The organism is Streptosporangium roseum DSM 43021 (assembly GCF_000024865.1).
Lineage (GTDB): Bacteria > Actinomycetota > Actinomycetes > Streptosporangiales > Streptosporangiaceae > Streptosporangium > Streptosporangium roseum.
In genome coordinates this window covers 6,799,989-6,911,723 of the sequence record NC_013595.1, presented here as the reverse complement: position 1 = coordinate 6,911,723, position 111,735 = coordinate 6,799,989, and the positions used below count along the sequence as shown (strand labels likewise).

At 71.4% G+C, this 111,735-nt stretch carries 101 protein-coding genes, 7 tRNA genes, 2 pseudogenes and 1 riboswitch (2 of these 111 running past the window's edge); of the genes and pseudogenes, 45 read left to right on the top strand and 65 right to left on the bottom strand.

Annotated elements, in window-relative coordinates; translation table 11 throughout:
• Together SROS_RS30460 and polX are read right to left on the bottom strand one after the other, a co-directional pair.
• Positions 1–1,060, bottom strand: the 5' portion of a protein-coding gene (locus SROS_RS30460; RefSeq protein WP_012892761.1) for a sulfite oxidase. It extends 143 nt beyond the left edge of the window; the window shows 1,060 of its 1,203 coding nt (coding positions 1–1,060); it begins with the start codon at positions 1,058–1,060; the stop codon falls past the left edge of the window.
• Between the two features lie 81 nt (positions 1,061–1,141).
• The gene (gene polX / locus SROS_RS30455; protein WP_012892760.1) at positions 1,142–2,824 is read right to left on the bottom strand and encodes a DNA polymerase/3'-5' exonuclease PolX; all 1,683 of its coding nucleotides are present in this window, start codon (positions 2,822–2,824) and stop codon (positions 1,142–1,144) included.
• A 264-nt stretch (positions 2,825–3,088) separates the two neighbouring features.
• On the opposite strand from polX, the gene SROS_RS30450 reads away from it, so the two are divergent.
• Positions 3,089–3,481 carry a VOC family protein gene (locus SROS_RS30450; RefSeq protein WP_012892759.1) on the top strand — a complete coding sequence of 131 codons (393 nt, stop codon included), beginning with the start codon at positions 3,089–3,091 and terminating at the stop codon, positions 3,479–3,481.
• A 78-nt stretch (positions 3,482–3,559) separates the two neighbouring features.
• On the opposite strand, the gene SROS_RS30445 is transcribed toward SROS_RS30450, so the two are convergent.
• The 6 genes from SROS_RS30445 to SROS_RS30420 are packed head-to-tail and all read right to left on the bottom strand — an operon-like array spanning position 3,560 to position 8,408.
• Positions 3,560–4,306, bottom strand: coding sequence for a copper homeostasis protein CutC (locus SROS_RS30445; RefSeq protein WP_012892758.1), 747 nt, complete (start codon positions 4,304–4,306; stop codon positions 3,560–3,562).
• Positions 4,303–5,283, bottom strand: a complete 981-nt coding sequence (locus SROS_RS30440) for an asparaginase (RefSeq protein ID WP_012892757.1) — start codon at positions 5,281–5,283, stop codon at positions 4,303–4,305. The genes SROS_RS30445 and SROS_RS30440 overlap by 4 nt, the downstream gene beginning before the upstream one ends.
• The gene (locus SROS_RS30435) at positions 5,276–6,100 is read right to left on the bottom strand and encodes an amino acid ABC transporter permease (RefSeq protein ID WP_012892756.1); all 825 of its coding nucleotides are present in this window, start codon (positions 6,098–6,100) and stop codon (positions 5,276–5,278) included. The genes SROS_RS30440 and SROS_RS30435 overlap by 8 nt, the downstream gene beginning before the upstream one ends.
• Positions 6,097–6,741 (bottom strand): amino acid ABC transporter permease, encoded by a 645-nt coding sequence (locus SROS_RS30430; protein WP_012892755.1) that lies wholly within the window; start codon positions 6,739–6,741, stop codon positions 6,097–6,099. Before SROS_RS30430 ends, SROS_RS30435 begins: the two co-directional genes overlap by 4 nt.
• Positions 6,741–7,658: a glutamate ABC transporter substrate-binding protein gene (locus SROS_RS30425; RefSeq protein WP_012892754.1), complete on the bottom strand. Its 918-nt coding sequence runs from the start codon at positions 7,656–7,658 to the stop codon at positions 6,741–6,743. The genes SROS_RS30430 and SROS_RS30425 overlap by 1 nt, the downstream gene beginning before the upstream one ends.
• A 21-nt stretch (positions 7,659–7,679) precedes the next feature.
• On the bottom strand, positions 7,680–8,408 hold the full coding sequence (locus tag SROS_RS30420) for an amino acid ABC transporter ATP-binding protein (protein ID WP_012892753.1): 729 nt from the start codon (positions 8,406–8,408) through the stop codon (positions 7,680–7,682).
• A gap of 128 nt (positions 8,409–8,536) precedes the next feature.
• Here SROS_RS30420 and SROS_RS30415 point away from each other — a divergent pair, with 128 nt between their 5' ends.
• The 4 genes from SROS_RS30415 to SROS_RS30400 all read left to right on the top strand — a co-directional run bounded on the left by SROS_RS30415 (position 8,537) and on the right by SROS_RS30400 (position 11,469).
• On the top strand, positions 8,537–9,655 hold the full coding sequence (locus SROS_RS30415) for an ROK family protein (protein WP_012892752.1): 1,119 nt from the start codon (positions 8,537–8,539) through the stop codon (positions 9,653–9,655).
• Positions 9,656–9,831: 176 nt separating this feature from the next.
• Positions 9,832–10,431 carry a molybdopterin-dependent oxidoreductase gene (locus SROS_RS30410; protein ID WP_043657077.1) on the top strand — a complete coding sequence of 200 codons (600 nt, stop codon included), beginning with the start codon at positions 9,832–9,834 and terminating at the stop codon, positions 10,429–10,431.
• The gene (locus SROS_RS30405; protein ID WP_012892750.1) at positions 10,401–11,153 is read left to right on the top strand and encodes a ferredoxin reductase; all 753 of its coding nucleotides are present in this window, start codon (positions 10,401–10,403) and stop codon (positions 11,151–11,153) included. Before SROS_RS30410 ends, SROS_RS30405 begins: the two co-directional genes overlap by 31 nt.
• A 43-nt stretch (positions 11,154–11,196) precedes the next feature.
• Entirely contained in the window at positions 11,197–11,469 is a 273-nt protein-coding gene (locus SROS_RS30400) for a DUF6510 family protein (protein ID WP_012892749.1), read from the top strand.
• Between the two features lie 55 nt (positions 11,470–11,524).
• Here the strand turns inward: SROS_RS30400 and SROS_RS30395 are convergent, their stop codons facing one another.
• Together SROS_RS30395 and SROS_RS30390 are read right to left on the bottom strand one after the other, a co-directional pair.
• Positions 11,525–12,499, bottom strand: coding sequence for an aldo/keto reductase (locus tag SROS_RS30395; RefSeq protein WP_012892748.1), 975 nt, complete (start codon positions 12,497–12,499; stop codon positions 11,525–11,527).
• Between the two features lie 79 nt (positions 12,500–12,578).
• The gene (locus tag SROS_RS30390) at positions 12,579–13,493 is read right to left on the bottom strand and encodes a LysR family transcriptional regulator (RefSeq protein WP_012892747.1); all 915 of its coding nucleotides are present in this window, start codon (positions 13,491–13,493) and stop codon (positions 12,579–12,581) included.
• A gap of 71 nt (positions 13,494–13,564) precedes the next feature.
• Between SROS_RS30390 and SROS_RS30385 the strand changes: the two genes are divergently transcribed.
• Genes SROS_RS30385 through SROS_RS30375 form a run of 3 tightly spaced genes read left to right on the top strand, consistent with a single transcriptional unit; the run spans position 13,565 to position 16,378 of the window.
• Positions 13,565–14,479, top strand: coding sequence for a Rossmann-fold NAD(P)-binding domain-containing protein (locus SROS_RS30385; protein ID WP_012892746.1), 915 nt, complete (start codon positions 13,565–13,567; stop codon positions 14,477–14,479).
• Positions 14,480–14,490: 11 nt separating this feature from the next.
• Positions 14,491–15,384, top strand: coding sequence for an aldo/keto reductase (locus SROS_RS30380; RefSeq protein WP_012892745.1), 894 nt, complete (start codon positions 14,491–14,493; stop codon positions 15,382–15,384).
• 55 nt (positions 15,385–15,439) lie between these two features.
• Complete coding sequence (locus SROS_RS30375) at positions 15,440–16,378, top strand: MBL fold metallo-hydrolase (protein ID WP_012892744.1); 939 nt, start codon at positions 15,440–15,442, stop codon at positions 16,376–16,378.
• Positions 16,379–16,481: 103 nt separating this feature from the next.
• Here the strand turns inward: SROS_RS30375 and SROS_RS30370 are convergent, their stop codons facing one another.
• Entirely contained in the window at positions 16,482–18,377 is a 1,896-nt protein-coding gene (locus SROS_RS30370) for a S9 family peptidase (protein WP_043653240.1), read from the bottom strand.
• Positions 18,378–18,616: 239 nt separating this feature from the next.
• Entirely contained in the window at positions 18,617–19,378 is a 762-nt protein-coding gene (locus SROS_RS30365; protein WP_012892742.1) for an SDR family NAD(P)-dependent oxidoreductase, read from the bottom strand.
• Between the two features lie 31 nt (positions 19,379–19,409).
• Here SROS_RS30365 and SROS_RS30360 point away from each other — a divergent pair, with 31 nt between their 5' ends.
• Positions 19,410–19,970, top strand: a complete 561-nt coding sequence (locus tag SROS_RS30360) for a carboxymuconolactone decarboxylase family protein (protein WP_148269250.1) — start codon at positions 19,410–19,412, stop codon at positions 19,968–19,970.
• On the opposite strand, the gene SROS_RS30355 is transcribed toward SROS_RS30360, so the two are convergent.
• A complete protein-coding gene (locus SROS_RS30355) occupies positions 19,924–21,015 on the bottom strand; it encodes an alcohol dehydrogenase catalytic domain-containing protein (RefSeq protein WP_012892740.1) in 1,092 nt (363 codons plus the stop codon). The genes SROS_RS30360 and SROS_RS30355 overlap by 47 nt on opposite strands.
• A 202-nt stretch (positions 21,016–21,217) precedes the next feature.
• Between SROS_RS30355 and SROS_RS30350 the strand changes: the two genes are divergently transcribed.
• Both SROS_RS30350 and SROS_RS30345 read left to right on the top strand, forming a co-directional pair.
• Positions 21,218–22,654: a glutamate--cysteine ligase family protein gene (locus tag SROS_RS30350; RefSeq protein WP_012892739.1), complete on the top strand. Its 1,437-nt coding sequence runs from the start codon at positions 21,218–21,220 to the stop codon at positions 22,652–22,654.
• 88 nt (positions 22,655–22,742) lie between these two features.
• A complete protein-coding gene (locus SROS_RS30345) occupies positions 22,743–23,783 on the top strand; it encodes a hypothetical protein (protein ID WP_012892738.1) in 1,041 nt (346 codons plus the stop codon).
• A 102-nt stretch (positions 23,784–23,885) separates the two neighbouring features.
• Here the strand turns inward: SROS_RS30345 and pcp are convergent, their stop codons facing one another.
• From pcp to SROS_RS30300, 9 genes are all read right to left on the bottom strand, one after another.
• Positions 23,886–24,506 (bottom strand): pyroglutamyl-peptidase I, encoded by a 621-nt coding sequence (pcp, locus tag SROS_RS30340; protein WP_012892737.1) that lies wholly within the window; start codon positions 24,504–24,506, stop codon positions 23,886–23,888.
• The gene (locus SROS_RS30335) at positions 24,503–24,880 is read right to left on the bottom strand and encodes a thiol-disulfide oxidoreductase DCC family protein (protein ID WP_012892736.1); all 378 of its coding nucleotides are present in this window, start codon (positions 24,878–24,880) and stop codon (positions 24,503–24,505) included. Before SROS_RS30335 ends, pcp begins: the two co-directional genes overlap by 4 nt.
• A 27-nt stretch (positions 24,881–24,907) precedes the next feature.
• Positions 24,908–26,761, bottom strand: coding sequence for an endonuclease/exonuclease/phosphatase family protein (locus SROS_RS30330; RefSeq protein ID WP_012892735.1), 1,854 nt, complete (start codon positions 26,759–26,761; stop codon positions 24,908–24,910).
• A 198-nt stretch (positions 26,762–26,959) separates the two neighbouring features.
• Positions 26,960–27,847: a hypothetical protein gene (locus SROS_RS30325; RefSeq protein WP_012892734.1), complete on the bottom strand. Its 888-nt coding sequence runs from the start codon at positions 27,845–27,847 to the stop codon at positions 26,960–26,962.
• A 218-nt stretch (positions 27,848–28,065) separates the two neighbouring features.
• A tRNA-Val gene (locus SROS_RS30320) sits at positions 28,066–28,140 on the bottom strand.
• A gap of 13 nt (positions 28,141–28,153) precedes the next feature.
• Positions 28,154–28,225, bottom strand: a tRNA-Gly gene (locus tag SROS_RS30315).
• 77 nt (positions 28,226–28,302) lie between these two features.
• Positions 28,303–28,373 (bottom strand) — tRNA-Cys (locus SROS_RS30310).
• Positions 28,374–28,395: 22 nt separating this feature from the next.
• Positions 28,396–28,470, bottom strand: a tRNA-Gly gene (locus SROS_RS30305).
• 76 nt (positions 28,471–28,546) lie between these two features.
• Positions 28,547–30,547 (bottom strand): N-acetylmuramoyl-L-alanine amidase, encoded by a 2,001-nt coding sequence (locus tag SROS_RS30300; RefSeq protein WP_012892733.1) that lies wholly within the window; start codon positions 30,545–30,547, stop codon positions 28,547–28,549.
• A gap of 154 nt (positions 30,548–30,701) precedes the next feature.
• Between SROS_RS30300 and SROS_RS30295 the strand changes: the two genes are divergently transcribed.
• The 6 genes from SROS_RS30295 to SROS_RS30265 all read left to right on the top strand — a co-directional run bounded on the left by SROS_RS30295 (position 30,702) and on the right by SROS_RS30265 (position 38,709).
• Positions 30,702–30,977, top strand: a complete 276-nt coding sequence (locus tag SROS_RS30295; RefSeq protein ID WP_012892732.1) for a hypothetical protein — start codon at positions 30,702–30,704, stop codon at positions 30,975–30,977.
• Between the two features lie 11 nt (positions 30,978–30,988).
• Positions 30,989–32,809: a glutamine--fructose-6-phosphate transaminase (isomerizing) gene (gene glmS / locus SROS_RS30290; RefSeq protein ID WP_012892731.1), complete on the top strand. Its 1,821-nt coding sequence runs from the start codon at positions 30,989–30,991 to the stop codon at positions 32,807–32,809.
• Positions 32,810–32,909: 100 nt separating this feature from the next.
• Positions 32,910–33,938, top strand: a complete 1,029-nt coding sequence (locus tag SROS_RS30285) for a Bug family tripartite tricarboxylate transporter substrate binding protein (protein WP_012892730.1) — start codon at positions 32,910–32,912, stop codon at positions 33,936–33,938.
• Positions 33,937–34,137, top strand: a riboswitch (cobalamin riboswitch). It overlaps the preceding gene by 2 nt.
• Before the next feature lie 198 nt (positions 34,138–34,335).
• Positions 34,336–36,531 (top strand): ribonucleoside-diphosphate reductase subunit alpha, encoded by a 2,196-nt coding sequence (locus SROS_RS30275; RefSeq protein ID WP_012892729.1) that lies wholly within the window; start codon positions 34,336–34,338, stop codon positions 36,529–36,531.
• A 25-nt stretch (positions 36,532–36,556) separates the two neighbouring features.
• Positions 36,557–37,552, top strand: coding sequence for a ribonucleotide-diphosphate reductase subunit beta (locus tag SROS_RS30270; protein ID WP_012892728.1), 996 nt, complete (start codon positions 36,557–36,559; stop codon positions 37,550–37,552).
• A gap of 59 nt (positions 37,553–37,611) precedes the next feature.
• The gene (locus tag SROS_RS30265; RefSeq protein ID WP_012892727.1) at positions 37,612–38,709 is read left to right on the top strand and encodes a mechanosensitive ion channel family protein; all 1,098 of its coding nucleotides are present in this window, start codon (positions 37,612–37,614) and stop codon (positions 38,707–38,709) included.
• Here the strand turns inward: SROS_RS30265 and SROS_RS30260 are convergent.
• From SROS_RS30260 to glgC, 4 genes are all read right to left on the bottom strand, one after another.
• Complete coding sequence (locus SROS_RS30260) at positions 38,706–40,277, bottom strand: pentapeptide repeat-containing protein (RefSeq protein WP_012892726.1); 1,572 nt, start codon at positions 40,275–40,277, stop codon at positions 38,706–38,708. The two genes, SROS_RS30265 and SROS_RS30260, sit on opposite strands and share 4 nt — an antisense overlap.
• Positions 40,278–40,394: 117 nt before the next feature.
• Positions 40,395–40,769: a VOC family protein gene (locus SROS_RS30255; RefSeq protein WP_012892725.1), complete on the bottom strand. Its 375-nt coding sequence runs from the start codon at positions 40,767–40,769 to the stop codon at positions 40,395–40,397.
• A 10-nt stretch (positions 40,770–40,779) separates the two neighbouring features.
• Positions 40,780–41,406 (bottom strand): TetR/AcrR family transcriptional regulator, encoded by a 627-nt coding sequence (locus SROS_RS30250; RefSeq protein ID WP_245564335.1) that lies wholly within the window; start codon positions 41,404–41,406, stop codon positions 40,780–40,782.
• 489 nt (positions 41,407–41,895) lie between these two features.
• Positions 41,896–43,122, bottom strand: coding sequence for a glucose-1-phosphate adenylyltransferase (glgC, locus tag SROS_RS30245; RefSeq protein WP_012892722.1), 1,227 nt, complete (start codon positions 43,120–43,122; stop codon positions 41,896–41,898).
• Between the two features lie 48 nt (positions 43,123–43,170).
• On the opposite strand from glgC, the gene glgA reads away from it, so the two are divergent.
• Complete coding sequence (gene glgA / locus SROS_RS30240) at positions 43,171–44,349, top strand: glycogen synthase (RefSeq protein ID WP_012892721.1); 1,179 nt, start codon at positions 43,171–43,173, stop codon at positions 44,347–44,349.
• Positions 44,350–44,400: 51 nt separating this feature from the next.
• Here glgA and SROS_RS30235 read toward each other — a convergent pair whose 3' ends face one another.
• Positions 44,401–44,766 (bottom strand): PH domain-containing protein, encoded by a 366-nt coding sequence (locus SROS_RS30235; RefSeq protein ID WP_012892720.1) that lies wholly within the window; start codon positions 44,764–44,766, stop codon positions 44,401–44,403.
• Positions 44,767–44,864: 98 nt separating this feature from the next.
• Between SROS_RS30235 and pgeF the strand changes: the two genes are divergently transcribed.
• Positions 44,865–45,551: a peptidoglycan editing factor PgeF gene (gene pgeF / locus SROS_RS30230; protein WP_012892719.1), complete on the top strand. Its 687-nt coding sequence runs from the start codon at positions 44,865–44,867 to the stop codon at positions 45,549–45,551.
• Positions 45,552–45,573: 22 nt separating this feature from the next.
• Here the strand turns inward: pgeF and SROS_RS54005 are convergent, their stop codons facing one another.
• The 5 genes from SROS_RS54005 to SROS_RS30210 all read right to left on the bottom strand — a co-directional run bounded on the left by SROS_RS54005 (position 45,574) and on the right by SROS_RS30210 (position 49,213).
• The gene (locus tag SROS_RS54005; RefSeq protein WP_281047964.1) at positions 45,574–45,705 is read right to left on the bottom strand and encodes a hypothetical protein; all 132 of its coding nucleotides are present in this window, start codon (positions 45,703–45,705) and stop codon (positions 45,574–45,576) included.
• Positions 45,706–45,764: 59 nt separating this feature from the next.
• Positions 45,765–46,511: a sirohydrochlorin chelatase gene (locus SROS_RS30225; protein WP_245564334.1), complete on the bottom strand. Its 747-nt coding sequence runs from the start codon at positions 46,509–46,511 to the stop codon at positions 45,765–45,767.
• 374 nt (positions 46,512–46,885) lie between these two features.
• Positions 46,886–47,443: a GNAT family N-acetyltransferase gene (locus tag SROS_RS30220; RefSeq protein ID WP_012892717.1), complete on the bottom strand. Its 558-nt coding sequence runs from the start codon at positions 47,441–47,443 to the stop codon at positions 46,886–46,888.
• A 366-nt stretch (positions 47,444–47,809) separates the two neighbouring features.
• Positions 47,810–48,004 carry a ferredoxin gene (locus tag SROS_RS30215; RefSeq protein WP_012892716.1) on the bottom strand — a complete coding sequence of 65 codons (195 nt, stop codon included), beginning with the start codon at positions 48,002–48,004 and terminating at the stop codon, positions 47,810–47,812.
• Positions 48,005–48,013: 9 nt separating this feature from the next.
• Complete coding sequence (locus SROS_RS30210) at positions 48,014–49,213, bottom strand: cytochrome P450 (protein WP_012892715.1); 1,200 nt, start codon at positions 49,211–49,213, stop codon at positions 48,014–48,016.
• A gap of 108 nt (positions 49,214–49,321) precedes the next feature.
• Between SROS_RS30210 and SROS_RS30205 the strand changes: the two genes are divergently transcribed.
• Positions 49,322–49,948, top strand: coding sequence for a TetR/AcrR family transcriptional regulator (locus SROS_RS30205; protein ID WP_012892714.1), 627 nt, complete (start codon positions 49,322–49,324; stop codon positions 49,946–49,948).
• Between the two features lie 127 nt (positions 49,949–50,075).
• On the opposite strand, the gene SROS_RS51295 is transcribed toward SROS_RS30205, so the two are convergent.
• The 3 genes from SROS_RS51295 to SROS_RS30195 form a co-directional block, all read right to left on the bottom strand.
• Positions 50,076–50,216 carry a hypothetical protein gene (locus tag SROS_RS51295; protein WP_169369402.1) on the bottom strand — a complete coding sequence of 47 codons (141 nt, stop codon included), beginning with the start codon at positions 50,214–50,216 and terminating at the stop codon, positions 50,076–50,078.
• A 62-nt stretch (positions 50,217–50,278) separates the two neighbouring features.
• Positions 50,279–51,193, bottom strand: coding sequence for an endonuclease/exonuclease/phosphatase family protein (locus tag SROS_RS30200; protein ID WP_148269249.1), 915 nt, complete (start codon positions 51,191–51,193; stop codon positions 50,279–50,281).
• 124 nt (positions 51,194–51,317) lie between these two features.
• Positions 51,318–51,863 carry an AAA family ATPase gene (locus SROS_RS30195; RefSeq protein ID WP_012892712.1) on the bottom strand — a complete coding sequence of 182 codons (546 nt, stop codon included), beginning with the start codon at positions 51,861–51,863 and terminating at the stop codon, positions 51,318–51,320.
• 109 nt (positions 51,864–51,972) lie between these two features.
• Here SROS_RS30195 and SROS_RS47975 point away from each other — a divergent pair, with 109 nt between their 5' ends.
• Positions 51,973–52,089, top strand: a complete 117-nt coding sequence (locus SROS_RS47975) for an SDR family oxidoreductase (RefSeq protein WP_086012377.1) — start codon at positions 51,973–51,975, stop codon at positions 52,087–52,089.
• A gap of 30 nt (positions 52,090–52,119) precedes the next feature.
• Here the strand turns inward: SROS_RS47975 and SROS_RS30190 are convergent, their stop codons facing one another.
• Positions 52,120–52,545: an Lrp/AsnC family transcriptional regulator gene (locus tag SROS_RS30190; RefSeq protein ID WP_012892711.1), complete on the bottom strand. Its 426-nt coding sequence runs from the start codon at positions 52,543–52,545 to the stop codon at positions 52,120–52,122.
• A gap of 152 nt (positions 52,546–52,697) precedes the next feature.
• Between SROS_RS30190 and SROS_RS30185 the strand changes: the two genes are divergently transcribed.
• Complete coding sequence (locus tag SROS_RS30185; protein ID WP_218919717.1) at positions 52,698–53,552, top strand: tryptophan 2,3-dioxygenase; 855 nt, start codon at positions 52,698–52,700, stop codon at positions 53,550–53,552.
• Between the two features lie 48 nt (positions 53,553–53,600).
• Here SROS_RS30185 and SROS_RS30180 read toward each other — a convergent pair whose 3' ends face one another.
• Positions 53,601–54,587, bottom strand: a complete 987-nt coding sequence (locus tag SROS_RS30180; protein WP_012892709.1) for a LysR family transcriptional regulator — start codon at positions 54,585–54,587, stop codon at positions 53,601–53,603.
• Positions 54,588–54,658: 71 nt separating this feature from the next.
• On the opposite strand from SROS_RS30180, the gene SROS_RS30175 reads away from it, so the two are divergent.
• Positions 54,659–55,525: a 4-hydroxy-tetrahydrodipicolinate synthase family protein gene (locus tag SROS_RS30175; protein ID WP_012892708.1), complete on the top strand. Its 867-nt coding sequence runs from the start codon at positions 54,659–54,661 to the stop codon at positions 55,523–55,525.
• Here SROS_RS30175 and SROS_RS30170 read toward each other — a convergent pair whose 3' ends face one another.
• The 8 genes from SROS_RS30170 to SROS_RS30135 form a co-directional block, all read right to left on the bottom strand.
• Positions 55,526–56,335 (bottom strand): Fpg/Nei family DNA glycosylase, encoded by an 810-nt coding sequence (locus SROS_RS30170; RefSeq protein ID WP_012892707.1) that lies wholly within the window; start codon positions 56,333–56,335, stop codon positions 55,526–55,528. It lies immediately after the preceding gene.
• On the bottom strand, positions 56,328–56,780 hold the full coding sequence (locus tag SROS_RS30165; protein ID WP_043653226.1) for a ribosomal maturation YjgA family protein: 453 nt from the start codon (positions 56,778–56,780) through the stop codon (positions 56,328–56,330). The genes SROS_RS30170 and SROS_RS30165 overlap by 8 nt, the downstream gene beginning before the upstream one ends.
• A 213-nt stretch (positions 56,781–56,993) precedes the next feature.
• Positions 56,994–57,308, bottom strand: a complete 315-nt coding sequence (locus SROS_RS30160; RefSeq protein WP_012892705.1) for an L-rhamnose mutarotase — start codon at positions 57,306–57,308, stop codon at positions 56,994–56,996.
• A gap of 272 nt (positions 57,309–57,580) precedes the next feature.
• Entirely contained in the window at positions 57,581–57,943 is a 363-nt protein-coding gene (locus tag SROS_RS50045) for a DUF5615 family PIN-like protein (protein WP_012892704.1), read from the bottom strand.
• Positions 57,940–58,383: a hypothetical protein gene (locus SROS_RS30150; RefSeq protein ID WP_012892703.1), complete on the bottom strand. Its 444-nt coding sequence runs from the start codon at positions 58,381–58,383 to the stop codon at positions 57,940–57,942. The genes SROS_RS50045 and SROS_RS30150 overlap by 4 nt, the downstream gene beginning before the upstream one ends.
• A 184-nt stretch (positions 58,384–58,567) precedes the next feature.
• Positions 58,568–59,857 carry a M1 family metallopeptidase gene (locus SROS_RS30145; RefSeq protein ID WP_012892702.1) on the bottom strand — a complete coding sequence of 430 codons (1,290 nt, stop codon included), beginning with the start codon at positions 59,855–59,857 and terminating at the stop codon, positions 58,568–58,570.
• A 43-nt stretch (positions 59,858–59,900) separates the two neighbouring features.
• Complete coding sequence (locus tag SROS_RS30140) at positions 59,901–63,824, bottom strand: Pls/PosA family non-ribosomal peptide synthetase (protein ID WP_012892701.1); 3,924 nt, start codon at positions 63,822–63,824, stop codon at positions 59,901–59,903.
• 207 nt (positions 63,825–64,031) lie between these two features.
• Positions 64,032–65,108 carry a DUF2332 domain-containing protein gene (locus SROS_RS30135; protein WP_012892700.1) on the bottom strand — a complete coding sequence of 359 codons (1,077 nt, stop codon included), beginning with the start codon at positions 65,106–65,108 and terminating at the stop codon, positions 64,032–64,034.
• A gap of 159 nt (positions 65,109–65,267) precedes the next feature.
• Between SROS_RS30135 and SROS_RS54560 the strand changes: the two are divergent.
• A pseudogene (locus tag SROS_RS54560) lies at positions 65,268–65,342 on the top strand (TraR/DksA C4-type zinc finger protein); the annotation flags it as partial.
• Between the two features lie 102 nt (positions 65,343–65,444).
• Here the strand turns inward: SROS_RS54560 and SROS_RS30130 are convergent.
• The 7 genes from SROS_RS30130 to SROS_RS30100 form a co-directional block, all read right to left on the bottom strand.
• A complete protein-coding gene (locus SROS_RS30130; RefSeq protein WP_043653224.1) occupies positions 65,445–65,765 on the bottom strand; it encodes a type II toxin-antitoxin system PemK/MazF family toxin in 321 nt (106 codons plus the stop codon).
• A complete protein-coding gene (locus SROS_RS30125) occupies positions 65,755–65,985 on the bottom strand; it encodes a ribbon-helix-helix domain-containing protein (RefSeq protein ID WP_012892698.1) in 231 nt (76 codons plus the stop codon). The genes SROS_RS30130 and SROS_RS30125 overlap by 11 nt, the downstream gene beginning before the upstream one ends.
• A gap of 133 nt (positions 65,986–66,118) precedes the next feature.
• On the bottom strand, positions 66,119–66,955 hold the full coding sequence (locus SROS_RS30120) for an ion transporter (RefSeq protein WP_012892697.1): 837 nt from the start codon (positions 66,953–66,955) through the stop codon (positions 66,119–66,121).
• A gap of 146 nt (positions 66,956–67,101) precedes the next feature.
• Complete coding sequence (locus SROS_RS30115; RefSeq protein ID WP_148269248.1) at positions 67,102–67,710, bottom strand: DUF6082 family protein; 609 nt, start codon at positions 67,708–67,710, stop codon at positions 67,102–67,104.
• A 110-nt stretch (positions 67,711–67,820) separates the two neighbouring features.
• The gene (locus tag SROS_RS30110) at positions 67,821–68,402 is read right to left on the bottom strand and encodes a DUF6879 family protein (RefSeq protein WP_012892695.1); all 582 of its coding nucleotides are present in this window, start codon (positions 68,400–68,402) and stop codon (positions 67,821–67,823) included.
• Positions 68,403–68,642: a hypothetical protein gene (locus tag SROS_RS30105; RefSeq protein WP_012892694.1), complete on the bottom strand. Its 240-nt coding sequence runs from the start codon at positions 68,640–68,642 to the stop codon at positions 68,403–68,405. It lies immediately after the preceding gene.
• Between the two features lie 399 nt (positions 68,643–69,041).
• Positions 69,042–69,383 carry a hypothetical protein gene (locus SROS_RS30100; RefSeq protein WP_012892693.1) on the bottom strand — a complete coding sequence of 114 codons (342 nt, stop codon included), beginning with the start codon at positions 69,381–69,383 and terminating at the stop codon, positions 69,042–69,044.
• A 713-nt stretch (positions 69,384–70,096) separates the two neighbouring features.
• Between SROS_RS30100 and SROS_RS30095 the strand changes: the two genes are divergently transcribed.
• Complete coding sequence (locus SROS_RS30095) at positions 70,097–71,956, top strand: alpha/beta hydrolase (protein WP_012892692.1); 1,860 nt, start codon at positions 70,097–70,099, stop codon at positions 71,954–71,956.
• Positions 71,957–72,466, top strand: a complete 510-nt coding sequence (locus tag SROS_RS30090; RefSeq protein WP_012892691.1) for a hypothetical protein — start codon at positions 71,957–71,959, stop codon at positions 72,464–72,466.
• 109 nt (positions 72,467–72,575) lie between these two features.
• Here SROS_RS30090 and SROS_RS30085 read toward each other — a convergent pair whose 3' ends face one another.
• On the bottom strand, positions 72,576–75,407 hold the full coding sequence (locus tag SROS_RS30085; protein WP_012892690.1) for a TIR domain-containing protein: 2,832 nt from the start codon (positions 75,405–75,407) through the stop codon (positions 72,576–72,578).
• 1,087 nt (positions 75,408–76,494) lie between these two features.
• Here SROS_RS30085 and SROS_RS30080 point away from each other — a divergent pair.
• The 8 genes from SROS_RS30080 to araA all read left to right on the top strand — a co-directional run bounded on the left by SROS_RS30080 (position 76,495) and on the right by araA (position 86,091).
• Entirely contained in the window at positions 76,495–77,508 is a 1,014-nt protein-coding gene (locus SROS_RS30080; protein WP_043657061.1) for a LacI family DNA-binding transcriptional regulator, read from the top strand.
• Positions 77,509–77,696: 188 nt separating this feature from the next.
• The gene (locus SROS_RS30075) at positions 77,697–78,674 is read left to right on the top strand and encodes an ABC transporter substrate-binding protein (RefSeq protein ID WP_012892687.1); all 978 of its coding nucleotides are present in this window, start codon (positions 77,697–77,699) and stop codon (positions 78,672–78,674) included.
• A gap of 58 nt (positions 78,675–78,732) precedes the next feature.
• Complete coding sequence (locus tag SROS_RS30070) at positions 78,733–80,244, top strand: sugar ABC transporter ATP-binding protein (protein ID WP_012892686.1); 1,512 nt, start codon at positions 78,733–78,735, stop codon at positions 80,242–80,244.
• Entirely contained in the window at positions 80,241–81,287 is a 1,047-nt protein-coding gene (locus SROS_RS30065) for an ABC transporter permease (RefSeq protein WP_012892685.1), read from the top strand. Before SROS_RS30070 ends, SROS_RS30065 begins: the two co-directional genes overlap by 4 nt.
• A complete protein-coding gene (yjfF, locus tag SROS_RS30060; protein WP_012892684.1) occupies positions 81,284–82,267 on the top strand; it encodes a galactofuranose ABC transporter, permease protein YjfF in 984 nt (327 codons plus the stop codon). Before SROS_RS30065 ends, yjfF begins: the two co-directional genes overlap by 4 nt.
• A 46-nt stretch (positions 82,268–82,313) precedes the next feature.
• On the top strand, positions 82,314–83,969 hold the full coding sequence (gene araB / locus SROS_RS30055; RefSeq protein WP_012892683.1) for a ribulokinase: 1,656 nt from the start codon (positions 82,314–82,316) through the stop codon (positions 83,967–83,969).
• Positions 83,966–84,613, top strand: a complete 648-nt coding sequence (locus SROS_RS30050) for an L-ribulose-5-phosphate 4-epimerase (protein WP_012892682.1) — start codon at positions 83,966–83,968, stop codon at positions 84,611–84,613. The genes araB and SROS_RS30050 overlap by 4 nt, the downstream gene beginning before the upstream one ends.
• Positions 84,610–86,091 carry an L-arabinose isomerase gene (gene araA, locus SROS_RS30045; RefSeq protein WP_012892681.1) on the top strand — a complete coding sequence of 494 codons (1,482 nt, stop codon included), beginning with the start codon at positions 84,610–84,612 and terminating at the stop codon, positions 86,089–86,091. Before SROS_RS30050 ends, araA begins: the two co-directional genes overlap by 4 nt.
• A gap of 154 nt (positions 86,092–86,245) precedes the next feature.
• Here the strand turns inward: araA and SROS_RS30040 are convergent.
• Positions 86,246–86,497: pseudogene (locus SROS_RS30040) on the bottom strand (IS982 family transposase); the annotation flags it as partial.
• Positions 86,498–86,660: 163 nt separating this feature from the next.
• On the opposite strand from SROS_RS30040, the gene SROS_RS30035 reads away from it, so the two are divergent.
• Positions 86,661–87,914 (top strand): MFS transporter, encoded by a 1,254-nt coding sequence (locus SROS_RS30035; protein ID WP_012892679.1) that lies wholly within the window; start codon positions 86,661–86,663, stop codon positions 87,912–87,914.
• Positions 87,911–89,383 carry an amidohydrolase family protein gene (locus SROS_RS30030; protein ID WP_012892678.1) on the top strand — a complete coding sequence of 491 codons (1,473 nt, stop codon included), beginning with the start codon at positions 87,911–87,913 and terminating at the stop codon, positions 89,381–89,383. Before SROS_RS30035 ends, SROS_RS30030 begins: the two co-directional genes overlap by 4 nt.
• A 67-nt stretch (positions 89,384–89,450) precedes the next feature.
• Here the strand turns inward: SROS_RS30030 and SROS_RS30025 are convergent, their stop codons facing one another.
• Positions 89,451–91,661: an MMPL family transporter gene (locus tag SROS_RS30025; RefSeq protein WP_012892677.1), complete on the bottom strand. Its 2,211-nt coding sequence runs from the start codon at positions 91,659–91,661 to the stop codon at positions 89,451–89,453.
• 279 nt (positions 91,662–91,940) lie between these two features.
• On the opposite strand from SROS_RS30025, the gene SROS_RS30020 reads away from it, so the two are divergent.
• Together SROS_RS30020 and SROS_RS30015 are read left to right on the top strand one after the other, a co-directional pair.
• Positions 91,941–93,167 (top strand): sensor histidine kinase, encoded by a 1,227-nt coding sequence (locus tag SROS_RS30020; protein ID WP_012892676.1) that lies wholly within the window; start codon positions 91,941–91,943, stop codon positions 93,165–93,167.
• Complete coding sequence (locus SROS_RS30015; protein ID WP_012892675.1) at positions 93,164–93,883, top strand: response regulator; 720 nt, start codon at positions 93,164–93,166, stop codon at positions 93,881–93,883. The genes SROS_RS30020 and SROS_RS30015 overlap by 4 nt, the downstream gene beginning before the upstream one ends.
• A gap of 255 nt (positions 93,884–94,138) precedes the next feature.
• On the opposite strand, the gene SROS_RS30010 is transcribed toward SROS_RS30015, so the two are convergent.
• Entirely contained in the window at positions 94,139–95,185 is a 1,047-nt protein-coding gene (locus tag SROS_RS30010) for a serine hydrolase domain-containing protein (protein ID WP_218919716.1), read from the bottom strand.
• An 844-nt stretch (positions 95,186–96,029) separates the two neighbouring features.
• Here SROS_RS30010 and SROS_RS30005 point away from each other — a divergent pair.
• Positions 96,030–97,178, top strand: coding sequence for an NAD(P)/FAD-dependent oxidoreductase (locus SROS_RS30005; protein ID WP_043657056.1), 1,149 nt, complete (start codon positions 96,030–96,032; stop codon positions 97,176–97,178).
• Positions 97,179–97,368: 190 nt separating this feature from the next.
• Positions 97,369–97,950, top strand: coding sequence for a hypothetical protein (locus SROS_RS30000; protein ID WP_148269246.1), 582 nt, complete (start codon positions 97,369–97,371; stop codon positions 97,948–97,950).
• Positions 97,951–98,124: 174 nt separating this feature from the next.
• Here the strand turns inward: SROS_RS30000 and SROS_RS29995 are convergent, their stop codons facing one another.
• The 4 genes from SROS_RS29995 to SROS_RS29980 all read right to left on the bottom strand — a co-directional run bounded on the left by SROS_RS29995 (position 98,125) and on the right by SROS_RS29980 (position 99,202).
• Entirely contained in the window at positions 98,125–98,727 is a 603-nt protein-coding gene (locus SROS_RS29995; RefSeq protein ID WP_012892670.1) for a DUF4291 domain-containing protein, read from the bottom strand.
• A gap of 218 nt (positions 98,728–98,945) precedes the next feature.
• Positions 98,946–99,020 (bottom strand) — tRNA-Val (locus SROS_RS29990).
• Positions 99,021–99,034: 14 nt separating this feature from the next.
• Positions 99,035–99,105: transfer RNA gene (locus tag SROS_RS29985), tRNA-Cys, on the bottom strand.
• A 25-nt stretch (positions 99,106–99,130) separates the two neighbouring features.
• Positions 99,131–99,202 (bottom strand) — tRNA-Gly (locus tag SROS_RS29980).
• 203 nt (positions 99,203–99,405) lie between these two features.
• Between SROS_RS29980 and dusB the strand changes: the two genes are divergently transcribed.
• Positions 99,406–100,527: a tRNA dihydrouridine synthase DusB gene (gene dusB / locus SROS_RS29975; protein WP_012892669.1), complete on the top strand. Its 1,122-nt coding sequence runs from the start codon at positions 99,406–99,408 to the stop codon at positions 100,525–100,527.
• Positions 100,528–100,702: 175 nt separating this feature from the next.
• On the opposite strand, the gene SROS_RS29970 is transcribed toward dusB, so the two are convergent.
• Positions 100,703–102,955 (bottom strand): ATP-binding cassette domain-containing protein, encoded by a 2,253-nt coding sequence (locus SROS_RS29970; RefSeq protein ID WP_012892668.1) that lies wholly within the window; start codon positions 102,953–102,955, stop codon positions 100,703–100,705.
• 63 nt (positions 102,956–103,018) lie between these two features.
• Here SROS_RS29970 and SROS_RS29965 point away from each other — a divergent pair, with 63 nt between their 5' ends.
• On the top strand, positions 103,019–103,975 hold the full coding sequence (locus SROS_RS29965; protein ID WP_012892667.1) for a helix-turn-helix transcriptional regulator: 957 nt from the start codon (positions 103,019–103,021) through the stop codon (positions 103,973–103,975).
• Here the strand turns inward: SROS_RS29965 and SROS_RS29960 are convergent.
• Positions 103,942–104,457: a DUF2087 domain-containing protein gene (locus SROS_RS29960; protein WP_012892666.1), complete on the bottom strand. Its 516-nt coding sequence runs from the start codon at positions 104,455–104,457 to the stop codon at positions 103,942–103,944. The two genes, SROS_RS29965 and SROS_RS29960, sit on opposite strands and share 34 nt — an antisense overlap.
• A gap of 78 nt (positions 104,458–104,535) precedes the next feature.
• Here SROS_RS29960 and SROS_RS29955 point away from each other — a divergent pair, with 78 nt between their 5' ends.
• On the top strand, positions 104,536–105,222 hold the full coding sequence (locus SROS_RS29955) for a hypothetical protein (protein WP_012892665.1): 687 nt from the start codon (positions 104,536–104,538) through the stop codon (positions 105,220–105,222).
• A gap of 51 nt (positions 105,223–105,273) precedes the next feature.
• Here SROS_RS29955 and SROS_RS29950 read toward each other — a convergent pair whose 3' ends face one another.
• Both SROS_RS29950 and SROS_RS29945 read right to left on the bottom strand, forming a co-directional pair.
• Entirely contained in the window at positions 105,274–107,766 is a 2,493-nt protein-coding gene (locus SROS_RS29950) for a DEAD/DEAH box helicase (protein WP_012892664.1), read from the bottom strand.
• 122 nt (positions 107,767–107,888) lie between these two features.
• Positions 107,889–109,196: an acyltransferase family protein gene (locus SROS_RS29945; protein ID WP_012892663.1), complete on the bottom strand. Its 1,308-nt coding sequence runs from the start codon at positions 109,194–109,196 to the stop codon at positions 107,889–107,891.
• Positions 109,197–109,380: 184 nt separating this feature from the next.
• Between SROS_RS29945 and SROS_RS29940 the strand changes: the two genes are divergently transcribed.
• The gene (locus SROS_RS29940; RefSeq protein WP_012892662.1) at positions 109,381–110,628 is read left to right on the top strand and encodes a sensor histidine kinase; all 1,248 of its coding nucleotides are present in this window, start codon (positions 109,381–109,383) and stop codon (positions 110,626–110,628) included.
• On the top strand, positions 110,619–111,266 hold the full coding sequence (locus SROS_RS29935; RefSeq protein ID WP_012892661.1) for a response regulator transcription factor: 648 nt from the start codon (positions 110,619–110,621) through the stop codon (positions 111,264–111,266). The genes SROS_RS29940 and SROS_RS29935 overlap by 10 nt, the downstream gene beginning before the upstream one ends.
• A 211-nt stretch (positions 111,267–111,477) precedes the next feature.
• On the opposite strand, the gene SROS_RS29930 is transcribed toward SROS_RS29935, so the two are convergent.
• Positions 111,478–111,735: the final stretch of a TNT domain-containing protein gene (locus SROS_RS29930; protein ID WP_012892660.1), read on the bottom strand. The gene runs 672 nt beyond the window's last position; only the last 258 of its 930 coding nucleotides appear in the window; its start codon lies beyond the right edge, outside the window; it ends in the stop codon at positions 111,478–111,480.

The window sequence follows — 111,735 nt, the reverse complement described above, 5'->3', positions numbered from 1 at the left end:
GGTTCCAGGTGATGTGCCAGCGGGTCCAGGCCGGCACGACGTGCGGGCCGCGGAGGTGGGCGCGCCGCCAGGTGTCGCCGCCGTCGAAGCTCACCTCCACTCCGGCGATCCGGCCGTTGCCCGACCATGCCCGCCCGTGCAGCACGTGCGGGCGCCCGGCCGCCAGCGTGGCGTCCCAGGGCAGCTCGAAGGCGCTCCTGATCCCCTGGGCGGTCAGCGGGACACCGCCCTCGGGCGGGTAGGCGTCGCCGAACATCCGGTAGAACTCGGTGTTCCACGGCGAGGCCAGCGGTGAGGTGGAGACCTCGATGTCGCCCACCCACTTGATCGAGGCCAGCCCGATCCAGGAGGGGACGATCAGCCGCACCGGGTGGCCGTGGTCGGGCGGCAGCGGCTGGTCGTTCATCTCGTAGGCGAGGATGACGTCCTTGAGCGCCTTGGACACCGGGATCGGGCGGCGGACCCGGCCGTAGTCGACCCCGCCGGTCACGTAGCCGGCGTCGAGCCCGCGCGGCATGACGTCGACGGCGTCGGGGGTGAGCCCGGCCCGTTCCAGCACCGTGGCCAGCGGCACCCCACGCCAGCGGGCCACCCCGATGCCGCCCAGCCGCCAGGGCGTTCCGGAGATCTCCTCGCCCTGCTGGGCGGCGAAGAAGCTCCGCCCGTTGCCCGCGCACTCGATCGCCACGTCCTGGGTCACCGCGGGCAGCGCGAGAAGCTCCTCATAGCTGAAGCCGCGGGGGTTGCGCAGCCCCGCGCCGTGCAGCTCCAGCCGCCAGGTCGCGGCGTCGATGATCGGGGTCGAGGTGTGGTTGCGCACGAAGAAACGGTCGTTGGGAACGTGGTAGCCGACGTCGCGCATCGCCTCCCAGCGCATCTCGGCGTTGGTGCCGTGGGCGATGAAGGTCTCCGGCGGCAGCGGCTTGACGATCCCCGGGGTGCCCTCCACCGGCTCCCCGTCGACGGCCGCGAGCCGGAGCCGGTCGCGCCTGCCCCGGGCCAGTTGCTCGGCGCGGGTGCGCTGGTAGACGGCCTCGTCGTTCAGGTCCTCGTACGGCATGCGGCGCCTCTCCTTCCCTTACATCTATTTCCTACCAAAAAAGCATGTAATTTGCGAAGGGGGGTGACGCTTTTGTGACTCTCAGCGACCCAGAAAGGTTAGCAGCCGTTCCAGCGGCCAGGTGTTGATCACGTCGTCGGCGGTCAGCCAGGCGCGCTGGGCGATGCCGATGCCGAACCGCTGGTTGTCCAGGTGGGGCACCGCGTGGGCGTCGCTGTCGATGGAGAACTTCACGCCGTGGTGGCGCGCCAGCCGGGCCAGGTCGGAGGGGAGGTCGGAGCGGTCGGGGAAGGAGTCGATCTCCATCGCGGTGCCGGTGCGGGCGGCGGCGCGGAACACCGCCTCCCAGTCGGCGTCCACCGGCGGACGCCCGCCGATCTTGCGGGTGGTGGGGTGGCCGATGATGTGCACGTGCGGGTTCTCGCACGCGGCGATGAACCGGCGGGTCATCTCCTCGCGTGACTGGGTGAAGTGCGAGTGCACGCTCGCCACGCACACGTCGAAGCCCGCCAGGACCTCGGCCGGCCAGTCGACCGAGCCGTCGGGGGCGATGTTGAGCTCGGTGCCGTGCAGCAGCCTCATATCCGGGTGGCTCGCCTGGAGCCGCTGGAGCCGCTCGCGCTGCTCCAGCGCCTTGTCCAGCGTCATCCGCTGCATCGCCAGGTCGGGTGCGTGGTCGGTCACGGCGTAGTAGGAGTGGCCGCGTGCGCGGGCCGCGGCGACCATGTCCTCCAGCGAGGCGATGCCGTCGGTCAGGTCGGTGTGGGTGTGCAGGTCGCCCCGGATGTCGTCCAGGGTGACGAGCGCGGGCAGCTCGCCCCTGAGGGCGGCGGTGATCTCCCCGCCGTCCTCGCGCAGCGGCGGCGGGATCCACGGCATGCCGAGCGCCTGGTAGATGTCCTCCTCGCGCTCGGCCGCGATCACCCGATCGCCGTCGAACAGGCCGTATTCGGAGAGCTTCCAGCCCTTCTTCACCGTGATCTCGCGCAGGTGCACGTTGTGCTCCTTGGAGCCGGTGAAATACTGCATCGCGGCGCCCCACGACTCGGCCGGGACCACGCGCAGGTCCACCTGGATGCCCTCGGTGGTGCGGATCGAGGTCTTCTTCTCGCCCGAGGCGATGACCTCCGCGACGTACGGCCGGCTCTTGAAGTCGTCCATCAGGCTCGCCGGGCCGACGGCGAGGATGTCGATGTCGCCGATGGTGTCCTTCATCCGGCGCAGCGACCCGGCGTAGGCGATCCGCTCGGCGGACAGCGAGGCGATGATCCGCTCGGCCAGGTCCATGGCCACGCCGGTGTGCACCCTGGCGCTGGTCCGCTCCAGCTGCTCGATGCCCCTGAGCAGGTTCTCCTCGGTCTTGGGGCCGAAGCCCTTCAGCCCCTTGAGCCGCCCCTGCCCGATGGCCTCGGCGAGGGCCTCGGGGGAGTCGATGCCGAGCTCCTGGAAGAGGAAGACGGCCTTCTTCGGCCCGAGCGAGGCGATCCGGGTCAGCCTCCGCACCCCGCCGGGGACCTTCCCGCGCAGGTCGTCGAGCTGGCGGAAACTCCCCCTCTCCAGGTATTCCTCGACCTTCTTGGCGATCGCCTCGCCCACCCCCGGCACGCTCCGCACGGCCGTGGCCGCGATGTCCTCGGGGAATCCCGCGATCGCCTTGGCGGCCTTCTGGTAGCTGCGCACCCGGAACGCGTCGCCGCCCGTCATCGCGAACAGCTCGGCGTATTCCTCCAGGGCGGCGGCCACAGTGTCATTAGCTCGTGCCATGGGCCCAGCGTAGAAGATCGCACCGACGTTTTCCCGGGCCGGTCCGGGGGAGCGGACCGTGGTCCGGACGTTCTCGGGCCCGGGTGCGCCGCGGGCCGATCCTCCGCGGCGGCCCGGCCCCGGATCCGGCGCGCCCTCGGACGTAGGCCGAAGGTCCGATGCCGGAGGCGGGTCCCGGCCGTAACGTCAGAGGGGCAAGGCCATTTCGAGGCTGACAACCGGGAGGTTCCATGTCGGCTTCGAGGCTGACAACCGGGAGGTTCCATGCCAGCGCAGCTCGACCACACCATCGTGCACAGCAGTGACCGTTTCGCCTCCGCCCGCTTCCTCACCGGCCTGCTCGGCGCGCCCGAGCCCCGGGCCTACGGGCCGTTCGCCGCCGTCCCTCTCGCCAACGGTGTGACCGTGGACTACGCGGACTCCATCGTCGCCTCCGACCGGATCGTCATGCAGCACCTGGCCTTCCTGGTCGCCGAGGACGAGTTCGACGAGATCTACGCCCGGATCACCGATCGCGGGCTGCCCCACTGGGGCGATCCGGGCCATACGGAGCCCCAGCAGATCAACCACCGCCACCGCGGCCGGGGCGTATACGTCGACGACCCCGACGGGCACTCCCTCGAATTCCTCACCCACCCGTACGTCACGGACGAGTGACCGCACCCGGGCCGGCCGGGTCAAGCATCTTCTCCGGCCGGCCGGCCGGTGCGGGCAGGGCAGGGCAGGGCGGGCCGGTCAGGCCCCCGAGGCGGTGATCACCTCGGAGACCAGGCCCGGGGAGGTGACCAGGCGGGCGTACTCGGGCTGGCGCAGCTCACCGCCCATGAACGGGTGGGGGTTGCGGTGGACGGCGGGGCTGGGCGCGTCCACGAGAGCGGCGAAGTGGATCTCCTTGACCCCCGTCGCCGCCACCACGCGGCTCACGTTGCGGGGCGTGATGCCGCCGCCGGGCATGACGATCAGTCCGTCGCCCGCCCGCTCGACCAGGGACGCGATCAGCGGCGCCCCCTCCAGCGCGGTGACGTCCTGGCCGGAGGTGAGCACCCGGTCGACTCCCAGCGAGGCGAGCGTGTCGAGGGCGGCGAACGGGTCGGCGGTCATGTCGAAGGCCCGGTGGAAGGTGACGGAGAGTCCTCCGGCGGCGCCGATCAGCCGCTTGGCCACCTCGACGTCCACCTCGCCCGACGGCGTCAGCACCCCGATCACCACGCCCTGCGCGCCCGCCTCCCGGACTGCCGCCACGTCGCGCTCCATGGCCGCGATCTCGTACTCGTCGTAGATGAAGTCACCGCCACGGGGACGGATGATCACGTGGACGCGGATCGACGAGACCGCGGCGAGGGTCGCCTCGACGGTGCCGAGGGTCGGGGTGAGACCGCCCTCGAAGAGGGCCGAGCACAGCTCGACCCGGTGCGCCCCGGCCTGCTCGGCCGCCAGCGCGCCCGCCGTGCTGTCGATGCAGATCTCATAGGTAAGGCTCATTTTTCCCCCAAAGCGTGGATCTCGCCGACCGGGACGCCCCCGCCCAGCACCGGAACACTCGCGAACTCCCCGGCCGCCGCGACGTCGCCCCCCGCCGCCCGGAGGGCGGCCAGCGCGATCGCGCTCGTGGCCCGCGGGCTCCCGTCGATGACCTTGACCGCCGCCGCGTGCCCGTCGGCCAGCGCGACGACGAGCACGCCCTCGGCGCCGCCCTTGGCCACCGCCCCGGGCAGCGCCCGCATCAGGGAGGTGTTGACGTGGCCGGTCCCGCCGACGTACTCGGGATACTCGCGCATCGCGTCGCCGACCGCCCGCGGCGCCGTCCCGGGCGCGGCGAGGACCAGTCCCTGTACGGCCCGCGCCAGCCCGGTCAGCGACAGCCCGAACAGCGGGGCGCCGCACCCGTCGACGGCGACGTGGGCCGTCTTCTCTCCCGACAGCTCCTCGACCACGCCGCGGACCCGCTGCTGCACGGGATGGCCGGGGTCGAGGTAGGAGCCGGCCTCCCAGCCGGAGGCCACGGACGCGGCGAGCATCGCGGCGTGCTTGCCCGAGCAGTTCATCCGCTCGCGCGACGCCGTCAGACCGCCGCGGATCAGCGCGTGCCGGGTGGCCTCGTCCTCCGGCCAGTCGGCGGGGCAGCCGAGGGCGTCGAAGCCGAGTCCCGCCTCGCCGAGCATCTCGGCGACCAGCCGTACGTGGAAGTCCTCACCCGTGTGGCTGCCGGCGGCGATGGCCAGGCGCGGGCCGTGCAGGTCGGCTCCGGACAGCAGGCACGCGAGCGCCTGGAACGGCTTGGCCGACGAGCGCGGCAGCACCGGGGCGTCGACCCGGCCGAGGGCGACGGCCGTGCCGCCGTCGGGCGCGAGGGCGACGGCGCTGCCGAAGTGCACGCTCTCGGTGAATCCGGAGCGGACCACCTCCGCGAGCGGGACGTATCCGGAACCTCCCCCGGTGAGCGGGACGAGTTCAGGCACGGGCGAGTCTCCTTCGCGGTCGGTGGGCTCGCGGTTGGCGGGCTTCGAGGGTGCGGGCGAGTTTGGACAGCGACGCGTTGACCACCAGGTAGACCAGCGCGACGACGATGTAGGTCTGGATGAGCAGGCCGTTGTAGGTCGCCAGGACCTTGCCGCTGTAGAGCAGCTCGGCGTAGCTGACCACGAAGCCCAGCGAGGTGTCCTTCAGCAGGCCGACCGACTGGCTGACGATCGAGGGCAGCACGCGCCGGGCCGCCTGCGGCAGCACGATCATGCGCATGGTCTGGCCGTGGGTGAGCCCGACGGCCAGGCCCGCCTCGCTCTGGCCGCGCTCGACGGACAGGATCCCGGCCCGGAAGATCTCCGCGAACGCCGCCGCGTTCGAGATCGCCAGCGGCACCACGAGCTTCCAGAACAGCGGCAGGTCCAGCCCGTAGCGGGGCAGCGCGAACAGCACGACGTAGACCAGCAGCAGCGCCGGGACGGTGCGCACGACCTCCACGTACGCGGCGGCGGGCAGGCGCACCCAGCGCCGCCGGGACAGCCGGCCCAGGGCCAGCGCCAGCCCGGCCGCCATCGCGAGCGCGGCCGACACGACCGCCGCCAGCACGGTGGACCAGAGCCCGTCGAGCAGGTAGCGCCACATCGGCCACGTCGCGTACGGCTGCCAGCGGTCGGCGTCGAGCTGGCCGTTGGCGGCGAACTGCCGTACGGCCAGCGCCAGCAGGCCGAGCACCGCGACCGCCCCCACCACGGTCGCGACGCGGATCCTGCGGCGGGCGCGCGGCCCGGGCTCGTCGAAGAGCAGGTTGCTCATCGGACCATCACCAGCCGTCGTTCGAGCCGCCCGGTGACGAACCCGGCACAGGCGGCGATCAGCGCGTAGGCCAGGCCCGCCCCGACGAAGATCGGGATGGGCTGGGCCTCCATGAGGTTCACCCGGTTGGCCGCGGCGGTCAGGTCGACCACGCCGATCGCGGCCGCCAGAGAGGTGTTCATCGTCAGCGCGATGAAGATGTTGCCCAGCGGCTGGATCACCGTGCGCAGCGCCTGCGGCAGGATCACGTGACGCAGGGACTGGCCGAAGGTGAGCCCGAGCGCGCGGGCCGCCTCACCCTGCCCGGCGGAGACGGCGTTGACGCCCGAGCGCAGCGCCTCGGCGATGTAGGCGGCCTCGTAGAGCGCGATGACCACGATGGCCGTGACCAGCAGGTCGGCCTTGATCCCGATCTCCGGCAGGCCGAAGACGGCGAGCACCAGCAGCACCAGCAGGGGCAGGTTCTGGAAGGTCTCCACGTAGGCCGTGCCGATCCCGCGCAGCACGCCGACCGGGCTGACCCGCATGGCCGTGATCACCAGTCCCACCACCGCGGCGCCGAGGAACGACGCCGCGGTGAGCTGGAGGGTGACGATCAGGCCTTCCCAGAACTCGGGCAGGTGATCAAGGATCGCCGACATCAGGAGCCCGGAACCGATCCGATCTGCGGCGGGGTGGGCGCCTCGCCCTGCACGACCGTGCCGATGGAGTTCTTCCAGGTCTGCTGCCAGAGGCCGTCACCCTGGATCTTCTTCAGCCAGTCGTTGACGAACTTCTTGAACTGCTCGTCACCGTGCTTGAGGCCGATGCCGTACGGGTCGGTCGTGAAGGGCTGCCCGACGACCTGGACCGAGGGGTCCTTCTGGGCGTTGGCGACCAGGAGCATCTCGTCCTGGACGTAGACGTCGCCGCGCTCCTGCTTGAGCGCCTGCATGCACTCGGGGTCGCTGCCGAACGTCACGATCTTCGCCTGCGGCGCGAGCTTCTTGATCGCCGGGATGGCCGGGGTGTTGGCCCCGGCGATGACGGTCTTGCCGTTCAGGTCCTCAGGCTTGGCGATGCCCGCCGTGCCCTTCCTGACCGCGAGGCTCAGGCCCGAGGAGTAGTACGGCCCGGCGAAGGCGACCTGCTTGGCCCGCTCCGGCGTGATCGTGTAGGTCTGGAAGACGACGTCCACGGTGCCGTTGCTCAGCAGCGCCTCACGGGTCTCCGACGCCGAGTTGACGATCTTCACCTTGGGCTCGCCGATGATGTACTTGGCGAGCGCCTTGCCCATGTCCGCGTCGAACCCCTCGACCTCGCCGGTCGTCGGGTTCTGCTGCGACAGCAGCGGGGCGTCGAGCGACCCGCCGACGATCAGCTCGCCGCGCTGCTTGATCTTCTCCATCGTGGAGCCGGGCAGGATGTCGGCGGCGGCCGCCACCGGCGCCTTGGCGAACAGGTCACCGCCCTTGGCCTCGCCGGGCACCGCCGGGCTGGCCGAATCCGTGCCGGCACAGGCCGAGAGGCCGACCATCGACACGGCGGCGACAGCGGCCATCCGCTTCATGGACACCATCGGGCCCACCATCCTTTGCGATCAGTGTGTGAGTACTTTGGCCAGGAAGTCCCTGGCCCGGTCCGTCTTGGGAGCTTCGAAGAAGGCGTTCGGCTCGGCCGTCTCGACGATCTGGCCGCCGTCCATGAACACCACGCGGTCGGCGGCCCTGCGGGCGAAGCCCATCTCGTGGGTGACCACGACCATGGTCATGCCGTCGGCGGCGAGCTGGACCATCACGTCCAGGACCTCGCCGACCATCTCGGGGTCGAGCGCCGAGGTGGGCTCGTCGAAGAGCATCACCTTGGGCCGCATGGCCAGCGCGCGGGCGATGGCCGCCCGCTGCTGCTGGCCGCCCGAGAGCTGCGCGGGCAGCTTGCCGGCCTGCTCGGCGATGCCGACGCGCGCCAGCAGCTGCCGGGCGGTGCTCTCCGCCTCGGTACGGCTGACGCCGCGCACCTTCACCGGCGCGAGCATGACGTTCTCCAGCACGCTCTTGTGCTGGAAGAGGTTGAACGACTGGAAGACCATGCCGACGTCGGCCCGGAGCCGGGCCAGCTCGCGGCCCTCCACGGGGGCCGGGACGCCGTCGATGAGGATGTCGCCCGAGCCCGCGGTCTCCAGCCGGTTGAGGCAGCGACACAGCGTGGACTTGCCGGACCCGGAGGGGCCGATCACCACGACGACCTCGCCCTGCGCCACCTCAAGGTCGATGTCGCGCAGCACGTGATGATCGCCGAACCATTTGTTCAGCCCTTGCACCTGAATCATTGCCGTCTTCCTTCGAAATCGAAGATAAACCGGAACGTAATGGATGATTCTGGGCGAAGTCAACACATTGCCGTAGTAAGTACAGACGTGGTATTCCTCTGTTCATGTCAGGCAAAGAGAGGTTGCCCGTGCGGGGGGCCCAAGGCGATCTCCTGCGTCTCGTCGCCACCGGCCACGCCGAGTCGCGCGCCGAGCTGGCACGCCTGTCCGGCCTGGCGGCGTCGAGCGTCTCCCTGCGGGTCGAGGAGCTGATCGGCACCGGGCTGCTCGTGGAGGAGGGGTCGGGCACCTCCCGTGGCGGGCGGCGGCCCCGGCGGCTGCGCGTCAGCCCCACCGCCGGGCTGCTCGCGGTGGCCGACCTCGGAGCGCACCACGCCCGTCTCGGCCTGCTCGACCTCAGCGGCACCCCGCTGGTCGTCGAGGAGCGCCCCTGCGACATCGCGCTGGGCCCGGAGGAGACCCTGGAGTGGATGGCGGCCTCCTTCGACGAGCTGCTGCTGGCCCACGGCCCGCCCGGCGTCCCCCTGCGCGGGGTCGGCACCGGCATCCCCGGGCCCGTCGACCCCGCCAGCGGCCGCGTGGTCTCCCCCTCGCGCATGCCAGGCTGGAACAACTTCCCCGTCGCCGAGCACCTCGGCGCGCGCTACGACCTGCCGGTGCTCGTCGAGAACGACGCCAACCTCATGGCCGTCGGCGAGGCCCGCGCGTGGCCCGGCTGCGACAACCTCATGGTGCTGAAAGCCGGCAGCGGCATAGGGTGCGGCGTGATCGTCGACGGCCGCCTGCACCGGGGGAGGGGTGCGGCCGGCGACATCAGCCACGTCCGGGTCAGGACCGACTCCTCCGTCGTGTGCTCCTGCGGCCACCCCGACTGCCTGGAGGCCTACGCCAGCGGGGCGGCGCTGATGAGCGCCCTGACCGAGCAGGGCATCGCGGTGGGGCGGCCCGCCGACGTCGTCGCCGCCGTCAACGACGGCGTGCCCGAGGCCACCGCCCTGGTCAGGAACGCCGGACGCCTCATCGGCGAGGTGCTCACCGTCCTGGTGAACTTCCTCAACCCCGACGCCATCGTGGTCGGCGGCAGCCTGTCCACGGCCGAGCCGCTGATCTCGTCGATCCGCGCCGCCGTCTACGAACGGTGCCTGCCGCTGGCCACCCGCGACCTGGAGATCGCCGTCACCCGCGCGGGCCCCGACGCGGCGCTGCTCGGCGCCGGATCCCTGCTCCTGGACGCCGTCCTGAGCTGAGCGGGGCCGGCGCGGCGGAGTCCTCCGCCCGCCCGCCCGGACGCCGCCCGCCCGGACGGGGCCGCCCGGCGGAGTCCGGAGCGGGCGGGTGTGATGGGATCGGATGTATGCACGTGATGCGCCCGACCTGCGGATCACGGCCGCGTCGACCTCTCTGAGGCCAGGAGGTGAGCGTCATCGGCATCGTCTCGCCGGGATTCTCCGGCCGCCGTCGCGGCGGCGCCCCGGACCTGCCGCCCGGGCAGTACCTCACCGAGGACTTCCCGGTGCTCTCGGCGGGCCCCACGCCGCACGTCCCCAAGGAGAGCTGGAACCTCACCGTCACGACCGAGACCGGCGCCGTCCACCACTGGGACTGGGCCGGGTTGACCGCCCTGCCCGCCGAGCGGTTCACGGTGGACCTGCACTGCGTCACCAAGTGGTCCAAGCTCGCCACCGCCTGGGAGGGGGTCTCGCTCGACACCCTGCTCGCCGGGGTGGAGACCTCGGCGGAGTACGCCCTGGCGTACTCCTACGGCGGCTACACCACCAACCTGCCCCTGGAGGACCTGCTCGACGGGCAGGCGTGGATCGCCGTCCGCTACGACGGCGAGGACCTCACCCCCGAGCACGGCGGGCCCGCCCGGCTGCTCGTGCCGCACCTGTACCTCTGGAAGAGCGCCAAGTGGGTGAGCGCCATCCGGCTCCTCAACGAGGACCACCCCGGCTTCTGGGAGAGCGTCGGCTACCACAACTACGGAGACCCGTGGCGCGAGCAACGGTACTGGGGCGACTGACCTGGCGGGTCGCCACGGTCGCCGCCGTCCGTGACGAGACCCCGACCGCGCGCACGATCGCCCTGGACGTGCCCGGCTGGCCAGGCCACCTGGCGGGCCAGCACGTCGACGTACGGCTCACCGCGCCCGACGGCTACTCCACCCAGCGCTCCTACTCCATCGCCTCGGCGCCCCGGGGGGACCACCTGGAGCTGACCGTCGAGTCGCTGCCCGACGGCGAGGTGTCCCCCTACCTCACGCGGGTCCTCTCCGCGGGAGACCCGCTGGAGCTGCGCGGCCCGATCGGCGGCTGGTTCGTCTGGCGCCCCGGGGCGCCGGAGCCGGTCCAGCTGGTCGCGGGCGGCTCCGGCGCCGTCCCGCTCATGGCGATGATCCGCTCCCGCGCGGCGGGCGCGGCGCCGTTCCGGCTGCTGTACTCCGCGCGCGACCCCGAGGCGGTGCTCTACCGCGACGAGCTGCGCGGCGCGTCGCAGGACGGATCCGGCGTGGACGTCACCTACGCCTACACCCGCCGGGTGCCGGAGGGCTGGCCGCTCCCACCGGGCCGGGTCGACGCCGGCCTGCTGGCCGAGAGCGCCTGGGTGCCGGAGCTGGCTCCGGCCTGCTACGTCTGCGGCCCGACCGGCTTCGTCGAGACCGTCGCGGACCTGCTGGTCGCCGCCGGCCACGACCCGGCCCGCATCCGCACCGAACGTTTCGGACCCGGCGGGGGACGGCCGTGACCTCCCCGCCGGGATCCGCGACCTCCACGCCGAAGGAGTCCCGATGACCGACAACCGCCTCGACGGCAACGCCGCCGGAGGAGCCCTGCGCGAGGTGTTCGCCGTCGACCTGACCTCGGCCGCCGGCCAGTGCTCGAACTGCTCGCGGAGCCTCGCCCTGGCCGAGTCGTACCTCTACACCCGCGCCCCGGGCCTGGTGGGCCGCTGCCCCGGCTGCGACGCCGTCCTGTTCCGGCTGGTCCGGGGCCCGGGGCGGGCATGGCTGGACATGCGCGGGCTGACGTGCCTGCAGTTCGCGCTGCCCGACGGCACCTGATCGGGCCGGGACCGGCGCGCCCGCCGTACCTGGTCCCGGCCGCAACCGGCCGGCGTCAGTGGGCGACGGCGCGCGGGCGGTACGGCTCGGCGAGGAAGGCCAGCTCCTTGTCCGTCAGCTCCAGATCCACCGCGGCGACGGCGTCGTCGACGTGCCTGTCCTTCGTCGCGCCGGTGATCGGGGCGGTGACGCCCGGCTGGTGGAGCAGCCAGGACAGCGCCACCTGAGCCGGCGGGACCTCGCGCTCCCTGGCCACCTGGGCGACCCGGCCGAGGATCAGGCGGTCGTTGTCGGCGTCGGTGTAGAGGGCGCCGATGCGCCCGTCGCTGTCGGCGCGGGTGGTCTCCGCGTCGGAACCGGCGCGGGCGAGCAGGCCCCGGGCCAGCGGGCTCCACGGGATCAGCCCCACACCCTGGTCGGCGCAGAGCGGGTTCATCTCCCGCTCCTCCTCGCGGTAGAGCAGGTTGTAGTGGTTCTGCATGGTCACGAACTTCGTCCAGCCGTTGACCTCGGCCACGTGCTGGGCCTTGGCGAACTGCCAGGCGCTCATGCTGGAGGCGCCGAGGTAGCGGGCCTTGCCCGCGCGGACCACCTCGTGCAGGGCCTCCATGGTCTCCTCGATCGGGGTCTCGTGGTCCCAGCGGTGGATCTGGTAGAGGTCCACGTGGTCGGTGCCGAGGCGGCGCAGCGAGCCGTCGATCGCGGAGTGGATGTGCTTGCGCGACAGGCCGCGGTCGTTGACGCCCTCGCCCAGCGGGAAGAACACCTTGGTGGCCAGCACGTAGTCGTCCCGGTCGGGGAAGATCCCGCGGAGCAGGTTGCCGGTGACCTCCTCGCTGCTGCCGGCGGAGTAGACGTCGGCGGTGTCGAAGAAGGTCACCCCCGCGTCGGCGGCCCGGCGCACGATCGGCTCCGCCGCGGCCTCGTCGAGAACCCACTCGCTCCACTTGGCGGGGTCGCCGTAGCTCATCATGCCGAGACAGATCCTCGACACCTTCATGCCGGTGGATCCCAGACGCACGTATTCCATGGTGAAACCTCCCGATCTCTGCTGCCAGGGCCCAGCCTACGGCCGGTGGTCCCGGCGGTGAGGCCAGCGGGGGAGCCGCTCAAGGCCGCGCGGCCGGGGCGCCGGGCACGGCCAGGCGCAGCGCGTCGGCGAGCCCGGCGACGTGCGGCTCCGCCAGGCGCCGGTGCGCGACGGCCACGCCGACGTACCGGGCGGGCCGGGGCGGCCTGATCGGCACGACGGCCAGCTCCGCGGACGGCTGCAGCGCCACCTGGGGGATCAGCGCGATGCCGACCCCGGCGGCGACCAGCACCTGGGCGAAGAAGTAGTCGGTGGTGCTGGCCGAGACGCGCAGCTCGAAACCGGCGAGCGTGGCGTAGCGGTGCAGGAACGCGCCGGTCTTGAGACAGCCCATCACCCACCGCTCGGCGGCGACCTCGGCCAGGTCCACCGACGCGCGGCCGGCGAACTCGTGGCCGGCGGGCATCACGACGGACATCGGGTCGTCCATCAGCGGTGTCCATGCCAGGCGGGAGCGGTCGCCGGGCCGGATCGGCAGCGGCTCGTCGAAGTGGTAGGCCAGCGCGAGGTCGGCCCGCCCCTCGCGGACCATCGGCAGGCTGTCCTCCGGTTCGCGTTCCAGCACGGTCAGCTCGACGTCCGGGTGGCCGGCCGTGAACCGGGCCAGCGCGGCGGGCAGCAGATACCGGCCGCCGCTGGTGAACGTCACGACCGTCAGGGTCGTGCGCCCGGTCGTGAGCCGGTCGATCCGATCCTGGGTGTGCCGCAGCTCGGCCGAGATCGTCTCGGCCGCCTCGACGAGCAGCCGTCCCGGCTCGGTGAGCACCACCCCGCGGGTGCTGCGGTGGACCACCGGCGCGCCGAGCGTCCGCTCCAGGGTGGCGACCTGCTGGGAGACGGCCGACGGGGTGAGCAGCAGCGCGGCGGCGGCTCCGCTGAAGCTGCCGTGCAGGGCGACCTCGCGCAGGATCCGCAGCCGCTGAACGTCGATCATCAGTTTTCCTAACAGCCGGTTAAGCAGATCACCACTTCCGCTTAGGACCGTATACGGACAGGCTTAAGGGCATGAAAGAGGTATGCGTCATCGGCGGCAGCCGCTACTTCGGCAGGCGCCTGGTGCTGCGGCTGCGCGACGCCGGAGTCAATGTCACGCTCGTCAACCGGGGCACGCAGGCGCCGCCGCCGGGAGTCACCCATCTCGTGGCCGACCGCGACGACGAGCGGGCGCTCACCGTGGCGCTGGGCACCCGTGACTTCGACGTGGTCGTCGACCAGGTGTGCGGCACGCCGCGCCAGGCCGGCGTCGCCGCGCGCGTCTTCGCCGGTCGCACCGGGCGGTATGTGATGACCTCGACCATCGAGGTCTACGACCACGCCCCGGCAGGAGGCGTTCCGGCGGCCGTACCGGGCGCCCCGCTGGCCGAGGAAGCCGTCGACCCGCTGCGGTGGCCGGTGGACCTGGATCTGCCCTGGCACGACCGGGAGTTCAGCGAGGCCCGGTACGGCGAGGGCAAGCGGCAGGCCGAGGCGGTCTTCGCCCGCGAGGCCGCGTTCCCGTTCGCCGCGGTCCGCTCCGGTCACGTCATGGGCGGCGGCTCCGCCGACTTCACCGGGCGGCTGGAGCACTACGTCGAGCGCGTCCGCGCCGGCCGCCCCGTCGCCGTCCACCGCGAGAACCACCCGTCGTCGTTCATCCGCGACCTGGAGATCGCCGATTTCCTGTACTGGGCGGCGGGCGCCGGCTTCACCGGTGCCGTCAACGCCCGCTCCCACGGCGAGTTCGACGTCATCGAGCTGTGCGAGCGGATCGCGGCGCGCCTCGGGGTACGGCCGGTCTACGAGACGGACGGGGGCACCGGGGCGTCGCCGTACGCCTTCGGCCACTACTACGGCATGGACAACGGCCGGGCGGGCCGGCTCGGCTTCGCCTTCTCGCACACCGGCGACTGGCTGCCCGGCGTCGTCTCCGAAGCACTGTGAGGTCCTCCGCCATGCGTATTCGCCACATCGGCGCCGTCCCCGTCGGCGCCGTCGGGTTGGGCGCCATGCCCCTGTCGATCGAGGGACGGCCGGACGAGGACCGCGCGGTCGCCACGATCCACGCCGCGCTCGACGCCGGCGTCACGCTGATCGACACCGCCGACTCCTACCACTGGCACGCGGGCGAGGCCGGCCACAACGAGGAGCTGGTGGCCCGCGCGCTCGCCGCCCGCGGCGACGGCGCCGGGGCGGTGCTCGTCGCGACCAAGGGCGGCCGGGGCCGGCCGGGCGACGGCTCGTGGACGGTCGACGGCTCGCCGGATCACCTCAAGCGGGCCTGCGAGGCGTCGCTCGGGCGGCTCGGCGTCGACGCGATCGGGCTGTACCAGCTCCACAAGCCGGACCCCGCCGTCCCCTGGGCCGACTCCGTCGGCGCGCTGGCCGAGCTGCTCGACGAGGGGAAGATCCGCATGGCCGGCGTCTCCAACGCCGACACCGGGCAGATCCGCCAGGCACGCGACATCCTCGGCGACCGGCTGGTATCGGTGCAGAACAGATTCTCCCCGGCCCTGCGCACCGGCGAGCCGGAGCTGCGCCTGTGCGAGGAGCTGGGCATCGCGTTCCTGCCCTGGAGCCCGCTCGGCGGCATCTCCCGGAGCTCGCTCGACGGCGGGTCCCGTCCCGGCGCGCCCGACCCGGCGTACGCGGCCTTCCACGCGGTCGCACGCGAGCACGGCGTGAGCCCGCAGCAGGTCTGCCTCGCCTGGCTGATCGCCCGGTCCCCGGCCGTCATCCCGATCCCCGGGGCCAGCCGCCCCGAGACGATCCGTGACTCCGCGGCCGCCGCCGGCCTGACGCTCGGCGCGGACGAGATCGCCCGGCTGGAGGCGGCCGGAACATCCTGACCGGACCTCCCGATCTTGGTGGCCCCGGCCGGGCCCCGGCACGACAATTCCAGCCATGAGCTCATCCAGGCACGACCACCCCCTGCCTCCCGCCCGCGTCCAGGAGGTCTCCGACGGCGTCTACGCCTACATCCAGCCCGACGGGAGCTGGTGGATCAACAACACCGGCTTCCTGGTGGGGCGGCGTGGAGTGATCAGCGTGGACGCCTGCTCCACCGAGCGGCGCACCCGCGCCTACCGCGAGGCGATCAGGTCGGTCACCGGCCGCCCGGTCACGACGCTGATCAACACCCACCACCACGGCGACCACACCTTCGGCAACTTCGTCTTCCCCGAGGCGACGATCGTCGGGCACGAGCGGACCCGGGAGACGATCCTGGCCGAGGGGATCCCGGAGTACCGCACGATGGCGTGGACCGAGGTGGACTGGGGCGACCTGGTGGCCTGCCCGCCGTTCCTCACCTACACCGACGGGGTGACCGTCCACTCCGACGAGCTGCGCTGCGAGGTCCGGCACGTCGGCGGCCCGGCGCACACGACCAACGACTCGATCGTGTGGATCCCCGAGCGGGCGCTGCTGTTCGCCGGCGACCTGGTCTTCAACGGCGGCACGCCGTTCGTGATGATGGGCTCGGTGCAGGGTTCGATCGCGGTGCTCGACGGGCTCAGGGAGCTGAACGCCGAGACGATCGTGCCCGGCCACGGCGGGGTCTGCGGGCCGGAGGTCATCGACCACGTGCAGGGATACCTGCGGTTCGTGATGGCCACCGCCGAGCTCGGCCGGGCGGCCGGTCTGTCGCCGCTGGAGGCGGCGCGCGAGACCGACCTCGGCGAGTACGGCGGGCTGCTCGACCCCGAGCGCATCGTCGGCAACCTGCACCGGGCCTACGCCGAGCTGGACGGCCTGCCTCCGGGGGAGCCGATCGACCTCGTCACCGCGATGCTCGAGATGGTGGAGTTCAACGGAGGCAGGCCGCTGACCTGCCTGGCCTGATCTGCCTGGTCTGCCTGGTCTGCCTGGCCTGCCTGATCTGACCTGGCTGGTCTCACCTGGCGTCCGCCCCGCGGGCGCCAGGTGAACGCCCGTCCCGGGAGGGTCAGGACAGGTGCCGCGACCACCATTCGAGGACGGCCTCGAAGCGCTGGAGGCGGTGCCTGGGGCGGCCGCTCCGGCTGAGCTCGTGCCCCTCGCCGGGGAAGAGCAGGAACTCGGCCGGGGTGCCGTTGCGGCGCAGGGCGACGAACATGCGCTGGGCCTGCTCGACCGGGCAGCGCCAGTCCTCCTCGGAGTGGACCACGGCGAACGGCAGGTCGATCCGGTCGGCGTGGTACAGCGGGCTCATCGCGCGCTGGACCTCGATGTCGGGACCGCAGTAGGCCTCGGCGAAGAACCAGCCGATGTCGGAGGAGCCGGTGAAGGAGTCCCAGGCGTTGACCGCCCGCTCGCTCCAGGCCGCCTTGAAACGCTCTCCGTGGTGGGCGGCCAGCCAGCTCGTCATGAATCCGCCGTAGGAGCCGCCCATCACGCCCACCCGCTCGCCGTCGCACTCGGGCCGGGCCAGCGCCGCGTCCAGCAGGGCGAGCACGTCGTCGACGTCCACGGTGCCGAAGGCGCCGATCGCCGCCTGGCCGTGCGCCTGGCCGTACCCGCTGGAACCGCGCGGGTTGGGCAGGACCACCGCGTATCCGGCGGCGGCGTAGACCTGGGTCTCGTCCAGGAAGCCCCACCCGTGGTGGTGGAACGGGCCGCCGTGCACGTTCAGCAGGACCGGGTGCGGGCCCTCGCCCTCCGGCAGGGCAAGCCAGCCGTGGACGGGGTAGCCGTCGGCGGACACGGCGGTGATCTCCTGCAGCGGGCGCCGTCCGGCCGGCGACCCGTTGAAGTCCGTGAGCGTCCCGGCCGGGGTGACCACCTCCCCGGGGCTCTCCGGGGTGGACACCACCGCCACGACCTGGTCGCCGTAGGAGGTGAACGTCTTGACGCCCGCCCGCTCGCCCAGCACGAGGGGGAGCTTCTCCAGCGGCGTCTCCGGGGTGTCGGAGGGGGCCAGCCGCAGCTCGACCGCGCCGCGCACCCGCACCGCGACCAGCACGCCGTCCTCGGTCGCGATGGGGGGCAGCGGCTCGATGTCCACCGACTCCTCCTCCGTCAGCCGTACCCCGGTCGCCGGCTCGCCGCCGATCCGCAGGGGGGCGCGGAAGAGGCCGGTGTTGCGGGCCACCGCGTGGATGCCGGAGAAGGCCGTGCCGAGGTAGAGCACGTCCCCGCCGGGGAGCGCGACGGGCAGCCCGGCCGATCCGGCGCTGCGCACCACCGGGATCGGCGCGCCGCCGCCGGCCGGCACCGCGTACAGGTCGGAGTGCAGGCTCTCGCCGTCCAGGTCGCGGTCGGCCGAGACCAGCACGTGCTCGCCGTCGGGGGTCCAGCTCGGGGAGGCGACCTCGTAGGGCCCCTCGGTGAGCCGGACCGGCTGCGGGATGTCCGCCAGGGCGTTGACCACGAACAGGGCGGGCCACCGGTCAAGGGTGAAGCCGACGCCGTCGTGCCGGTAGCGGAACCCGGTGATGCGGCGCGGCGCCTCGGCCGCGGCGCTCACGTCCTCCTCGGTGCCGTAGCGGCCGGCTTCGGGGACCCGTGCGACGAACGCGATCCGGCGGGAGTCGGGGGCCCAGACCGGGGCGCCCGCGCCGAGCGGCAGGTCGGTGAGAGGGCGTGCCTCGCCGCCGCCGGTGGGCATCACGTGGAGCTGTGGCCTGCCGCCGTCCTGCGCGCGCAGGAAGGCCACCCAGGCCCCGTCGGGGGAGATCCGGGGCGAGCTGTCGTGGTCGCCGAAGGTGAACTGGACGGGCGGGCCGTCCTGGGGGAGCCGCCACAGGCCCCCGCGGTAGGCGTCGGCCTCCAGATCGGGGCGGGCCACGTCGACGAGGATGAGATCCTCGTGAAGGGTGACGCTACCGGGGACATGCAGCAGGGCGAGATCTTCTGGACGCATGCCCAGGGACGTTATCACCGTGCTAATCATCTTTTGCGGTACGAAACCCGCATGTCCGCGCAGGCCGATCCGCCCGCAGCGGAACCGGGGGAGCACGGCCCGGCGCGGCACGGGCCGACGAGGGGCGGGCCGATGAGGGGCGGGCGCGGAGCCACTCGGCGCGCCGCGACGGCCCGGCCGGCTCCGCCCCGGCCGGGCGCCGGCAGACGCCGCACGAGGTGCCGGAGTGCCCGTCGCCCCTACAACAGGGTGAGACCGCCGTCCACGGCGAGGACCTGGCCGGTGACGTAGCTCGCGTCGTCCGAGAGCAGGAAGGTCGTCACCTTCGCCACCTCCCAGGCGGTTCCCTGGCGGCCCATCGGGACCATCACCTGGCCGCGGTGCTCCCAGAGCCTGGCCGCGTCCCGGCCGAGCGGGGTGTCGATCAGGCCGGGGGCCACCAGGTTCGCCCGGATCCCGAGGCCGGCGCCCTCCAGCGCGACGTGCCTGGCCAGGCCGACCAGCCCCGCCTTGGAGGCGTCGTAGGCCGGGATCAGGCTGCCGGGGCGCAGCCCGGCCACCGAACCGATGAACACGATCGAGCCGCCGGAGCCGAGCAGGGGCAGCGCGCCCTTGCAGACCAGGAAGTGGCCGCGCAGGTTGACCGCGAACACCCGGTCCCAGTCGGCGGCGCTGGTCCCCGCCAGGGCCAGCCCGGAGCCGATCGCGGCGTTGAGCACGATGCCGTCCACCGCGCCCGCCCGGCCGGTCAGCGCCTCGCAGGCGTCACCGTCGGCCAGGTCCACGGTGATCACCTCGGCCTTCCCGCCCTCGCGGCCGATCCACCCGGCCGTCTCGGCGGCCGCGTCCTCGTCCACGTCCGCGCAGACCACCGTGGCGCCCTGCCGCGCGGCCTCGACCGCGATCGCCCGCCCGTTCCCGACCGGCGGTTCGGGGTCGAGGGAGGGGCGGGTGCCCGCTCCCACGACCAGTACACGTCTACCTACCAAGCGACCGTTCACAATCGCGATCGTAGTAAGTAACCTCTGATCCGTGAATCCCCGAGTCGAACCGTTGCCGCCCGAACAGTGGGACGGGTTCCTGGCCCGCGTGGTCGAGGGCACCGGCCCCTACAACGTCTTCACCACGCTGGCCCGCCATCCCGCGCTGTTCCAGGCGTGGATCGGGTTCGGCGCCGCGCTGCTGTACGGCACGCTGCCCGCCCGTGACCGGGAGCTGGCCGTCCTGCGCACCGCGCACAACCGCGGGAGCGCGTACGAGTGGGTCCAGCACGTACGGCTGGCCCGGGAGGCCGGGCTGACCGAGGCCGAGATCGAGGCCGTCCGCGGCCACGGGCACGGCTGGGGCGCCGGCGACCGGCTGGTGCTGGAGGTGGCCGACGAGATGCACCGCTCCGGAGACATCGCCGACGAGACGTGGGAGGCCCTGTGCGCCCGCTACGACGAGCCCGGCCGGATCGAGCTGGTCATGCTCGTCGCCCACTACGACATGCTCGCCGTGGTCCTCACCGTCCTGCGCGTCCCCCTGGAGGAAGCGGGCACGGCGCTCACGGGCGTCGGGGACCCTCCGGTCCCCCCGGCAGGATCATCGTGACGCCCGGCACGGAGCCGATCGCGGCGAGCGCGGGTCCCGCTCCGTCGAGGCCGACGGTGCGGGTGATCAGCAGGTCCGGGCGGAGGAGGCCGGCGGCGACCATCTCCAGCATCGCGGGATAGGCGTGGGCGGCCATGCCGTGGCTGCCGAGGAGTTCGAGCTCGTAGCCGATCACCCGGTTCATCGGCAGCGAGGTGAGGCCCGGCAGCAGGCCGATCTGGACGTGCCGGCCCCGGCGGCGCAGGCCCTCGATCGACGACGCGCACGTCTGCGGGCTGCCCAGGGCGTCGATCGAGACGTGGGCCCCGCCGCCGGTCAGCTCCAGGACGCGTGCGGCGACACCGGCCCCGCCCGGCGGGACGTCAGCGGCGCCGGGAGCGGCGGCCGGAGCGGCGGCGGTGACGCAGGCGGCGGCGCCGAACCGCCGGGCCAGGTCCAGGGCCTGGGGGGAGACGTCCACGGCGACCACCCGTGCGCCCGCGGCGGCGGCGATCATCACGGCGGACAGGCCGACCCCGCCGCAGCCGTGCACCGCCACCCACTCGCCGGGCCGTACCCGGCCGACCGTCACGACGGCGCGGAAGGCGGTGGCGAAGCGGCAGCCCAGGCTCGCGGCGGTGGGGAAGGTCATCTCCTCCGGCAGCGCCACCAGGTTCACATCCGCGTTCTCGATCGCCACGTACTCGGCGAAGGAGCCCCAGTGGGTGAAGCCCGGCTGGGTCTGGCGCTCGCAGACCTGCTGGTCGCCGGCCGCGCACGCCGTACAGGAACCACAGGCGCAGACGAACGGGACCGTCACCCGGTCACCGGCCCGCCACGAGCCCACCCCCGGCCCCACGTCCTCGACGACCCCCGCCAGCTCGTGCCCGGGAACGTGCGGCAGGACCCGGATGTCCGGGTCGTGGCCCTGCCAGCCGTGCCAGTCGCTCCGGCACAGCCCGGTCGCCTCCACCCGGATCACCGCCCCGCCGGGCGGCGGCGCGGGAGCGGGCACCTCGCACACCCGCAGATCTGACCCGAAGGCGTCGAAGACCACCGCTCGCATCGGCGCACACTCCCTGACTCGTCCGGCGCCGCCGGCCCGCTCGCGCGGCCCGGCGGCCTGTGCAGCATTCTCCAGGCCCCCGGAGCGCCCGGAGAAGGGGGGCGGATGCGCCGTGCGGGCCGTCACTTACGCCGCGGGCCGATTAGAACCCCCGGGCTGGGACAGAGGAGGGGGCACAAGGACCAACGGATCGGATGGTGAGATGGGTCAGCAAGTCGACAAGGACCGATTCTCCGAGGCGGAGTTCGCCCGCTTCGGCGAACGGCTGGAAGAGCAGCTCGCCGCGCTCCGCGAGCTGCTCGCCAGGCCGGGCTTCGGTACCGGGCCCGCGACCATCGGGGCCGAGCTGGAGATGTTCCTCATCACCCCCGACGGCCGGCCGCTTCCGCGCAACCACGAGGTGCGCGACGCCGCCGACGACGACCGGCTCGTGCCGGAACTCGGCCGGTTCAACCTGGAGGTCAACCTGACGCCGCTGCCGATCGCCGGGCGGCCCTTCAGCGCCCTGGTGCGGGAGCTGCGCGAGACGATGGCCCTGGTGGACGCGGCGGCGGGGACACAGGGCGGGCAGGCCCTGGCGATCGGGATCCTGCCCTCGCTGAGCGAGTTCGACTTCACCCACGAGGCGCTCAGCGACGAGAGCCGCTACCGGGCGCTGAGCCGGGGCATGCGGCGGCTGCGCACCGAACCGTTCCGGGTGCGCATCGAAGGGGTCGAGGAGCTGGAGCTGGAGGTCGAGGGGGTGATCCTGGAGAGCGCCAACACCTCCTGGCAGGTCCACCTCCGTACGGCTCCCGCCGACTTCGCCCGCGTCTACAACGCCGCCCAGCTGGCCACCGGCCCGGTCCTGGCGGTCAGCGGCAACTCGCCGGGTTTCCTGGGCAGGCGGTTGTGGGAGGAGACCAGGATCGCGCTGTTCGAGGAGTCGGCCGACGACCGGGACGTGGAACGGCTCGACCGCAGGGACCGGCGGGTGGCCTTCGGCTCCGGCTGGGTGAGCGGCGCCGAGGAGATGTTCGAGACCTGTGTCCGCGACTACGAGCCGGTGCTGCCGATGACCTCGGAGCAGGTCCCCGCCGGGGAAGGGGAGGCTCCCGGGCTGGCCGAGCTCCGGCTGCACCAGGGGACGGTGTGGCAGTGGAACCGGCCGATCTACGACCCCGCGGACGGCGGCCACCTGCGGGTGGAGATGCGCGCCCTGCCGGCCGGTCCGACCCCCGCCGACATGGCGGCCAACGCCGCGTTCCTGCTCGGGCTCACCGCCGCCATGGCGGCCGGGCCGGTCGAGGACTTCCCCTTCGCCGCGGCCTACCGCAACTTCTACCGCGCCGCGATCCACGGCCTGGACGCGCCGATGGCCTGGCCGGGCGTGGAGGGGGAGGTGCCGGCCGCGCAGCTCGCCCTGGACCTGCTGCCCGTCGCGAAGGCCGGGCTTGAACGGGTGGGGGTGGACCCGGCCGAGGCCGACTGGGCGCTGGACATCATCCGGGAACGGGTCAGGCTCCGCCGTACCGGTGCGATCTGGCAGCGCCAGGTCGTCGAAGGGCTCGGCGGCGATCCGGCGGCCCGGGCCCGCATGGTGACCCGCTACCGGGAGCTGTCGCTCACGGGGGAGCCGGTGCACACCTGGCCCATATGATCACAAAAGATATTCAAGTCGGGGCATACTCATGAACTCCACACCTTGATCCGCCCATCCGGGCGTGACCGGCGGAGGAGAACCCCCCATGAGTGGGATGACGGCCGTAGCGGCGGAGCCCTTCCAGCTGAAGCGGGACGGCGGTGACCTCGCAGCCGGGGTCCGGGCCCTGGAGAAGCAGCTCAAGCGCGTGACCCTCGACACCGTGCTGGCCAAGGCGAACCGCGTCGCGGCCAGGAAGGGGGCCACCGGGGCCGGGGCCTTCGGGACGATGAGGCCCCGGCCGGTGGACTGGTACTGCTTCGACGCCGACGACAACGCCGTCCGCGACTGGTACCCCCAGGGGCTGACCTGCTCCTCCGACGCGGGGACCGGCGGGGGGACATACGTGGTGAGCTGGTACTTCAAGCCCGAGACGGGGGCCGAGCGGGGAGTGCGCCTGTCCTTCCTCGACACGGCGGCCCTGCGCTACCGGCACGTCCTGCTCGTGCGGGCCGGCGCAGACGGCGACATCGCCCCGATCGACATCCATGCCGGCGGCGTCGCCTGGTACGGCGACCTGCTCTACGTCGCCGACACCAGCCGGGGCATGCGGGTCTTCGACACCCGGCACATCTTCGAGGTGGACGGGGACGACAAGACCAGGATCGGCAGGAAGGGCGAGGTGCACAACGCCTTCGGCTACCGCTACGTGATGCCGCAGACCGGAGCCTGGACCCCGACCTCGGGCGGCGCCCGGTTCTCCTTCGCCGCGATCGACCGCACGACCGCCACCGACACCCTGATCTCCGGCGAGTACCTGGACGGCCCCGGCGGCCGGGTGGCCCGCTGGCCGCTGAACGCCGACGGCACGTTCCGGGCCGACGCCGGCGGCGTCGCCTCCGCGCTGGACGCCTACCGCCTGCCCGAGGCAAAGATCCAGGGCGCGCTCTCCCACGACGGCACCTGGTACCTCAGCCAGGCGGCGGGCGCGTCCAGGAACGGCAGCCTCATCGTGGTCGGCGACACGGTCAGGAAGCGCCCCTACCCGGTGGGCCCCGAGGATCTCACCTGCGTCCGCGACAAGAGGACGCTCTGGAGCGTGACCGAGTTCGCGGGCCGCCGAGTGATCTACGGCGTGCCGCTGTAGGGGCCCGGCCGCAGGAGGCCCGGTGCCGCGGGGGCCCGCACCACCATGGGGACCTCCGAAGCGCGGCGCCCCGGCTCCGTGCGGCGGTGCGAGCGATCCGGCTCAGTGCAGCGACCCGCCGACCAGCCGGAGGTCGCCCTCCACCGAGACGGCGGCCGCCACGATCGCCTTCAGCGCCTCGGCGACCATCGCCACCGGCATGGACGGCCCGGCCTGGCCGAGCACCTGCTCCGGGGCGAACGGCACGTGCACGAAGCCGCCGCGGATCCCGGGCCGCTCGGTGGCGATCAGATGCATGAGACCGTAGAAGACGTGGTTGCAGACGAACGTCCCGGCGCTCTGCGACACGCTCGCCGGGATCCCGGCCGTCCGGGCCGCCGCCACGCACGCCTTCACCGGCAGCGTGGCGAAGTAGGCGGCGGGCCCGCCGGGCACCACCGGCTCGTCGATCGGCTGCCGTCCGGCGTTGTCCGGGATGCGGGCGTCGTCGATGTTGACGGCCACCCGCTCGACCGTCACGTCGGGCCGCCCCCCGGCCTGCCCGACGCAGACCACCACCGCGGGGTCGTGCTCCAGCACCGCCGCACGCAGGTGCTCCAGCGCCTGGCCGAACACGCACGGCAACTGTACGGCCCGCACCCCGGGCACCAGCCTGACCGCCTCCCACGACGGGTTGACCGCGGCGCCGTCGAACGGCTCGAAGCCGGTGAGCAGGACGGTCATCGCCGGCCCGCCGGAAGCGCGCAGGCGGGGGTCCCACCGGGCAGCCGGTGGCGGTTCATCGCGACGAGCCGGTAGAGCCCCTGGGCCGCCCACCGGAAGGGCGGCACCCGCAGCGCGAGACCCGGCAGGCTCCACGGCGGGCCGGCGGCGACCAGCAGCCTGGCGACCGCCTGCGCTCCGCCGTACACCCGGCCGCGCTCGACCCACAGGACCTCGCGCTCCGCCCGCTCCCGCGTGGTGCCCAGCGCGGCCAGGTCGGCGAACTGCCAGGGGGTGACGCGGGCCCGGACACCGATCCGGCGCTCGGCGAACCGGACGCTCGTCGTGCAGAACCCGCAGTCGCCGTCGAAGACCAGAACCGGTTGCTCCCTCATGGAACAGACCCTACCCAGCCGCTCCGATCACGACTGCGGGACCAGGGTGACGGCGATGGGGCGGTGGTCGGAGTGGGGGACGTCGACGTTGGCCTGGTCCCTGCCGGTGAAGCCCGGGGTGACCAGCACGTGGTCGATCTGCTGGGCAGGGCCTCCCGGGGTAGGGATGGTGCTGAACGGCCGGACCGGGGCGATGGGGTCGGTCAGCCCGGAGCCCATGAGCACCTCCCAGGCCGGGTCCGCCGGCTCCAGGTTGAGGTCGCCCGCCACGACCACCGGCCGGCCCCCCGCGGCGGCGTCCCTGACGATCCGCCCGAGCTGCTCCACCTGGTCGAGCTCGCGCCAGCCGGGCGGCGGCTGCAGGTGGGTGCCGATCACGGTGACGTCCCTGCCCTGCCATCTCAGCCCGACCTCCAGCGCCTGCGCCCCGGTCGGACCGCCCTGAACGAGCACGTGGTTGCGGACCGAGGTGACCGGCAGGTCGGTCAGGAGCGCGTCCCCCCACACCTCGTCGGCCGCCGGGGCCCAGATGTAGCGCATGCCGAGCCGCTCGGCGATCAGCCGCACGTCGTCGTGGCCGCCGTTGAGCAGCCATCCCCGATCGGCCTCGCTGAGCACGACCACGTGCGGCCTCAGGGCCCTGAGGGTGTCGGCCTGCCGTTCCAGCGACAGCCTGCCGGACTCGCCGTACCCCATCCGGATGTTGTAGGCCGCCACCCGCAGCCCGTCGCCGGGCGGCTCCCACCTCGGCGTGGCGCCCTGCCAGAGGGGCACGGCCGCCACCAGCGCGACGGCGGCGGCGACGGCGATCGGCACCCGCAGGCCGTAGGAGGCCCGCGGCAGGCCGGTGGCGCCTACCACGGCGGGCACCGCCACCAGGAGCGCCGCGCAGACGGGCACCCACTGGTTGGGCAGGTAGAGGTCGTAGGCGGCGTAGTAGCCGAAGACGAACACGACGAACAGCAGCATGCCGCCCGCCGCCGCCAGACCGCGCCGCGGCGGGCGGTCGGGGCCGAAGGTCGCCGCCGCGTGCGCCAGGCAGGCCCCCAGCGCGACCTGACCGACGATCTGCGCGGCGATCGTCCAGCCCGGGGCCACGCCGTGGACGCCGCCCACCGTGGCCTCGCCGAACGTGAACGCCACGGCGGAGGCGACCAGGGCGACGGCGGGCACCAGCGGCCGCCGGAGCAGCGGCTGCGCGGCGGGCGCCGTCGACAGCACCGCGAACGCCGCCACGACCGCGGCGGCGGCCAGGGCGGAGGAACCGGCCGCGGCCTGGGCGTGCGCGGTGTTGCCCGTGTACAGGCCCCACAGCAGCAGGGCGGGACCGACCGGCAGCCAGGCGCGCGGGGCGCCCGAGTGCTCCTCCCCGGCGGGACCGGGCCGCAGCAGGAACACCGCGGACAGCCCGAGCTCGGCCGCCAGCGCCACCCACGGGACCGGGCCGGGCCGCCACATCAGGTCGATGCCGTCCAGTGCCGCGTGGATCACCGTGGAGGCCGCCAGGCCGGTGATCACCCCGGCCATCGCGGGCCGGGCGTCCCGGGCGGCCATCGCGGTCGCCGTCAGCCAGACCAGTCCGGCCAGCAGGCCCGCGCTCGCCAGGTGGAGCTGGATCTCGCCGCCGGAGGTCGGCTGCAGCGCCAGCCGGGCCAGGAGCAGCAGGAGACCGGCGCCGAGCGCCACCCGGCGCGGCGGGACCGACCGGGCCAGCGGGACCGTGAGGAAGGCCACCACGAACCAGGAGGCGGCGTACAGGCCCATCATCTCCGCGGGCGTGCTGCCCGCCCGGCCGAACAGGGTGATCAGCGACGGCAGGAAGACCCGCAGCACATCGATCAGCACCACCACGCCGAGGGCGACATCCACGCGGATCCGCATGCTACCTCCAAGGAATGTGAGCCATCCTCGCTTCCTTGGGGACCCATGGCAAGGGCGAACTTCCCGGCCCGATCGGCGTTCCCGGATCAGGCGGCGGTGAACGGAGCCGCCGTCGCGGCCGACGGGGCCGGAGGCGGTGGACCGGGTCCCGGCCGGTCGGCCGGGCCGGGGGTGAACGGAGCCACCGGCGCCGCGGGGTCAGCCGGGCCGGGGCCCGTCGAGATAGCGGAAGGCCTCGTGGGCGGAGCGGACGCTGTCGCGGAGCGCCCGCTGGAGCTGGGCGGCGTCCTCGCTCAGGTGGCCGATCTCCGGTGCGGAGAACCTGGCCGCCCCCGTCTCGGCGACGAGCTGCTCGTACTCGGGCAGGTGGGCCAGGAGGGCGTCGATCTGGCCCTGGGACCTGAGGGCGCGTTCGGCATTGGAGACGTGCCGCGCGTAACGTTCCAGAGTCTCCACCCGGGCGACGACGGCGGCCTCGCTGGCGGCCAGCGCCCGCTCCAGCGGCGCCATCGCGGCGGCCACCTCCGGCGTCCTGCCGCCGCGGGCGAGGCTGCCGTGCTTGGCCCGCAGCGCCGACAGCTTGGTCAGCAGGCGGGCGATCTCCCATTCCTCGGCCGGCAACATCACCGAGTTGCGCACGCTGTCGAGCATCCCCATGGTGTTGACCCGGGAGCCGAGGATGTAGTCGATCGCCCGCTGGACCCGGCCGAGCAGATCCCTGGCGCCGTAGTCGAAGTCCTCCAGGATCAGGTAGCCCCCTCTGTACCGCTGCGAGTGCCGGTACAGGACGCGCTCGACGGCGTCGTACGGAGCGGGTTTCCTGCCGATGTAGACGCAGGTGAGGACCGTCGCGTAGACGGCGAGCAGGACGAGCAGGAATCCGACGGACGCACCGGTGAGGGCGGTGACGGCGGCGGCCAGGGCCGCCGTCACCGCGAGGGGCGCCACGAGGGCCGCCGGAAGCCGCGAGACGTCCCCCGGCTCCGGACTCCATCCGGCCCGGAAGCGGGAGAGCAGTGGCCCGTTCCGCCGGAGGAGCTCGGCGACGTCCGCGGGCACCTCCGGATCGACCACCACGCGCTGCACAGGCCGGCCCCTTTCGCCACGGTCAAAAGAGCATAGCGATTAACCGATTTCCAGCTATGCGTCCCTCTATGTTGCCTCTCGCCGGCGATGCGCCGCGTGTCAAGAGGAAGATCGTCGCGATCTGTGAAAGGGGATCGGCGCTCTCGGCGTCGCGGTGCCACCGGCTCGGTGGTACCGGCAGAAAAAAGATCCCCAGGCCGGAGCCTGGGGATCTTCGATGGTGGACGATACAGGGATTGAACCTGTGACCTCTTCCGTGTCAGGGAAGCGCTCTCCCGCTGAGCTAATCGTCCTCGGGTGAACCAGAGCGGAAGACGGGATTCGAACCCGCGACCCTCACCTTGGCAAGGTGATGCTCTACCACTGAGCCACTTCCGCGTGTCTGCTTCGGGTTTCCCCTCTGCGGCACATGCGCTACTTTACCGGATCCTTGGGACTCCGATGTCCGTGCACTGAGGTGGAGACGGGATTTGAACCCGTGTACACGGCTTTGCAGGCCGTTGCCTCGCCTCTCGGCCACTCCACCAGTCAGATCCCGGAGGACCTGCTGGAGCGGAAGACGGGATTCGAACCCGCGACCCTCACCTTGGCAAGGTGATGCTCTACCACTGAGCCACTTCCGCGTGATTCCCGGCGACTCGTCCGGGGCACGTGAAAACTCTAGCGCCTCCGGAGCGCGGATGTGCGCAACCCGGCGGCCTACCGGGGATCTTCCTGGGGGACCACCTTGACGTCGGCGGCCCGGACGAACATGATCCGGTGGCCGAACTGGATCTGGTGGTAACGGACGTCGCCCCTGACGACCCGGTTCCTCGACGGGTCCAGGGCGCCCGACCGGAGGTAGGTGGCGCGGCTCGTCATGCCAAGGCTGTAGAACTGCCCGGCAGGGAAGGAGTACTGCAGGGGGATCAGCTCCTGCCGGGGGACGCCCCGGGGGTAGGCCGACGCCTCGGGGTAGGCCCTGCCGTACACCTTGACGGGGGCGCGGCCGGGCCGGGGCGTCACCAGGCGGCCGGCGGCGGGCACGGACGTGCGGGCGGTCTCGGGGTCATGAAACCACGCCTTCTGCCCGAGATACCAGATGGCCGTCCAGTCGCCCCTGCGCTCGGCGAGCGCGTAGCGCTGGCCGGTGGAGGCACGGGCCGCGTGGTCGTAGACGCCGTAGGTGGAGGCGCCCGTGGGGTGCTTGCCGATGTCCTTGACCAGCGGGGCCTCCTCCGAGGGGCGGCTGTGCAGCCAGACCGAGGCGGCACCCTGCGGGGGGCACTCGCCGGACTTGGCGCAGCCGGTGAAGCGCGGCTGGTTGAGGGCGTAGTCCGGCCTGATCAGCACCGAGCGGGAGCCGGGGTCGGCGGAGCCGGTCAGCGGGCTGCCGAGCAGCTCGAAGTAGTGGGCCCAGTCCCAGTAGGGGCCGGGGTCCTGGTGCATGTCCCGCACGCCCTCCGGGGTGGTGCCCGGCACGTTGTCGTGGCCGATGATGTGCGCCCGGTTCAGGGGCACGCCGTACTTGCGCGCGAGATGGGCGACCAGCGCGGCCGAGGAGCGGTACATCGCCTCGGTGTACCAGGCGCCGCCCTTGGCCAGGTAGCCCTCGTGCTCCAGGCCGATGGAGCGGGTGTTGACGTACCAGTTTCCCGCGTGCCAGCCGATGTCGCTGCCCCGCAGGTGCTGGGCGATGTGGCCGTCGCCGGATCGCAGCGTGAAGTGCCAGCTCAGGTAGGTGGGGTTGCGGGTCAGCCGGGTTATGGCGTCATAGCTGCTCTCCCCGTCGTGGATGACGATGTAGTCGATCCGGCGGGGGCCGTCGTAGCGGTCGTGGTTGCCGTAGTCGCCGTTCTTGAGCCGGCGGTAGGCGGCCGGCATCCACTCGCAGGAGACGGTGGGCGGGCAGTCGGGGCCGGCGGCGGGGGCGGGGGCGCGGAGCAGTCCGGACGGGGCGGGCGGCCGCCGCGGGGACAGGTCCGGGATCGCGGGCAGGACCACCCGCTCGCCGTCGTCGGTCACGCGCGCGACGCCGGTGCGGATCGTCGCGTAGACCTCGTCGGCGAAGGACGTCGCCGCCCCGGCGTCCTTCGTGCCCGGATAGCGGGCCACCGCGCCGTACCACCGTGCCGGATCGGTGCTCGGCCGCTCGCCGGTACGCCGCTGGTGGTCGGCGAGCAGCGCCGCGCCGCCCTGGATGTTGGCCACCGGGTCCCGGCGCAGCAGCCCGGGGGCGATCCCGGTCAGCTCCGCCGCGCGGCGCAGGGTGTCCTCGGGCGGGGGCGCAGCGGGCTCCGGGACCACGGGCGGGTGCGGCCGGCTCTCGTCGCCGCGCGGGTCCTCCCCGCCGTGACGGTGGCGGCCCGGACCGGTCCGGCCGTCGACCAGGTGCATGGGGCCGTAGCCCGCCGAGACGCTGGGCAGCCCGTCGTTGGCGTCCCAGCGGGACTCCAGGTAGGAGACCGCGAGGAGCACGCTCTCCGGCACGCCGTACGTCCGGGCCGCCCGGGCGAAGGCCGCCTGCCTGCTCTCCGATGTCCCGTACGGCCGGGCGGTGGCCGCCTGCCCCCTCCCCGGCGTCCCGTGCGCCGGGGCCGTCCGGGCGGGGGGAGCCTGCCCGCTCTCCGTCCGCCCGCCGTCCGGCGTCGGCGCCGCGGCGGCGGGCAGGGCCAGCACGGCGACGAGGGCGAGGACGGTGACTGCCGGCAGACGGCGCATGGTGGTCCCTCCCGACCGGACGACTACCCAGAGTTATGTTCGATTGCCGACTGTCTCACGGTCGGGGGTGCTTGGGGCCGACTGGGGCAATCCTTGCCCGAAATCGGGCAGAAAACTTGGTGAAGGCCACCGATGGTGCGTATGGTCCTGCTCTGTGTCCACGGCATGGCATCCGCATGAGGATCTGATTACCCACCTGACCCGGACGAGCGCGCTCGGTCCGGGCGAGGCGGCGCGGGTGGTGGCGGACGTGCTGGCCTACTTCTCCGAGCCCGTCGAGGAGTTCGTCCGGCGGCGTCACGCCGAGCTCAAGGCCAGGGGGCTGGTCAACGAGGAGATCTTCCCCCGGATCGCCGCCGAGATCCCGTCCCGCCGTGTCGCGGCACCTGAACTCTCCCTGCGCCAGCTGCGCCGGATCGTCTACGGGTAAGGAGCGGTTAGATGTGCGGAATCGTGGCTTATGTAGGGCCCAAGGATGCGGCGCCGATCCTGCTGGAGGGCCTGCAGCGCCTTGAGTACCGGGGCTACGACTCGGCCGGCGTGGTGATCTCCAACAAGGGTCTGAAGATGCGCAAGGTCAAGGGCCGGGTGGCCGACCTGGCGGCGGTCGTGCCGGCGCGGTTCAAGGGGGGACTGGGCATCGGGCACACCCGGTGGGCCACCCACGGGGCGCCCAGCGACGTCAACGCCCACCCCCACCTGTCCGCCGACGAGCGCATCGCCGTCGTGCACAACGGCATCATCGAGAACGCCGACGAGCTGCGCGCCAAGCTGGAGGCCGACGGCGCGGTCTTCCTGTCCGAGACCGACACCGAGGTGCTGTCGCACCTGATCGCCCGCACCGTCGTGGAGGCCGACTCGCTGGAGGAGGCGGTCCGGACGGCGCTGAAGCGGATCGTGGGCACCTACGGCATCGCGGTGATCGACGCCCAGCGGCCCGGCGAGGTGGTGGTGGCCCGCAACGGCAGCCCGATCGTGCTGGGCATCGGCGAGAAGGAGATGTTCGCCGCCTCCGACGTGGCCGCGCTGGTCCGCTACACCCGCCAGGTGGTGCACCTGGAGGACGGCGAGCTGGCGGTGCTGAAGGCCGACGGGTTCCACACCTTCGCCGGCGACGCGAGGCCGACGGCCAAGGAGCCGCTGACCGTCGACTGGGATGCCGGGCACTACGACACCGGCGGCTACGAGCACTACCTGCTCAAGGAGATCTCCGAGCAGCCCGAGACCGTGGCCCGGACGCTGCGCGGGCGGCTGGACGACCGCTTCCACATCGCCCACCTGGGCGGTCTCAACATGGACGCGCGCGAGACCCGGTCGTTCCGCCGAGTGAAGATCATCGGTTGCGGCTCCGCCTACTACTCGGGCCAGATCGGCGCCCAGCTCATCGAGGAGCTGGCGCGGATCCCGGCCGACGCCGAGCCGGCCAGCGAGTTCCGCTACCGCAGCCCGGTCGTGGAGCCCGACACCCTCTACGTGGCGATCAGCCAGTCGGGGGAGACCTACGACACCCTCGCCGCCGTCCAGGAGCTCAAGCGCAAGGGCGGCCGGGTGCTCGGCATCGTCAACACCGTCGGCAGCGCCATCGCCCGCGAGTGCGACGGCGGTGTCTACCTGCACGCCGGCCCGGAGGTCTCGGTGGCGAGCACGAAGGCGTTCACCTCGACCGCGGTGGCCTTCGCGCTGCTGGCGCTGCACCTGGGCCGGGTGCGCGACCTGTCCCCGGCCGACGGCCGCCGCATCTGCGAGGGCCTGCGCAGGCTGCCCGGCCAGATCAAGGAGATCCTCGCGCTGGAGCCGCAGATCAAGGAGCTCGCGCGCAAGTACGCCGACTCGCCGAGCATGATGTTCGTCGGCCGGGTCCGGGGCTACCCGGTGGCGCGCGAGGGCGCGCAGAAGCTCAAGGAGATCTCCTACGTGCACGCCGAGGCCTACCCGGCCAGCGAGCTCAAGCACGGGCCGCTGGCGCTGATCGGCCCGGAGATGCCGACCGTGGCGATCGTCCCCGACGACGAGCTGCTGGACAAGAACCTCACCACGCTGGGCGAGATCCGCGCGCGCGGCGGCCGGGTGCTCATGGTGGGCCACCGTACGGCCGACCCCAAGCTGGCCGACGACTGCGTCGTGGTGCCCAGGAACGAGACGGAGCTGGACCCGATCCTGCTGTCGATCCCGCTCCAGCTCCTGGCCTACCACGCCGCCGTGGCGCTGGAGCGTGACGTGGACAAGCCTCGCAACCTGGCTAAGAGCGTCACGGTGGAATAAGCCGACTCCTACCGGATGGCGGTAAGACCCCCCAATGTACGACAGAAAGTGATGTGTCGATAACCTAGAGTATTGGAGGTTCTTGGGGAAAGGGGCGCTTATGCACCGTAGGCGGTTCTTTGTGCTCGCCCTGGGGGTCATGGTCGCCGGCGGCTGCGGTGGAGCGGGAGGCTCCCGCCTGCCGCCGGCGGGCCGGCTGACCGTCGTCGCGCCCGCCGAGCGCGGGCAGGGCTGGGACCGGGCCGCGCGTGCGCTGGCCTCGGTCCTGACCGGGGACAGGCTGGCGCGGGCGGCCGAGGTGAGCAACTATCCGGGCGGCCTGGGCGCCGCCGCGCTGGGGGCGTTCGCCGCCGCCCGCGAGCCCTTCACCCGCGAGGGCAGGCTGCTCCTGACCGGGATGCCGATGGTGGCGGGGGCGGAGATCGCCAACGCCGCCTCCGTGGTGGAGTCCACCACCCCCCTGGCCCGCATGGTCGGCGACTGGGCGGCCCTGGTCGTCCCGGCGGGCTCCCGCCTGCGCGCCTTCGAGGACTTCGCCGCGGCGCTCCGCCGCGACCCGGCCGGGCTGGCGGTGGGCGGCCGGATGGAGGGCGGCTCCGACCATGTGCTCTACGGCATGATCGGCAAGTGTCTCGGTGTGGACACCCGGCTGCTGGACTACGCCGGCTACTCCAGCGGGGCCGAGGCCGCCCAGGCGCTCCACGACGGCCGGGTGGCCGCGCTGCTGGGCTCGGCCCGCTCCTTCGTGCCCGAGATCGCCGAGGGCCGCCTGCGTCCGCTGGTGGTCTCCTCCGCCGAGCGGATCGACGGGATCGACGCCCCGACGCTGATGGAGCTGGACGTCCGCCTGGAGTACACCGACTGGTGCGGCGTGCTCGGCCCTCGCGGCATGAGCTCCGAGGACAGGGACGTGGCCGTCGCCCTGTGCGACCGCGTCGACGCCTCGTCCCGCTGGCGGGCCATCTGCGCGGCCAACGGCTGGAACCGGGTCTACCTGAGCGGGGACGACTTCCGGCAGTGGCTCGCCACCGAGACCCGCCGCACCCGGGAAGTGCTCAACGAGCTCGGGCTGCTGAGCACTTTCGCCACAAGCTGTTGGGGTAGTTGCGTCCAGCGGCCCTACATGTAGGATCCTGCTCGTTGCTGGTTCGCCCTTCGGGGGCGAGGCAAGAGGGAACCCGGTGAGATTCCGGGACTGCCCCGCAGCGGTGAACGGGAACGACCGCCGTCATGAGAGCACTGGGCGCAGTTTGCCTGGGAAGCGACGGCCAGTAGGCGTGTGCGAGGCGCCCGTGAGTCCGAAAACCTGCCGGTGACGTGTGGAAGAGGGAGCCGGACCGGGCACCTGGGACGCGTGGAGCGGCCCGAGGCGTGCCGGGCGAGGCGGACTCGACCACGCAAGCTGTCCAGGGCCTCGAGGGAGGGCCCGCGGATGAGGCGGTCCGGCATGCCCGGGACCGCTCTCGGTCGCGTGCGCCCTTCCGGTGAGAGCCGTACGGGGAATTCGAGCGCGCGAGGGGTAGCACGTGACACAGACCTTGGTCGACGTCTCCAAGAAGACCGGCGACGGCCCGGCCGACCGCCGGTTGGCCATCGAGGAGGCCGCCGCCCGGGTGATCACCGATCCGGAGAACTCCAGGATCGCCGCCGGCCTGCTGGCGGAGCTGATCGCCGACGAGGCGGCCGGGCACGGGGTCCGGGCCTTCTCCGAGTCCGTCGCCGCCACCCACGCGGCCGGGCTCGTCCAGGACGGGCTGGCCGCCTTCGTGGCCGCCCACGCCGCGGAGCTGGACGCACTGGTGGCGCAGGACGCCGACGACCGGTTCGAGTACTTCGGGCTGCGCACGGTCTACGACCGCTACCTGCTGCGCCACCCGCGGACCCGCCAGGTCCTGGAGCGCCCGCAGCACTTCTTCCTCCGGGTGGCCTGCGGCCTGTCGGAGACGGTCGAAGAGGCGGCCGAGCTGTACGCGCTCATGTCCACCCTGTCCTACCTGCCCAGCTCGCCCACCCTGTTCAACTCCGGCTCGCGCAGGCCCCAGCTCTCCTCCTGCTTCCTGCTCGACTCGCCCCGCGACGAGCTGGAGGCGATCTACGAGCGCTACGGGCAGGTCGCGCGGCTGTCGAAGTACGCCGGGGGGATCGGCATCGCCTGGACCCGGGTGCGCTCGCGCGGCTCGCTGATCCGGGGCACCAACGGCCACTCCAACGGCATCGTGCCGTGGCTGCGCACGCTGGACTCCAGCGTCGCCGCGGTCAACCAGGGCGGCCGCCGCAAGGGCGCGGCCTGCGTCTACCTGGAGTCCTGGCACGCCGACGTCGAGGAGTTCCTCGAACTGCGCGACAACACCGGCGAGGAGGCCCGCCGCACCCACAACCTGAACCTGGCCAACTGGATCCCCGACGAGTTCATGCGCCGGGTCGAGGCCGACGGCGTGTGGTCGCTGTTCGACCCCAAGGAGGTCCCGCACCTCACCGACCTGTACGGCGCCGCGTTCGAGGAGGCCTACCGGGCCGCCGAGGCCGAGGGCCGCTACGTCAAGCAGATCCCGGCCCGGTCGCTGTACGGCCGGATGATGCGGACCCTCGCCCAGACCGGCAACGGCTGGATGACCTTCAAGGACGCGGCCAACCGGACCTCCAACCAGACGGCCCGGCCCGAGAACGTCATCCACCTGTCGAACCTCTGCACCGAGATCCTCGAGGTCACCAACGACGCCGAGACGGCCGTCTGCAACCTCGGCTCGATCAACCTCGCCGCCCACCTGGACGGCCGGGACGTCGACTGGACGCGGCTGCGCCGCACGGTCCGCACCGCCGTACGGTTCCTGGACCGGACCATCGACCTGGGCTTCTACCCGACGCCCGAGGCCGGGACCGCGAACAGGAAGTGGCGGCCGATCGGCCTGGGCGTGATGGGCCTGGCGGACGTGCTCTTCGCGCTGCGGCTGCCGTTCGACTCCCCGCAGGCTCTGGAGCTGTCCACCCGGATCTCCGAGGAGATCGCGCTGGCGGCCTACGCCACCTCCTCCGACCTGGCCGTCGAGCGGGGCCGTCACCCCTCCTACGACGACACCCGGGCCGCCGCCGGCGTGCTCCATCCCGACCACTACGGGGCCGCGCGGTCGCCGGAGTGGGCGGCGCTCAGGGACAGGATCGCCGAGACCGGTCTCCGCAACTCACTGATGATCGCGATCGCGCCCACGGCCACCATCGCCTCCATCGCCGGCTGCTACGAGTGCATCGAGCCCCAGGTCTCCAACATCTTCAAGCGCGAGACCCTGTCGGGAGAGTTCCTCCAGGTCAACCGCTACCTGGTCCGCGACCTGCAGGCCCGGGGCCTGTGGACCCCGCAGATCCGGGACGCGATCAAGCGGGCCGACGGCTCCGTCCAGGACGTCCCCGGCATGCCGGAGGACCTCAAGTCCCTCTACCGGACCGCCTGGGAGCTGCCGCAGAAGGCGCTGATCGACCTGGCCGCGGCGCGCACGCCGTACATCGACCAGTCGCAGTCGCTGAACCTCTTCATGGCCACGCCGACCATCGGCAAGCTCTCCTCGATGTACGCCTACGCGTGGAAGTCCGGCCTCAAGACCACCTACTACCTGCGCTCGCGGCCGGCGACCCGGATCGCGCAGACCACCGTGGCCCAGGCCGTGCCCGATCCCGAGGCCGTCGCGTGCTCCCTGGAGAACCCCGAGTACTGCGACGCCTGCCAGTAGCCGCTTCCCCGAAAGGCTTTCCCTGATGTTGCTCGACCCTGGCATGGACCTCACGCTGCGGCCCATGCGGTATCCGGAGTTCTACGAGCGCTACCGGGCCGCGATCCGCAACACCTGGACCGTCGAGGAGGTGGACCTCAACTCCGACCTGGCGGACCTGGCCAGGATGACGCCGGAGGAGCGCCACCTGATCAACCGCCTCGTCGCGTTCTTCGCGACCGGCGACTCGATCGTGGCCAACAACCTCGTGCTCAACCTCTACCAGCACGTCAACGCCCCCGAGGCGCGGCTCTACCTCAGCAGGCAGCTCTTCGAGGAGGCCGTGCACGTCCAGTTCTACCTGACCCTGCTGGACACCTACCTGCCCGACCACGACGAGCGGGTCAAGGCCTTCGCCGCGGTCGAGCACATCCCCTCGATCCGGAACAAGGCCGAGTTCTGCTTCCGGTGGATCGACTCGCTCGGCGGGCTGGACCGGCTGGAGTCGCGGGAGGACCGGCGGGCGTTCCTGCTCAACCTGATCTGCTTCGCCGCGTGCATCGAGGGGCTGTTCTTCTACGGCGCCTTCGCCTACGTCTACTGGTTCCGCTCCAGGGGCCTGCTGAGCGGCCTGGCCACCGGGACCAACTGGGTCTTCCGCGACGAGTCCATGCACATGGAGTTCGCCTTCAGCGTGGTGGACACCGTGCGGGCCGAGGAGCCGGACCTGTTCGACGACAAGCTCGGCGCGCAGGTGACCCAGATGATCGAGGAGGCGGTGGAGGCCGAGCTCGCCTTCGCGGCCGATCTGTGCGGCGACGGCATGTCCGGGATGAACGTGGAGCAGATGCGCCAGTACCTGGAGTACGTGGCCGACCAGCGCCTGGTCCGGCTCCGGTTCCCCGTCCGGTACGGCACCGCCAACCCGTTCGCGTTCATGGAGCTGCAGGACGTGCAGGAGTTGGCAAACTTCTTCGAACGGCGTGTTTCTGCCTATCAGGTAGCTGTTGAGGGGAATGTGTCTTTCGACGAGGCGTTCTGATTATGCGGTGAATCCCCGGGCACCTCGTCTGTAACGGACGACAAGGGGGGACGCCGTCAGTGTCCAGATGGATCATCCTGCTCGCTTCCATGTTGGCCGCCGCAGCCTGCGTGGAGATGGTGCGGAGGGCGTTGCGGTGGCGGCTGATCGGCGAGAAGTGGGTTCTCGCCGCTCCGCTCGTGCGCCGCTGCACCTGGCCGGGGTTCGCCACGGCGGTCGTGGTGACCGCCAACACGCTCTACCGGCCGGGCATGGCCGAGGGGCAGGTCGACGACGCGATCGACCGGATACTCAGCCTGACCATGATCGGATGTGTCACCTGGCTGGTCATCCAGGCCGCCTACGCCGTCACCGACGTGGTGCTGGAGCGGCTGGTCGTCGTCCAGGGCGAGCGCAACCGGCGGGCCCGCAGGATCCGCACCCAGATCACCCTGGTCCGCCGGGTGGCCACGGCGGTGGTCATCGTGCTGGCGATGGGCGCGATGCTCTTCACCTTCCCGCAGGTGCGCGCGCTCGGCGCCGGGCTGCTGGCCTCGGCCGGGATCGCCGGCGTCGTCGTCGGCATCGCGGCCCAGTCCACCCTGGGCAACCTGCTCGCGGGGCTGCAGCTGGCCTTCAGCGACGCGCTCCGGCTGGACGACGTCGTGGTGGTGGAGGAGGAGTGGGGCCGGATCGAGGAGCTCACCCTCACCTACGTGGTGCTGCGCCTGTGGGACGAACGCAGGCTGGTGCTGCCGGTCTCCTACTTCACCACCAACCCGTTCGAGAACTGGACCCGGCACGGCAGCCGGGTGATCGGCGCGGTGTTCCTCCGGCTGGACTGGTCGGTCCCGGTGGAGGAGCTCCGGGCCGAGCTCTACCGCGCCCTGCGCGAGCACCCGCTGTGGGACCAGAAGGACTGGGTCCTCCAGGTCACCGACACCCTTCCCGGCGGCCTGCTGGAGCTGCGCGCCCTGATGAGCGCCGCCGACTCACCCAGCGCCTGGGACCTCAAGTGCGACATCCGCGAGCACATGGTGAAGTTCGTCCGGGACAAGTATCCCGAGTCGCTGCCCCGCTTCCGGGTGATGGAGGAGGGGGCTCCGCTGTCCCGGTTCGGGGCGGTGGAGCACCAGTCCGGGGCGGCGGGACACCAGGCCGGGACGGCCCGGTACTAGGAGTTCCCGCTGGGGCGCAGCACCCGGGCGGCTCCGGCGATCAGGGCGGTGGCCAGGATCCAGCCGGAGGCGACCAGGGTCCAGGCCAGCCACTGGGTCCAGCCGACCGGCTCCCACGCCCCCCGCTGCTCGAAGACGCTCACCGGGACGAGCAGGTCCAGCGTGTAGACGAAGGGCTGGAAGCTCCGCACCTCGTCCGGGTCGATCTGCGCCGGGCGCACGGCGCCGAAGACCGCGGTGCCCAGGGTCAGCAGCACCGCCACCCAGAGCCCGGCCAGCCAGGGGCGGTAGCCGTAGCCGACGACGAAGTCGAGCAGCCGGCCCCAGACCCTGCCGGTGGGTTTGAGGGTGCCGCGGCGCCGGCGCTGCTTGGCCAGCAGCACCCGGCGGGCGTCCGGCTCGTGGCCAATCCGGCGGAACCAGGAGGCGAGCTGCTCGTACGGCTGCGGCTTGTAGCCCTCCGGGTCCCGGCGGAGCCAGTCCAGCCGTTCGGCCACCGTCCAGTGGCCCCGCAGCGACTCGTAGGTCAGCCCGGTGAGCTGGACTCTGTCCGCGTAGGCGGCGGGGCTGTCGAGCAGGACGCCGACCCGGGAGTAGCCGAGGTTGACCTCTCCCTTGATGGAGGCCGGGTTCAGGATCAGCTCCTCCACCTGGGCGTGGCTCAGGTGGAGGACCCGGCCGGGGGCCTCCAGCGTGGCCCCGTCGAAGGAGAGCACGCCGTTGACGCGCGAGCCGCGCATCCTGATGACGCCCGTCGCGGTGAACCCCGCACTGAACTCCGCCGCCCCGGACTCCATGAAGTCGGCGTGCACGGCGTGCGGGCCGGTCGCCGTGATGACCGTCCTCTGCAGGTAGACCCCGCCGTTGAACTTCGCCCCGATGAGCCTGAGGCCGCCGGTGACGCGCATGTCACGCATGAACGCCCCGCCCTCCACGGTCAGCCCGCCCGCCCACACCGCCCACTGGCTCTGGTCGAGGCCCCGCTCCCGCATCTCCGTCTCGGTGAACGGCCGCCGGATGTCCTCCAGCCGGCTCTCGCTCGCCCGGGACCGCTCACCGGGGGCGTGCAGGCGCGATCTGGAGAGCCGGAACTGGCCGGTCACGTGCGCGTTGTCCAGCCGGATCCCGCTGTGAACCGTGGAGCCGTCGAATTCCAGCAGGCCGTTGACCGTGCACCGGGCCGCCCGGACCCGTTCCATCTCGCACCCCCGGAACCGCACGCCCGACGTGGTGGCGTCGGTGAGGGAGACGGTCTCGGGGAGGTGGCAGTTGAGCAGGTGGAGCTTGCCGGTGAGGGTGGCGTCGGACAGGTCCAGCACCCCCGCCACGCGGGCGCCCGCCAGCCGCAGGCCGGCGGTCCTGCCCGGCTCGGGCTCCCGCGCGCCGAGCAGCAGCGCCGCGATGACCTCCGCCCGGACCGTCCGCTCCGGCCCCCACCCGGCACCCTTCGCCGGGTCGTCGGCGTCCTTGTCCCCGGTCCGCAGGTCGACCCAGGTGCCCGCCGGATAGGCGTCCCAGACCTGCCGCTCGGCCGGGCTCAGCCGCCGGAACGGTCGCGTCAGTCGCATTCGAGGCCTCTCGTGATCCGCGGTCGCGGGGGTGATCTGTCCGCATGACCAAAGGAACGTCCCGGGAGAATCTATCCCGTGTAGATCTTTGATGGCTTCGAGCTGCCGGCCACCGCCTCACTCGGGGGACATGACCTCGTAGAGGTTGCGGGCCTCGTCGACGAAGAACAGGCCGCGGGCGCAGAGCGGGTGGTCGACGCGGCCGTTGCCGGGATCGGCCGGGTGGTTGCCGTACGGCACGCCGAGCTCCTGGAGGCGGGCGAGGATCCGGTCGAAGGTGGCGGGGTCCACGTCGAAGGCCAGGTGGTGTCCCTCGGGGTCGTCGACGGTCATGTAGTCGAGGGTGAGGGTGGCGTTGACCCGCACGGGGACGAAGTGGCCGCGCGCCCCGGCGGGCGGCAGGCACTCCAGCCCCATGACGTCGGCGAAGAACCGGGCGTCCCGCTCGTTGTCGACGGCGGGGACGATGGTGTGGTTCAGAGTGATGGGCATGGTCGGCCTCTCAGATCAGGGCACCGTGCACGAAAACGTCCACGAGGTCGTCGTTGCTCACCTGGGGGCCGCCCAGCGGGCGGCGGGCGCTGGACAGCATCAGGTGGAGGAAGATCGTCGCCAGGCGTTCCGGGGGGAGCCGGAGCGAGTCGCGTTCGGGGTCGAACAGCTCGGCCAGCGCCTCGACGGTCTGCGTGGCCGAGTCCCCGCGGTCCGCGGGGCGCGCCCCGTCCGCCTCCTCCGGGGGAGGGACGGCGTGGCGGTCGCGGGAACGGCGGCGGCCCGAGGCGTGCAGGGCGCCGAGAACGGTACCGATCCGCGCCGTGTGCGCCTGCAGGGTGTCGGCGGCCTCGGTCAGGCGGGCGGCCAGCGGCTGGTCGAGGGGGATCGCGGCGAGCTGTGCCAGCGCGTGGTCGGGGCGGAGCGCCTCGACCACGCAGGCGTCCAGCAGCTCGTCCTTGTCGGTGAACGCCCGGAAGATCGTGGCCTCGCCGATCCCGGCGGCTCTGGCGATCTGGCTGGTGGTGACGGCGGCGCCGTACTCGGCGACCAGGGGGAGGGCGGCCCGCACGATCATGTGGCGGCGCCGCTCCGGGCTCATTCCCGGCGCTCGCCGCCGGGCAGGTGGGGTCTCCATGCGCCCATCATGCGGAGTGAGTGCTCACTCCGTCAATGGCTGCATCGGTCACCGGCGGTCGCCTGACGGCGGGCCGCGGTCGCCGATGGAAGCTTTGCCCACCCCGCCCCGGTGTTTCTTCGCACAGGGAGGGGGATTCCCCTCCCCGTGCGCGGGGTGGCGTGCCCATGGAGTCCTCGACGGCCTCAGGCTGGTCGTCGTGAGGACCCGCGCCCCAGTCCCTTCCTCACCGGCGTGCCCTGGGCCACGCCGCGTCTCGAACCGGAGGACACCCTCATGGTCACCCTGGAGGAGCGGGCAACCCGTCTGGAGAACGAATTCCGGGCACTCCGCACCCGCTGCGCGCCGGGGACCCCGGCCCGCGCACGTGAAGCCCGGGACGCCTGTCCGGGACAGGCCCCGCCTGAGCGGCCGGGGCGGGCGCCGGACGACCGGCGGCAGACGCGCGCCGCCCTGTGACGGATCCCGTGAGCGGTGACGGGGCCGGGCCTACCGCTCGACGATCTCGTTCTTGCCGATGACCACGATGCCGTTACGGGTCACCGCGAAGCGGCTGCGGTCGTACTCCAGGTCGAAGCCGATGCGGGCGCCGTCCGGGATGATCACGTTCTTGTCGATGATGGCCTTGCGGACGATGGCGCCCCGGCCCACCTTCACGTTGCCCATCAGGACCGAGTCCTCGACCTGGGAGTGGGAGTGCAGCACCACGCCCGGGGAGAGGATGGAGCGCTCCGCGAGCCCGCCGGAGACGATCACGCCCGCGGAGACCAGCGAGTCGATCGCCCGGCCGACCCGGTCGCCGTCGTTGTGCACGAACTTCGCCGGAGGGAGCGGGTCGTGGCCGGTGTAGATGGGCCACTGGTTGTTGTAGAGGTTGAAGATCGGGTGCGCCGAGATGAGGTCCATGTGGGCCTCGTAGTAGGCGTCGAGCGTCCCGACGTCCCGCCAGTAGCCCCGGTCCCGCTCGGTGGAGCCCGGCACGACGTTGTCGGCGAAGTCGTAGACCTCGGCGCTGCCCGCCTTGACCATCATCGGGATGATGTTCCCGCCGAGGTCGTGCTTGCTGGTGGGGTCGAGCGCGTCCTCCCGGAGCGCGTCGAGCATCGCCTGGGTCTTGAAGACGTAGTTGCCCATCGACGCGTACACCTGGTCGGGCGCGTCCGGCAGGCCGACCGCGTCCTTGGGCTTCTCCCGGAAGGCCACGATCCGCCGCCCCGCGGGGTCGGCCTCGATCACCCCGAACTGGTCGGCCAGCGACAGCGGCTGCCGGATCGCCGCCACGGTCACCTCGGCGCCGGACTCGATGTGCTGCTCCACCATCTGCCGGGGGTCCATCCGGTAGATGTGGTCGGCCCCGAACACGATGACGTGGTCGGGCATCTCGTCGTAGATCAGGTTCAGGTTCTGGAACAGGGCGTCGGCCGACCCGGAGAACCAGTGCGGCCCGAGCCGCTGCTGCGCGGGCACGGGCGTGACGTAGTTGCCCAGCATCGACGAAAGCCGCCAGGTTCGGGAGATGTGCCGGTCGAGGCTGTGGTTCTTGTACTGCGTCAGCACGACGATCTGCAGGTAGTGACCGTTGGCCAGGTTCGACAGGACGAAGTCGACGAGCCGGTATATCCCCCCGAATGGCACCGCGGGCTTGGCCCGGTCAGCTGTCAGCGGCATCAGTCGCTTGCCTTCGCCGCCGGCGAGCACAATCGCGAGGACTCTCATATCTGGACCTTAACCTGACGAACAGGACTGAAACACTACGCTGATCATATGCGCGTTGATCTGCTGAGTCGTGAGTACCCGCCCGAGGTGTACGGCGGTGCCGGGGTCCATGTCGAATACCTCGCCAGGGAGCTGCGCCGGCTGGCGGACGCCCGGGTCCGCTGCTTCGGAGCGTCACGGTCCGAGCACGGCGTCGAGGCCTACCGGGTGCCCGGCGGGCTGGAGACGGCCAACGCCGCGCTCCAGGTCCTGGGCGTGGATTTGGAGATGGCGGCCGGGTGCGAGGGCGCGGATCTGGTGCACAGCCACACGTGGTACGCCAACTTCGCGGGTCACGTGGCCAAGATGCTGTACGGCACGCCGCACGTGGTGACCACCCACAGCCTGGAGCCGCTGCGGCCGTGGAAGGCCGAGCAGCTCGGCGGCGGTTACACGCTGTCATCATGGGCCGAGCGGAGCGCGCTGGCGAGCGCCGACGCGATCATCGCCGTGTCGGAGGGGATGCGGCGTGACGTGCTGGCGAGCTATCCCGAAATATTGCCGGAAAAAGTAACGGTGATCCACAACGGGATCGACACCGGCGAGTACACCCCCGACCGGGACACCGATGTCCTGGCCCGCCACGGCATCGACGCCGCCAGGCCGTACGTCGTGTTCGTGGGCCGCATCACCCGGCAGAAGGGCCTGGTCCACCTGCTCCACGCGGCCAGGGACTTCCACCCCGACGCCCAGCTGGTGCTCTGCGCCGGCGCGCCCGACACCCCGGAGATCGCCGCCGAGGTCACCGGGCTCGTCCGGGGGCTGGAACGGGACGGCGTCATCTGGATCTCGGAGATGCTCCCGCGTCCCGAGGTGATCCAGATCCTCACCCACGCCACCGTCTTCGTCTGCCCGTCGATCTACGAGCCGATGGGCATCGTGAACCTGGAGGCCATGGCCTGCGAGACCGCCGTCGTGGCCACCGCCACCGGAGGCATCCCCGAGGTCGTGGCCGACGGCTCGACCGGCCTGCTGGTCCCGATCGACCAGTCCGCGGCCGACGGCACCCCCGACGACCCCGAGCGGTTCGCCGCCGACCTCGCCGAGCGGGTCAACCGGCTGCTGGCCGACCCGGCGCTCGCCGCCGAGATGGGCAGGGCCGGGCGGGTCCGCGCCGTGGACCACTTCTCCTGGGAGCGGATCGCCGAGCGGACGATGGACCTCTACCGGTCGGTCGCCCGCTCCTGACCGCCCGCCCGCCCGTTCGCGATCGGGAGGGTTCCGGGGCCTGGGCGGAGTTCAGGAGCTGATGAAGTGGAGGATCACGTTGTGCACGTGGTGGGCCTTGCTGTCGCCCCGGAACTCCACCTCGTAGGTGTGGGTGCCCACGTGGATGGCGATGGCCCCGGAGGAGAAGAACGAGCCCGCCAGGGACTTGTTGCTCACCACGCTGACCGCCGAGACCTTGCCGTAGGGGATGCTCGTGATGGCGACCTTCTTGCCCACGAAGGACTTGTCCTGCACGATCACCCGCTTGTCGGTGAGTCCCAGGAAGCCGGTCCCCGCGCCGATGGCGTCGTAGACGGCGATGATCTGCTCGCCGGGCATCAGACCGCTCTCGATCTGCTGGAGCTGTTCCTTCCGGTCGTACGCGACCTGTGCCATGACGCTCGCAATCTCTCGGGGGATCCGCGTATCCGTGTAACGAACGCCCCGGAGGGGAGGTTCCGGAGGCGGGTAGGGTCGGGGCCGTGAGCTTTCAGATGAGGATCACCGACCGACACGGCGGCGTCAGCGCCGAGCCGTACGGCAGCCGCAACCTCGGGGGCCTGTGCGGGGACGACCCGGAGGCGGTCGCCGCCAACAGGGCCCGCACCGCGGCCGAGTTCGGCCTGGACCGGGTCGTGTTCATGCGGCAGGTCCACAGTGCCGACGTCCGGTATGTGAGCGAGCCGTTCGGTGAGGACCCGCCGCCGCTGGACGGGGTCTGCACCGACGTGCCCGGACTCGGCCTGGCCGCGCTCTGCGCCGACTGCGCGCCCGTCCTGCTGGCCGACCCGGAGGCCGGCCTGGTCGGGGCAGCGCACTCCGGACGGGTCGGCACCGTCCTGGGCGTGGTCCCGGCCCTGGTCGCGGAGATGACCGCGCGCGGCGCCGACCCGGCGAGCATGACCGCCCTGATCGGCCCGATGGCCTGCGGTAGCTGCTACGAGGTCCCCGCCGAGCTGCGCGGGCAGGTCGCGGCCGCCCTCCCCGAGGCGTGGTCGATCACCCGTCAGGACACCCCCGCCCTCGACCTGCGCGCCGCGATCACCTCGCAGCTCGCCAAGGCGGGCGTCGGCGAGATCACCCACGACACCCGCTGCACCATCGAGACCCCCGACCTGTTCTCCCACCGCAGGGACCGGACGACCGGCCGTTTCGCGGGTTACGTCTGGCTGGAGGCCTGACCTCCGGCGGTGACCGCGCCGGTCATGCCCGGATCACGAGGAGACGCGCTCCGGCACGACCACCGGGATCTCGCGCGTCGATGCCCTGCCATCCGTGCCCCTCGGCGCCGTCGGTGGCCCGGTGGCGTTCGACATGCTCTTCTCCGGACAACATGATCGGCCCCCTCCGATGACGTACGGGTTCTCGACGCCCGGCAGAGGGGACCTCTCACGTCAGTCCTCGGCCAGCACGCTCCCGTAGGCGCGGGCGGCGAGGTCCGCGATGAGACCGTGCGCGCCGAGGAGGTCGGCGCACTCGGCCCCGATCTCCGACGCCGCGCCGCTCGCGAGGCCGGGGGCGACCTCCGGGCCGACGGCGCACGGGGACAGGGCGATGCGCTGGACGCCGATGCCGCGCAGCCGCTCGGCCGCCTCCGCCACGGCGGGCGCGCTGTCCAGGGAGGCCACCACGACGGGAAGCGTCAGGCGGGAGGCCAGCAGCACCGCCGTCGGCTGCGCCTCCGCCGCCGCGTTCTCGCCGCCGACCGTGGCGAGGATGACCGCGTCGACCGGGCTGGAGACGTTGAGCAGCCGCATTCGGTCGGCCCTGGCCAGATCCTTCTCCGCGAGGCGGATGTGCAGGGCCTCGGCGAGCAGCGGGTGCGGCCCGAGGGAGTCGGTGACCGTCACCGACGCCCCGCTCGCGGCGACGGCCATGGCGATCAGCCGGTCCGCGACCGGGTGCGGGCCGGTCAGGAGCGGCACCACGATGGCGGCGACGCCGTCCTCGGGACGTTCGCGGGCGGCCGCCTCGAGCTCGGCGGTCAGCGCCTTGCCGTCCTCGCCGAGACCGGCCAGCCGGACCTCGATCTGCGGGTTGTCCCCCTGGACGAGGGCGGCCAGCTCGGCGACGGCGCCTGTGGCGTCGCCGAGGGTGGCCAGCACCAGCGCGGGTGCCTCGGGCGGGAGCTGGGAGGGCACGGGCCTGCGATGCCGGCCGGAGGGCCGGACGGCGCGTCCGCGCACTGGGAGGATGGAACTCTCACTCACATGCGCGGACTCTAGGCCCATTTCACCCTCTTTGTAGTGAGAAATGGCGGCAATTCCGTCACGACATCGTCCCGGGGCGGGATTCCCGCCGCGCGGCCCCGGTCCGGAGCCCGGTACGGTCTCCGCGCGCGGACGGATGCCCCCGCCGGATACGACGCGGCACGGCCTCCGCGCGGACGGATGCCCCCGCCGGATACGACGCGGCACGGCCTCCGCGCGGACGGATGCCCCCGCCGGATACGACGCGGCACGGCCTCCGCGCGGACGGATGCCCCCGCCGGATACGACGCGGCAGGGCCTTCCGTTCAGACGTCCCGGTGGCCCTCCCACTCGTCCTCCAGCGCCGAATGGACGACGGAGTCGCGCCAGGCCCCCCGGGCCCGCACGTGGTGCCTGATCCTGCCCTCCTCGACCATCCCGGCGACCAGCATCGCGAGCTGGGCGGCGGTGTTGGCGGGGGAGCGGGCGCCCCAGATGCGGTGCAGGCGCAGATCCCGGAAGCCGAACATCAGCATCAGCCGGATCAGGTCGGTGCCCATGCCCCGGCCCCAGTGGTCGGGGCGGAGTCCGAGGCCGATCTCCGCGCTGTGCGGGTGGTCGGCCTCGATGTGCAGCCGGGCGACGCCGATGGCCTCGTCGTCGTCCAGGTCGATCACCGCGAGCACGTAGAGCCGCCGGGGCTCGGCCCGCGCGGCCTCAAGCGCCTGGGCGACTATCTCCTCGACCTCCTCGCGGGTGCGCGGGTCGAACGGCAGATGCTCGGTGGCTGTGGGGTCGCCGTAGACGGCGTGCAGCGCGTCCACGTCAGTGGTCGTGACTTCCCTCAGCCGGAGCCTCTTACCGGAGATCTCAACGTGACGCATGCGCAGACGCTAACGCCTCAGGAGTCCCACGGCTAGAGATCGTTCCGTCCGGCAACTATCACAAAGGCGGCAAACATGGCTTTGCTGCCGGTCTGGAGGCGGGGGGTGCCGCCAGGTGGAACGGGCGCCGTCCCGGGGGCGCCGTACCGGGGGTGCCGGCCTGGCGCGGGGTGGCAACCCGGTCGGCCTGGGCGGGCGCTGCGCGCGACCCGCCCAGGCTGCAGGTGATCAAATGACATATCTCGAAATGTCAGGCTTTCGGCTTGGCGTGGTCGATCCTCCTCCCCGATCTGGCGGGCGACGGCAGGGGTGATGGCCGGCCTCGGGTCCCCGGACCCGTCCCGCGGATTCCCGGACGGCCGCCCGTCAGGAGACGGACAGGGCTCCCGACGGGCACAGCTGTACGGCCCGGCGGACCGCCGCCTCCCGTGAGGCGGGTGGGTCGGTGTCCAGCAGCACCACCGTCCCCTCCTCCTCGCTCTGGTCGAAGACCTCCGGTGCGGTGAGCGCGCACATGCCCGCTCCGATGCAGCGGTCGGTGTCTGCCTTGATCTCCATCATTGGCAACTCCTACCAGGTAACCGGCAGCCGGTGCACGCCGTAGATGGTCATGTGGGAGCGCATGGGGACCTCCTCGGGAGGCACCGCCAGGCGCAGCCCGGGGAAGCGGCGCAGCAGTGCCGGGTAGGCGATGCGCATCTCGGCCCGGGCGAGCTGCTGGCCGAGGCACTGGTGGATGCCGTGACCGAAGGAGAGATGACCCGTCGCCGGCCGGGTGACGTCGAGGGTGTCGGGGTTCTCGAACCGCTCGGGGTCCCGGTTGGCCGCGGGCAGCGAGAAGGCCACCGACTCGCCGGCCCTGATCAGGTGGCCGTCGAGCTCGACGTCCTCCAGCGCGGTCCGGACCGGGCCCATGTGGATGATCGTGAGGTAGCGCAGGAGCTCCTCGACGGCGCTCTCGGCCACCGCCGGGTCGTCGCGGAGCAGCGCCAGCTGGGCCGGGTCGCGCAGCAGCGCGAAGGTGCCGAGCGCGAGCATGTTCGCGGTCGTCTCGTGGCCGGCGATGAGCAGGAGCAGCGCGACCCCGGTGAGCTCCTCGTCGTCCAGCTCCCCGCCCGCCACCAGGCCGCCGAGCAGGTCGTCGGCCGGTTCGGCCCGCTTGCGGAGCACCAGGTCGCGCATGTAGGCCATGAGGTCGACCAGTGCCGCGCCCATCTGCTCGGCCGAGGACTCGAGGTTGAGCAGCGCGGCCGAATCCCGCTGGAACTGCTCGCGGTCCCCGTACGGCACGCCGAGCAGCTCGCAGATGACCAGGGACGGGATCGGCAGGGCGAAGGCCTGCACCAGGTCCGCCGGGCGGTCGCCCCGCTCCATGGCGTCCAGGCGGTCGGAGGTGATCTCCTCGATCCTCGGTTCGAGCTGCCGCATCCTGCGCACCGTGAACTGCCCGGTCAGGAGCCGCCGGAAGCGGGTGTGCTCGGGCTGGTCCAGCCTCAGGAAGAACCCCGGAAGGGGCTGCCGGTTCTCCTGCCGGGCCAGCGGATGGGCGACCGGCGGATGGGTCAGCTCGGTGCGGTTGCTGAAACGGTTGTCGGCGAGCACGGCCCGGGCGGCGGAGTGACCGGTCAGCAGCCAGCCCAGATGGCCGTCCGCGAAGGTCATCCGGTGGAGTGCGCCCTGCCGCTGCCACTGGAGAACCTCCCCCGGCGGGTCGAAGAGGTGCCGGCGGGCGGTGGGAAAGGTTACCGGGCAGGATGGGGCCTCGGTCATGACGCAGCTCCTCGCAGGTAGACGCGTGTCCTCTCACCTCCACCAAACAGCATTCAATGTAAATTTGCAATCAGTGAAGAAAAGCTCAGAATGCAGTAAAGTGCGTGCATGGTCGATGGTCCGGGGTTGCGGGAACGTAAGAAGCTGCGCACCCGTCGCGCGCTGATCGAGGCGGCCCTGCACCTGTTCGAGGAGAAGGGCTACGAGGAGACCACCGTCGCGGAGATCGCCGCGGCGGCGGACATCTCGACGCGGACGTTCTTCAGCTACTTCGCGAGCAAGGAGGACGTGGTCTTCTTCGACGGCCAGGCGCGCCTCGACGAGATCATCGACATGATCGCGCATCGGCGGGCCGGAGAGACGGTGGTCGAGCTCCTGCTCCGCGTGGGCGAGCTGAGCATGGCCCGGACCTTCGCCGAGACCGATCGCCTCATGGAGCTGACTCCCGCCCGCACCCGCCTGATCATGTCGGTCCCGGTGCTTCAGGCCCGCGCGCTGCGGCTGCTGTTCGACACCCAGCTGCAGCTGGCCGAGGCGCTCCATCGGGCCTACTCCGAGGAGATCGACCTCGTCGAGGCCGCCGCCGCCGTCGGCGCCCTCGCCGGAGCGGCCAAACTCGCCACGATGGCCTGCCTGAACCGGGGCGACCCGCCGGAGCGGATATGGGAGGCGGTGCGCAGGGCCATCGAGATCGCCATGCGGGGCGTGCAGTCGGCGGGCTCACGGCCCTCCTAGTGCCGCATCGGAGCACCTTTGCCCCGTCCTGCCGAAGATCGACCGGTCTCGTCGAACGTCGACCGGCCTGCTTGCCGGACACGGGACGTCCCATGCCTTGGCCGGTCAATCCGCTGTGTTGGACGGTTCAGGCGAGCCTGTCCAGGACGCCGAGGTCCTCGCGGGACAGGCTCACGTCGGCCGCCGCCATGTTCTCCTCCAGGTGGGCGAGCGAGGAGGTGCCGTGGTCCTGCGGCGGCCCCCGCACGCCGGCACCTGGCAATTGCATCGCCCCGTAGCCGAGTCGCCCGAGGGTGACGCCGTCCGGGGGACCCGCCCGGGGCGCCGGTGTCAGCCGAGGCCGACCTTGACGTAGATGGGCCTGTGGTCGGAGGGGGCGGCATCCTGGGCCACGTGGCAGCGCGTCACGCTTCCCCTGGGGGCGAAGAGGTAGTCGAGCTTGCGCTTCGAGACGCTGCCGTCCTCGCGGACGTGCTTCTCGGTCCACCGTCCGTCTCGGGTGCCGTTCTGGTCGCACTCGGCGTAGGCCGCGTAGACGGGCGCCAGGATGCGTCTTTTCGCGGCGGTGCTCTGCCTGCTGTCCGGCGGGGCCAGGTTGAGGTCCCCGCCGAAGACGGCGCGGTAGCCGGGCTTGGCCGCCGCCGCCAGCAGTTCCTCGACCTGCTTCCTCCGGAAGGGCGCGCCGGGCTCCCTGTCGTCGTAGGACAGGCCGGCGCTGAGGTGGGTGCCGCAGACGTTGACCCTCCTGGCCGGGATCGCGGCGCAGAGCGCCATGCGCTTGACGTACCACGGCGGGGAGGTCAGTCCGTGGGCCTGGAAGGTGGCCGCGTTGCCGGCGACCGCGACGGTGACGGCTGTATGGCCCCGCGGCCGCCCCTGCCGGTCGGGCGCGCAGACCTTCGGCGAGCCGCCCTTCACCGTGAGGATCGACGACCGCACGGTCCAGGCGCGCCCGGTCTTCTGCTCCAGCAGGCTCTCCAGCGTGGCCGTCCCACCCGAGCAGAACTCCTGAAGGAAGATCACATCCGGCCTGATCGGCTGGGTGACCGCGTACCAGGCGACCTTCACGGCCACCTCCCGCATGTCCCTGCCGTAGAAGAAGCAGCCGGGGTTGGTGCCCGCGCAGACGTTCCAGCTCATCACCGAGATGGCGGAGGACGACGTCCGAGCCTGGGCCTGCCCCGCGGAGGCGGGGACCGTCACGACCGCCAGAGCGGCCGCCGCCATCAGCTTCCTTGCGATCATGGCTGGACATTGAAGCAGGTTCGGGCGGCCATCTGGGATATTTCACCGCCATGCGGCTGAAAGGCGGCTTTATCTGGTCGCTTGCCGGACGCGGCCCACGGGCCGGGCCGGCGCGGCGGACCGGTCAGCCGATCCAGCCGGCCACGAACCGGAGCCGCTCCTCGACGGGTACGCACGGGAGCGTCACCAGCTCGTAGCCGTACTCCGTGTAGGCCGCGACCATGGACTCGTACGTCTGCCGGGCCGTTTCGAACGACTGCCTGCGCTCGTCGTCCTGCTCGTAGATCTCCGGCCACGGTGGCGCGACGAGCACGCGCCGGTGGTAGCGGAACCTCTGCGCGGCGGCGTGGATGTGATCGGGGACCGGGCGTCCTTCGAGCCGCAGGTAGCCCACGATGTCCGGGATCCCGCGGTCGAAGAAGACCGGTGCGGCACGCGCCACCGCCAGGCGGTAGGAACGCAGTTCCCAGCAGAGCATCGCCTCGGCGAACAGGTCCGGATCGATCCAGGGCAGCGCGCGGCCCCCGATCACCAGCTGGTCCTGGATGATGCCGCGGCCCGCCTCCTCCGAACGTGCGAAGCCCGCCTCCTGCAGACGGTCGATCAGGGTGCTCTTGCCGGCTCCCGGTCCTCCGGTGACGACGATGAACCGCTCGGACTCCGATGACATGCCGTTCAACCTCCCGACCTCCGCTCTCTGACCGGACCATATGTGAAGATCGGCGCGTCCGCCGCGATGCGGGCCGGTCCCGGCGGCCGGGCGGTGCTCGCGGCGGACGGTGTCGCGGAGCGGCAAGGTCGCCGGGGCCGCGGCCTGGCTGCTCGGCGACCGCGCCTCCTACGTCACCGGGACCGTCCTGCCCGTCGACGGCGGAATGGTGGCCGTCAGGGGATGACCGGGCCGCCGATCGGCTTCCGGGGCGGCCTCAGGTGGGGGAGAGCGGGCGCCAGGGGACCGGGCTGGAGAGCACCATCATGCTCGACGGGTGGCCGTACGGCGCGAGCCGGTCGATCAGCTCCTCGAAGGCCGTCATCGAGGAGGCGGCCACCCGCAGCAGGCAGCAGGTGTCGCCGGTCACCCGGTGGACCTCCAGGATCTCCGGCCAGGCCAGCGCCTGCTCGTCGCGGAGCACGCAGCGCGGCCCGTAACACGACATCCTGATCAGCGCGGCCACCCCGCGCCCGGCCAGCGCCGGATCGATTCGCGCGTGATAGCCGATGATCACTCCCGACTCCTCCAGCCGCCGCACCCGCTCGGCGACCGCCGGAGCCGACATGTGGACCCGCCGTGCGAGCTCGCTGTAGGACAGCCGCGCGTCGTCCTGCAGCTCGGCCAGCAGTGCCCAGTCCATCGCGTCCACCGTCACGCTCCGTCATCTCGTAGCCTGATCGACTTCAACGCCTTCCGTTCCGAAGGCAGAAGCTCGAAATCGCCTTATTCCCATTATTTCCGGACCTGTCAATACGGGCCACCATGGAGGTGAACAACCTCAAGGAGTCACTGATGACCAGCACCAGGCAGCTCAGCGAACGAGAGCGGGAGACACGGGCCGCGGCCAACGAGGGACTGCCCACGCTCGGGTTCGACGCGGCCACGCCGTACGACGACTACGTCGGCACCGCCACCCTGCACCGGCTCCAGCGCACCGTCACCGACGCCCCGGAGGAGCTCGCGTTCCTGGTCACCACCCAGGTGATGGAGCTCTACTTCGGCCTGCTCCGCTCGGAGTGGCAGCTCGCCCAGCGGCAGCTCGACGATGACGACGCCGCCACCGCGACCGTGACGATCAAGCGGACGGTCCGGCACTTCGAGGCGCTCAACGCCGCGTGGGCGTCGCTCAGCTGGCTCACCCCCGCGCAGTTCAACCAGTTCCGTGACGCGCTCGGTGAGGCGTCGGGCTTCCAGTCGGCTCTCTACCGGCACGTGGAGTTCCTGCTCGGCAACAAGTCCGAGGCGCTCATCCGCCCGCACCGCCGCAACCCCGAGGCCTACAGTGAGCTCGCCGAGGCGCTGGCCCGGCCGAGCCTGTACGACTCGGTGCTCGCCTTCCTCGCCCGGCAGGGCTACGCGATCCCGCGCGAGGCGGTGGAGCGCGACTACGCCGCCGACTACGAGCCCCGCTCCGACGTCGAGGCGGTCTGGGCCGAGGTGTACGGCGGGCCGCTCGCGCCGCTGGCTGAAGCGCTGACCGACCTGGCGACGCAGTTCTCCGACTGGCGGTACCGGCACCTGATGGCGGTGCGCCGCTCGATGGGGGCCAAGCCGGGATCCGGCGGGTCGAGCGGCCTGAGCTGGCTGGAGCGGAGCATGCGACGTGAGATCTTCCCCGAGCTCTGGACCGCGCGCACGCTGATGTGACCTCCACCGCCGCCGGGCGGCAGGGGATCCCGCCCGCGCCTACCGCGCCTACCGGGCGTGACGGTCGCCGGGGAGCGAGGACCGCAGCGCGGTGGTGAAGGCGGCGACGGCCGGGTGGGCCGAGGCCCCCCGGCGGAAGGCGATCTGGGTGCGGCGGCGCATCGGCAGCTCGGTGAGCCGGACGCCGCCGGGCGGGTCGGCCGCGCCCAGCTCCGGCACCAGCGCCACGCCCTGACCGACCGCGACCATCGCCAGCACGGTGGCGAAGTCGTCGATGTGGTGGCGGATCCGGGGGGCGAACCCGGCGGCCTGGCAGGCCCGCACGGTCATCGTGTGGCAGAGCGTGCCGGGCTTGGAGACGATCCAGGAGGCGTCGCGCCACCGCGCCAGGACGTCGACGGCGCCGTGCCGTGCGGGGGAGTCACCGGCGCCGCCGGAGGTGCCGCCGTGCCGTACCAGGGCCCCGCCGGACGTGCCGCGCCGCCGCGCGGGCGATTCGCCGGCGTCACCGGAGGCGAGATACATGGGCTCCTCCAGCAGGGGCTCGGCGTCCAGCGCGAGGTCGGGGAGGGCCGGGACGAAGTCGTACTCGTGGACGAGGGCGACGTCCAGGTCGCCGGTCCGGAGCCGGGGGGCCACCTCGGCGGGGTCGATCTCGTCCACCATCGGTTCCAGCCCGGGATGGTCACGGCCCAGGGCGGCCAGGGCGGCGGGCAGGATGGTGCGGGTCGCGGTCGGGAAGGCGCCGACCCTGATGGCGCCGACCAGACCCGTGTGCGCGGCCGCCAGCTCCGCCGACGCCTGCTCCAGCCGTTCGAGCACGGCCTCCGCGTGCCCGACCAGCGCGACCCCGGCGGGGGTGAGCGCCACCCGGCGGCCGGTCCGCTCCAGCAGCGCCACCCCGGCCTCCCGTTCCAGCGCGGCGAGCTGCTGGGAGACCGCGGAGGGCGTGAACGTCATGGCCTCGGCGACCGCGGCGATCGTGCCCCGGTAGGACAGTTCGCGGAGCAGCCGGAGGCGTCGCACATCGAGCATCAGTTCAGCTTAACGGTCTCGGAAGAAACGGGAACTGGACCTGCATGGTCAGTGCCCGCGAGGCTGGGGACATGACACTTCGCGGCGTTTACGTTCCCCTGATCACCCCGTTCGCCGAGGACGGCGAGATCGCCGTGGAGGCGCTCGAAGGCCTGGCGCACGCGGTGCTCGACGAGGGAGCGGCCGGGCTGGTCGCGCTCGGCACCACCGCCGAGGTCGCCATGCTCGCCGAAGAGGAGCGGCGGGCGGTCGTCGAGGTGTGCGCCAAGGTGTGCCGGGAGCGGGGGGTGACGCTGGTCGTCGGGGCCGGGGGCAGCGACACCCGGAGCTCCGTCGAGGCCCTGCGCGGGCTCAAGGACCGGGCGGACGCCGCCCTGGTCACCGTGCCGTCCTTCGTGCGCCCGTCCGAGGCCGGGGTGCTCGCCCACTTCACCGTGCTGGCCGAGCAGAGCCCGGTGCCGCTGATCGTCTACAACATCCCCTACCGGACGGGTCAGTCGGTGGGCGCGGCCACCCTGCGCCGGCTGGGAGAGCTGCCCATGGTGACCGGGGTCAAGCACGCGGTCGGCGGCGTCGACCAGGACACCGTCACCCTGCTGGCCGACCTGCCTGAGGACTTCGCGGTGCTCGCCGGGGACGACCCCTTCTTCTCCGCCCTGCTCGCGCTGGGCGCCCCCGGCGGCATCCTCGCCTCGGCCCACCTGCACACCGGCCGCTTCGTCGAGCTGGTGGAGGCCTGGCACTCCGGCGACGTCGCCCACGCGCGCGCACTGGGCCACCGGCTCTCCGCCATGTCGGCGAGCATGTTCGCCGAACCCAACCCCACGGTGATCAAGGGAGTGCTGCACGCCCGGGGACTGATCCCCACCGCCTCGGTCCGCCTCCCGCTGGTCCCCGCCGGCCAGGCCTCGATCGAGGCGGCCGCGCGCCTTCTGTGATCACGTGGTCTGGCAGGCCGGGCACCAGAAGAGGTTGCGGCCGGCGAGCACCCCGGTGCGGACCTCGCCGCCGCACAGGAAGCAGGGCATGCCCGAACGGCGGTAGACGTAGACCTCGCCGCCGTGGTCGTCGACGCGGGGCGGACGCCCCATCGCCTCCGGGGTGTGCTCGGGCCTGACCGTGTCGATCCGGCCCACCCGCACCCCGTCGGCCATCAGCGCCACCAGGTCGGCCCAGATGGCCTTCCACTGCCCGTGGGTGAGGTCGCGGCCGGGGCGGGACGGGTCGACGCCCTCCCGGAACAGCGCCTCGGCGCGGTAGATGTTGCCCACCCCCGCGACGACCGACTGGTCCATCAGCAGGACGCCGATGGAGGTGCGGCTGCGGCCGATCCGCCGCCAGGCGAGCTCCGGATCGGCGTCGGCGCGCAGCGGATCCGGCCCGAGCCTGGCGTGCAGCGCCTTCTTCTCGGCCGGATCCAGCAGCTCGCAGGTGTTGGGCCCGCGCAGGTCGGCGTATTCCTCCGCGTTGCTCAGGCGCAGCCGTACCGCACCCGTCGGCGCGGGCGCCGGAGCCGGGCCGAAGGCGCTTTTGCCGTAGATGCCCAGGTGCACGTGGAGCCAGCGGTCGTCGTCGAATCCGAGCAGCAGATGCTTGCCGTGCGCGTCGGTCTCCCGGAGCACCCGCCCGTCGATCTGGTGGGCCCCGGCGGCGAACCGCCCCTGCGGGCTCTCGGCGCGCACCACTCGGCCGCCGAACGCCTGCCGGTACTGCGCGGCCAGGCGATGGATGGTGTGTCCTTCAGGCATGGTCTCGAAATGATACGGCCGGCCGTTGACCACTACGGCGTGACGGAGCGCGGCGGACGAGGGCGTGCGCCGTCGCGGCGAGAGCGGCTCCGGCGGCGTAGGCGACGAGGTCGGCGGCGCCGAAGGTGCTGCCGAGCACCAGCCTGGCCAGCACGCTGGCCTCCGACAGCGCGGCCGGGACGGGGGTGAGCTGGGCGAGCTCGACCGCCCAGCTGAACGCCAGCGCGCCGGCCGCGGCGCGGACCGGCGGGACCCGGGGGAGCACCAGCACGATCAGCGCGTGGACGAGCACGGTGTAGAGGGCGTCACCGGCGTACTTGCCGAACCAGCCGCCGGTGACCGCGCGGACCGTGAGCCCGGCTGCGACGGTTGCGACGGCCGCGAGCGCGGCGGGCAGGCGGGCGCGGAGAGCGGGGGACAGGCGGGTCTGGAGAGCGGGGGACACCCGCTCACGATAACGAGCACACCGCGCGGCCGGGGACACGGTGACACGCCGTACGGCCGGCACGGGATGACACCGTCCCGGCCGGGGGCACGGTGACACGCTGTACGGCCGGCCGGGGCGACGCCGTCCCGGCCGGGACACGGCGACCTCGTACGGACGGCACGGGATGACACCGTCCCGGGGCGCTGGGATGACCGTCCAGGGCGGGACGGCTCAGGCGAGCTGCCAGACCGCCGGGAGGCCCTTGCCGCCGCCGTCGGCGGAGTAGTCGTGGGCGACCTCCAGCAACTCGTCCATCCGGGCCTGCCAGGCGATGTTCACCGGCAGGCCGGCCAGCGAGGCGAGCAGCGCCTCGTAGTCGTCACAGTCGATCACGTGGAAGAGCTCCAGGCCGCTGCGCCAGATCGTCCACTCGTGCGCGCCGCCCTTCTTGATCGCCTCCACCAGCTCGGGGGGCACCTCCCGGTGCGCCTGCTCGTACTCCGACTCCTTGCCCGGCCTGATCCGGGTGTGCAACGCCACGCGCATGAGGTTCCTCCATAGGTCGTAGCCCGTTATAGCAGCGATCCGATCTATTTAGGGAAATATATGACCAGGTGGGTCGAATCACTCCCATTCGAAGGGAAAGGTCCGATGAAAGGAAGTGTGCGGGGAGCCGTACGGCAAGGCCCGCGCCGTACGATCAACCGCTCCGCCGACCGGCTCGGGCAGGGGAATGCCCGATGGCGGGGCCGGCGGCGATGGTGGGGAAGGATCCAGGACCGGGCTCGACAGCCCGTGATCGGCCGCTGATCCGTTGCCTAAACCAGCCAGTCCACCTGACCGGAAGCGGGCAGCCTCTCCTCGGAGAGGAGCCCGTCCAGGACCGCGATCAGCCGGCCGATCGCGGTCTTGGTTCTCGGAAAGCGGTGTGGACCGCTGTAGAGCAGACCCGCGCAGGGGTGTCCGTCGTGGAGTCGCCGTGCCCGGAGGATCTCGAAATCACGGACGTTCTCGGTGAGCAGGCAGCGGCGTTCCGCCACTGCCAGATCCAGCACCTGGGAATCGGGAAGTCCCGGGCCCCCGGGGCGTTCGACGAGTGCGACGACGTCGTGCCCCCGCTCGCGGAGACTCTCGGCGAGCGGAGGCGGGAACATCTCGTCCAGCAGAAGCCTGCCGTTCACGATGCCAGTAGCCCTTGCTCCCGCCTCCAGCGCTCCTCCGCCTTCCGTGCGGCGTCTTCGGCTGCGGCGATCTGCGTATCGATCTCGTCCGGATAATCCGACCAGTATCGGATCGCCGCTCTGACCTGGTGCGAGGGGAGCCCGGAGTATTCGGCGGTCATGGGCACGACCTCGTCGGCTGTCGCGTCGGGCTCGGCGGCACGGGTCGCCCTGATCGCTCGGATGACCTCCCAGACGTCGGGGCCGCCGGCGACCACCGCCCGGCGGCCCGACGGCCCGGTCCGGAACAGCACACCCGGGTGTTCCTCCATCCGGAGTGCCTCGGTGATGAGGAGGTTGACCGCGGCGGAGACCGAAAGCCCCGGGTGCTCCATGACGAACTTGGCGAGTTTGTCCAGGACGGCGTCCTCGAACCGGACGGACCGTGGTGTCGGCGACATGACTACAGCGTAGGCGAATGTAGCCGACTATGTCCGCGGAGTGCACCGGTATGGCACGGCGCGCGGGGTGCGAGCCGCAGGGTGTGCCGTCGGGACGGGCGAGGAGCGTTCCGCCCCGGCGTCCCCGCCGGTTGAACCGCGCGTGCGGCGTCCGAGTATGAGGCGGATCCTTTCCGTGTCTCCGTCAGGACAGCGCGGGGAGGCGGGAGCCGTACAGCCAGTCGGCGAACAGCCGCTCCAGCGGCTCGGTCGTGCGGCGCGAGGCCAGGTCGGTGAACTGCTCCGTGGTGACCGACCCGTGACGGTGGCCGGCCGTCCACTCGCGCAGCAGCGCGAAGAACGGCGCGTCGCCCATGGTGCGCCGGAGCGCGTGCAGGGTGAGCGCGCCGCGTTTGTAGACGCGGTCGTCGAACAGGAGCCGGGCGCCGGGATCGGCGAGGACGAAGTCCTGGGGGAGGGCCGCGAGCCTGCGGTGCCAGCGGGCCGCCAGATCGCCGGCGGGCATGTCGCCCGAGGCCTCCGACCAGATCCACTCCGCGTAGGCGGCGAACCCCTCGTGCAGCCAGATGTCGCGCCAGCCGGCGATCGTCAGGCTGTTGCCGAACCACTGGTGCGCCAGTTCGTGGGCCACCAGCCGCTCCTCGCCGCGCCGGCCGTCCACGTGGTTCACCCCGAAGATCGACATGCCCTGCGCCTCGACCGGGATCTCCAGCTCGTCGTCCACCACCACCGCGGTGTAGGAGCCGAACGGGTAGGGGCCGAAGCGCTCGCTGAAGACCTCCATCATCCGGTCCTGGCGTCCGAAGTCGTACCGGACCCGGGCGGCGAGCCCGGCGGGGAAGACCAGCCGCGTCCCCGCGCCGAGATCGGCCTGCTGGTAGCGGCCGATCTGGACGCTCGCCAGATAGGAGGCCATGGGCTCGGCCTGCTCGTAGACCCACGTGGTCGCCGACGCCGCCCGCCGCGTGGAGACCAGCTCCCCGTTGGCGATCACCGTGTACGGCGAGGCGGTGGTCACCGAGATCCGGTAGGAGGCCTTGTCGTCCGGCCGGTCGTTGCACGGGAACCACGACGGGGCCCCGATCGGCTGGCTGGCCACGATGACGCCGTCGGTGAGCTGCTCCCAGCCGAGGCCGCCCCAGTGGCTGGACACCGGCCGCGGATTGCCCGAGTAGCGGACCTCGACGCTGAACGGCCCGGCGCCCAGCCGTCCCGGCGCGAGGTGGAGTTTCCCCCCGCGGTGGGTGAAACGCGCCGCCTCGCCGTTGACCAGGACCCCGCCCACGCGGAAGGCGCCGAGGTCGAGGACGAGGCGGTCGAGCGGCCCGAGCGCCACCGCCGACAGGCGGGCGATCCCGCCGAGCCGGTTGGAGGCGACCCGGTAGTCGAGGGACAGGTCGTAGTGCTCCACCCGGTAGCCGTCGTCGCCGTGCGTGGGGAAGTAGAGCTTGCTGGGGGTCGTGCTCAGAACCACACTTGTTTCCTCTGCTACGTCCTGTGAGTCCGTGCCGCGGCCGCTACGTCCCGCGGGTCCACGCCGCGATCGGATTGCCGAACCAGCGCGTGCCCGGCGGCACCGACTCGCCGCGCATGACCAGGGACGCCGGTCCGACCGTGGTGTTCTCCCCGATCGTCGCCGCGGGCAGGACGACCCCGTGCGGGCCGAGCGTCGATCCGCCCTGCAGGACGACAGTATCGATGCTCATGACCCGGTCGTGGAACAGGTGCGTCTGCAGGACGCAGCCCCGGTTCACCGACACCCCCGCGCCCAGGGTGACCAGGTCGACCTCCGGCAGCCAGTAGGTCTCGCACCACACGCCGCGGCCGATCCGCGCACCCAGCGAGCGCAGCCACAGGTTCAGCGGCGCCGTGCCCAGCCAGGCACGGGCGAACCAGGGGGCGGCCAGCACCTCCACGAAGTTGTCCGCCAGCTCGTTGCGCCACACGAACGAGCTCCACAGCGGCCGGTCACCGACCGCGATCCGGCCCAGCAGGACCCATTTGGCCACTGCGGTGACCGCCGCGGCGAGCACTCCCGCGCCGAGCAGCACCACGCCGCTCAGCAGCGCCGCGACCGCGAAGCCGTACGATCCGGCCAGCCACTCCAGGGCGGCCGCCACCAGCACGGCGACCGCCACCGTGCACATCGCGGGGACGAGCCGGCACACCTCGACGGCGGCGCGGGCGGCCTTCAGCCGCCGCGGCGGGTCGTAGGTCCGGCTGCGGTCGCCGTCCTCGGCCGTACGGCGCAGCTCCACCGGTGGCATGCCGAGATAGGACGACCCCGCCCTGGCCTTCTTCGGCGCGGCCGACAGCACCGCGACCAGGCCGTCCTTGGGCACCTTGCGGCCGGGCGCGGTCATCCCGGAGTTGCCGAGGAAGGCGCGCTTGCCGATCCGCACGTGGTCCACCCGGAACCGCCCGCCGTCCAGCTCGTACGGCGCGACCATCGTGTCGTCGGCCAGGAACGCGCCGTCCCCGACGGAGGTCATCGACGGCAGCGCCAGCACCGTGGACAGCTCCACGTCCCGGCCGACCTTCATGCCCAGGGCGCGCAGCCACACGGGGGTGGCCATGCTCGCGTACAGCGGGAACAGCCAGACCCGCGCCATCGACATCAGGCGCCCGGTGGCCCACGCCTGCCAGGCCTGGCGGCTGTGCACCGGGTGGTGGCCGGCGTGCAGGCCGACCGCCAGCAGCCGCACCAGGGCCAGGATCACCAGGGCCAGGGCGGCCATCGAGGTGACGGTGGCGAGCGGCACGCCGTACAGGACGCCGGCCAGGGAGGTCGCGTCCCCGCGCAGGAGCAGGGCGAGACCGGGGGCGGCGGCGACCAGCGGGACGAGGCTGAGCGCCAGCGCCGACATCCCGTAGACGGCCGCCCAGCGCCGCGAACGCGGCGGCCGGTCGGCGGCGGGCGGGCGGGCCTTGCCCGTCCTGACGGCGGGCACCCCCGCCCAGCGCTCCCCGGAGGGCACCGGGCCCGCCACCGCGGAACCCGGCGCGACCTGCGCGTTCTTGCCTATCCGCGCACCCGGGAACAGGGTGGCGCGGGCGCCGACCGTGGCGGCAGCGCCGATCTTCATCTCACCGACGTGCACCTGGTCGCCGTCGATCCAGTAACCGCTCAGATCGACCTCGGGCTCGACGGCCGCGTTCTTGCCCAGTTTGAGCATCCCGGTGATCGGGGGCGCCGAGTGCAGGTCCGCGTCCTGGCCGACCTGGGCGCCGAGCGCCCGGGCGTAGTGCGTGAGCCACGGGGCGCTGGACAGCTCGGCCACGCCGAACTGTTCGGCGAGCCGCTCGGCGAACCAGAGTCTCAGGTGCGTGCCCCCGCCCCGGGGGTAGGTGCCCGGCTTCAGCCCCCGCAGCAGCAGCCGTGCCGCGCCCGCGGTCAGCGCGATCCGCCCGGCGGGGGAGACGAAGAGGACGGTGCCCAGCAGCACCCACCACCACGAGACGGCCGGCGCCCACGCGATGCCGGCCAGGTTGTTCAGCGCGGCCAGGGCGACCACCCAGCGCAGCGCGCCGGCGGTGAGCAGCGGCACCGTGAGGAGCGCCTGCGCGATCGCGGCGCGACGCGGCATCGGCGTGACGATCCGGTCGGTGGTCACGACCTCGGGCGTGTCCAGCGCGGACAGGTGCCCGGCGAGCCCGCGCAGCGTCGGGTGGTCGTAGACGTCCCCGACGGTGACCGCCGGATGGCGGACCCGCAGCGCCGACACCAGCCGGGCCGCCGCGAGGCTGGTGCCGCCCTCGGCGAAGAAGTCGCCCTCGGTGTCGCCGAGGACGTCCTGCCAGCACTCGGTCACCCACGGGTCGACGCCGGGCCGCTCGGCCTTGTCGCGCTTGGGCAGCGGCCACGGCAGGGCGTCCCTGTCGATCTTCCCGGACGTGCGGGTGGGCAGCCCGTCCACCACGGCGATCCGCGGCACCAGTGCGGCGGGCAGCGCGTACCGCAGCCGGTCCTTGGCCTCCTCCCGGTCGAATCCCTCGCCGGGCACGACGTAGCCGACGAGCAGCTGGTGTCCTCCGCCGGTCGTGCGCACCGCGGCCGCGGCCCCGGCGACCCCGGGCAGGGCCTGCAGGGCCGCGTCCACCTCGCCCAGCTCGATCCGGCGCCCGCCGAGCTTGATCTGCTCGTCGGCCCGCCCGACGAAGAGCAGCCCCTCCGGCTCGGCCCGCACCAGATCGCCGCTGCGGTAGGCGCGCTCCCAGCCCAGCGGGCCGAGCGGGGCGTATTTCTCGGCGTCCTTGACCGGGTCGAGGTACCGGGCGAGCCCGACCCCGCCGATGACCAGCTCACCGATCTCGCCCATCGCGACCGGCTCGCCGCGCGCGTCCACGACGGCCAGATCCCAGCCGGCCAGCGGCAGCCCGATCCGGACCGGCCCGTCCCCGGTCAGCGGCGCCGCGCACGCGACCACCGTCGCCTCGGTCGGGCCGTAGGTGTTCCACACCTCCCGCCCTGGTACGGCCAGCCGCTCGGCCAGCTCGGGCGGGCACGCCTCGCCGCCGAAGATCAGCAATCGCACGTCGTCAAGCGTCTCCACGGGCCAGAGCGCCGCCAGCGTCGGCACCGTGGACACGACCGTGATGCCCATCTCGACCAGCCACGGCCCGAGGTCCATGCCGGTGCGCACCAGCGCCCGGGGCGCCGCGACCAGGCAGGCGCCGTGCCGCCAGGCCAGCCACATCTCCTCGCAGGAGGCGTCGAAGGCCACCGAGAGGCCGGCCAGCACCCGGTCACCGGGGCCGAGCGGCTCGCGGGTCAGGAACAGCAGCGCCTCGGCGTCCACGAACGCCGCCGCACTGCGGTGGGTCACCGCGACGCCCTTGGGCTTACCGGTGGAACCGGAGGTGAAGATGATCCACGCGTCATCCCCAGGTCCCGGAGGCCCCTCACCTGCGCGCGCCCGCTCCCCGGTCTCCGGGGGCTCCTCACTCCACGGCGCCCGCTCCTCGGTCTCCAGGGCCCCCTCACCCGACCGCGCCCGCTCCCCGGCCTCCGAAGGCCCGCGCCGGTCGCCGAAGGCGATGATCTTCTCGCCCTCGCCGATGACGGCCCGCACCCCGGCCTCGGTGAACACCAGTTCGGCCCGCTCGTCGGGGTCGTCGGCGTCCACGGGGACGTAGGCCGCGCCGGCGGTCAGCACGGCCAGGATCGCCACGTACAGGCCGACGGTGCCCGAGGGCACCCGCACCCCGACGCGGTCGCCGCGCCCGACCCCCGCCTCCCGCAGCTCACCGGCCAGCCGACCGGCCTGGGCCCGCAGGCCGGTGTAGTCGAGACGGGTCCGCCCGTCGTCGAGCGCGGGGGCGTGGGGGTGCCGCCGGGCCGTCCGGTCGAGGATGTCCAGCAGGGTGCGGACCTGCGGCGCCGTCCCTCCCGGCAGGATCGCCCGCGTCGGTAAGTCGGTTGCTGCCGGTAACGGACTCAAGATTTTCCCCCACGTATCGGGTCACTCTGACCCCGGAAACAGCCTACGGGGGCAAGATGAACGCGCTCCGTGACGCGCCTCTGTACGGCGGGTGAAGTTTCCCCGTCGGTCAAGGGACGGACGGCCGGGTGGATCGCGGCCCGCACCACCGGAACGGCCCGCGGCCGTCGCGGGTGCCCCGCTCCGCCGGAGCCATGGCCGCCGGTGTCAGGTGGCGACTGCGCGGGCCGGCAGGCCGTGCGGGCGAGCCTCGGCCACGACCGTCCCGGCCGCGGTGCCGAGTCGTACGGCCAGCCGGAAGCGGTGCCGCTCGCCGACCCTGCGCGGCTCGAAGGAGATGTGGGCGAAGCGCGCCTCCACCGTGGCGGCCGCCGCGAGCCGGTCCAGCTCGGCCTCGACCCGCGCCCATTCGGCGGCCGGGACGTACTGGCGCATGATCGAGTGCCAGACCACGGTGAGCGTGCCGGGCTCCAGCCGGACGCCCGCGAGGAAGTCGGCGGCGCCGGCGGCCTCGACCTCGGCCGGCACCCGGGCGGCCACCCGCAGGGCGCCGTCCAGCCGCGCAACGCGGGCGGTCTGGTCCGGCCAGACGTATGCCCGCAGGGCGAGCGCGCCGTCCGGGGACAGCGGGTCGATGGGGGTCAGGTCGCAGCCGCGCCGTTCGACGATCTCCAGGTCCGGCTGCCCGGCGGTGGCTCCGGCCAGCCAGGCGGGCGGGGCGCCCGCCCAGGCACCCTCCAGCAGGACCGGTGAGTCCGCCGGACCCCAGGCGAAGCCCTCGGAGACGTAGCGGAAACGGTCGGCGCGCAGGTTGAGCCCGGCGCTGGAGCCCACCTCGAACAGCCTGACCGGCAGCGGGCCGGCCTGCGTGGCCTTCAACAGGCCGGTGATCAGGAGGTTGGCCCGGCCGACCTCGTTGGTCTGCGGCGGGCGGGTCATCCAGTCGCGGACCCACTCCATCTCGCCGGCGACGGCGGCACGGAAGGCGTGCCAGCAGGGCTCCGGCCGCTCCGGGTCGAAGGCGCCGCCGGTGCTGGGATAGCAGGCGGCCAGGTCGGGGGCCCGGCCGGTGAGGGCGAGGGCGTGCACACCGCCGAGCAGCCGCAGCGCGACGGCGTCGGGTCCGGGCGCGTCCTCGTATCCGGCGAGCGCCTCCGCGCAGGGACCTCCGGCGCGGACGTCCTGCGCGACCCGCCCCAGCAGGAACGCGTAAAGCGGCGAACCGAGTTCGGCGCAGCCGCGCGCCTGGTGCTCGACCATGACGGCGAGACGCTCGCGGGACATCGGCTCCTCCTCGTTCGGATACCGACGATCCTCCACCTACGGCGCCCCGTACGGCAGAGCTGTGAGCGGTGAGCCGCGTCACGCGCCGGGCCGCCATCCCCGCGTGGCTCGAACGGCTCCGGCAGGACGCCTACAGCGTGTGCGAGAGCTGTAGGGCGGCCCATCGCCTTCGAGCGCCTGCGGGCCCGCCCTGCCGCGCGCACCTGCATCGAATGCGCGGCCGGGGTGCGATGAGACGGATCTTTGAAGCAGGCCAGGCTGTTGACTTTCATGCAACGACGGCGTTCAGCTTCGGAGTTGACCCGGTCTCGAGAGACCGCCGAGTCCGGGGCTTCGTTATCGGCGCAAGGCCAGGACCTTGAGAAGAACCCTGTCGATCTCGTCGAGTTCGTATGACGAGAGGCGCCCGGCAAAGTCGCCCAGGCGGGACGTATCGGTGGCCTTGATCTGGTCGATCAGCACCCGGGTCGCCTTGCCGTTCAACTCGATCTCGGGGCGGAAGATCGCAGGCCCCGCGCTGGTCGAGGTCGGAGCAACGATCAGTGTGGACAGCATGGAGATGAAGTCGGCCTGTAACAGCACTGCGAACCGTTCACCGCGCTGTTCGTGACCGACCGCGTCGCGCGGTGCACGCAGGCGATATACGTCACCACGCATCGGCGTCACCAAGCTCCCTCCGGATGGCACGGATCTCGGCAAGGTCGTCCGGGTCGTTGCCCAACCGCTCCGCGTCGGTACGTGCCTGCTCCATCCAACGAAGTCGGCCTGCGATGTGGATCGCTTCGCGGATCACATCGGTGGTGGACCTGCCGTCGGAGGTCAGCTCAGAGAGAACTCTCTCGGTGTCAGGGTCGATTTCAACGGTCAGCACGCCCATATCTTCACTGTACGACGATAGGCCCCGCAGGCCTTTGAGTGAATTGCGTGATCGATCTGTTGCGTTCCGTGGTCGCGAGTGGGCGGCTCGGCGGCAGGCGCCGAAAGGGGGTCGTCTCCCGCGTACGGGCCGGTCAGCGGGAGCGGCGGGCGGCGTTCTTGCGCGGTGTCCTGGCGGGCTGGGGAGCCGCTCGTGGGACGCCCTGCATCGCGTCGATTCTGGCGTGCAGGCGGGCGAGCTCGTTCAGGACGGTGGTGAGCTGGTCCTCGGTCCGTTGCTCCTCGGCGGAGGTGTTCTGGTCGTCCATGGCGTTGACCACGACGGCGATGAACAGGTTGAGCACCACATAGGAGGCCATCAGGATGTAACCCACGAAGAAGAGCCACGCCCAGGGCTTCTCGGCCATGACCTTCTGGGCGATGTCCGGCCAGGCCTCGCCGGTCATGACCTGGAACAGCGTGAACAGCGACGTGGGCAGTTCGTCGAAGTGCTCGGGGACGAGCTCGCCGAACAGCTGGGTCGCCATCACCGCCGAGACGTACATGACCAGGACCAGCAGGCCGATGATCGCCCCCATCCCGGGCATGGCCGCGAACAGCGCGCCGACGACTTTGCGCATGCTGGGAACCGCCGCGACCAGACGCAGTGCCCGCATGATCCGCAGCGTCCGCAGCACCGAGGTCGGGCCGGACGCCGGGATCAGCGCGACGACCACGATGATCGCGTCGAACCAGTTCCACGGGTCCTTGAAGAATTTGCCCCGATAGGCGTACAACCGGGCGACGAGCTCGACGGTGAAGACCGCCAGGGCGACCCGGTCGACGACGTGCAGGAACCCGCCGATCCGGTCCGTCAGGTAGGACGAGGTCTCGCAGCCGATCGTGATCGCGTTGATCACGATGACGGCTATGACGGTCCGCTGGAAAAGCCGGGTTTCGAGGAAGGAACGGACGCGTTCTCGCCCTGGCAAGGGTGTGCTCCTGGAGGGGGGAAGAGTCAAATGCCGACCATCGTAGGCCTCCGCGCGAGATCACTCCCGGGCGCCCTCGGACGTACGGCACCCGCCCCGGGAGAACGCGGAGCGCCGACCTCGGGAAGGGACCGCCGGCCGTCCGGTTACCGCCTGAGCGCGTCGCGGAACCGGGAGAGAAGGCCTCTGGGGACGGGAGGGGCGGCGTGGGCGAAAGCCCTGTCGACCTCGGCGGTGAAGAAGTCCTCACCCTCGTCGCCCTGGGTCACCTGGACGCGCACCGCCCGGACCTTCCGCCAGAACAGGTAGATGTCCCGGCTCTCCATCAGATGGCCGAGCGCGCCGCGCAGCTCGGCCAGCTCGATGGTCCGGGTCTCGTAGGCCACCTTCTGCAGGTTGAGGATCAGGTTGCAGTAGTGGTCCTTCTTCGTCACCCCGGCCCCGGACGCCATCAGCGGCCAGACCTGTCGCAGCTCGGGGTCGTCGATCGCCATCCGGATCAGGCTGGTGTGCAGCTCGCGCAGCGCGATCTCGCTGCTCCGCTGCTGCTCCTCCCTCGCGATGGTCAGCTCCTCACGCTGGTTCCGCAGTTCGCGCCCCTGGAGGAAGAGGGTGAGGGCGATGCCGACGAATGCGACACCCGAGAAGAAGACCCCGATCGGCGACAGCGCCTCACCGATCTTGGACCAGCGGTCAAGCGTCGCCTCGTCGGTGCGGAACAGCAGAACCGTGGGTATGGCGAGCCCCGCCGTCACCAGCGCGATACCGACTGTCGGAGCGGAGAAAACGGCAAATGTTCTCAACCACTGGCGGCGATCCATTATCGGAACGTATCCGGGGGGTGCGTCCCCGTCCACACCCCGCCTCACACGGCCGTCATGAACTCCTCGAACGGTACGGCCCGCTGCCGGAGCGCGACCGCCTTCTTCTCCAGTGAGGATATGACGGCGGCATCCTGAGTCATCCATCCACCCGATTGGAGGCCGATATCGCCGTAATCATGGATCAATGCCGTGTGCCGGTCGAAGAGCAGGAAATCAAAGTGTTCATCGTCGGGAAGCCGCATGCTCGGGGCGCAGCGCACTATTTCGATGGTCTCGCCCATCGCGGCCCGGATCCGATAGGCGATCAGCTCGTATTCGAGATAGGCCGTCAGCGGTTCCTGGATCAGGCGGATCCGCGCGTAGTCGATCCCTTTCCTCTCGACGTCCTCGTAGAGCGATCTCTCGGTCTCCGACTCCTGTCGCAGCAGCCTCCGGGCCTCCTGGACGTCGCCCCGCTCGTGCGCGACCTGGGAGGTGGTGACCTCGCGCTCCCGATAGCTCTGCCAGCACTCAAGCTTGAGGAACCGCGACTCGGTCCGCGACCAGGCGTCCAGGAACCATGTCCCGAACTCGTCGAGATTCAGCCTTCTGCCTGATTTCGTTGCCCATTGCGGAGGGCGCATCTACTGCTCCGGAATGTCGCTCTTCGCCGAGATCAGCGTGGCGCGTGAGATTTTCACGATCCGCTCATCCGTGGCACACCTTGCGTCTGGCAACGGATTAATGCCGATCTGGTCGGTGATATCGGTCCCGATGACGGCGAAGTCTCCGTCATCCAGCTCGATGATATCCGGCGACCCCGTCGCGGCAGTCGTGTCGCCGCGCTCTTGCGGAGTCTTACCCAGTCGCCGAACCGCCTTCATCGGGCCCTCACTCTCGATTCAAGAGCATCAATCCCTCTCTATCATTTGCAGATTTAAATCACAAGAAATAGTGATTTAGTTGAAATGTTGAGATGAATAAGAGTGTGTCCAAATTTGTCATCCTTGACTGTTGCCTGGTGGGGGAGAGCCGGCCGGCCGTGTGGATACGGCCCGCTCTCGCACCGCTGGACCCGCTCGGCTCCGCCTGTCGCGCTCGTCAGGCCGGCCGGCCCGCCGTGGCGCGCCGGTCCGGACGATGAAGGCGATCCGGTGGGGGCCGGCCTGGTGTGAGCGGGCCGGCCCGCGCCGATCCGGCGGATCGGGTGAGGTCACGCAACTCGGGCCGGAGCCCGCCGTACGGGGTGGGCCTGCGCCGGCTGTTCTGCGCCGTGCCTCCGGTCAGGCGACGTAGCGGCAGATCAGTGCCTCGGTGGGATGGCGGAAGGCGCCCACCACCACCCGTGCCGGTTCGTGGTAGGCGCACGCGGAGAGCGGGTTCGCCGGCGTGGCCGTTCCCGAGTTGCGCAGGCAGACATAGCCTGTGGTCCTGTAGAGAGCCACGATCGTTTGCGGATCGATGTGCGTCATGCAGTAGCCGGCTCCTGACACCGGCCCGTAGACGATGTCGACCGTGCTGTTCAGCGCTGTCCTGATGGTCACTGTGGCGGCCTGTGTCGGAGCCGCGGTGAGCGCGCCGGCCAGCAGCGCGCCGGCGCCCAGGGCGAGAATGCGACGGAGCATGGGAAACCTCCTCGATGGCAGGGGAGTGCTTGCGGCCTGTCTGATGTGGCGGTGTCGTCAAGGCGGCACGAATGAGTGGCCTTGAGCCGGAACTGCTTCGAACGGGTGCGTGCCACACCGCGTCGGCCAGGGAAAACAAGGGGGCTGGACCTGCTCCTCGCAGTATTAAATAGGAAACCTTCCTATGCAATAGCGTGTTGCCCCTGGCTGCTCGCCGGACCCGGGCCGGGCAGTCTCTCGCGCCTCCGGGGCCGGGAAGCCTCTCGGGACGCCTCCGCGAACCTCGCCCGGCGGGACCGGCGCCGAGGGTGACGGGGCGGGACATCGATGCGCGGATGCCAGTGCCCGCTCCGTGATGCCATCGCGCCATCTTTCCGCCGCCCCCGGTCGGCGGTGACTCCGGCGAGGTCGGGGTGTTCCGGCGCGACGGGGCCGGCCGGCACTCACATAACGTCGGCTTCGTTATTTATGAAATGAAATTCGCATTTCGCGGCAATTCTGTGATCGGAGTTCCGGGTTGACGGGAATTCAATGCCAAATCTTGCTCCTATAAGACCCGCGTGAGATTCTGACGCGTTGTGGCGGCGAATGCGACGGTGGAATTAGAGGCGGCGTTGTCGCGGGTCGCGCGGCTCGGGGAAGGCCATGTCGCGCTGCTGGATCCATGCGTGCGGTGCATGGCGGCACACGCGTGGGTCGGCGGGGGAGCTCCGATGTTCAGCCGGGCACTCGCGCACCGGCGCACGACCCTGCAGCTGGCCTTCCAGTCGGCGGCCGAGCTGATAACGCAGCGGATCAGGCAGCTCGGCGGGCAGGCGCACGCGCCGTCGTTCTCGACGTCGATCAGCGTGCTGGCGCCGGCGCCGGCGCCCTTCTCCGGGATGGACATCCTCGCGATGAGCCGCCTGGTGGCCGACCTGCAACGGGCCGGGCGGGAGCTGCCCGAGGCGGGCCGCCGGTTGAGCGCCGAACTGTCGGCGCTCTGCCTCGCGGCCCCCTCCGGCCCGCAGATCGTCGACGCCGGGCTGTGGGCGGAGGAGCAGGTCCGGGACCTGCGGCAACGGCTGAACACGATCCAGCGGCAGCATGATCTCGGCACGGTCTCCCAGGCGATGGCCGGCTTCGGCCTGTTCGGCGGGCACGCCCCCGACCCGGACGGGGCCGGGAGGCTGACGGCCGCCGCGGGCAACGGAGACGCCACGGCGTTGAAGGCGCTGCTGGACATGCAGCGGACCGGCAGGGACAGGACCCTCGCCGCCCGGCTCAACGCATGGTGGCGGCACCTGGGCGCGGCGGTCCAAGATCGGTTGATCGCCGCGTCGCCGAACCTGGTCGGTGGCCTGAACGGCCTCCCGGCCACGGTCCGGGACCGGGCCAACCGGAGGTGTCTGGCCGGGCGGAAGACCGCGATCACCGCAGAGCTGGAGCGGCTCCGCCGAACGTCGGAGGACGCGGAGGCGATGGTCGAGAAGCTGGAACAGGCCCTGCCCGGCCGTCCGACCGGCCCGTGGCTCGTGATTCCCGTGGAGTTGGAGGAGCTGTACAGATCCTCCAGGAAGATGGACGAGGCGATCAGGGAGCTGGGGCCGGAGATGCGGCAGATCACGGCCGTGGAGAACGGGCTTGCCCTCGGCGGGCGGAACGGCCGCCCTCCGGCGCTCCTGCTGCAACTGGAACTGGGAGGTCCGGGCAGGACCGCGATCTCCTTCGGAGATCCCGACGAGGCCGACAACCTGGTCACCTATGTCCCCGGCACCGGCACCACGCTGGAAGGCTTCACAGGGGACGCCAACCGCGCCGCCGTCGTGTGGGATCAGGCGCACTACTTTCAACCGGATAAGAAGATCGCTTCTATCGCATGGCTCGGCTACACGGCTCCGCAGTGGGAGGCAACTCTTAGTTTGAACAGGACAGTTGTCAACACGAATGCCGCAGAGATGGGCGCTCCGGCACTGGCCAGTTTCGCTGACGGTCTGCATGCCGCGCACAAAGCGGCTTCCGGTGCCCGGTTCACCGTGCTGGGCCACAGCTACGGGTCGACGGTTACGGGTCTGGCTGCCCAGCAGCGTTCAGGTGCTTTTGCCGATCAGGTGATCTTCGTGGGGAGTCCGGGCGTAGGGGCTGTGAAAGCGAAGGACCTGGGAGTCGGCTCGGTGTGGGTGGGGGAGGCGCCCAACGATCCGGTGGGCGACGTGGGCTCCCTTCCTCTCCAGTTCACCGGGACCTTCGATGACGCCGCGCCGTACCTCCTGAAGGTGAGCGGTCCGCTCGGTGTCGACCCCAGCGCACCTGAATTCGGTGCCCAGCAGTTTTATGTGAAGGACAGTGGGGATCCTGCTCACACCTTCAGTGCCCACTCGAAGTACTGGGATGTGAACTCTACGTCCCTCAAGAATCTCGGATACCTGATCAATGGTCAGTACGGAGCTCTCATCCCCTTTCCTGACCCGCCCGTCGGGTCGGCGGAGATTCTGTCGCCTCTCGCCACGTCGCCCTCCCCGCAGTCGCCATCGATCTCGACCCGGAATCCGTCACCTCATTCGCTTCCCTCGTCCACACCGGCCGGAGGATAGATGCCACGTTTCACCGTGATGATCATTGCTTTTGCCGCCCTTGTCGTCGGCTGCACTGGAGGAGAAGCCGTGAACCGGCCCGCGATGACTCAGGCTCAGGCGCTCGTCCGGATCGAGCAGCTCATCAAGGAAACGGTTGATGCGATCACGCCGAAGCCCCGCCTTGACCTTTACCGTCCCAGTCTCAACATCAACGGTTGCTTCGATCCCACCGACGGTGGTTCCGAGGACCGCGTCGTGATCAGCCGCTCCTACTATTTGCGTGATATCGCCCGCGAACAGATCGCGGAAGTGGCCAGGCAGGTCAAGCAGCACTGGGAACAGCAGGGCCACTACATTGAGGGCGCCTCCAAGAGTGGTCTCAATATCTCAGGGCACTCTCAACCTGATGATTTCCTGCTCTCGCTTTCACTTACCGGAGACAATGATGTGCTGGGTCTAGGGGTCACATCACCTTGTATCTGGCCGAGCGGAACACCGGAGCCTTCCTCTGAGACATCGGTCGCCTGACGTTATCCCATGCCTTCTCATAGATTCTATAAGTAGAAATTTCCGGCTTTTCGGGCGGCGCCCTTGTCTGGCATGTTTTTTCCTTTTTGATCCGGTGTTCCGTTCTCTGTCAGGGGCATGGGGTTCGTGACACGCCGTTGAGGAGGAATCGCCGTGCCTCGGGGGCGGTGAGGTCGCGGCCGACGATTTTGCAGACCTGGTTGAGGGCGGTCGACACGTCCGTCGTCCATGCGAGCACGCGGCCGTTCATGTAGGCGGCGAGCACTTTGTCCCCTGCCGGGGTCAGGGTGATGTCGAGCACCTGGTCGCCCGGCATGGGAAGCAGGGCGAGCTGGAGTCCGCGGTTCACGTCCCACAGGATGATGTTGCCGTTGACGTCGCTGGAGATGAGGGTGCGACCGTCGGATGTGAAGAGGACCCGGCCCGCTCCGATCGGATGTCCGGTGAGGACGTGGATGGCCTTACGGGTTTTCACGTCCCACAGGATGATCCGGCCGTCGAGCCCGGCTGAGGCCAGGAGGTCACCGTGCGGCGAGAACGCCAGGCCGGACGCGGTGTTGAAGTGTCCGCCGAGCTTGCCGATCAGCTTGCCGGTGGCCGTGTCCCAGAGCCAGATGTCGAGGTCGCCGGCGCCCGCGGCTAGGATCCGTCCGTCCGGGCTGAACGCGACGGAGTCGTAGAGGACCCGGTCGGAGCCGATGCTGGTCGCCTTGCGGGTGGTGGTGTCCCACAGGACGATTCCGTTGGCGCCCCCGGCCGCCAGGCTCCGGCCGTCGGGACTGAACGCGAGACCCGCCACGCGCGCCGGTGCCTTCGGCAGCCGGGTGGCCGTGGACTCCGCTGGATCGTTGAGCCACACCTCGTTGCGGGTGGCGATCGCGATCTGGTCTCTCTCCCGGCTGGTGACGATGCGGGTGATCGCGGCCCCGCCCGGGACGCGAAGCTCCTCGGTATCCTCCGGGTCGGTGAGCGAGACGACGGAGAGCACGCCCTCGCTGCCGCCGCTGATCAGCTTCTTTCCGTCCGGATTGATGGCCACGGCCCGGGCGGCGCCGCCGGGCGTGCTCACCGGGGAGCCGAGCAGGTCCCACAGGATGACGTTGCCGTCCCATGCCGCGGTGTAGAGGGTCCGGGAGTCCTTACTGGGCGCTATCGCCGTCACCGGGCCGGTGTGCGCCTCGTAGCGGTCGACGATGTCCTCGTCGGCGAGATCCCACAGCAGCACCCGGTTGTCGGCTCCGCCGGTGGCCAGCAGACCCCCGCTGTGGCCGAGGAAGGCAAGCGCGTGGACGGGGGTGTAGTGGCCGTTGAGGCGATGCACCACCCGGCGGGTCCGCACATCCCACACGACCGCGCCTCCGATCGTGTTCCCGTAGGTTCCGGCGGCGATGAACCGGCCGTCCGGGCTGAAGGTGACCGGTGTGAATCTTCCGGACTGGCCGGGGACCGCCAGCGTGGCCGTCGCCTTGCTCTGCACGGCCGTCTCGCCCGGCTGCCACAGCTTGACCGTGCCGTCGGCGGACGCGGAGGCGAGCATGTCGGCCTTCGCGTTGAAGGCCAGACCGGTTACGGTCCCCCGGTGCCCCTTGATCAGGGCGAACGGCCGGTTGCCCTCCAGGTCCCACACCACGACCCGGCCCTCGTCGTCACCGGCGGCCAGCAGGAAGTTCCCGCTGGCCGCCAGCGAGAAGATGTCCGAGCGGTACCCGTCGACGCTGAGTGTCGTGATGCGGCGGCCGTCGCGCACGTCCCAGACGGACAGCGCGCCGTCCGCGCCGCCGACCGCCAGCCGCCGGCCGTCGGAGGTGAAGGCGATGGCATGTGGCGTGTTGACACCGGTCTCCAGCGTGCGGAGCCGGGTACGGCCGGCGGGATCCCACAGCACCACCCGGCCGTCGCTCCTCGCGGTGGCGAGCATCTCGCCGTCCGGGCTGAGCTTCATATCGTTGACCTTCGTACCGTCCGGGTCGGAGAGGAACGCCCGGATGGACCGCCACTGCCCGGCCTTGGCGAGCAGGGCCGCCCTGGCCTCCTCGGTCGGTTCGGTTCTCCACGCCGCCGCGCTCAGCAACATCGACAGCTGCGGATTCGCACGGGCCTGCCCTTCGGCCTGGATGGCGAAATAGCGCGAGAACGCCACAGCCGCCTCATGTTCGGCGCGTGTCTGCTGGGCGCGGGCGACACCGGTCTGCTGACGGGCGATCAGTCCCAGGCCGCCGGCCACGAGGGCCAGCACGAGCAGCACGGCCGCGGCCGACCATGCCGTGCGCAGAGCACGCCGATGCTGGCGGACGTCTTCGCCGATCAGGTCACCCTTGGGGCGGCCGTGGACGGCCGCTCCGAGAGTCGCGACGCAGTTCTGGAACCGGGCCTCGTCCTCCAGGCTCATGGCTCGCGGCTCGTTCGCGGGAATGCCGCGCAGGTCGGTCCAGAGCGGTGTCTCGGTGAAATACCCGGAGAGCTGTGGCGGCACGGCGCTTGTCCGGCTCCAGTCGAAGTCGCCGTCCTCTTCGCGCCACAGCACTGTGCCGCCGGTGATCGCCATCAGCAGTGTCTGCGGGCTGCGGTGCTCGCGCCACCAGGCCACCTCCCGGGCGACCCACGTCGAGGCGGCGGATTCGGGCGAGGCGAGCAGGATCAGATACCGGGATGCGGTGAGGGCGTCTTCCAGCTTGACCCAGAGCTGCGGATTGGCGGCCAGGTCCGAGGGGGCGCAGAACACCCGTAAAGCGCGCCGGCGATACCAGGGCCGGGCCAGCCGGTGCAGGGCCAGGCGGAGTTCGGGCGCGAGGACCGCGTCGGAGGCGGTGCTGTAGGAGATGAACGCGTCGTAGGAAAGGCCTTCCTCGCCCGCGCCCTTCGGAATCTTGCCCGAGCTCTCCGGAATCTCGCCTGAGTCCTCCGGGACGGCGCCGGTCCCCGGAGGCGTCTGGTCACTCATGCGACGCCCTCCGCTCCGGCGTCCGGGTCGCATGGACGGCCTCCGCCGGCGGGAGCTGGTCGGATCTCGGACTCAGGCGACCGGCCATCCTCATCCGCCTGTCCGGAGTCACGGCCTTGAACAGGGGGAAAGCGGCTTCCTGCGAGCTCTTTACCATCGTCGGCCTCCGTCCGATGGCGACGCCTCCGCTTGGTGCATCCTGTTGGTACATCTCCTCGCCGGGGATAACGTTTCACTCGTTTTCCCCCGGAGGCCGTCGATCTCCTGTGCCGGGAGCCGCCTCTTCGGACGGGCGGCTCATCCCTGTTGTGGAAGGGGCGACCTCCGCGTCATCGGACGTGTCCGGTTACGCGGGTTTCATCACCAGGGTGACGGTGGTGCTCGACGTCGCGATGGACGGCTTGGCCCGTTGCGGTCGTAGGAGTCGTAGCGGTGGTTGTCGGCCAGGAACCACTCGGGGCTGTTGTGGTGGTAGTGCTCGTCGACCAGGTCGGCCCTCTGGCCGCGGGCGGAGTCCCACCTCCGGTCGGACCGGGAGCCCTGCCCGGGGGAGGGCCGGTCCCGGGGGCGAAGCCGGAGGTGAAGGCGCCCTTGACCTCCTTCCGGTCGACGGCCGTGCCCTGGGGGATCGGTCCGGCGGCCCGGCCGATGCGGTCTGTCCTGCGAGCAGGTCGGCGACCGGTGTCGCGCATAAGACCGGTGACCAGGTCTTTCTTCCCGCATGGAGGGCTCCTCGGCATTTTGTTAGCGTTAACAAAAAGGCTTGGCGGCGAAGTGAGCGTTAACAACGGAGAACGGCCAACAGTTAAGAACCTGATGTGCCGCCACGTCAATAGGGCGTTGACGGGGCGTTTCGCGTGACCGGACCGTGACCGGGCGGGTCCTTGACGGGAGGCTTTGTTAACGTTCACAGTCTTGCCCAAGCCGGTAAAACCCCCAGCCGGGGACCTCGGCCGGGACCCTCCCGGCCGGACAGTTCGGCAGGGAAGGCCTGGTCGGGGGAGCCCGACCGGGAAAGTCGGAGCCGGGAAAGCAGCCGGGAGAGGAGCAACCTGTGGGATCGACCTCGGAGCGCCGCCCTCCCGTGATGGCCGATGTCGCCAGGGTGGCGGGCGTGTCACACCAGACGGTCTCCCGGGTGCTCAACGACCACCCGAACGTCCGCGCCGAGACCCGCACCCGGGTCCTGGCGGCGATCGACCAGTTGGGCTACCGCCGCAACTTCGTCGCCCGCGCCCTGGTGACCAGGCATTCACGCAGGCTGGGGGTGGTCAGTTTCGACACCACGCTCTACGGCCCGGCCAGCACGGTCTACAGCATCGAGCAGGCGGCCAGGACGGCGGGCTACTTCGTGAGCATCGTCAGCCTGCGGACCATCGACAGGGCGGGTGTGCGCGACGCGCTCGACTACCTCGCCGACCAGGGCGTGGACGGCATCGTCGTGGTCGCGCCGCAGCGTTCGGCCGCCCAGGCCCTCGACGACCTGCCCGCGGGCATTCCCGTCGTGGCCGTGGAGGGCGGACACGCCGGGGACATCTCCGTGGTCAGCGTCGACCAGGTCGCGGGCGCCAGGATGGCCACCGAACATCTCCTGGACATGGGCCACGACACGGTCTGGCATGTCAGCGGTCCTTCGGACTGGCTGGAGGCCGAGGGGCGGATCGCCGGCTGGCGCGACGTCCTGACCGCCGCCGGGCGCCCGGTCCCCGACCCGCTGGACGGCGACTGGAGCCCGCGTTCCGGCTACGTGGCGGGCCGGCGGCTGGCCGCGATGGCGGGCGACGTCACCGCGGTCTTCGTGGCCAACGACCAGATGGCGCTCGGCGTCTTGCGGGCGCTGGCCGAGGAGGGGGTACGGGTTCCCGAGCAGATGAGCGTCGTGGGTTTCGACGACATCCCGGAGTCGGAGTTCTTCTCCCCTCCTCTCACCACCGTCAGGCAGGACTTCGGGGCCGTGGGCAGGTGCAGCATCGAGGTGCTCCTGAGGCAGATCGAAGCGGACGGGCCGCTCGCGCGCGAACGTCTCGTCGTGCCACCCGAGTTCGTCGCCAGGGCCAGCGCCTCGCCCTCGCGCCGGCCGTACGGAAACGTGCAGAACTAGCCGTACCGAACCAGCCGTACAGAACCAGCCCCACAGAGTGGTACCGGAACGGAAGCGGAGCCGTGCGCGGGCGGAGAGCGCGTCACGGGCGGAGCAGTGCGGAGAAGGAAAGCGGGAGAGCGCCGGATTCACCGCGGCGATGTTAGCGCTCCCAGTAGGACGCTCACAGGAGGAAAGGACCCCCCACCATGTTCAAGAGGATCTCGGCGCTGCTGCTGGCCGGCGCCGTCACGATGACGATGGCAGGATGCGGCGGCGACGGCGGGTCGGGCGGCTCCGCCGGCGACGGCAAGATCACGATGGGATTCTCCCAGGTCGGCGCCGAGAGCGGCTGGCGCACCGCCAACACCAAGTCCGTCCAGACGGCTGCGGAGGCCGCCGGAGTCACGCTGAAGTTCTCCGACGCGCAGCAGAAGCAGGAGAACCAGATCAAGGCCATCCGCTCCTACATCCAGCAGAAGGTGGACGTCATCGCCTTCTCGCCGGTCGTGGAGTCCGGCTGGGACACCGTGCTCAAGGAGGCCAAGAACGCCGCTATCCCGGTCATCCTCACCGACCGGGCCGTGGACTCCAAGGACACCAGCCTCTACAAGACCTTCCTCGGCTCGGACTTCGTCGAGGAGGGCCGCAAGGCCGGCAAATGGCTGACCGAGGAGTTCAAGGACACCAAGGATCCGGTGAACATCGTCGAGCTGCAGGGCACCACCGGCTCGGCGCCGGCCAACGACCGCAAGGCGGGCTTCGCCGAGGCCATCGGGACCGACCCCAAGTTCAAGGTGATCGCCTCGCAGACCGGCGACTTCACCCGCGCCAAGGGCAAGGAGGTCATGGAGGCCTTCCTGAAGGCCAACCCGGACATCGACGTGCTCTACGCGCACAACGACGACATGGGTCTCGGCGCCATCGAGGCGATCGAGGGCGCGGGCAAGGTGCCCGGCAAGGACATCAAGATCATCACGATCGACGCCGTCAAGGACGGCATGCAGGCCCTCGCCGACGGCAAGATCAGCTACATCGTCGAATGCAGCCCGCTGCTCGGCCCCCAGCTGATGGACCTGGCCGCGAAGGCCGTCAAGGGGGAGAGCATCCCGGCCCGCGTCGTGACGGAGGAGACCACCTTCACGCAGGAGCAGGCCAAGGAAGCCCTGCCGAGCCGCCAGTACTGATCGCCGACGGGCCGCTTCCCGGAGCGACCCGTCCCCCGTCGAGGAAGGTGGACGCCGCATGGCCGCACCCGTCCCGATCCTGCGGATGCGCGGGATCAGCAAAGAGTTCCCCGGCGTGAAGGCGCTCTCCGGCGTCGACTTCCGGCTGCTGCCGGGAGAGGTGCACGCGCTCATGGGGGAGAACGGCGCCGGGAAGTCGACCCTCATCAAGGTCCTCACCGGTGTCTACGACATCGACGCCGGAGAGATCGAACTGGGCGGCGAGAAGGTCGCCTTCGCCAGTCCGCTCGCCGCCCAGCAGGCCGGGATCAGCACCGTCTACCAGGAGGTCAACCTCTGTACGAACCTCTCGGTCGCGGAGAACATCTTCATCGGCCGCGAGCCGCGCCGCCTGGGCCGGATCCAGTGGGGCCGGATGCGCCGCCGGGCCGCCGAGCTGCTCGCCCGGCTGGAGCTCGACATCGACGTGTCGGCACCGCTGTCGGCCTACTCGCTGGCCGTGCAGCAGATGGTTGCGATCGCCAGGGCTGTGGACATCTCGGCCCGGGTGCTGATCCTGGACGAGCCCACCTCCAGCCTGGACACCGGGGAGGTGGCCCAGCTCTTCCGGGTGATGCGCAAGCTCAAGGAGGAGGGCATCGCGATCCTGTTCGTCTCGCACTTCCTCGACCAGGTCTACGAGATCTCCGACCGCATGACGATCCTGCGCAACGGCCGGCTCGTGAGCGAGCACCTCACCAGCGAGCTCGGCCAGGTCGAGCTGGTCGGCAAGATGATCGGCCGCGAGCTCGCCGACCTGGAGAAGCTGGAGGGCAAGCCTCTCGCCCGGGAGACCAAAGCCCTGATGGAGGCCGAGGATCTGGGCAGGGCCGGGGCCGTCGAGCCGTTCACCCTCACCATCCACGAGGGCGAGGTCGTCGGCCTGGCCGGGCTGCTCGGCTCCGGGCGCACCGAGATCGCCCGTCTGCTGTTCGGCGCCGACCACGCGGGCACCGGCTCCCTCAAGATCGACGGTCGGCCGGTGAGCCTGCGCACCCCGCGGGCGGCCATGAACCACAGGATCGCCTTCTGCTCGGAGAACCGCCGTGCCGAGGGGCTCATCCCCGACCTCACCGTGCGGGAGAACCTCATCCTGGCCCTGCAGGCGGCACGCGGCTGGAGCCGGCCGATCCCGCGCCGCAGGCAGGACGAGCTGGTCGAGAAGTACGTCTCCGTGCTGAAGATCAGCCCGGCCAACCCCGAGCAGCTGATCAGGAACCTCAGCGGCGGCAACCAGCAGAAGGTGATGCTGGCCCGCTGGCTCATCCTCGAACCCCGCCTGCTCATCCTCGACGAGCCCACCCGGGGCATCGACGTCGGCGCCAAGGCCGAGATCCAGCGCCTGGTCGCCTCCCTGTCCGACGGCGGCATGGCCGTGCTGTTCATCTCCGCCGAGCTGGAGGAGGTGCTGCGGCTCAGCCACAAGATCGGTGTGCTGCGCGACCGCAGGCTGGTCGCCGAGCTGGACAACGACGACGACCTCACGACCGACGTCCTCATGGAGACGATCGCGAGCGGAGCCCGCGCATGAACACCGTCCTCAGGCACCGGCTTCTCTGGCCCGCCGTCATCCTGGCCGCGCTGCTGCTGACCAACCTGCTGTTCACCGACAACTTCTTCGCCGTCCAGATGCGCGACGGCCACCTCTACGGCAGCCTGATCGACATCGTCCGGTTCGGCGCGCCGCTGATCCTCGTCGCACTCGGCATGACGCTCGTCATCGCCACCGGCGGCATCGACCTGTCGGTCGGCTCGGTCGTGTCGATCACCGGTGCCCTGGCCTGCCTGCGGATCAGCGGCATGGACGATCAGAACGCCGTCTCCGGCGTGGTCGCGGCCGCGGGCCTCGCCCTCGTGCTCTCCCTGGTCCTCGGGGTGTGGAACGGCTTCCTCGTCGCGGGCGTCGGCATCCAGCCGATCATCGCGACGCTGATCCTCATGGTCGCGGGACGCGGCCTGGCCCAGCTCATCACCGACGGCCAGATCATCACCGTCAACAGCGGGCCGTACAAGCTCATCGGCGGCGGCTACTGGCTCACGCTGCCGTTCGGCATCCTCATCGTGCTGGCGGTCCTCGCGCTGACCGCGGCGCTCACCCGGCGCCTGGCCCTGGGCCTGCTCATCGAGTCGGTCGGCGGGAACGCGGAGGCCAGCCGCCTGGCGGGCATCCGCTCACGCGGCGTGATCATCGCGGTCTACACGTTCGCCGCGCTGTGCGCGGGCATCGCCGGGCTCATGATCAGTTCGAACGTCTCCAGCGCCGACGGCAACAACGCCGGTCTCTGGATCGAGCTGGACGCCATCCTCGCCGTCGTCATCGGCGGCACCTCGCTGGCGGGGGGCCGGTTCTCGCTCGGCGGCACCGTGCTGGGCGCGCTCATCATCCAGACGCTGACCACCACGATCTACTCGATCGGCGTGCCTCCGGAGACGACGCTGCTGTTCAAGGCGCTCGTGGTCACCGTGGTGTGCCTGCTCCAGTCCCCGGCCTTCCGCGAGAAGGTCTTCCACCGCCGCAGACGCCCGGTGACGGCGCCACCGGCGGCCGAGGAGAAGGTGAAGGTCCCGGCGTGAGCGTCCTTGTCACCGGCCGCCGCGCGGTCCCGAGGAAATACATCCCGGTCCTGGTGACCGCCTGCCTGTTCGTCGCGATGTTCGTCGCCGGCGGCGTCCGCTACGACAGCTTCGCCACCGGCCAGATCGTCCTCAACGTCTTCATCGACAACGCCTTCCTGCTCGTCGTCGCGGTCGGCATGACGTTCGTGATCCTCACCGGCGGCATCGACCTGTCGGTCGGCGCGGTGGTCGCGCTGTCGACGATGATCTCGGCGAGCCTCGTCACGGACCAGGGCTGGCCGCCGGCGGCGGTGATCCCGCTGGTGCTGGCCATCGGCGCGGCGCTCGGCTGGGCGATGGGCTGCATCATCCACTACTTCGAGATCCAGCCGTTCATCGTGACGCTGGCCGGGATGTTCCTGGCCAGGGGCCTGTGCTACACGATCGGCACCGACTCGATCTCCATCACCGACGAGACCTACACCGCCCTCGCCCAGGCCCGCGTCGACCTGCCGGGCGGCATGTCCGTCTCGCCGAGCGTGGTCATCGCGCTGGTGGTGGTCCTCGTCGCGGCCTACGTGCTGCACTACACCCGCCTGGGCCGCAACGTCTACGCGACCGGTGGGAGCGAGCAGTCGGCGCTGCTCATGGGCCTGCCGGTGGCCAGGACGAAGATCGCGGTCTACACGATCAGCGGCTTCTGCTCGGCGCTCGGCGGCGTGCTGCTCTCCCTCTACATGCTGTCGGGGTACGGCCTGCACGCGGTCGGCATGGAGCTGGACGCGATCGCGGCGGTCGTCATCGGCGGCACGCTCCTGACCGGCGGTTCGGGCTACCTGTTCGGCACCGTGCTCGGCGTGCTCGTCCTGGGCCTGATCCAGACGATCATCAGCTTCGAGGGCACGCTCAGCTCCTGGTGGACCAAGATCTTCATCGGTCTGCTCCTGCTGGTCTTCATCCTGCTGCAGCGCCTCATCTCGGTGCGCCGCCGTACCTAGGTCGTTCAGTGGTACGGCGGAGCCGCACCTGATCACTGGAGATTGTGTGAACGTTAACAACGAACGTTACGTGGTCGGTGTCGACTTCGGCACGCTGTCGGGCCGCGCCGTCGTGGTGCGGGTGGCCGACGGCGCCGAGGCCGGCAGCGCCGTGCACGAGTACGCCCACCGCGTGATCGAGGACCGGCTCCCCGGCACCGGTGCGCGCCTCGGGGCGGACTGGGCGCTGCAGTCGCCGCAGGACTGGCGTGAGGTGCTGCGCAACGCGGTGCCGGAGGCGCTGGCCGCCTCGGGGGTCTCCGCGTCGCAGGTCATCGGCATCGGCACCGACTTCACCGCCTGCACCGTGCTGCCCGCCACCGCGCAGGGCCTTCCGCTGTGCGAGCTGCCGGAGCTGAGGGACAGGCCGCACGCCTGGCCGAAGCTGTGGAAGCACCATTCGGCGCAGCCGCACGCCGACCGGATCAACGCCCTCGCCGAGCGGCGGGGCGAGAGCTGGCTGCCCCGCTACGGCGGCCGGATCTCCTCCGAATGGGAGTTCGCCAAGGGCCTTCAGGTGCTGGAGGAGGACCCCGAGGTGTACGGCAGGGCCGAGCGCTGGATCGAGGCCGCCGACTGGATCATCTGGGAACTGACCGGCGTGGAGAGCCGCAACGTCTGCACCGCCGGCTACAAGGGCATCCACCAGGACGGGGCCTATCCCGGCGAGGACTTCCTGGCCGAGCTCAATCCCGCCTTCACCGGTTTCACCGGCAAGCTGGGCCGGGAACTGTCCCCTCTCGGCGGCCTGGCCGGCCGGCTGACCGCGCGGGCCGCCGGATGGACGGGGCTCCCCGAGGGACTCGCCGTCGCCGTCGGCAACGTCGACGCGCACGTCACGGCCGCCGCCGCGGACGCGGTACGGCCCGGCCAGATGGTCGCCATCATGGGCACCTCGACCTGCCACGTCATGCCGTCCGACCGGCTCGCCGAGGTGCCGGGCATGTGCGGCGTGGTCCGTGACGGCATCGTGCCGGGGCTGTGGGGCTACGAGGCGGGCCAGTCGGGCGTCGGCGACGTCTTCGCCTGGTTCGTCGAGACCTCGGTGCCCGCCTCCTACTCGCGGGAGGCCGGCAGCCGCGGCATCACCGTGCACGAGTATCTCACCGAGCTGGCCGCCGCCCAGAAGGTCGGCGCGCACGGGCTGGTCGCGCTGGACTGGCACAACGGCAACCGCTCGGTGCTGGTCGACCACAACCTCTCCGGGATGGTCGTCGGCCAGACGCTCGCGACCAGGCCCGAGGACACCTACCGGGCGCTCATCGAGGCCACCGCGTTCGGCGCCCGCGTGATCGTGGAGGCGTTCGAGGCCGCGGGGGTGCCGGTGGAGGAGTTCGTCGTCGCCGGCGGGCTGCTGAAGAACCGGTTCCTCATGCAGGTCTACGCCGACGTGCTGCGCCGCCCGCTGTCGGTGATCGGCTCCGACCAGGGACCGGCGCTCGGCTCGGCGATCCACGCGGCGGTCGCCGCGGGCGCCTACGAGGACGTCACCGCGGCCGCCGCCGCCATGGGCAAGCGCACCGAGGCGGCCTACGTGCCCGACGCCGGGCGGGCGGACGCCTACGACCGGCTGTACGCCGAATACCGCAACCTGCACGACCACTTCGCGGACGGTGCGCTGCTGCACCGGCTCCGCGCCATCCGGAACGAGGGGATCGCATGAGAGAGACCGTCTGCGCACTCCACCGGGAGCTGGTACGCAACAACCTGGTCGCCTGGACCGCGGGGAACGTCTCGGGGAGGGTGCCCGGGGAGGACCTGTTCGTCATCAAGCCGAGCGGTGTCTCCTACGACGACCTGACCCCCGAGGCGATGGTCGTGTGCGACCTGGAGGGCAACCTCGTCGAGGGCGCGTTCTCCCCGTCCAGCGACACGGCCGCGCACGCCTACGTCTACCGGCACATGCCCGAGGTGAACGGCGTGGTGCACACCCACTCGACCTACGCCTCGGCCTGGGCGGCACGCGGCGAGCCGATCCCGTGCGTGTTGACCGCGATGGCCGACGAGTTCGGCGGTGAGATCCCCGTGGGCCCCTTCGCCCTGATCGGCAACGACGACATCGGCAAGGGGATCGTCGCCGTCCTGGAGAGCCACCGCTCCCCGGCGGTCCTCATGCGCAACCACGGGGTCTTCACCATCGGCGACTCCCCGAAGGCGGCGGTGAAGGCCGCCGTCATGTGCGAGGACGTCGCCCGTACCGTCCATCTGTCCCGGCAGCTCGGCGAACCGCTGCCGATCCCGCAGGGCGACATCGACCGCTTGTACGACCGCTACCAGAACGTTTATGGGCAAAGGAGTCAGCGTTGAAGGTCTGGTTTCTCACCGGCAGTCAGGGGCTTTACGGCGAGGACACGCTGCGCCAGGTGGCCGAGCAGTCCCAGCGGATCGCCGCGGCCCTGGACGAGGCGCTCCCCTTCGAGGTCGAGTGGGAGCCGGTGCTCACCGACGCCGCGGCGATCCGCAGGATGTGCCTGGAGGCGAACTCCTCCGACGAGTGCGTCGGGCTGATCGCGTGGATGCACACCTTCTCCCCGGCCAAGATGTGGATCGCCGGCCTGGACGCCCTGCGCAAGCCGCTGCTGCACCTGCACACCCAGGCCGACCTGGAACTGCCGTGGAGCTCCATCGACATGGACTTCATGAACCTGAACCAGGCGGCGCACGGTGACCGCGAGTTCGGCTACATCCAGGCCAGGCTCGGAGTGCCCCGCAAGACCGTGGCCGGCCACGTGAGCGACCCCTCCGTGGCGGCGCGGATCGAGGCGTGGGCCAGGGCGGCGGCAGGCCGGGCCGAGGTGGGCTCGCTCAGGCTGGCCAGGTTCGGCGACAACATGCGCGACGTGGCGGTGACCGAGGGCGACAAGGTCGAGGCCCAGCTCCGGTTCGGCGTGTCGGTCAACACCTACGGCGTCAACGACCTGGTGGCCGCGGTCGACGCCTCCTCCGACACCGAGGTCGCCACGCTGGTCAAGGAGTACGAGGACCTGTTCCAGGTCGCCCCCGAGCTGCGCGCCGGCGGCGAGCGGCACGACTCCCTGCGCTACGCGGCCCGGATCGAGCTGGGCCTGCGCCACTTCCTGGAGGCGGGCGGGTTCAAGGCGTTCACCACCAACTTCGAGGACCTCGGCGGGCTGCGGCAGCTACCGGGCCTGGCCGTGCAGCGCCTGATGGCCGACGGCTACGGCTTCGGTGGCGAGGGCGACTGGAAGACCTCGGTGCTGCTGCGCACGCTGAAGGTGATGTCGGCCGGACTGCCGGGCGGAACCTCGTTCATGGAGGACTACACCTACCACCTGACGCCGGGACAGCAGCTCATCCTCGGCGCGCACATGCTGGAGGTCTGCCCGACGATCGCCTCGGGCGTCCCGTCGTGCGAGATCCACCCGCTCGGCATCGGCGGCCGGGAGGATCCGGTCCGGCTGGTGTTCGACGCCGAGCCCGGCCCCGCCGTCGTCGTCGGCCTGGCCGACATGGGGGAGCGGTTCCGGCTGGTCGCCAACGAGGTCGACGTGGTCGCCCCGGTCGAGCCGCTGCCGAACCTGCCCGTGGCCAGGGCGGTCTGGAGGCCCCGGCCCGACCTGCGCACCTCGGCCGAGGCGTGGCTCACCGCCGGCGCCCCGCACCACACCGTCCTGTCGGCCGCGGTCGGCGCCGAGGAACTCACCGACTTCGCCGACATGCTCGGTGTCGAACTGCTCGTCATCGACGCCGACACCACGCCACGCGGGTTCGCCAAGGAACTGCGCTGGAACCAGGCCTACTACCGCCTCGCCCAGGGATTCTGACGGTGAGGGCAGGGGGCGCCGCGCTCACCCTGGCCGTGAGCACGGTGACGCCCGCGCGGGCCACCGCCGACGGCGGCCCCCGGCGCTAGATGGTTGAGTCCAAGGGGTCTGGCCACGTTCAGTGGTCATAGGCGATCAGGGATCGTTTGATCGGCCATCCGGCCGGGTCGCTGCGCTTGACCGTCTCGCGGGAGCGGCCGCACTCCACCGGGGTGGAATCGGCCACCCACACATCATCGCTCCACAACGAGGTGTCGGCACCGAGCACCCTGATCATGCGGGTGACCAGGGCGGATGCCTTACGCAGCCGCTTGCCGTACCCGGACCGGCCCGGCAGGCGGGGAAACAGGCCGGCCAGTTCGGCCTGGGCGTAGCGCAGCCGGCGCCGCTCGGAGGTGAACCCGAGCCTGGACCCGGGTGGAGCACCATCGAGGCGTTTCACCACCGGTGGACAGATCTTGGTGCGATCGCACCGCCGGCGGCCCCGACTTCATGTTCCTGCACGAAGCACTCCCGGGTGACGTGATGGAGGGTTGCTTGAACATTGATCTAGCTCCGGAGGCCTGTGAATGGGACTCGCCGAAGGCACCTCCACCCTGGCGCCCGCGCAAATACGTAAAACGGCGACCGTCACCGTCGGCCTGCTCATGGGCGTCTGGGTGATCGACTACGTCGATCGGGTGATGATGGCCGTCGCGTTGCCGTTCATCGGCGAGGAGTTCGCGCTCACCAAGACCGAGCAAGGCTGGCTGATCACCGCCTTCTCCCTGGTCTATCTGCTGTGCCAGGTGCCGGGTGGCATCCTCGCCGACAAGTTCGGCGCCCGCCGCCAACTCATGGTCTCTCTGCTGCTCTGGTCGGTCTTCACCGCCCTCACCGGTATCGCCTGGGGTCTGGCATCCCTCCTCGTCATCCGTGCTCTCTTCGGCGTCGGCCAGGGCCTCTTTCCCGGCGCGTCCTTCAAGGCCATCGCGGAACGCACCACCCCCGCCGTCCGCGCCACCGCCGCCGGCGCCATGCTCGCCTCCAACCAGCTCGGTGCCGGCGTCGCCCCGCTCATCGTCGCGCCGCTCATCCTCGCCCTCGGCTGGCGCCACACCTTCTGGGTCACCGCCGCCGCCGGCGTCGCCATCGGCGTTCTGCTCTGGAAGCTGCTGCCCAAGGCGCTGCCCGCTCACCTCAACGGCTCCGACGTCGTTCAGGACAAGGGGACCGGCCTCGGCGCCGTCATGCGCTCGCCATCGGTCTGGAAGTTCGCCGCCCTTTTCTGCACCACCAACATGCTCGGCTACGGCTTGATCACTTGGGTGCCCAGCTATCTGCTGGAGGAGCGCGGCATCTCCCTCATCAACACCGGTGTCATGTCCGCCATCCCCGGCCTGGTCGCGTGCGCGACCGTCTTCCTCGGCGGCTGGCTGTTCGACCACTTCTTCCACGACAGGGTCCGGCTCTACGTCATCCCCCTGCTCCTGGTCACCGCCGTGCTCCTGGTGCTCATGCTGATGGCCGACTCCGCTGTCGGGTTCACCGTCTACCAGACCCTCGCCATGGGCGTGGCGGGCCTTTCCTCGATGGGCATCCTCGGCATGCCCGTGCGCGCCCTGCCGCCCGCCGTCATCGGATCCGGCATGGGCGTCGTCAACGTCGGCGGTCAGGTCGCCGGTGTCCTCGCCCCCGTCCTCATGGGCTTCCTGGTCGACAAGTTCTCCTACACCGCTGCTTTCGGCCTGCTCATCGCCACCACCGTCCTCGGCGCGCTGATCGCGTTGATCGTGCCCCAGCGCCCTGAGCAGTTCAGCCTCGGAACGAAGGAGCTCGCGTGACGACATACGATCTGGTCCTCGCCCGCGGCCGGGTCATCGACCCCGAGACCGGTCTGGACGCCGTACGCGACGTCGGCGTCAGCGGCGGGGTCATCCAGGCCGTCTCCGACCAGCCACTTGACGGCGTCACCACCGTCGACGCGACCGGCCTGGTCGTCAGTCCGGGCTTCATCGACCTGCACAGCCACAGCATGGACGTCGCCGGCCACCGCCTGCAGGCGCTCGACGGCGTCACCACCGTCCTGGAACTCGAGGCCGGCGCCTACCCGGTCGCCGCCGCCTACCGCAGGGCCGAGATCGAGGGCAGGCCCCTCAACTACGGCTTCGCCACCTCCTGGGCCGTGGCCCGTATGGCCGTCCTCCTCGGCCTCGACACCAGCGGCGACCTGAGGGATGACTTTCTCGCCAACATCGGCCGCGAGGAATGGCAGCGCGCCGCTCCGCGAAATGTCGTCGACCGCATCGTCGGCATGCTGGAGCGCGACCTCGGCGACGGCGCGCTCGGCATCGGTATCCTCGTCGGCTACGCGCCCCGCGTCGATCCCTCCGAGTACCTCGCCGTGGCCGCCCTCGCCGCCAGCGTCGGGCTGCCCACCTACACCCACGCCCGCGAACTTGTCGAGATGGACCCCACCACTCCCGTCGACGGCGCCGAGGAGATCGTCCGCGCCGCCGCCGAGACCGGCGCGCACATGCACTACTGCCACGTCAACAGCACCTCCATCCGCCATGTCGACCGCGTGCTCGGCCTGGTGGAGAAGGTTCGTGCCGAAGGCTCGCGCGTCACCACCGAGGCCTACCCCTACGGCGCGGGCATGACCGGCGTCGGCGCGGCCTTCCTCGCCCCGGAGCTCCTTCACCGGCGCGGGCTGACCCCGCACTCCATCGGCCTGCTCGGTGCCGAGGGGCGTATCCCCGACGCCGACACCCTGCGTCGAATCCGCGAGAGCGAACCCGGCTCGGCGGCTTTCGTCCATCTGCTCGACGAGGATGACCCCGCCCAGTTCGACTACATCCAGCGGGCCCTCACCTTCACCGACGCCGCTGTCGCCACTGACGCCGTACCCCTCCTGTGGCGCTCGGGGGCGTCCGACCCGTTCTCCTGGCCGCTCGGGCCCGACGCCGTCACCCACCCTCGTACGGCCGGCACCTACGGCCGGACGCTGCGCAGGCTCGTCCGGGAGAACGGTGTCCTGTCGCTGCCCGAGGCTGTGCGCCGGTGCACGCTCATCCCCGCCGACGTGGTGGGCTCGGGTGTTCCGGCGATGCGGCGCAAGGGCCGTGTTCAGGCGGGCTGCGACGCCGACCTGACCGTTTTCGACCCCGAGACCGTCAGCGATCGTGCCACCTACACCGAGACGGTCAGGCATTCCGCCGGGTTCGTTCACGTCCTTGTCGGCGGCCGGTTCGTGGTCCGCGACGAGCATCTGTTGCCGACCGCCCTGCCCGGGCGCGCTGTCAGAGCCTGATGCCTGATCCGGGTCGTCTGGTTGACGGCCCCGACCGCCGTTTCGGGGCCGGGCTCCGGTCCAAGCCTCAGCAGGCCGTGACCCGGTCGGGTTCCGGGGCAGGTTCGGTCGCACGGTCCTGCCTGTGGCCGTCCTTGGTGGGCCGCGGGCGGAGCGGCCACCACATGGCCCGGCCGAGGAGTGCGGCGAGGGCGGGGACCAGCACCAGCGACACGACGAGCGCGGAGAGCATGATGCCGAGCGTCATCGCGAAGGCCATCTGCTCGTTGCCCGGGGACGTGATGAGGCTGGCGAAGGAGGCGGCCAGTACCAGGCCGGCCGTCGCGATGGCCGGTGTCGTGTGCCGTACCGCGCGGGCTACGGCGGCGCGGGCCGGGCCCGGTCGCCGCATCTCCTCCCGGATCCGGTCGGCGATGAGGATGTTGTAGTCGGTGCCCAGCGCCACGACGAACAGGAACAGCACCAGCGGGAGGGTGTAGCTGACGCCCGGGGTGCCGAGGACGTGCTGGAACAGCAGCGTGGCGGCACCGAGGGTCGCGGCGAAGCCGAGCCCGACGGAGAACATCAGGACCACCGGTGCGAGCAGGCTGCGCAGGAGCAGCAGGAGGATCAGCGCGATCAGCCCGGCCGCGACCGGGAACACGATCTTCAGGTCGTGGTCGACGGCGGTCGAGATGTCGGCGAAGATCGCCGCCGTTCCGCCCACGTATGCCGCCGTCCCGGCGGGCGTGTGCTGGGCGACCGCGGCCCGGATCGGTCCGGAGGCCAGGTCGCGGGCCTGCTGGCTCTGCGGGTCCGCGGTCGTGTACAGGTCGATCCGGGCAGCACGGTGGTCGTTGTTCAGGACGGTCCGTGCGATCTGGCCCACGCCCTTGACCTGGGTGAGCGCACGGGAGAGGCCGTCGAGCCGGCCGGTGGTGAGGACGCCGCCGTCGGTGGCGGTGACGAAGACGCTCGTCGGGTCCGACACGCCGGCCGGCAGCGTGCGGGAGATCTCGGCCGCGGTGGCCGCGGCGGGGGTCCGGGCATCGGAGCCGCCCCGGCCGTAGTCCATGTGGATGCCGACCAGCCCGGCGGCCAGCGCGGCAAGCAGGGCGACGGAGCCGGTCAGCATCGTCAGCGGTCGTCGCGTGACCAGCGCCCCGAAGCGGGCGGCACGGCCCTCGCGCGGCTCGTGGCCAAGGGTCCGGGAGGGCCAGAACATCTTGCGCCCGGCGGCCGCGAGCAGTGCCGGCAGCAGGGTGAGGCTGCCGAGCAGCGTCACCAGGACCGCGATGGCGATCGCGGGGCCCATCGAGCGGAACTGCCCGAAGGTCGCCACGCCCAGCGTGGCGAACGCGGCCACGATGGTCAGCGCCGCCGAGGTGATCGCGGTGCCCACCCGGGCGGAGACCTGCGCGGCCGCCTCGCGGGCGGACTGCTCGGGCCGGGCCCGCAGTTGCTCGCGGAAGCGGAACAGCAGGAACAGCAGGTAGTCGATGCCGATGCCGAGCAGGACCACATTGATCATCCCCGTGATGCCCGGGTCGAGTTTGCGCCCGGTGAGCATCGCGCCACCCACGACGGCTCCGGTCGCCACGAAGCCGATCATGGCGACCGCGAGCAGCGGCAGCAGGGCTGCCAGCGCACTGCGGAACGCCAGAACGTTGAGCAGGATGACGAGTCCCATGATGAGGGCGCCCCCGACCGTCGCGGCGGTCTTGTGGGAATCGGTGGTGTCGACGGTGTCGGCGAGAGCACCGGTGAAACCGGTGCGCATCCCCGCCTCGGAGAACTGCGTCCGGGCGGCGTCCCGGAAGGTCCGGTAGACGCCCTGGACCCCCTTGTCCGTGCGATTGCCGATCAGCTCGACGGAGAGCAGTTCGAAACTCCGGTCGGGCGCCGTCATTGCCGGGGCGATCCGGGGCGTCTGGGAGCGGTCCGGGACCAGGAACTGCGGGCCGTCGTCTTCCCTCGGCATGATCACCCGGCGCTTGCCCAGCTTCGCCGCCTCGGCCTCGACCCGCTTCCGGTCGGCGGCGCTGAGGGCCTTGCCGTCGGACCGGGCGACCAGCACCGTCACGGTGGTGGCGTCGGGGTTCACCCCGAACCGCTCCTGGGCGATGTGCAGCGCGGCGGCCGAGTCGTAGCTGCGGGGCAGGAAGTCCCCGGTCTGGTTCTGGGTGACGCCGGCGATCAGTGTCGGGGTCAGGGCGCTCAGCACGACACCCAGCACCGCCCAGAGGGCGATGACCCTCCATGGGTGTCTGGTGGAGTATCCGGTCAGGGCACGGATCACGATGTCCTCCGGCGGACGGTATTGACTGCGGACGTCTGCCGGGGGCTCCCGGCCGGTATCCAGACCATCACTCCGAGAGGCGGCAAACCTCCTGGTGGCGGATGATCCGGACCGGGGCCCTGGGGCCTTCCTCCGGTCCGGGACCAGGACCAGGGTCCTGGTCCCGGACCGGGCCGAGTCCGGGACGGGGGCCGCGAACCGCCGCCGACGGCGTTGCCGCCGCGGCTGCTGTGCAACCCTGGTCCGGGGGCCGGGAGGCCGGATACAGGGGGAACAGACATGCCCAGGGACCGACACGTCGGGCCTGGCGATGCCCGGGAGCTGCCGCACATCGACAGCGCCGAGCCGCCGTGGACCCGCAACGACGCACTCGTGACCGGCGGGGCGTGTGTGATGAACCTGCTCAGCTACGTGTTCTTCGACGACCCCGACGGCCGATACGCCGTGAGCGTGGTCGGGTTCCTCCTCGTCGCGCTGGCGGCCCTGCCGCTGCTCGCTCGGCGCCGCCATCCGGTGGCGGCGCTCGCCGCCGTACTGGTGCTCGATGCGACGGCCACCCTGACCGTGCCGCTGCCCAGCCACTTCGGTGCCGTCCTGCTGGTCGCCCTGTACTCGGTCGCCAGGGCCTGCCGCAGCCGGGTGACCGCGGTCGCGGCCGTCGCGACGGTGTCGCTGATGCTGCTGAGCCAGAGCGGCGGCCGGGTTCCGCCCTGGCAGGACGCCGTTTTCGCGCCCCTGTCCACCCTGATCGTCGTCGGCGCCGCCATGGCGGTCAACCGCTGGCAGCAACAGGTGGCGGCCAACCGCAGACTCCTCGCCGACCGTGCGGTGGCTGACGAACGCCGCCGTATCGCACGGGAGTTGCATGACATCGTGGCCCACCACATCACCACCATGCAGCTGATGGCCGGCGGAGCCCGGGCCAACATCGCCGAACCGGAGGTGGTCCGGGACGCCCTGGTCACCCTGGAGTCCTCCGGGCGGCTCGCGCTGCGCGAGATGCGCCAGCTCCTCGACGTGCTGCGGGCCGGCGACGAACCGGAGGCCGCGCCGTCGCTGCCCCAGCCCGGCGCCGACGACCTCGACCGCCTGGTGGCCGAGTCCCGCCTTGCCGGGCTGCCGACCGAGTTCAGCGTCCGCGGGCCGCGGCGCCCGCTGCCGCCGACCGTCGGCCTCACGGTGTTCAGGATCGCCCAGGAAGCCCTCACCAACGCCCGCAAGCACGCGGGGCCCGCCCGCGCGTCCGTACGGCTGACGTACCGCCAGGAGCGGATCACCGTCGAGGTGTGGGACGACGGCGGGGGCACACCGCCGCAGGAGAGGGCACCGACGGCGGGCTCCGGCGGTTACGGCCTGATCGGTATGCGCGAGCGCGTCGCCCTGCACGGCGGCACCCTCAGCGCCGGCCCGCAGGCCGGCGGGGGGTTCGCCGTGGCGGCCGACCTGCCGCTGACCATGGACGAGGCGGCCGAGGCGGCCGTCCAGCACGAGGGGGCACATCGATGACCGGGACCGGGCCGACGCTGCCGAGGATCAGGGTGCTGATCGTGGACGACCAGCCGCTGGTCCGGCGCGGCCTGTCGCTGATCCTCTCCCCCGACCCGTCCTTCGAGGTGGTGGGAGAGGCCGAGAACGGCGCGCAGGCCGTCACCCTCGCCCGCCGACTGCGCCCCGACGTCGTGGTGATGGACATCCGGATGCCCGTCCTCGACGGGGTCGGCGCGACCAGGGAACTCGCCGCCACCGTGCCCGACTGCCGGGTCCTGGCCCTGAGCACCTTCGACCTCGACGAGTACGTCGTGGGCGCCCTGCGCGCGGGAGCCTACGGGTTCCTGCCCAAGGACAGCTCCCCGGAGGACCTGAGCGCGGCGATCCGCACCGTCCACGCCGGTGAGGCCGCCGTCGCGCCGCGCCTGCTCACCCGGCTGATCTCCACCTACGTACGGGCACCCCACGGTACGCGGCCGACCCCCACCGGCCTGGGTGAACTCACGCCCCGCGAGGTCGAGGTGTGGCGTCTGATGGCCACCGGCCTCGACAACACCGGGATCTCCCGCACCCTGGACATCAGCCTCTCCACGGTCAAGAACTACATCACCAGCATCTTCGACAAGCTCGCCGTCCGCGACCGCGCCCAGGCGGTCATCGTGGCCTACGAATCGGGCCTGGTCACCGCCCGCGTGGCGGCCGGGGACCCGCCCGGTGACGGGCACACCGGATAGCGGAGAGCGGTGCGCTCACTTCCCGCGCGGGGTGGTGTCGGGAAGGGCCAGGACATCAGGGGTCCTGCTTGGCGGGTGCGCTGTCGGCGAGGACGGCGCGGCCGTCCTCGGTAGCACCGGTGCGCGGTTGGTGGCCGGGGATGTCACCGCCGCGGCCACCGGCAGCCGCTCGGATACCCCCGGCACCACTCGACGGCGAGGGGTGCCGCCGCGGCACCCCATGACCATCGCCACCGGTCCTGCCGCACGGGATGATCAGTCGGTCGATGAGGTGCCGCAGAGTGCGTTGTCGATCAGGCGGGCAGTGGCTTGGCCCTGCTCTCGTGTGCCGGGGTAGGTGGTGCGTGAGACGATCACGCTGGTGCGGCCGTCCTGGGTGACGGCGTTGTCGGTGATGAACCCGGGTGTGCCGCCGGGGTGCGACCAGGCCGTGACCCCGCAGCTCAGTCGCTGCTTGGCCATGCCCAGGCCGAACTCCCTGCCGGGCGCGCCGATGGGAACCGTGGTCGTCATCTTCTTCAGCTGCTGCGGCGGCAGTAGCTTCCCGCCCAGCAGCGCACGCCAGAACCTGCTCAGGTCGCCGGTGGTGGTGACGGCCTCCCCCGCCGCACCGGCCCAGCCGAGACTGAGCAGGGTGACGCGGAACGGCCGGGAGGTCTTGGCGTCCTCGGTGTAGCTCTGCACGTGCGGCTTGGGCAGGAGCGGGGAGTCGCCGGGCAACGTCGTGTTCCGCAGCCGCAGCGGCGTGATGATCCGGCGCTTCACCTCCTTGCGCCAGGAGTTCCCGGTGGCCCGCTCGATGACCAGCCCGGCCAAGAGGTAGTTGATGTTCGAATAGCTCCAGCGGGCGCCGGGGGCGAAGAGCGGGCGGTGGCCGACGCTGAGAGCCACCAGCCGCCGCGGGTTCATGCGCAGGAACCGGTAGGTGCGGTAGCCCCGCTCGGTGCGCATCTTCTCCTCGATGTCGCCCACGGAGTCATACAGGCCGCTGGTGTGCTGGAGCAGGTTTCTGATGGTGATCGCGCGCCCGTCGTTGCCGTTGCCGCGCACCAGCCCGGGAAGCCACCGTTCGACGCTGTCGTCAAGGGACAGGCGGCCCTCCGCCTCCAACTGCAAGATCACAGCAGCGACGAAGGTCTTGGTGTTGCTGCCCATCCGGAAGTGCCCGTCGAGCGGGATCGGCACGTTGCGGCCCCGCACCGCCGTACCGCTCGCCGCGGCCAGGTCACCGCCGGGTGAGATCACCCGCGCCTGCACTCCCAGCGTGCCGGCGTCGCGGATCGCATCCAGATCCGCCTGCAAGGCCGCCCGATCGTATCGGGACGACGATGCGTGAGCCGGACCCACCGTCGGCGCACCGACGGACGCGGCCACGGCCGCTGACGCCACGACCGCATGGAAACGACGCCAGCTCACACTCTTCATAATCATTCTTTGCCTCCCGGCGGATTCGATGCTGCCCACCATGGGTGTCTGGTGGAGTATCCGGTCAGGGCGCGGATCACGATGTCCTCCGGCGGACGGACTTGAATACAAGCGTCTGCCGGGGGCTCCAGCCCGATATCCAGACCATCACTTCGAGAGGCGGCAAACCTCCTGGTGGCGGATGATCCGGGCCGGGGCCCTGGGTCCTTCCCCCGGATCGGGACCAGGACCTTGGTCCTGGTCCCGATCCGGATACGGCTCCGCGGACTGCCTTGGATGGCGGGGCTCAGCAGCAGGCTGACGCCGGGCTCTGTCCGTCGTCCCGGGCGGCTTCAGCCTTTCGTCGCGGCGCCAGGCAGGGGCAGGCGAACCCGGGGACCGTCCATGCCGCCTGCCCGGTCAAGCCGTCGGCCCTCCCGCGTGCACGCCGATGGCCCCGGTGGAGCCGGGACGTGCGAGGTCTGGGTGGGAAAAGTCCATCTCCTTCATCCGGGCCGCCTTGCCCCGGGCCCGCCACCGGATGAACAGCGGGGAGGTGACCGGCATCCTGCGACACCCTCGTGCTATCTCCGCGGCCATGTCTCTGTGCCGCTACCCCTTGGACTCAATCGTCTGGGCGAAAACGGGACGAGAGCTCCGGCGCGGTGGCGGCCGGCGGATGATCCGGCCGGGCCCGTGGCGGAGCGGTTTCGCCGGGCCGTACCGTGGAAGGCTCACCTGGGTGGATGACGTGTGGGATCTGGTGATCGTCGGTGGCGGCCCCGCGGGCTCGGCGGCCGCCCTCCGCGCCAAGCAGCTCCGACCGGCCGCGCGGGTGCTCCTGCTCGACAGGGCCGACTTCCCCCGTGACAAGGCCTGCGGCGACGGCGTCGCCGCCCACGGCCGCGACGAGCTCGCCCTGCTCGGCGTCCCCGATCTCATCGCCGACTACCGGCCGACGCGGCGCCTGACAGTGGTCTCCCCGGGCGGCGCGCGCGTCTGCGCCACCGTCGCCCGGCCCAACCACGTCGTCCCCCGCACGGTCTTCGACGCCCGCCTCGTCGACGCCGCCCGGGCGCGCGGCGTCGAGGTCCGCCGCCATCGCGTCCGCGCCCTCGCCGCCCACGGCGGTCACATCGTCGTCGACGGCGCCTTCACCGCCCGCGCGGTCGTCGCCGCCGACGGGGCCAACTCGACCGTGCGGCGCCTCATCGGCGTCCCGGCCTCTCCGGCCAGGCACACCGCGATCGCCGTCCGCGGCTACGCCGACGTGCCCGACGACGACGACGTCCAGTTCATCGCCATGCAGAAGGAGGGCTGGCCCGCGTACGCGTGGTCGTTCCCGATCGGCGACGGCACCGCCAACGTCGGCTTCGGGATGCTCCTGCCCCGGCTGCACGCCACCGGACTGCCCGGCCGCGAAGTGCTCCACGGACGGCTCGCCGAACTGCTTCCCCACCTCCCGGCCCGCGACCTGCGCGCCCACCACCTGCCCCTGTCACCCGGCCGGCCGAGGCCCGGCGCGGGCCGGGTGATGCTCGCCGGCGACGCCGCCGGCCTGGTCAACCCGCTCACGGGCGAGGGCATCTACTACGCGCTGGTCTCCGGCAGGCTCGCCGGCGAGGCCGCCGTCCAGGCGGCCGGAGACCCGCTGCCCGCCTACCGGAACGCCCTGCGAAAGGCACTCGGCCGCCACCTGCGCACCACCGACGTGCTCGCCCGCGCCGCCCAGTCGCCCGGTTTCATCGACGCCGCCATCGACACCGCAGACCGGCGCCAGGAGGTGTTCGACCTGCTGGTCGACGTGGGTCTCGGCGCGGGCACCGTGCCCCTGAGGCTCGGATGCGCCGTGCTCGGCCGCTGGATCCTGAACGGTGTCCGGCGAGGGTGAGGAAGCACTCCCGAGGGAAGCCGTCAGGGTCTCCTGCGGGAAGGTCAGGGTCTCCCGCGGTGCGGGAAGGTCAGGGTCTCCCGGAGGAGGGAGGCAGGGGGAGATCCCGCCGGGAGGCTCCGGCGGTTCCGAAGCGATCCGATGCGCCGATCCGTTCGCGACCGGTTCCACCATGCGGCAGAGTGGTCGGGTGGCACGTCACGTTCTCCCGATACTTCTTGGTCTGGCCGTCCTGTCCGGCTGCGGATCCGAGGGCACGCTCAGCCAGGCGGCGCTGGATCAGGCGCGTGCCCAGGGGGTGGCTCCGGATCTGATCTATGTGGTCGACCTGCCGGGGTACGAGCTGGCCGAGCAGTCGGTCGGCGGGGTCGGGGGAGAGGGCTTCGGGGCCTTCTACGTCTCGCCCGAGGGCGGGCAGGTGGAGCTCCGGACCGACCGCGGCACGTTCAGCGACGCCCTGTGCGCCGACACGCCCGTCAAGGATGCCGAACCGGCGGCGGCGGTGCGGTGCGAGCGTGACGAGGTCGGCTGGTACCGCGTGGCGGGAGACCACCACGAGTACACGGTGGTCAGCGGTGACCACTACATCCGGCTGAACGGCCGCGTCGGAGAGGCGGACCGGGCCGCGTTGAAGGCGGCCGTGGCCGGAGCGCGGCATGTGACCGGGGAAGGTTCCGGGACACCCCTGCCATCGCGCACCCCGGTGGAGCGCGGCGACCTGCCGACCAACGGTGACAGCGCGCCGGACAACGACGCGGGCGCCGGCGGCTGAACCGGGCCCGGCGGCCGGGCTCCGTGGGAGACGGGACGGGATCTCCCGTACGGCCGGGGCCTTATGTACGGCCGGAGCCCTCTGCGTGATCCGGGCTTTCCGCGCGGCCGGGATCTCCTGTACGGCCGGGGCCTTCCGTGCGGCCGGCGACATGTGGGCGCGCGGATCGGACGATCAGCCGGCGTCGCCGCCCGCCGTCGCGCCGATGGTCCGCGCGAGTTCCACCGGCACCGGGTAGGGGCGCTCCGGCGGGAGCAGGGCTGTCACGTCCCGGCCGTCCCGGAGGGCGGTGTGGACGTCGCGGACCCGGTCGGTGATGTCGGTGATCGAGACGGTCCAGTCGTCGAGATAGCGGTCGACGGCCTGGCCGGACAGGCCGATCTGGATGGACCGGTGGGGCAGGGCGTTGTGGTGCGGGTCGCGTTCGGGGTCCCACTGGACGCGGACCGGGCTGTGCCGCAGGCGTTCCTTCCAGGTCTCCTGGTCGCCGTCCCGGCCGGGGTGGCTGAGGCAGGAGTGGGCCAGTGCCCACTCGAAGCCGGCGCGGGTGAGGTCGATGGCCAGGACCCGGGTCTGGCCGGGCTTGGTCGCGTAGCCGCAGCGGTACATCATCCACAGAAACGACGGCTTGATCCAGGTCATCCGCTCCCGCTTGAAGGGCGCGACGAACCGCTGCGCCGCGACAGCGGGCTCGGCGACGGCCGGGTCGTAGGCCTGGTAGACGGTGATCGACTTCTCCGTGTAGGCGGCGCGGATCTGCCGGTGGGGCATGTTCATGCCGATCAGCGTGGCGAACGGCGCCCGGGCCGGGCAACGGGATTAACCCGGTGAACGGCGGACCCGGTCCCCATCCTGGATCCGGGAGCGTGGCGAGCACCCTGGGGAGATGGAGTCTGGCCGCCCTGGCGGGCGCCGGGACGGAGGGGCGCGCTCCCGGCCTCGTGGCCGACGGTCGTGAAAACAGAAAATCCCAGGCCATCGGCCTGGGATTTCTCTGGTGGACGATACAGGGATTGAACCTGTGACCTCTTCCGTGTCAGGGAAGCGCTCTCCCGCTGAGCTAATCGTCCTCGTCGAAGCCTAGAGGTGGAGACGGGATTTGAACCCGTGTACACGGCTTTGCAGGCCGTTGCCTCGCCTCTCGGCCACTCCACCGGAGTGAGGGTCCGAAGACCCTTCGAGCGGAAGACGGGATTCGAACCCGCGACCCTCACCTTGGCAAGGTGATGCTCTACCACTGAGCCACTTCCGCATGTTTCCGCCGGGTTTTTCTCCCCGCGGCGACGAGAGAACTCTAGCGGGTTTTCCGGGTGGTTGCGTAACCGCGCGTCAACCGGGCGGCAATCCCGCGGTCGCGGGCGCAACCACCGCCTCGCCGGTCCCCTCCACCACTCCAGGGACGTCCGTGCGGGGAATGATTCGTCCCGCCGCGCCCGGTGCGGTAGAAACAACCAGGTGGAGTCGTTGAAACTCGGATCGCTTGAGGTCTGGCCGCCCATCGTCCTCGCGCCCATGGCCGGGATCACCAACGCGCCCTTCCGGACCCTCTGCCGCGAGCAGGGCGGCGGACTGTTCGTCTGCGAGATGATCACGACGCGGGCGCTGGTGGAGCGCAACGCCAAGACGTTCAAGATGATCCGGTTCGAGCCGGCGGAGAAGCCTCGCAGCATCCAGCTCTACGGGGTCGACCCGGTGACCGTCGGCAAGGCCGTCCGGATGATCGCCGATGAGGACCTGGCCGACCACGTCGACCTCAACTTCGGCTGCCCGGTGCCCAAGGTGACCCGGCGCGGCGGCGGCTCCGCCCTGCCGTACAAGCGGAACCTGCTCCGGGCCATCCTCCGCGAGGCCGTGCGCAACGCCGGGACGCTGCCGGTGACCATGAAGATGCGCAAGGGCATCGACGACGACCACCTGACCTACCTGGACGCGGGACGGATCGCCGTGGAGGAGGGCGTCTCCGCGATCGCCCTGCACGGCCGTACCGCCGTCCAGCACTACGGCGGGACCGCCGACTGGGAGGCCATCGCGCGGCTGAAGGAGGCGGTGACGGAGATCCCGGTGCTCGGCAACGGCGACATCTGGAGCGCCGCCGACGCGCTGCGGATGATGGACGAGACCGGATGTGACGGCGTCGTCGTGGGCCGGGGCTGCCTCGGCCGCCCGTGGCTGTTCAGGGACCTGGCGGTCGCCTGCGAGGGCGGGCGGGAGCGCCTCCGGCCGCCGCTGGGGGAGGTCGCCGCGACCATGGACCGGCACGCCACGCTGCTGGCCGAGTGCTTCGGCAGCGAGCCGCACGCCGTGGCCGACTTCCGCAAGCACGTCGGCTGGTACCTCAAGGGCTTCACCGTCGGATCCGACCTCCGCCGCCGCCTGGCCACCTCCGTCACCCTCGCCGGCCTGCGGGAGGGCCTGGCCGAGCTCGACGCGGCCCAGCCCTGGCCCGAGGGCGCCGACGCGCCCCGCGGCAAGTCCAACCCGCGTGACCGGGTCCACCTGCCCGCCGGCTGGCTGGACGACCCCTACGACCTGGCTGTCCCCGGCGCGGACGCCGAGCTCGACACCTCGGGTGGCTGAGGCGCCACGACCGCGAGAACGGCCGGCCCCCTCTCCGGGACCGTGAGAACGGGCCGGCCCCGCCCCTCCTCCGGGACCGTGCGACACCCCTCTCCGGGACCCGGGACCGTGCGACACCTCTCTCCGGGACCGCGAGAACGACCGGCCCCGCCCCTCTCCGCGACGGTGCGGGGCGTCACGGCTGGCTCAGGTCGCGGCGGAGGTACTCGGCGGTGAAGGAGCCGGTCACGTCGAGGAGCTGCCGGGGCGTGCCCTCGAACACGACCGTGCCGCCCCGGTCCCCGCCGTCGGGGCCGAGGTCGATGATCCAGTCGGCGTGCTTGACGACGTCGAGGTTGTGCTCGATGACGATGACGGAGTTGCCGGCGTCCACCAGGCTGTCCATGATGGCGAGCAGGTGCTTGACGTCGGACATGTGCAGTCCCGTGGTCGGCTCGTCCATCACGTAGACGCTGCCGGTCTTGTGGAGCTCGCCGGCGAGCTTGATCCGCTGGCACTCGCCCCCGGACAGGCTGTTGAGCGGCTGGCCGAGCTTGAGGTAGCCCAGCCCCACCTCGTTGACCGCGCGCAGGATGCGCAGCGGCTTCGGCTCGGTGAAGAACTCCGCCGCCTCGCCCGCCGTCATCTCCAGCACGTCGAGGACGGACCTGCCGCGCAGGGTGTGCCGGAGCACCTCCTCCCGGAACCGCCGCCCCTGGCAGACCTCGCACGTCGACGTGATGCCGTCCATGAACGCCAGGTCGGTGTAGATGATCCCCAGCCCCTGGCACTCCGGGCAGGCTCCCTTGGAGTTGAAGCTGAACAGGGCCGGGCTGACGCCGCCCGCTCTGGCGAACAGCTTGCGGACCTCGTCCATCAGCCCGGTGTAGGTGGCCGGGTTCGACCGGATCGACCGGCTGACCGCCGACTGGTCGATGACCACCGCGTCGGGGTGCCGCTCCAGGAACACCTTGTTGACAAGGGTGCTCTTGCCCGACCCGGCCACCCCCGTGACCACGGTGAGCACGCCGGTGGGGAAGGCGACCGTGACGTCCTTCAGGTTGTGCGCGGTGGCGCCGGCGACGGTCAGCGCACCGGCCGGCTCGCGGAACTCCGCCTTGAGCGGCCGGTTGTGGCGCAGGTGCCGGCCGGTGAGGGTGCCCGCCCGGTGCAGGCCGGCGACGCCGCCCTCGTAGACGATCTCGCCGCCGTGCGCGCCCGCGTGCGGCCCGACGTCCACCACGTGGTCGGCGATCTCGATGACGTCGCGGTCGTGCTCGACCACGAGCACGGTGTTGCCCTTGTCGCGCAGCTCGCGCAGCAGGTTGTTCATCCGGGTCACGTCGCGCGGGTGCAGGCCGACGGTGGGCTCGTCGAAGATGTAGGTCATGTCGGTGAGGCTGCTGCCCAGGTGCCGGACCATCTTGATCCGCTGCGACTCCCCGCCGGAGAGCGTGCTCGTCGCCCGGTCCAGGCTGAGGTAGCCGAGGCCGATGGAGATCAGGTGCCGCAGCCGTTCCAGGATCGCCGCGACCATCGTCGCCGCGACCGGGACGGTGATCCCGGCTATCACGTCCACCAGATGACGGGCCTCCATCGAGGCCAGCTCGGCGATGTTGCGGCCGTCGACGCGGCAGGCCAGCGCCGCCTGGTTGAGCCTGGCGCCTTCGCACAGCGGGCAGCGGCGCGCGGAGACGAACTCCATCACCGAGTCGAGGCCGGACTTTCCCTCGGTGTCCCGGTTGATCTGGAGCCGGTAGAACTTGTCGACCACCCCTTCGTACTTCTGCGGGACCGTCCCGCCCTGCGTCTCGAACATGACGTCCGGCCCGGTGCCGCCCAGCAGCGTCTGCCACTCGGCCTCGGTGTAGTCCTCCAGCGGCTTGTCGTTGTCGAACAGCCCGGAGTGGATGTAGGTCTTCCAGTACCACGTGCCGACCCGGAAGCCGGGCAGCAGGATCGCGCCCCCGTTCAGCGACTTCGACCGGTCGAAGGCCCGCTCGACGTCCAGGACCACCTTCCGGCCCACGCCCTGGCACTCCGGGCACATCCCGGCGGGGTCGTTGAAGGAGAACGCGTTGGAGTAGCCCGCGGGCGGCGTGCCGATCCGGGAGTAGAGCAGCCGCATCAGGGAGAGGATGTCGGTGATCGTGCCGACGGTGGAGCGGGAGTTGCCGCCGATGCGCTGCTGCCCGATGACGACCGCGGTGGAGAGGTTCTCGATGCCGTCGGCGTCCGGCTGGCCGTACTTGGGCAGGCGGTTGCGGATGAACGTGCTGAAGGTCTCGTTGAGCTGCCGCTGCGACTCCGCGGCGATCGTGTCGAAGACGATGGACGACTTGCCGGACCCCGAGACGCCGGTGAAGACCGTGATCTGCTTCTTCGGGATCCTCAGTGAGACGTTCTTGAGGTTGTTCTCACGGGCGCCCTTTATCTCGATGTGGCTCATGAAACCGACGCTAGCCACGGTTTAGGCCAGTTTCCGGCCGCAACCGGTGGCATCGTGGCACTCATGGCAGATACCACCGCACGGGTGCTCCGGCTGCTCTCGCTGCTCCAGGCACACCGTGAGTGGCCGGGGCCCGAGCTGGCCGGGCGGCTGGAGGTCAGCCCTCGCACGCTGCGCCGCGACATCGACCGGCTGCGCGAGCTGGGCTACCCGGTCCACGCGACGACCGGCCCGGCCGGGGGCTACCGGCTGGAGGCGGGGACCGCGATGCCGCCGCTGCTGCTCGACGACGAGGAGGCCGTGGCCATCGCGGTGGGCCTGCGCACGGCGGCGAGCGGCGGGGTGACCGGGATCGAGGAGACCTCCCTGCGGGCCCTGGCCAAGCTGGAGCAGGTCCTGCCCTCCCGGCTGCGCCGCAGGGTCAACACCCTGCAGACCCAGACCGTGGCGGTGCGCGGCTGGTGGCCGACCGTGGACCCCGACACCCTGGCGCTCCTGGCCCAGGCGAGCCGGGACCACGAGCGGCTGCGCTTCGGCTACCGCCGGCGCGACGGCACGGAGAGCGCCCGCCTGGTCGAGCCCTACCGGCTGGCCTCCACCGGGCGGCGCTGGTATCTCGTCGGCTGGGACACCGACCGGCGGGACTGGCGGACCTTCCGGGTGGACCGGCTCACCTCGCCGCTGGCCACCGGCGCGCGCTTCAGCCCGCGCGAGCCGCCGCCCGGCTACGTGGAGGAGTCGGTGGTCGCCCCCATCAGCCGCTACCGGGCCGTGGTGACCCTGTACGCGCCCCTGGAGGTCGTCGCCGACCGTTTCTCCGCTCCGGGGGCGATGATCGAGGCTCTGGACGAGCACAGCTGCCTGCTGCGCACCGGCGGGGACTCGCTGGAGTGGCTCGCGCTCACCATCGGAATGCTCGGCCTGGACTTCACCGTCCACGACCCGCCCGAGCTGGCCGACTACGTCGGGCTGCTCGCCGCCCGGCTTCAGGCGTCGACCGCACCGCCGCTGCGCCAGTAGACGTTGTTCTCCCGGCTCAGCAGCCCGTCGTCGACCAGGTAGCGGCGTAGCGCCGCGTAGTCGTCGTGGAAGGCGCGCAGCGCGGTGTTGACCTCCTTCTCCGGATAGCGGACCCCCGGCTCGAAGACCTGGGCGACGTAGTTCAGCACGATGAGCTGCTTGTCGCGCTTGGTGGGGATCGCCCGGAGCCGTCCCTCGACCAGGAAGGACTGCAGCACCTTCTCCTCGGGGGAGAGCGGGACGGCGGGCCTGGCCGCGGCGTGCAGCAGCTCGCGGAACCGTTCCCGGCGCGCCTGCCAGCGGCCGTCGTCGTCCCGTACGGCCAGCCCGCCGCGTTCCAGCCGGTCCAGCGCCTGCCGTGTCGGATCCTTGCCCAGCCCGGCATCCTCAGGCGTGCCGTCCAGCGCCAGTGCCGCCAGCACCCGCAACGTGTCCTTCTGGTAGAGCAGGCCCAGCACCTGCCTGATCGCGTCGTCGTTCATGCTCCCTATTCTGTCGGCCCCGTCCGCCGCCTCCGCGCCATGGACGGCGGGCCCGGCGCTCCTGGCATCATGTAGCGCATGTCGAGAAAGATCATTTTCACCGCGGCCCTCCTCGCCGGTACGGCTCTCGCCGGTGCCTCCCCCGCCTCCGCCGCCGCCCCCGCGGTCCCGAAGGGGTTCCTGCTGCACGACAGGGAGGTGGCGACGGATCAGGCCAAGAAGGACGAGCCCGCCGACGCCGAGAACGTCTGGCGGGCCAGCGCCAAGGTCGGGGAGAGGTTCGCCGCCGATTTCTGCGCCCACGACACGGTGATCGCCTCGCTGCCGAAGGACAGGATCGGCCAGACCGGCCGGGCGGCGGCCCGGACGGTCTACCTCGACGTCAAGGGCGAGACCGAGACCGCCGAGCAGGTGATCCTCTACCGCTCGGAGCAGGCCGCGCGCGCGGCGCTGGGACAGTTCCGGGCGGCCGTGGAGAAGTGCAGGCAGTCCGAGGTCTGGAAGAGCGGCTCCTACAGCCGGACGCTGGCCCGGGTCGCCCTCGGGGACGAGGCCTGGAAGAGCAGCGCCCGGGAGTACGAGGACGGCGGGCCCGTCGCCGGAGACGACGTCGTGATCGCACGCCGGGCCAACGCGGTCATCGTCTACCTCGCCTCCGCCTCCGCCAAGCCGTCCGCCAGGAGCTACACCCAGCAGCTCGCGCACACCAGGCAGATGCTCGCCAAGATCTGCCAGATCGCCGCCTGCGCCCCGCAGCAGGGGTGAGACGGGCCGGCCCGGAGCGCGGACGGTCGCGTCCTGGCCGGCCCCGCGAGGTCAGAGGCGGTTGAGGCCGATGACGTGGACCACGGCGCGGCCCTCCTCGTCGGAGGCGCCCAGGTCCACCTGGGCGTCGATGCCCCAGTCGCCGTCGCCCGCCGGGTCGGCGACGACCTGGCGGACCCGCCAGAACTCCTTCTCCTCCTCGATGCGGAGCAGGCCCGGCCCGCGGGCGTCCGGGCCGGTGCCGATCTCCTCGTGGTCGTCGTAGTAGGCGTCGAGGGCGGCGCCCCAGTCCACGTCCGGCGCCAGCTCGGCCAGCTCCTGCTCCCTCTCCAGGGAGGCCAGCTCGATCAGGCGGAACATCGCGTTGCGGACCAGCACGCGGAACGCGCGGGTGTTGGCGGTGACCGGCCGGGTCCTCTCCTCAAGGGAGGGCGCCTCCAGCTCGCCGGTCGGGTTCTGCAGCTGCTCCCACTCGTCCAGGAGGCTGGAGTCGACCTGGCGGACCAGCTCGCCGAGCCACTCGATGAGGTCGATGAGGTCCTCGGTCTTGAGGTGCTCGGGGATGGTCCGCGACAGGGTGCGGTAGGCGTCGGCGAGGTAGCGCAGGACGGTGCCCTCGGACCGGGCCAGCTCGTAGAACTGGATGTAGTCGGCGAAGGTCATCGCCCGTTCGTACATGTCCCGCACGACGGTCTTGGGGCTGACGGTGTAGTCGCCGACCCAGGGGTGGCCTCGCCGGTAGGTCTCGTAGGCGCCCAGCAGCAGGTCGGCCAGCGGCATCGGGTAGGTGACGTCGTTGAGGAGCTCCATCCGCTCCTCGTATTCGATGCCGTCGGCCTTCATCTGCGCCACGGCCTCGCCCCGGGCCTTGTTGAGCTGCGCGGACAGGATCTGGCGGGGGTCGTCGAGGATGGACTCGATGATGGAGACCATGTCCAGGGCGTAGTTGGGCGACTCCATGTCCAGCAGTTCGAGGGTGGCCAGCGCGAAGGTGGACAGCGCCTGGTTGAGCGCGAAGTCCTCCTGGAGGTCGACGGTCAGGCGGGCCATCCGGCCCTGGTCGTCAGGCTCGGCGAGCTTCTCCACCACGCCGCCGGCCAGCAGCGAGCGGTAGATCGCGATGGCCTGGCTGATGTGCCGCCGCTGCCACTTGCGGTCCTCGTGGTTGTCGGTGAGCAGGTGCTTCATCGCCGCGTAGCAGTCGCCGGGGCGGTTGATCACCGCGAGCAGCATCGCGTTGCTGACCTTGAACCGGGAGTTGAGCGGCTCGGGCTCGGCGCTCTGCAGCTTCTCGAAGGTCTCCTCGCTCCAGCCGACGAAGCCCTCCGGGGGCTTCTTGCGGGCGTAGCCGCGCCTTCTCTTGGGGTCGTCGCCGATCTTGGCCAGCGCCTTCTCGTTCTCGACGACGTGGTCGGGGGCCTGGCAGACGACGTAGCCGATGGTGTCGAAGCCCGCCCGCCCGGCCCGTCCGGCGATCTGGTGGAACTCGCGGGCGCGCAGCCGCCGCACCTTGTTGCCGTCGTACTTCGACAGCGCGGTGAACAGCACGGTCCTGATCGGCACGTTGACGCCGACGCCGAGGGTGTCGGTGCCGCAGATGACCTTCAGCAGGCCGGCCTGGGCGAGCCGCTCCACCAGGCGGCGGTATTTGGGGAGCATCCCGGCGTGGTGCACGCCGATGCCGTGCCGTACGAGACGCGACAGCGCCCGGCCGAACCTGGTGGTGAACCGGAAGTTGCCGATGAGGGCGGCGATGGCCTCCTTCTCGGTCTTGGTGGACATGTTGATGCTCATCAGCGCCTGCGCCCGCTCCATGGCCGCGGCCTGGGTGAAGTGGACGACGTAGACGGGCGCCTGGTTGGTGGTGAGCATCTCCTCCAGGGTCTCGTGGAGGGGGGTCATCCGGTAGGAGTAGACCAGCGGGACCGGCCGCTCGGCGTTCTTGACCACGGCGGTGGACCTGCCGGTGCGCCGGGTCAGGTCCTCCTCGAAGCGGCTCACGTCGCCGAGCGTCGCCGACATCAGGATGAACTGCACGTCCGGCAGCTCCAGCAGCGGCACCTGCCAGGCCCACCCCCGGTCGGGCTCGGCGTAGAAGTGGAACTCGTCCATCACGACCTGGCCGATGTCGGCCTTGGCGCCGTCGCGCAGCGCGACGTTGGCGAGGATCTCGGCGGTGCAGCAGATGATCGGCGCGCCGGGGTTCACGCTCGCGTCGCCGGTCATCATGCCGACGTTCTCGGTGCCGAACAGCGCGCACAGGTCGAAGAACTTCTCCGACACCAGCGCCTTGATCGGCGCGGTGTAGAAGGTGCGCACGTCCCGGGTCAGCGCGGCGAAGTGCGCTCCGGCCGCGACCAGGCTCTTACCCGATCCGGTCGGGGTGGCCAGGATCAGGTTGTTTCCGGAGACGACCTCGATCAGCGCCTCCTCCTGGGCGGGATAGAGGGTGAGCCCGCGCTCGGAATTCCATTCGACGAACGCGTCGAAGATGGCATCGGGGTCGGCGTCGATCTCTTCTGGCAGGCGATCTACAAGGCTCACAGTTCAATACTGCCGAAGAACTGAAGGTGGTCGGACCGGCTCGGGCAATAGATGTGATCGTATCTTGCGCAGGATGGATGACCCTGGGCGGCTATACCCGCCCAAATCTCATCAAATTATGATCAAGGGGACTCAACGGACGGCCGTGCCGCCGGCTGGAGCCGGGGAGCCGACCAGGTGAGCGCCAGGCCCGCCACGAGCATCCCCGCGCCGAGCACCGGAGCCGTCCCCGGGACGAAACCGATCACCGTGAGAACGAGCAGGCCCGTCCCGGCCAGCGCCACAGCCACCACGATCCGGGCCGTGCCCCCGGCGTACGGCGAGGCCTGCGGCGGCGTCTCGAACCGGGAGAAGCAGCGCAGCAGCGGGGACATGGCCAGGGAGAGCATGAGCAGCCAGTGCGGCCAGCCCGACAGCCAGGCCGAGGTCCCCGGCTCGGGGGTGGAGACGCCCAGGCCCACCACGACCACCGAGGTGACGATCGTCAGCGCGCTCATGTGCCACAGGTAGACGGTCATCATCCGGGGAGCCGCCCAGGCGAGCACCCGCGACACCCCCGGCCACTCCGCGAGCGCGACGATCCACCGGCGCAGCGCCAGCGCCAGCCCGATCTGGCCGAACGCCACCGCGAGCAGCGCGATCGTGGGAGGCGCCATGTTGGAGACGGCCGCGCCCGGCATCCCGATCATGCTGCCCGGGTAGGGGCCGAAGGCCACCAGCGCCGCGGCCAGGCCGTACCCGGTGAGGGCCATGGCCCAGGGGCGGCTCAGGCGGCCGTCGGCGTAGAGGAAGCCGAGCTGGTGCACCGCCAGCCAGACCAGGGCGATGTTGAGGAAGCCGACGACCTCCAGGCCGGTGGTGAAACGGGCGACGTCCACCACGACGGCCCCCGCCGTCAGCACCACGGGCACCCGCCAGCCGTACAGCATGTTGAGCCGGAGCATCGACGGGGTCACCGCCACCGCGACCAGGTAGACGGCCAGGAACCACAGGAGCTGACCGGCCAGGCGCGAGGCCGTGACCACCGGCTGCTCCGGCAGGCCGAGCGCCTGCAGCAGGTGGGGCAGGGGCAGCCACACCGCCGCCAGCGGCAGCACCGGCCAGACCAGGCGGCGCAGCCGCACCGCCAGCCAGGCGGGGACCGTGCCGCCACGCCGTACCGAGCCCCGCCAGCTGATCGCGTTGGCCGCGCCCCCCGCGAAGAAGACCAGCGGCATCACCTGGCTGATCCAGGTGACCACCCACGCGCCGCCCGCCGACAGCGCGTTGCCGGTGGAGATCCGCCCATCGGAGAAGGACAGCACCGGCATGCTCCAGTGCTGCAGCACCACCAGGGCCATGCCGAACAGGCGCAGCACGTCGATGAACACGTCACGACCCTGCGGCGCGGGCGCCGCGCGGACTGCTGAGCGGGAGATGACGGCGGTCATGGGGGTCTCGATTCGTCGGGGGAGCGGTGGTTCAACCCTCCCGTGGGGCCCCCGGCCGGCGCAGTCACGCCCGCAGCAGTTTCCCCTTCAAGCTCGCACCCGTGACGGGGGTAGGGCTGGCCCTACCCCCGGACGGCGGCACGCAGGGTCGAAGCCTCACCCCCGGGCTCGTAGCGTTGACGCCATGAGAACCCTCCTGCGCCGTATCGGCACGGACAGCCGGTATCTGATCGCCGGCTTCCCCCTCTCCGTCGTCTTCTTCGTCCTGATGGTGGCGGGCTTCGCCGCCGGGATCGGCACGGTGGTCGTGTGGGTGGGGCTGCCGGTCCTGGCGACGACGCTGCTGGTGGCACGGGGCATGGCCGATGTGGAACGGCGGATGCTGCCCGAGGTGCTCGGCCGCGCGCTGCCCCGCCCCCGCTACCGGCCGGCGCCGGAGACGGCCGGATGGTTCCGCCGCATGGTGAACCCCCTGACCAGCGGCCAGTCGTGGCTCGACCTGCTCTACGGGATCGTGGCCTTCCCGATCTCCGTCGTGACGTTCGTCTTCACGGTGACCTGGTGGGCCGGGACGATCCTGGGCCTGGCCACCCCCCTCTACGGATGGATCACCGCCGCCATCCCGGGCAACGAGGGGCTGGCCTACCTGCTCGGGCTCGGGGACAGCGTCTGGATCGACGTGGTCATCAACACCAGCATCGGCGTGCTGTTCGCGCTCACCCTGCCGGTGGTCGTGCGCAGCGCCGCGCTCATCCGGGCCGGGCTCGGCCGTGCCATGCTGACCGGCGTCGCCGAGCTGCACGAGCGCATCGACGACCTCGCCGAGGGCCGGGCCGCCGCGGTGTCGGCCGAGGCCAACGCGCTGCGGCGGCTGGAGCGCGACATCCACGACGGGCCGCAGCAGCGCCTGGTCTCCCTGGCCATGGACCTGTCACGGGCCCAGCGCCAGCTCAAGCGCGACCCGCAGGCGGTCGAGGCGATGCTCAGCCAGGCCATCACCTCGACCCGGGACACCCTGGACGAGCTGCGCGCGCTCTCCCGCGGCATCGCGCCGCCGATCCTGACCGACCGCGGCCTGGCCCCGGCGCTCGCGGCGCTGGCCAGCCGCTGCACCATCCCCGTCGAGCTGGACGTGCAGGTCACCGGCCGCTTCGCGGCGGCGGTGGAGAACACCGTCTACTTCGTGGTCGCCGAGAGCCTGACCAACGTCGCCAAGCACAGCCACGCCACCGTCTGCACGGTGTCGCTGACCAAGACCGGGGGCGTCCTGATGCTGACGATCGGGGATGATGGAGTGGGCGGCGCACACGTCGCCAAGGGACACGGCCTGTCCGGGCTCGGCGACCGCCTCAAGGCGGTCGACGGGGAGCTCGCGGTGGACTCACCGGTGGGCGGGCCGACAGTGATCGTGGCGGAGGTGCCGTGCGGGTAGTCGTGGCCGACGACGCAGTGCTGATCAGAGAGGGCCTGATCAGGCTGCTCGAGGAGTTCGGCTGCGAGGTGGTCGCGGCGGTGGGGGACGGCGACGGCCTGGTGGAGGCCGTCGCCGAGCACCGGCCGGACGTCTCGGTGGTCGACGTCAGAATGCCGCCCGGTTTCACCGACGAGGGGCTGCGGGCGGCGGTCGAGGCGCGCCGGCGGGTGCCGGGCGCGCCGATGCTGATCCTGTCCCAGTACGTGGAGGTGTCCTATGCCGACGACCTGCTGGCCGACGCCAGGGGCGCGGTGGGCTACCTGCTCAAGGACCGGGTCGTGGACGTGGACGACTTCATGGGGGGCCTGCGCACCGTCGCGGCCGGTGGGACGATCTTCGACCCGCAGGTGGTGGCCCAGCTGATGGTACGGCGGCGCCGCGACGACCCGCTCGCCCTGCTCACCCCGCGAGAGCGGGAGGTGCTCGGCCTGATGGCGGAGGGCAGGTCCAACCCCGCCATCGGCCGCCAGCTCGTGATCAGCGACGGCGCGGTGGAGAAGCACATCCGGAGCATCTTCGCCAAGCTCGGCCTGTACGCCGAGGACGGTGACCAGCACCGCCGCGTCCTGGCCGTCCTCGCCTACCTGCGCTCCTGAGCCCGGCAGCCCGCTGAGCCCGGCTGTCTCCTGAGCCGGGTCGTCTCCTGAGCCGGGTTGTCTGCTGAGCCGGGCCGCCTCCGAGCCGGGCTGTTCCCGGCTCCGGCGGGCGGCCGCCGGCGAGTGCGCCCGACGGCCGGGAGAGCCGGAGAGCCCCGGTGAGGGTGAAGGGGACCGCGGGATCCGGCGGCCCCCTTTCCCGGGTAAACGCTCAGTTCGACGCTTTCAGGTATCCGTTGTCGAGCAGCCATGCCACGGACACCTCCGGGGACGTCCGGGGCGCTTCGGGAATGTACTTGCTCACCAGGTGGTACTGCCGTCCGGCGCCTTCCTGCTGGAATGCCGCGGCGGCCGGACCGCCATCCACTTTGAACTCCTTTATCACCTTGTAGGTGTGGTAGTTGCAGATGTATTTCGGGGCCGCCTGAAAGGTGTTGAGATTGTTCGGCGGCAGCGCGCGCCCGACGTA

What these genes read in the sequence shown, in the direction of transcription:
- SROS_RS30175 (WP_012892708.1), top strand. Translation starts at nt 54,659, where the DNA reads ATGACACTTCGCGGCGTTTACGTTCCCCTGATCACCCCGTTCGCCGAG.
- SROS_RS30085 (WP_012892690.1), bottom strand. Translation starts at nt 75,407, where the DNA reads ATGAGTGACCAGACGCCTCCGGGGACCGGCGCCGTCCCGGAGGACTCA.
- SROS_RS30050 (WP_012892682.1), top strand. Translation starts at nt 83,966, where the DNA reads ATGAGAGAGACCGTCTGCGCACTCCACCGGGAGCTGGTACGCAACAAC.
- SROS_RS30075 (WP_012892687.1), top strand. Translation starts at nt 77,697, where the DNA reads ATGTTCAAGAGGATCTCGGCGCTGCTGCTGGCCGGCGCCGTCACGATG.
- SROS_RS30355 (WP_012892740.1), bottom strand. Translation starts at nt 21,015, where the DNA reads ATGCGAGCGGTGGTCTTCGACGCCTTCGGGTCAGATCTGCGGGTGTGC.
- SROS_RS30450 (WP_012892759.1), top strand. Translation starts at nt 3,089, where the DNA reads ATGCCAGCGCAGCTCGACCACACCATCGTGCACAGCAGTGACCGTTTC.
- SROS_RS30220 (WP_012892717.1), bottom strand. Translation starts at nt 47,443, where the DNA reads ATGCGTCACGTTGAGATCTCCGGTAAGAGGCTCCGGCTGAGGGAAGTC.
- SROS_RS30380 (WP_012892745.1), top strand. Translation starts at nt 14,491, where the DNA reads ATGCGTATTCGCCACATCGGCGCCGTCCCCGTCGGCGCCGTCGGGTTG.
- SROS_RS30160 (WP_012892705.1), bottom strand. Translation starts at nt 57,308, where the DNA reads ATGCGCGTGGCGTTGCACACCCGGATCAGGCCGGGCAAGGAGTCGGAG.
- SROS_RS30285 (WP_012892730.1), top strand. Translation starts at nt 32,910, where the DNA reads ATGCACCGTAGGCGGTTCTTTGTGCTCGCCCTGGGGGTCATGGTCGCC.
- pcp (WP_012892737.1), bottom strand. Translation starts at nt 24,506, where the DNA reads ATGACCGTCCTGCTCACCGGCTTCGAGCCGTTCGACGGCGCCGCGGTC.
- SROS_RS30105 (WP_012892694.1), bottom strand. Translation starts at nt 68,642, where the DNA reads ATGAAGGCGGTTCGGCGACTGGGTAAGACTCCGCAAGAGCGCGGCGAC.
- SROS_RS30375 (WP_012892744.1), top strand. Translation starts at nt 15,440, where the DNA reads ATGAGCTCATCCAGGCACGACCACCCCCTGCCTCCCGCCCGCGTCCAG.
- SROS_RS30260 (WP_012892726.1), bottom strand. Translation starts at nt 40,277, where the DNA reads ATGCGACTGACGCGACCGTTCCGGCGGCTGAGCCCGGCCGAGCGGCAG.
- SROS_RS29995 (WP_012892670.1), bottom strand. Translation starts at nt 98,727, where the DNA reads ATGAACATGCCCCACCGGCAGATCCGCGCCGCCTACACGGAGAAGTCG.
- SROS_RS30200 (WP_148269249.1), bottom strand. Translation starts at nt 51,193, where the DNA reads ATGATCGCAAGGAAGCTGATGGCGGCGGCCGCTCTGGCGGTCGTGACG.
- SROS_RS30190 (WP_012892711.1), bottom strand. Translation starts at nt 52,545, where the DNA reads ATGGACTGGGCACTGCTGGCCGAGCTGCAGGACGACGCGCGGCTGTCC.
- SROS_RS30235 (WP_012892720.1), bottom strand. Translation starts at nt 44,766, where the DNA reads ATGGCACAGGTCGCGTACGACCGGAAGGAACAGCTCCAGCAGATCGAG.
- SROS_RS30370 (WP_043653240.1), bottom strand. Translation starts at nt 18,377, where the DNA reads ATGCGTCCAGAAGATCTCGCCCTGCTGCATGTCCCCGGTAGCGTCACC.
- glgC (WP_012892722.1), bottom strand. Translation starts at nt 43,122, where the DNA reads ATGAGAGTCCTCGCGATTGTGCTCGCCGGCGGCGAAGGCAAGCGACTG.
- SROS_RS30185 (WP_218919717.1), top strand. Translation starts at nt 52,698, where the DNA reads ATGACCAGCACCAGGCAGCTCAGCGAACGAGAGCGGGAGACACGGGCC.
- SROS_RS30300 (WP_012892733.1), bottom strand. Translation starts at nt 30,547, where the DNA reads ATGCGCCGTCTGCCGGCAGTCACCGTCCTCGCCCTCGTCGCCGTGCTG.
- SROS_RS30350 (WP_012892739.1), top strand. Translation starts at nt 21,218, where the DNA reads ATGGGTCAGCAAGTCGACAAGGACCGATTCTCCGAGGCGGAGTTCGCC.
- SROS_RS30395 (WP_012892748.1), bottom strand. Translation starts at nt 12,499, where the DNA reads ATGGAATACGTGCGTCTGGGATCCACCGGCATGAAGGTGTCGAGGATC.
- glmS (WP_012892731.1), top strand. Translation starts at nt 30,989, where the DNA reads ATGTGCGGAATCGTGGCTTATGTAGGGCCCAAGGATGCGGCGCCGATC.
- SROS_RS30400 (WP_012892749.1), top strand. Translation starts at nt 11,197, where the DNA reads ATGACCGACAACCGCCTCGACGGCAACGCCGCCGGAGGAGCCCTGCGC.
- SROS_RS30065 (WP_012892685.1), top strand. Translation starts at nt 80,241, where the DNA reads ATGAACACCGTCCTCAGGCACCGGCTTCTCTGGCCCGCCGTCATCCTG.
- SROS_RS30125 (WP_012892698.1), bottom strand. Translation starts at nt 65,985, where the DNA reads ATGGGCGTGCTGACCGTTGAAATCGACCCTGACACCGAGAGAGTTCTC.
- SROS_RS30335 (WP_012892736.1), bottom strand. Translation starts at nt 24,880, where the DNA reads ATGAGGGAGCAACCGGTTCTGGTCTTCGACGGCGACTGCGGGTTCTGC.
- SROS_RS30135 (WP_012892700.1), bottom strand. Translation starts at nt 65,108, where the DNA reads ATGTCCCGCGAGCGTCTCGCCGTCATGGTCGAGCACCAGGCGCGCGGC.
- SROS_RS30090 (WP_012892691.1), top strand. Translation starts at nt 71,957, where the DNA reads ATGCCACGTTTCACCGTGATGATCATTGCTTTTGCCGCCCTTGTCGTC.
- SROS_RS30435 (WP_012892756.1), bottom strand. Translation starts at nt 6,100, where the DNA reads ATGAGCAACCTGCTCTTCGACGAGCCCGGGCCGCGCGCCCGCCGCAGG.
- SROS_RS30100 (WP_012892693.1), bottom strand. Translation starts at nt 69,383, where the DNA reads ATGCTCCGTCGCATTCTCGCCCTGGGCGCCGGCGCGCTGCTGGCCGGC.
- SROS_RS30130 (WP_043653224.1), bottom strand. Translation starts at nt 65,765, where the DNA reads ATGCGTGGTGACGTATATCGCCTGCGTGCACCGCGCGACGCGGTCGGT.
- SROS_RS29945 (WP_012892663.1), bottom strand. Translation starts at nt 109,196, where the DNA reads ATGACCGCCGTCATCTCCCGCTCAGCAGTCCGCGCGGCGCCCGCGCCG.
- SROS_RS30255 (WP_012892725.1), bottom strand. Translation starts at nt 40,769, where the DNA reads ATGCCCATCACTCTGAACCACACCATCGTCCCCGCCGTCGACAACGAG.
- SROS_RS30035 (WP_012892679.1), top strand. Translation starts at nt 86,661, where the DNA reads ATGGGACTCGCCGAAGGCACCTCCACCCTGGCGCCCGCGCAAATACGT.
- polX (WP_012892760.1), bottom strand. Translation starts at nt 2,824, where the DNA reads ATGGCACGAGCTAATGACACTGTGGCCGCCGCCCTGGAGGAATACGCC.
- SROS_RS30205 (WP_012892714.1), top strand. Translation starts at nt 49,322, where the DNA reads ATGGTCGATGGTCCGGGGTTGCGGGAACGTAAGAAGCTGCGCACCCGT.
- SROS_RS29970 (WP_012892668.1), bottom strand. Translation starts at nt 102,955, where the DNA reads ATGAGCCACATCGAGATAAAGGGCGCCCGTGAGAACAACCTCAAGAAC.
- SROS_RS30330 (WP_012892735.1), bottom strand. Translation starts at nt 26,761, where the DNA reads ATGCGGATCCGCGTGGATGTCGCCCTCGGCGTGGTGGTGCTGATCGAT.
- SROS_RS30445 (WP_012892758.1), bottom strand. Translation starts at nt 4,306, where the DNA reads ATGAGCCTTACCTATGAGATCTGCATCGACAGCACGGCGGGCGCGCTG.
- SROS_RS30070 (WP_012892686.1), top strand. Translation starts at nt 78,733, where the DNA reads ATGGCCGCACCCGTCCCGATCCTGCGGATGCGCGGGATCAGCAAAGAG.
- SROS_RS30425 (WP_012892754.1), bottom strand. Translation starts at nt 7,658, where the DNA reads ATGGTGTCCATGAAGCGGATGGCCGCTGTCGCCGCCGTGTCGATGGTC.
- SROS_RS30110 (WP_012892695.1), bottom strand. Translation starts at nt 68,402, where the DNA reads ATGCGCCCTCCGCAATGGGCAACGAAATCAGGCAGAAGGCTGAATCTC.
- SROS_RS30020 (WP_012892676.1), top strand. Translation starts at nt 91,941, where the DNA reads ATGCCCAGGGACCGACACGTCGGGCCTGGCGATGCCCGGGAGCTGCCG.
- SROS_RS30210 (WP_012892715.1), bottom strand. Translation starts at nt 49,213, where the DNA reads ATGACCGAGGCCCCATCCTGCCCGGTAACCTTTCCCACCGCCCGCCGG.
- SROS_RS30015 (WP_012892675.1), top strand. Translation starts at nt 93,164, where the DNA reads ATGACCGGGACCGGGCCGACGCTGCCGAGGATCAGGGTGCTGATCGTG.
- SROS_RS30430 (WP_012892755.1), bottom strand. Translation starts at nt 6,741, where the DNA reads ATGTCGGCGATCCTTGATCACCTGCCCGAGTTCTGGGAAGGCCTGATC.
- SROS_RS30345 (WP_012892738.1), top strand. Translation starts at nt 22,743, where the DNA reads ATGAGTGGGATGACGGCCGTAGCGGCGGAGCCCTTCCAGCTGAAGCGG.
- SROS_RS30095 (WP_012892692.1), top strand. Translation starts at nt 70,097, where the DNA reads ATGTTCAGCCGGGCACTCGCGCACCGGCGCACGACCCTGCAGCTGGCC.
- pgeF (WP_012892719.1), top strand. Translation starts at nt 44,865, where the DNA reads ATGAGGATCACCGACCGACACGGCGGCGTCAGCGCCGAGCCGTACGGC.
- SROS_RS30250 (WP_245564335.1), bottom strand. Translation starts at nt 41,406, where the DNA reads ATGGAGACCCCACCTGCCCGGCGGCGAGCGCCGGGAATGAGCCCGGAG.
- SROS_RS30385 (WP_012892746.1), top strand. Translation starts at nt 13,565, where the DNA reads ATGAAAGAGGTATGCGTCATCGGCGGCAGCCGCTACTTCGGCAGGCGC.
- SROS_RS30420 (WP_012892753.1), bottom strand. Translation starts at nt 8,408, where the DNA reads ATGATTCAGGTGCAAGGGCTGAACAAATGGTTCGGCGATCATCACGTG.
- glgA (WP_012892721.1), top strand. Translation starts at nt 43,171, where the DNA reads ATGCGCGTTGATCTGCTGAGTCGTGAGTACCCGCCCGAGGTGTACGGC.
- SROS_RS30195 (WP_012892712.1), bottom strand. Translation starts at nt 51,863, where the DNA reads ATGTCATCGGAGTCCGAGCGGTTCATCGTCGTCACCGGAGGACCGGGA.
- SROS_RS29955 (WP_012892665.1), top strand. Translation starts at nt 104,536, where the DNA reads ATGTCGAGAAAGATCATTTTCACCGCGGCCCTCCTCGCCGGTACGGCT.
- SROS_RS30170 (WP_012892707.1), bottom strand. Translation starts at nt 56,335, where the DNA reads ATGCCTGAAGGACACACCATCCATCGCCTGGCCGCGCAGTACCGGCAG.
- SROS_RS30080 (WP_043657061.1), top strand. Translation starts at nt 76,495, where the DNA reads ATGGCCGATGTCGCCAGGGTGGCGGGCGTGTCACACCAGACGGTCTCC.
- SROS_RS51295 (WP_169369402.1), bottom strand. Translation starts at nt 50,216, where the DNA reads ATGCAATTGCCAGGTGCCGGCGTGCGGGGGCCGCCGCAGGACCACGGC.
- SROS_RS29940 (WP_012892662.1), top strand. Translation starts at nt 109,381, where the DNA reads ATGAGAACCCTCCTGCGCCGTATCGGCACGGACAGCCGGTATCTGATC.
- SROS_RS29960 (WP_012892666.1), bottom strand. Translation starts at nt 104,457, where the DNA reads ATGAACGACGACGCGATCAGGCAGGTGCTGGGCCTGCTCTACCAGAAG.
- SROS_RS29965 (WP_012892667.1), top strand. Translation starts at nt 103,019, where the DNA reads ATGGCAGATACCACCGCACGGGTGCTCCGGCTGCTCTCGCTGCTCCAG.
- SROS_RS30180 (WP_012892709.1), bottom strand. Translation starts at nt 54,587, where the DNA reads ATGCTCGATGTGCGACGCCTCCGGCTGCTCCGCGAACTGTCCTACCGG.
- SROS_RS30215 (WP_012892716.1), bottom strand. Translation starts at nt 48,004, where the DNA reads ATGATGGAGATCAAGGCAGACACCGACCGCTGCATCGGAGCGGGCATG.
- SROS_RS54005 (WP_281047964.1), bottom strand. Translation starts at nt 45,705, where the DNA reads ATGTTGTCCGGAGAAGAGCATGTCGAACGCCACCGGGCCACCGACGGC.
- SROS_RS30390 (WP_012892747.1), bottom strand. Translation starts at nt 13,493, where the DNA reads ATGATCGACGTTCAGCGGCTGCGGATCCTGCGCGAGGTCGCCCTGCAC.
- SROS_RS30270 (WP_012892728.1), top strand. Translation starts at nt 36,557, where the DNA reads ATGTTGCTCGACCCTGGCATGGACCTCACGCTGCGGCCCATGCGGTAT.
- SROS_RS30150 (WP_012892703.1), bottom strand. Translation starts at nt 58,383, where the DNA reads ATGTCGCCGACACCACGGTCCGTCCGGTTCGAGGACGCCGTCCTGGAC.